Origin of the sequence: Sphingomonas sp., assembly GCF_042095875.1 — a bacterium.
Taxonomy (GTDB): Bacteria; Pseudomonadota; Alphaproteobacteria; order Sphingomonadales; family Sphingomonadaceae; genus Sphingomonas.
Genome location: NZ_JBELMJ010000001.1, coordinates 38,908 through 149,228, shown reverse-complemented (window position 1 = coordinate 149,228; position 110,321 = coordinate 38,908). Strand labels below are relative to the sequence as shown.

Annotated in this window: 110 protein-coding genes, 2 tRNA genes, 2 other RNA genes and 1 pseudogene (1 of these 115 running past the window's edge); 56 read left to right on the top strand and 59 right to left on the bottom strand. The window is 69.6% G+C overall.

Annotation, left to right across the window (positions count from 1 at the left end; all coding sequences use genetic code 11):
- From ACFDS6_RS00765 to ACFDS6_RS00725, 9 genes are all read left to right on the top strand, one after another.
- A protein-coding gene (locus ACFDS6_RS00765) for a protein adenylyltransferase SelO family protein (protein WP_375270194.1) crosses the window boundary here: on the top strand, window positions 1–781 show its 3' portion. 581 nt of this gene lie to the left of the window's left edge; 781 of the gene's 1,362 nt are visible here — the last part of the coding sequence; its start codon lies beyond the left edge, outside the window; the stop codon is at window positions 779–781.
- 40 nt (window positions 782–821) lie between these two features.
- The gene (gene astD, locus ACFDS6_RS00760; protein ID WP_375270193.1) at window positions 822–2,231 is read left to right on the top strand and encodes a succinylglutamate-semialdehyde dehydrogenase; all 1,410 of its coding nucleotides are present in this window, start codon (window positions 822–824) and stop codon (window positions 2,229–2,231) included.
- 36 nt (window positions 2,232–2,267) lie between these two features.
- The gene (locus ACFDS6_RS00755; protein ID WP_375270192.1) at window positions 2,268–3,206 is read left to right on the top strand and encodes a DUF808 domain-containing protein; all 939 of its coding nucleotides are present in this window, start codon (window positions 2,268–2,270) and stop codon (window positions 3,204–3,206) included.
- Window positions 3,207–3,288: 82 nt separating this feature from the next.
- A complete protein-coding gene (cobA, locus tag ACFDS6_RS00750) occupies window positions 3,289–4,077 on the top strand; it encodes a uroporphyrinogen-III C-methyltransferase (RefSeq protein ID WP_375270191.1) in 789 nt (262 codons plus the stop codon).
- A gap of 10 nt (window positions 4,078–4,087) precedes the next feature.
- Window positions 4,088–4,384, top strand: coding sequence for a DUF2849 domain-containing protein (locus ACFDS6_RS00745; RefSeq protein WP_375270190.1), 297 nt, complete (start codon window positions 4,088–4,090; stop codon window positions 4,382–4,384).
- The gene (locus tag ACFDS6_RS00740) at window positions 4,384–6,015 is read left to right on the top strand and encodes a nitrite/sulfite reductase (protein WP_375270189.1); all 1,632 of its coding nucleotides are present in this window, start codon (window positions 4,384–4,386) and stop codon (window positions 6,013–6,015) included. The genes ACFDS6_RS00745 and ACFDS6_RS00740 overlap by 1 nt, the downstream gene beginning before the upstream one ends.
- Complete coding sequence (locus ACFDS6_RS00735; RefSeq protein WP_375270188.1) at window positions 6,008–6,484, top strand: DUF934 domain-containing protein; 477 nt, start codon at window positions 6,008–6,010, stop codon at window positions 6,482–6,484. The genes ACFDS6_RS00740 and ACFDS6_RS00735 overlap by 8 nt, the downstream gene beginning before the upstream one ends.
- A complete protein-coding gene (locus ACFDS6_RS00730; protein WP_375270187.1) occupies window positions 6,477–7,235 on the top strand; it encodes a phosphoadenylyl-sulfate reductase in 759 nt (252 codons plus the stop codon). The genes ACFDS6_RS00735 and ACFDS6_RS00730 overlap by 8 nt, the downstream gene beginning before the upstream one ends.
- A gap of 53 nt (window positions 7,236–7,288) precedes the next feature.
- Window positions 7,289–8,758, top strand: coding sequence for a DUF4403 family protein (locus ACFDS6_RS00725; protein ID WP_375270186.1), 1,470 nt, complete (start codon window positions 7,289–7,291; stop codon window positions 8,756–8,758).
- Between the two features lie 21 nt (window positions 8,759–8,779).
- On the opposite strand, the gene ACFDS6_RS00720 is transcribed toward ACFDS6_RS00725, so the two are convergent.
- Entirely contained in the window at window positions 8,780–10,270 is a 1,491-nt protein-coding gene (locus ACFDS6_RS00720; RefSeq protein WP_375270185.1) for a replicative DNA helicase, read from the bottom strand.
- A 115-nt stretch (window positions 10,271–10,385) separates the two neighbouring features.
- On the opposite strand from ACFDS6_RS00720, the gene ACFDS6_RS00715 reads away from it, so the two are divergent.
- The 3 genes from ACFDS6_RS00715 to ACFDS6_RS00705 all read left to right on the top strand — a co-directional run bounded on the left by ACFDS6_RS00715 (window position 10,386) and on the right by ACFDS6_RS00705 (window position 12,217).
- Window positions 10,386–10,868 (top strand): UPF0262 family protein, encoded by a 483-nt coding sequence (locus tag ACFDS6_RS00715; protein WP_375270184.1) that lies wholly within the window; start codon window positions 10,386–10,388, stop codon window positions 10,866–10,868.
- A 5-nt stretch (window positions 10,869–10,873) separates the two neighbouring features.
- The gene (locus ACFDS6_RS00710; protein WP_375270183.1) at window positions 10,874–11,338 is read left to right on the top strand and encodes a cytidine deaminase; all 465 of its coding nucleotides are present in this window, start codon (window positions 10,874–10,876) and stop codon (window positions 11,336–11,338) included.
- A gap of 144 nt (window positions 11,339–11,482) precedes the next feature.
- Window positions 11,483–12,217, top strand: coding sequence for a Crp/Fnr family transcriptional regulator (locus ACFDS6_RS00705; RefSeq protein WP_375270182.1), 735 nt, complete (start codon window positions 11,483–11,485; stop codon window positions 12,215–12,217).
- A gap of 358 nt (window positions 12,218–12,575) precedes the next feature.
- Here ACFDS6_RS00705 and ACFDS6_RS00700 read toward each other — a convergent pair.
- From ACFDS6_RS00700 to dksA, 3 genes are all read right to left on the bottom strand, one after another.
- A tRNA-Leu gene (locus ACFDS6_RS00700) sits at window positions 12,576–12,662 on the bottom strand.
- A 74-nt stretch (window positions 12,663–12,736) separates the two neighbouring features.
- Complete coding sequence (locus ACFDS6_RS00695) at window positions 12,737–13,090, bottom strand: PilZ domain-containing protein (RefSeq protein WP_375270181.1); 354 nt, start codon at window positions 13,088–13,090, stop codon at window positions 12,737–12,739.
- A 127-nt stretch (window positions 13,091–13,217) separates the two neighbouring features.
- Window positions 13,218–13,670 (bottom strand): RNA polymerase-binding protein DksA, encoded by a 453-nt coding sequence (gene dksA, locus ACFDS6_RS00690; protein ID WP_375270180.1) that lies wholly within the window; start codon window positions 13,668–13,670, stop codon window positions 13,218–13,220.
- A gap of 357 nt (window positions 13,671–14,027) precedes the next feature.
- On the opposite strand from dksA, the gene ACFDS6_RS00685 reads away from it, so the two are divergent.
- A complete protein-coding gene (locus ACFDS6_RS00685; protein WP_375270179.1) occupies window positions 14,028–15,017 on the top strand; it encodes a hypothetical protein in 990 nt (329 codons plus the stop codon).
- A 74-nt stretch (window positions 15,018–15,091) separates the two neighbouring features.
- On the opposite strand, the gene ACFDS6_RS00680 is transcribed toward ACFDS6_RS00685, so the two are convergent.
- Window positions 15,092–15,601, bottom strand: a complete 510-nt coding sequence (locus ACFDS6_RS00680) for a host attachment family protein (protein ID WP_375270178.1) — start codon at window positions 15,599–15,601, stop codon at window positions 15,092–15,094.
- Between the two features lie 103 nt (window positions 15,602–15,704).
- Here ACFDS6_RS00680 and serS point away from each other — a divergent pair, with 103 nt between their 5' ends.
- From serS to tyrS, 4 genes and pseudogenes are all read left to right on the top strand, one after another.
- On the top strand, window positions 15,705–16,979 hold the full coding sequence (gene serS / locus ACFDS6_RS00675) for a serine--tRNA ligase (protein WP_375270177.1): 1,275 nt from the start codon (window positions 15,705–15,707) through the stop codon (window positions 16,977–16,979).
- Window positions 16,979–17,746 (top strand): annotated as a pseudogene (gene surE / locus ACFDS6_RS00670) (5'/3'-nucleotidase SurE). Before serS ends, surE begins: the two are co-directional and overlap by 1 nt.
- Window positions 17,747–17,750: 4 nt before the next feature.
- A complete protein-coding gene (locus ACFDS6_RS00665; protein WP_375270176.1) occupies window positions 17,751–18,944 on the top strand; it encodes a peptidoglycan DD-metalloendopeptidase family protein in 1,194 nt (397 codons plus the stop codon).
- A 40-nt stretch (window positions 18,945–18,984) separates the two neighbouring features.
- Window positions 18,985–20,211, top strand: a complete 1,227-nt coding sequence (tyrS, locus tag ACFDS6_RS00660; protein WP_375270243.1) for a tyrosine--tRNA ligase — start codon at window positions 18,985–18,987, stop codon at window positions 20,209–20,211.
- A gap of 12 nt (window positions 20,212–20,223) precedes the next feature.
- On the opposite strand, the gene ACFDS6_RS00655 is transcribed toward tyrS, so the two are convergent.
- Together ACFDS6_RS00655 and recG are read right to left on the bottom strand one after the other, a co-directional pair.
- Window positions 20,224–20,661, bottom strand: a complete 438-nt coding sequence (locus ACFDS6_RS00655; RefSeq protein WP_375270175.1) for a DMT family transporter — start codon at window positions 20,659–20,661, stop codon at window positions 20,224–20,226.
- A gap of 10 nt (window positions 20,662–20,671) precedes the next feature.
- Complete coding sequence (gene recG, locus ACFDS6_RS00650) at window positions 20,672–22,726, bottom strand: ATP-dependent DNA helicase RecG (protein WP_375270174.1); 2,055 nt, start codon at window positions 22,724–22,726, stop codon at window positions 20,672–20,674.
- A gap of 92 nt (window positions 22,727–22,818) precedes the next feature.
- Here recG and ACFDS6_RS00645 point away from each other — a divergent pair, with 92 nt between their 5' ends.
- Both ACFDS6_RS00645 and mfd read left to right on the top strand, forming a co-directional pair.
- Entirely contained in the window at window positions 22,819–23,097 is a 279-nt protein-coding gene (locus tag ACFDS6_RS00645; protein WP_375270173.1) for a succinate dehydrogenase assembly factor 2, read from the top strand.
- A gap of 34 nt (window positions 23,098–23,131) precedes the next feature.
- On the top strand, window positions 23,132–26,584 hold the full coding sequence (gene mfd, locus ACFDS6_RS00640) for a transcription-repair coupling factor (protein WP_375270172.1): 3,453 nt from the start codon (window positions 23,132–23,134) through the stop codon (window positions 26,582–26,584).
- An 86-nt stretch (window positions 26,585–26,670) separates the two neighbouring features.
- Here the strand turns inward: mfd and ACFDS6_RS00635 are convergent, their stop codons facing one another.
- Complete coding sequence (locus ACFDS6_RS00635) at window positions 26,671–27,921, bottom strand: GGDEF domain-containing phosphodiesterase (RefSeq protein WP_375270171.1); 1,251 nt, start codon at window positions 27,919–27,921, stop codon at window positions 26,671–26,673.
- Between the two features lie 108 nt (window positions 27,922–28,029).
- Here ACFDS6_RS00635 and moaA point away from each other — a divergent pair, with 108 nt between their 5' ends.
- The 3 genes from moaA to ACFDS6_RS00620 all read left to right on the top strand — a co-directional run bounded on the left by moaA (window position 28,030) and on the right by ACFDS6_RS00620 (window position 29,969).
- Entirely contained in the window at window positions 28,030–29,043 is a 1,014-nt protein-coding gene (moaA, locus tag ACFDS6_RS00630) for a GTP 3',8-cyclase MoaA (RefSeq protein WP_375270170.1), read from the top strand.
- On the top strand, window positions 29,040–29,819 hold the full coding sequence (locus tag ACFDS6_RS00625; RefSeq protein WP_375270169.1) for an NAD kinase: 780 nt from the start codon (window positions 29,040–29,042) through the stop codon (window positions 29,817–29,819). Before moaA ends, ACFDS6_RS00625 begins: the two co-directional genes overlap by 4 nt.
- Before the next feature lie 75 nt (window positions 29,820–29,894).
- A tRNA-Asn gene (locus tag ACFDS6_RS00620) sits at window positions 29,895–29,969 on the top strand.
- Window positions 29,970–30,352: 383 nt separating this feature from the next.
- Here ACFDS6_RS00620 and ACFDS6_RS00615 read toward each other — a convergent pair.
- A complete protein-coding gene (locus tag ACFDS6_RS00615; protein ID WP_375270168.1) occupies window positions 30,353–30,601 on the bottom strand; it encodes a hypothetical protein in 249 nt (82 codons plus the stop codon).
- Window positions 30,602–31,043: 442 nt separating this feature from the next.
- On the opposite strand from ACFDS6_RS00615, the gene ACFDS6_RS00610 reads away from it, so the two are divergent.
- Window positions 31,044–31,637 (top strand): hypothetical protein, encoded by a 594-nt coding sequence (locus tag ACFDS6_RS00610; RefSeq protein WP_375270167.1) that lies wholly within the window; start codon window positions 31,044–31,046, stop codon window positions 31,635–31,637.
- Window positions 31,638–31,798: 161 nt separating this feature from the next.
- Here ACFDS6_RS00610 and secA read toward each other — a convergent pair whose 3' ends face one another.
- From secA to ACFDS6_RS00595, 3 genes are all read right to left on the bottom strand, one after another.
- The gene (gene secA / locus ACFDS6_RS00605) at window positions 31,799–34,534 is read right to left on the bottom strand and encodes a preprotein translocase subunit SecA (RefSeq protein ID WP_375270166.1); all 2,736 of its coding nucleotides are present in this window, start codon (window positions 34,532–34,534) and stop codon (window positions 31,799–31,801) included.
- Between the two features lie 101 nt (window positions 34,535–34,635).
- Window positions 34,636–34,890 carry a hypothetical protein gene (locus tag ACFDS6_RS00600; RefSeq protein WP_375270165.1) on the bottom strand — a complete coding sequence of 85 codons (255 nt, stop codon included), beginning with the start codon at window positions 34,888–34,890 and terminating at the stop codon, window positions 34,636–34,638.
- A gap of 59 nt (window positions 34,891–34,949) precedes the next feature.
- A complete protein-coding gene (locus tag ACFDS6_RS00595; RefSeq protein WP_375270164.1) occupies window positions 34,950–35,540 on the bottom strand; it encodes an energy transducer TonB in 591 nt (196 codons plus the stop codon).
- A gap of 44 nt (window positions 35,541–35,584) precedes the next feature.
- Here ACFDS6_RS00595 and argJ point away from each other — a divergent pair, with 44 nt between their 5' ends.
- Together argJ and ACFDS6_RS00585 are read left to right on the top strand one after the other, a co-directional pair.
- Window positions 35,585–36,817, top strand: coding sequence for a bifunctional glutamate N-acetyltransferase/amino-acid acetyltransferase ArgJ (argJ, locus tag ACFDS6_RS00590; protein WP_375270163.1), 1,233 nt, complete (start codon window positions 35,585–35,587; stop codon window positions 36,815–36,817).
- A 10-nt stretch (window positions 36,818–36,827) separates the two neighbouring features.
- Entirely contained in the window at window positions 36,828–37,631 is an 804-nt protein-coding gene (locus tag ACFDS6_RS00585; RefSeq protein WP_375270162.1) for an inositol monophosphatase family protein, read from the top strand.
- Window positions 37,632–37,831: 200 nt separating this feature from the next.
- Here ACFDS6_RS00585 and trxA read toward each other — a convergent pair whose 3' ends face one another.
- From trxA to ACFDS6_RS00550, 7 genes are read right to left on the bottom strand one after another with little or no spacing between them, the layout of a single operon-like run.
- Window positions 37,832–38,155 (bottom strand): thioredoxin, encoded by a 324-nt coding sequence (gene trxA / locus ACFDS6_RS00580; protein WP_375270161.1) that lies wholly within the window; start codon window positions 38,153–38,155, stop codon window positions 37,832–37,834.
- A 48-nt stretch (window positions 38,156–38,203) separates the two neighbouring features.
- Window positions 38,204–41,659, bottom strand: a complete 3,456-nt coding sequence (addA, locus tag ACFDS6_RS00575) for a double-strand break repair helicase AddA (protein WP_375270160.1) — start codon at window positions 41,657–41,659, stop codon at window positions 38,204–38,206.
- Window positions 41,649–44,621, bottom strand: coding sequence for a double-strand break repair protein AddB (gene addB, locus ACFDS6_RS00570; RefSeq protein ID WP_375270159.1), 2,973 nt, complete (start codon window positions 44,619–44,621; stop codon window positions 41,649–41,651). The genes addA and addB overlap by 11 nt, the downstream gene beginning before the upstream one ends.
- Window positions 44,614–45,312 carry a nucleotidyltransferase family protein gene (locus tag ACFDS6_RS00565; protein WP_375270242.1) on the bottom strand — a complete coding sequence of 233 codons (699 nt, stop codon included), beginning with the start codon at window positions 45,310–45,312 and terminating at the stop codon, window positions 44,614–44,616. The genes addB and ACFDS6_RS00565 overlap by 8 nt, the downstream gene beginning before the upstream one ends.
- Before the next feature lie 53 nt (window positions 45,313–45,365).
- Complete coding sequence (locus tag ACFDS6_RS00560; protein WP_375270241.1) at window positions 45,366–46,343, bottom strand: aminoglycoside phosphotransferase family protein; 978 nt, start codon at window positions 46,341–46,343, stop codon at window positions 45,366–45,368.
- Window positions 46,344–46,354: 11 nt separating this feature from the next.
- A complete protein-coding gene (tsaE, locus tag ACFDS6_RS00555; protein WP_375270158.1) occupies window positions 46,355–46,822 on the bottom strand; it encodes a tRNA (adenosine(37)-N6)-threonylcarbamoyltransferase complex ATPase subunit type 1 TsaE in 468 nt (155 codons plus the stop codon).
- Window positions 46,819–49,149 (bottom strand): PAS-domain containing protein, encoded by a 2,331-nt coding sequence (locus tag ACFDS6_RS00550; RefSeq protein WP_375270157.1) that lies wholly within the window; start codon window positions 49,147–49,149, stop codon window positions 46,819–46,821. Before ACFDS6_RS00550 ends, tsaE begins: the two co-directional genes overlap by 4 nt.
- A gap of 24 nt (window positions 49,150–49,173) precedes the next feature.
- On the opposite strand from ACFDS6_RS00550, the gene ACFDS6_RS00545 reads away from it, so the two are divergent.
- Entirely contained in the window at window positions 49,174–49,377 is a 204-nt protein-coding gene (locus ACFDS6_RS00545; RefSeq protein ID WP_375270156.1) for a hypothetical protein, read from the top strand.
- The gene (locus tag ACFDS6_RS00540) at window positions 49,374–52,436 is read left to right on the top strand and encodes a TonB-dependent receptor plug domain-containing protein (RefSeq protein WP_375270155.1); all 3,063 of its coding nucleotides are present in this window, start codon (window positions 49,374–49,376) and stop codon (window positions 52,434–52,436) included. The genes ACFDS6_RS00545 and ACFDS6_RS00540 overlap by 4 nt, the downstream gene beginning before the upstream one ends.
- Before the next feature lie 139 nt (window positions 52,437–52,575).
- On the opposite strand, the gene ahcY is transcribed toward ACFDS6_RS00540, so the two are convergent.
- Together ahcY and ACFDS6_RS00530 are read right to left on the bottom strand one after the other, a co-directional pair.
- On the bottom strand, window positions 52,576–53,994 hold the full coding sequence (gene ahcY, locus ACFDS6_RS00535; protein WP_375270154.1) for an adenosylhomocysteinase: 1,419 nt from the start codon (window positions 53,992–53,994) through the stop codon (window positions 52,576–52,578).
- Between the two features lie 246 nt (window positions 53,995–54,240).
- Window positions 54,241–54,801, bottom strand: a complete 561-nt coding sequence (locus tag ACFDS6_RS00530) for a YqgE/AlgH family protein (RefSeq protein WP_375270153.1) — start codon at window positions 54,799–54,801, stop codon at window positions 54,241–54,243.
- A gap of 97 nt (window positions 54,802–54,898) precedes the next feature.
- Between ACFDS6_RS00530 and ACFDS6_RS00525 the strand changes: the two genes are divergently transcribed.
- From ACFDS6_RS00525 to ACFDS6_RS00515, 3 genes are all read left to right on the top strand, one after another.
- Window positions 54,899–55,378, top strand: a complete 480-nt coding sequence (locus tag ACFDS6_RS00525) for a peroxiredoxin (protein ID WP_375270152.1) — start codon at window positions 54,899–54,901, stop codon at window positions 55,376–55,378.
- Window positions 55,379–55,478: 100 nt separating this feature from the next.
- Entirely contained in the window at window positions 55,479–56,909 is a 1,431-nt protein-coding gene (locus ACFDS6_RS00520) for an AMP nucleosidase (RefSeq protein WP_375270151.1), read from the top strand.
- 108 nt (window positions 56,910–57,017) lie between these two features.
- On the top strand, window positions 57,018–57,677 hold the full coding sequence (locus ACFDS6_RS00515; RefSeq protein ID WP_375270150.1) for a hypothetical protein: 660 nt from the start codon (window positions 57,018–57,020) through the stop codon (window positions 57,675–57,677).
- A gap of 200 nt (window positions 57,678–57,877) precedes the next feature.
- On the opposite strand, the gene ACFDS6_RS00510 is transcribed toward ACFDS6_RS00515, so the two are convergent.
- Window positions 57,878–58,639 carry an alpha/beta fold hydrolase gene (locus tag ACFDS6_RS00510; protein ID WP_375270149.1) on the bottom strand — a complete coding sequence of 254 codons (762 nt, stop codon included), beginning with the start codon at window positions 58,637–58,639 and terminating at the stop codon, window positions 57,878–57,880.
- Entirely contained in the window at window positions 58,629–59,066 is a 438-nt protein-coding gene (locus ACFDS6_RS00505) for a GFA family protein (RefSeq protein WP_375270148.1), read from the bottom strand. The genes ACFDS6_RS00510 and ACFDS6_RS00505 overlap by 11 nt, the downstream gene beginning before the upstream one ends.
- A gap of 104 nt (window positions 59,067–59,170) precedes the next feature.
- On the opposite strand from ACFDS6_RS00505, the gene ACFDS6_RS00500 reads away from it, so the two are divergent.
- Window positions 59,171–59,935 (top strand): class I SAM-dependent methyltransferase, encoded by a 765-nt coding sequence (locus ACFDS6_RS00500; RefSeq protein ID WP_375270147.1) that lies wholly within the window; start codon window positions 59,171–59,173, stop codon window positions 59,933–59,935.
- Window positions 59,936–60,064: 129 nt separating this feature from the next.
- On the opposite strand, the gene ACFDS6_RS00495 is transcribed toward ACFDS6_RS00500, so the two are convergent.
- Genes ACFDS6_RS00495 through ACFDS6_RS00485 form a run of 3 tightly spaced genes read right to left on the bottom strand, consistent with a single transcriptional unit; the run spans window position 60,065 to window position 63,883 of the window.
- Complete coding sequence (locus tag ACFDS6_RS00495) at window positions 60,065–60,511, bottom strand: hypothetical protein (RefSeq protein WP_375270146.1); 447 nt, start codon at window positions 60,509–60,511, stop codon at window positions 60,065–60,067.
- Between the two features lie 5 nt (window positions 60,512–60,516).
- Window positions 60,517–61,545, bottom strand: coding sequence for an aspartate-semialdehyde dehydrogenase (locus ACFDS6_RS00490; protein ID WP_375270145.1), 1,029 nt, complete (start codon window positions 61,543–61,545; stop codon window positions 60,517–60,519).
- A gap of 31 nt (window positions 61,546–61,576) precedes the next feature.
- A complete protein-coding gene (locus tag ACFDS6_RS00485; RefSeq protein WP_375270144.1) occupies window positions 61,577–63,883 on the bottom strand; it encodes a DPP IV N-terminal domain-containing protein in 2,307 nt (768 codons plus the stop codon).
- Window positions 63,884–64,038: 155 nt separating this feature from the next.
- On the opposite strand from ACFDS6_RS00485, the gene ACFDS6_RS00480 reads away from it, so the two are divergent.
- Both ACFDS6_RS00480 and ACFDS6_RS00475 read left to right on the top strand, forming a co-directional pair.
- Window positions 64,039–64,953, top strand: a complete 915-nt coding sequence (locus tag ACFDS6_RS00480) for an NAD(P)/FAD-dependent oxidoreductase (protein WP_375270143.1) — start codon at window positions 64,039–64,041, stop codon at window positions 64,951–64,953.
- Window positions 64,954–64,990: 37 nt separating this feature from the next.
- Complete coding sequence (locus tag ACFDS6_RS00475) at window positions 64,991–66,028, top strand: potassium channel family protein (protein WP_375270142.1); 1,038 nt, start codon at window positions 64,991–64,993, stop codon at window positions 66,026–66,028.
- 43 nt (window positions 66,029–66,071) lie between these two features.
- Here the strand turns inward: ACFDS6_RS00475 and rimM are convergent, their stop codons facing one another.
- The 4 genes from rimM to ffh form a co-directional block, all read right to left on the bottom strand.
- The gene (gene rimM, locus ACFDS6_RS00470) at window positions 66,072–66,575 is read right to left on the bottom strand and encodes a ribosome maturation factor RimM (RefSeq protein WP_375270141.1); all 504 of its coding nucleotides are present in this window, start codon (window positions 66,573–66,575) and stop codon (window positions 66,072–66,074) included.
- A gap of 22 nt (window positions 66,576–66,597) precedes the next feature.
- The gene (locus ACFDS6_RS00465; RefSeq protein ID WP_375270140.1) at window positions 66,598–66,732 is read right to left on the bottom strand and encodes a hypothetical protein; all 135 of its coding nucleotides are present in this window, start codon (window positions 66,730–66,732) and stop codon (window positions 66,598–66,600) included.
- Window positions 66,733–66,819: 87 nt separating this feature from the next.
- Window positions 66,820–67,221: a 30S ribosomal protein S16 gene (rpsP, locus tag ACFDS6_RS00460; RefSeq protein ID WP_375270139.1), complete on the bottom strand. Its 402-nt coding sequence runs from the start codon at window positions 67,219–67,221 to the stop codon at window positions 66,820–66,822.
- Window positions 67,222–67,276: 55 nt separating this feature from the next.
- Window positions 67,277–68,821, bottom strand: coding sequence for a signal recognition particle protein (ffh, locus tag ACFDS6_RS00455; protein ID WP_375270138.1), 1,545 nt, complete (start codon window positions 68,819–68,821; stop codon window positions 67,277–67,279).
- Between the two features lie 507 nt (window positions 68,822–69,328).
- Here ffh and trmD point away from each other — a divergent pair.
- From trmD to ACFDS6_RS00430, 5 genes are all read left to right on the top strand, one after another.
- Window positions 69,329–70,057 carry a tRNA (guanosine(37)-N1)-methyltransferase TrmD gene (gene trmD / locus ACFDS6_RS00450; RefSeq protein ID WP_375270137.1) on the top strand — a complete coding sequence of 243 codons (729 nt, stop codon included), beginning with the start codon at window positions 69,329–69,331 and terminating at the stop codon, window positions 70,055–70,057.
- A gap of 5 nt (window positions 70,058–70,062) precedes the next feature.
- Window positions 70,063–70,449 (top strand): 50S ribosomal protein L19, encoded by a 387-nt coding sequence (gene rplS, locus ACFDS6_RS00445; RefSeq protein WP_375270240.1) that lies wholly within the window; start codon window positions 70,063–70,065, stop codon window positions 70,447–70,449.
- Between the two features lie 119 nt (window positions 70,450–70,568).
- Entirely contained in the window at window positions 70,569–71,762 is a 1,194-nt protein-coding gene (locus ACFDS6_RS00440) for a MiaB/RimO family radical SAM methylthiotransferase (RefSeq protein WP_375270136.1), read from the top strand.
- Window positions 71,759–72,691 carry a signal recognition particle-docking protein FtsY gene (gene ftsY, locus ACFDS6_RS00435; RefSeq protein ID WP_375270135.1) on the top strand — a complete coding sequence of 311 codons (933 nt, stop codon included), beginning with the start codon at window positions 71,759–71,761 and terminating at the stop codon, window positions 72,689–72,691. Before ACFDS6_RS00440 ends, ftsY begins: the two co-directional genes overlap by 4 nt.
- Window positions 72,688–73,386, top strand: coding sequence for an inner membrane-spanning protein YciB (locus tag ACFDS6_RS00430; RefSeq protein WP_375270134.1), 699 nt, complete (start codon window positions 72,688–72,690; stop codon window positions 73,384–73,386). Before ftsY ends, ACFDS6_RS00430 begins: the two co-directional genes overlap by 4 nt.
- 54 nt (window positions 73,387–73,440) lie before the next feature.
- Here ACFDS6_RS00430 and ACFDS6_RS00425 read toward each other — a convergent pair whose 3' ends face one another.
- Together ACFDS6_RS00425 and pspF are read right to left on the bottom strand one after the other, a co-directional pair.
- Complete coding sequence (locus tag ACFDS6_RS00425) at window positions 73,441–74,052, bottom strand: superoxide dismutase (RefSeq protein WP_375270133.1); 612 nt, start codon at window positions 74,050–74,052, stop codon at window positions 73,441–73,443.
- Window positions 74,053–74,118: 66 nt separating this feature from the next.
- A complete protein-coding gene (gene pspF / locus ACFDS6_RS00420; RefSeq protein WP_375270132.1) occupies window positions 74,119–75,162 on the bottom strand; it encodes a phage shock protein operon transcriptional activator in 1,044 nt (347 codons plus the stop codon).
- 154 nt (window positions 75,163–75,316) lie between these two features.
- Here pspF and ACFDS6_RS00415 point away from each other — a divergent pair, with 154 nt between their 5' ends.
- The 9 genes from ACFDS6_RS00415 (at window position 75,317) to ACFDS6_RS00375 (ending at window position 78,527) form a co-directional block, all read left to right on the top strand.
- Window positions 75,317–75,445: a hypothetical protein gene (locus tag ACFDS6_RS00415; RefSeq protein ID WP_375270131.1), complete on the top strand. Its 129-nt coding sequence runs from the start codon at window positions 75,317–75,319 to the stop codon at window positions 75,443–75,445.
- Between the two features lie 79 nt (window positions 75,446–75,524).
- Entirely contained in the window at window positions 75,525–76,187 is a 663-nt protein-coding gene (gene pspA / locus ACFDS6_RS00410) for a phage shock protein PspA (RefSeq protein WP_375270130.1), read from the top strand.
- Window position 76,188: 1 nt separating this feature from the next.
- Window positions 76,189–76,512 (top strand): envelope stress response membrane protein PspB, encoded by a 324-nt coding sequence (gene pspB / locus ACFDS6_RS00405; protein ID WP_375270129.1) that lies wholly within the window; start codon window positions 76,189–76,191, stop codon window positions 76,510–76,512.
- Window positions 76,512–76,892, top strand: a complete 381-nt coding sequence (gene pspC / locus ACFDS6_RS00400) for an envelope stress response membrane protein PspC (protein WP_375270128.1) — start codon at window positions 76,512–76,514, stop codon at window positions 76,890–76,892. The genes pspB and pspC overlap by 1 nt, the downstream gene beginning before the upstream one ends.
- A 29-nt stretch (window positions 76,893–76,921) precedes the next feature.
- Window positions 76,922–77,212 carry a hypothetical protein gene (locus tag ACFDS6_RS00395; RefSeq protein ID WP_375270127.1) on the top strand — a complete coding sequence of 97 codons (291 nt, stop codon included), beginning with the start codon at window positions 76,922–76,924 and terminating at the stop codon, window positions 77,210–77,212.
- A gap of 13 nt (window positions 77,213–77,225) precedes the next feature.
- Complete coding sequence (locus ACFDS6_RS00390; protein ID WP_375270126.1) at window positions 77,226–77,516, top strand: hypothetical protein; 291 nt, start codon at window positions 77,226–77,228, stop codon at window positions 77,514–77,516.
- A 49-nt stretch (window positions 77,517–77,565) separates the two neighbouring features.
- Window positions 77,566–77,784, top strand: coding sequence for a hypothetical protein (locus ACFDS6_RS00385; RefSeq protein ID WP_375270125.1), 219 nt, complete (start codon window positions 77,566–77,568; stop codon window positions 77,782–77,784).
- A 29-nt stretch (window positions 77,785–77,813) separates the two neighbouring features.
- Complete coding sequence (locus ACFDS6_RS00380; RefSeq protein ID WP_375270124.1) at window positions 77,814–78,053, top strand: hypothetical protein; 240 nt, start codon at window positions 77,814–77,816, stop codon at window positions 78,051–78,053.
- Window positions 78,054–78,119: 66 nt separating this feature from the next.
- Window positions 78,120–78,527 (top strand): SufE family protein, encoded by a 408-nt coding sequence (locus ACFDS6_RS00375; protein ID WP_375270123.1) that lies wholly within the window; start codon window positions 78,120–78,122, stop codon window positions 78,525–78,527.
- Between the two features lie 206 nt (window positions 78,528–78,733).
- Here ACFDS6_RS00375 and ACFDS6_RS00370 read toward each other — a convergent pair whose 3' ends face one another.
- The 12 genes from ACFDS6_RS00370 to ACFDS6_RS00315 all read right to left on the bottom strand — a co-directional run bounded on the left by ACFDS6_RS00370 (window position 78,734) and on the right by ACFDS6_RS00315 (window position 88,708).
- Window positions 78,734–80,182, bottom strand: coding sequence for a hypothetical protein (locus ACFDS6_RS00370; protein WP_375270122.1), 1,449 nt, complete (start codon window positions 80,180–80,182; stop codon window positions 78,734–78,736).
- A 75-nt stretch (window positions 80,183–80,257) separates the two neighbouring features.
- Window positions 80,258–80,563 carry a (2Fe-2S) ferredoxin domain-containing protein gene (locus tag ACFDS6_RS00365; RefSeq protein WP_375270121.1) on the bottom strand — a complete coding sequence of 102 codons (306 nt, stop codon included), beginning with the start codon at window positions 80,561–80,563 and terminating at the stop codon, window positions 80,258–80,260.
- Window positions 80,564–80,573: 10 nt separating this feature from the next.
- On the bottom strand, window positions 80,574–81,119 hold the full coding sequence (locus tag ACFDS6_RS00360; RefSeq protein ID WP_375270120.1) for a J domain-containing protein: 546 nt from the start codon (window positions 81,117–81,119) through the stop codon (window positions 80,574–80,576).
- A gap of 48 nt (window positions 81,120–81,167) precedes the next feature.
- Window positions 81,168–81,543, bottom strand: an RNA gene (gene rnpB, locus ACFDS6_RS00355) — RNase P RNA component class A.
- A gap of 12 nt (window positions 81,544–81,555) precedes the next feature.
- Window positions 81,556–82,188: an N-acetylmuramoyl-L-alanine amidase gene (locus ACFDS6_RS00350; RefSeq protein WP_375270239.1), complete on the bottom strand. Its 633-nt coding sequence runs from the start codon at window positions 82,186–82,188 to the stop codon at window positions 81,556–81,558.
- A gap of 155 nt (window positions 82,189–82,343) precedes the next feature.
- Window positions 82,344–83,183: a CheR family methyltransferase gene (locus ACFDS6_RS00345; RefSeq protein ID WP_375270119.1), complete on the bottom strand. Its 840-nt coding sequence runs from the start codon at window positions 83,181–83,183 to the stop codon at window positions 82,344–82,346.
- Window positions 83,180–84,265, bottom strand: coding sequence for a chemotaxis protein CheB (locus tag ACFDS6_RS00340; RefSeq protein ID WP_375270118.1), 1,086 nt, complete (start codon window positions 84,263–84,265; stop codon window positions 83,180–83,182). The genes ACFDS6_RS00345 and ACFDS6_RS00340 overlap by 4 nt, the downstream gene beginning before the upstream one ends.
- 27 nt (window positions 84,266–84,292) lie before the next feature.
- Complete coding sequence (locus ACFDS6_RS00335; protein ID WP_375270117.1) at window positions 84,293–84,658, bottom strand: response regulator; 366 nt, start codon at window positions 84,656–84,658, stop codon at window positions 84,293–84,295.
- Window positions 84,659–84,802: 144 nt separating this feature from the next.
- Window positions 84,803–85,231: a chemotaxis protein CheW gene (locus ACFDS6_RS00330; RefSeq protein ID WP_375270116.1), complete on the bottom strand. Its 429-nt coding sequence runs from the start codon at window positions 85,229–85,231 to the stop codon at window positions 84,803–84,805.
- Complete coding sequence (locus tag ACFDS6_RS00325; protein ID WP_375270115.1) at window positions 85,228–87,498, bottom strand: chemotaxis protein CheA; 2,271 nt, start codon at window positions 87,496–87,498, stop codon at window positions 85,228–85,230. Before ACFDS6_RS00325 ends, ACFDS6_RS00330 begins: the two co-directional genes overlap by 4 nt.
- A gap of 80 nt (window positions 87,499–87,578) precedes the next feature.
- The gene (locus ACFDS6_RS00320) at window positions 87,579–88,226 is read right to left on the bottom strand and encodes a histidine phosphotransferase family protein (RefSeq protein ID WP_375270114.1); all 648 of its coding nucleotides are present in this window, start codon (window positions 88,224–88,226) and stop codon (window positions 87,579–87,581) included.
- Between the two features lie 80 nt (window positions 88,227–88,306).
- On the bottom strand, window positions 88,307–88,708 hold the full coding sequence (locus ACFDS6_RS00315; protein ID WP_375270238.1) for a M67 family metallopeptidase: 402 nt from the start codon (window positions 88,706–88,708) through the stop codon (window positions 88,307–88,309).
- An 18-nt stretch (window positions 88,709–88,726) separates the two neighbouring features.
- Between ACFDS6_RS00315 and ACFDS6_RS00310 the strand changes: the two genes are divergently transcribed.
- The 5 genes from ACFDS6_RS00310 (at window position 88,727) to mtgA (ending at window position 93,625) form a co-directional block, all read left to right on the top strand.
- Window positions 88,727–89,686, top strand: a complete 960-nt coding sequence (locus tag ACFDS6_RS00310) for an RluA family pseudouridine synthase (RefSeq protein WP_375270113.1) — start codon at window positions 88,727–88,729, stop codon at window positions 89,684–89,686.
- A 75-nt stretch (window positions 89,687–89,761) separates the two neighbouring features.
- A complete protein-coding gene (rpoH, locus tag ACFDS6_RS00305; protein WP_019516548.1) occupies window positions 89,762–90,664 on the top strand; it encodes an RNA polymerase sigma factor RpoH in 903 nt (300 codons plus the stop codon).
- A gap of 52 nt (window positions 90,665–90,716) precedes the next feature.
- Window positions 90,717–91,496, top strand: coding sequence for a hypothetical protein (locus tag ACFDS6_RS00300; RefSeq protein ID WP_375270112.1), 780 nt, complete (start codon window positions 90,717–90,719; stop codon window positions 91,494–91,496).
- Window positions 91,493–92,728, top strand: a complete 1,236-nt coding sequence (locus tag ACFDS6_RS00295; protein ID WP_375270111.1) for a flavin monoamine oxidase family protein — start codon at window positions 91,493–91,495, stop codon at window positions 92,726–92,728. The genes ACFDS6_RS00300 and ACFDS6_RS00295 overlap by 4 nt, the downstream gene beginning before the upstream one ends.
- Before the next feature lie 222 nt (window positions 92,729–92,950).
- On the top strand, window positions 92,951–93,625 hold the full coding sequence (mtgA, locus tag ACFDS6_RS00290) for a monofunctional biosynthetic peptidoglycan transglycosylase (RefSeq protein ID WP_375270110.1): 675 nt from the start codon (window positions 92,951–92,953) through the stop codon (window positions 93,623–93,625).
- A gap of 152 nt (window positions 93,626–93,777) precedes the next feature.
- On the opposite strand, the gene ACFDS6_RS00285 is transcribed toward mtgA, so the two are convergent.
- From ACFDS6_RS00285 to ACFDS6_RS00245, 9 genes are all read right to left on the bottom strand, one after another.
- Window positions 93,778–94,011, bottom strand: coding sequence for a hypothetical protein (locus tag ACFDS6_RS00285; protein WP_375270109.1), 234 nt, complete (start codon window positions 94,009–94,011; stop codon window positions 93,778–93,780).
- A gap of 163 nt (window positions 94,012–94,174) precedes the next feature.
- A complete protein-coding gene (locus tag ACFDS6_RS00280) occupies window positions 94,175–94,498 on the bottom strand; it encodes a YbaB/EbfC family nucleoid-associated protein (RefSeq protein WP_019516553.1) in 324 nt (107 codons plus the stop codon).
- Window positions 94,495–96,147, bottom strand: a complete 1,653-nt coding sequence (locus tag ACFDS6_RS00275) for a DNA polymerase III subunit gamma/tau (protein ID WP_375270108.1) — start codon at window positions 96,145–96,147, stop codon at window positions 94,495–94,497. The genes ACFDS6_RS00280 and ACFDS6_RS00275 overlap by 4 nt, the downstream gene beginning before the upstream one ends.
- A 203-nt stretch (window positions 96,148–96,350) precedes the next feature.
- An RNA gene (gene ffs, locus ACFDS6_RS00270) (signal recognition particle sRNA small type) lies at window positions 96,351–96,448 on the bottom strand.
- A gap of 47 nt (window positions 96,449–96,495) precedes the next feature.
- Window positions 96,496–96,726 (bottom strand): hypothetical protein, encoded by a 231-nt coding sequence (locus ACFDS6_RS00265; protein WP_375270107.1) that lies wholly within the window; start codon window positions 96,724–96,726, stop codon window positions 96,496–96,498.
- Window positions 96,727–96,738: 12 nt separating this feature from the next.
- Entirely contained in the window at window positions 96,739–97,008 is a 270-nt protein-coding gene (locus tag ACFDS6_RS00260) for a hypothetical protein (RefSeq protein WP_375270106.1), read from the bottom strand.
- A gap of 87 nt (window positions 97,009–97,095) precedes the next feature.
- Window positions 97,096–97,401, bottom strand: a complete 306-nt coding sequence (locus tag ACFDS6_RS00255) for a 2Fe-2S iron-sulfur cluster-binding protein (protein WP_375270105.1) — start codon at window positions 97,399–97,401, stop codon at window positions 97,096–97,098.
- Entirely contained in the window at window positions 97,398–98,483 is a 1,086-nt protein-coding gene (locus ACFDS6_RS00250) for a cysteine desulfurase family protein (RefSeq protein ID WP_375270104.1), read from the bottom strand. The genes ACFDS6_RS00255 and ACFDS6_RS00250 overlap by 4 nt, the downstream gene beginning before the upstream one ends.
- On the bottom strand, window positions 98,480–99,556 hold the full coding sequence (locus tag ACFDS6_RS00245) for a cysteine desulfurase family protein (RefSeq protein ID WP_375270103.1): 1,077 nt from the start codon (window positions 99,554–99,556) through the stop codon (window positions 98,480–98,482). The genes ACFDS6_RS00250 and ACFDS6_RS00245 overlap by 4 nt, the downstream gene beginning before the upstream one ends.
- Before the next feature lie 71 nt (window positions 99,557–99,627).
- Here ACFDS6_RS00245 and ACFDS6_RS00240 point away from each other — a divergent pair, with 71 nt between their 5' ends.
- Window positions 99,628–100,284 carry an alpha/beta hydrolase gene (locus tag ACFDS6_RS00240; protein WP_375270102.1) on the top strand — a complete coding sequence of 219 codons (657 nt, stop codon included), beginning with the start codon at window positions 99,628–99,630 and terminating at the stop codon, window positions 100,282–100,284.
- A 298-nt stretch (window positions 100,285–100,582) separates the two neighbouring features.
- On the opposite strand, the gene ACFDS6_RS00235 is transcribed toward ACFDS6_RS00240, so the two are convergent.
- Window positions 100,583–100,762, bottom strand: a complete 180-nt coding sequence (locus ACFDS6_RS00235) for a hypothetical protein (RefSeq protein ID WP_375270101.1) — start codon at window positions 100,760–100,762, stop codon at window positions 100,583–100,585.
- Window positions 100,759–101,685 carry a threonine/serine dehydratase gene (locus ACFDS6_RS00230; protein WP_375270100.1) on the bottom strand — a complete coding sequence of 309 codons (927 nt, stop codon included), beginning with the start codon at window positions 101,683–101,685 and terminating at the stop codon, window positions 100,759–100,761. Before ACFDS6_RS00230 ends, ACFDS6_RS00235 begins: the two co-directional genes overlap by 4 nt.
- 194 nt (window positions 101,686–101,879) lie before the next feature.
- Here ACFDS6_RS00230 and ACFDS6_RS00225 point away from each other — a divergent pair, with 194 nt between their 5' ends.
- The 3 genes from ACFDS6_RS00225 (at window position 101,880) to ACFDS6_RS00215 (ending at window position 104,487) form a co-directional block, all read left to right on the top strand.
- On the top strand, window positions 101,880–103,118 hold the full coding sequence (locus ACFDS6_RS00225) for a type III PLP-dependent enzyme (protein WP_375270099.1): 1,239 nt from the start codon (window positions 101,880–101,882) through the stop codon (window positions 103,116–103,118).
- A 104-nt stretch (window positions 103,119–103,222) separates the two neighbouring features.
- Window positions 103,223–104,302 carry a deoxyhypusine synthase gene (locus ACFDS6_RS00220; protein ID WP_375270098.1) on the top strand — a complete coding sequence of 360 codons (1,080 nt, stop codon included), beginning with the start codon at window positions 103,223–103,225 and terminating at the stop codon, window positions 104,300–104,302.
- A complete protein-coding gene (locus ACFDS6_RS00215) occupies window positions 104,302–104,487 on the top strand; it encodes a hypothetical protein (protein ID WP_375270097.1) in 186 nt (61 codons plus the stop codon). Before ACFDS6_RS00220 ends, ACFDS6_RS00215 begins: the two co-directional genes overlap by 1 nt.
- Before the next feature lie 151 nt (window positions 104,488–104,638).
- Here ACFDS6_RS00215 and ACFDS6_RS00210 read toward each other — a convergent pair whose 3' ends face one another.
- The 4 genes from ACFDS6_RS00210 to ACFDS6_RS00195 are packed head-to-tail and all read right to left on the bottom strand — an operon-like array spanning window position 104,639 to window position 110,291.
- Window positions 104,639–106,531: an XrtA/PEP-CTERM system amidotransferase gene (locus ACFDS6_RS00210; protein ID WP_375270096.1), complete on the bottom strand. Its 1,893-nt coding sequence runs from the start codon at window positions 106,529–106,531 to the stop codon at window positions 104,639–104,641.
- On the bottom strand, window positions 106,531–108,075 hold the full coding sequence (xrtA, locus tag ACFDS6_RS00205) for an exosortase A (RefSeq protein WP_375270095.1): 1,545 nt from the start codon (window positions 108,073–108,075) through the stop codon (window positions 106,531–106,533). Before xrtA ends, ACFDS6_RS00210 begins: the two co-directional genes overlap by 1 nt.
- Complete coding sequence (locus tag ACFDS6_RS00200) at window positions 108,072–109,241, bottom strand: TIGR03087 family PEP-CTERM/XrtA system glycosyltransferase (RefSeq protein ID WP_375270094.1); 1,170 nt, start codon at window positions 109,239–109,241, stop codon at window positions 108,072–108,074. Before ACFDS6_RS00200 ends, xrtA begins: the two co-directional genes overlap by 4 nt.
- A 3-nt stretch (window positions 109,242–109,244) precedes the next feature.
- Complete coding sequence (locus ACFDS6_RS00195) at window positions 109,245–110,291, bottom strand: FemAB family XrtA/PEP-CTERM system-associated protein (RefSeq protein ID WP_375270237.1); 1,047 nt, start codon at window positions 110,289–110,291, stop codon at window positions 109,245–109,247.
- Between the last annotated feature and the right edge of the window lie 30 nt (window positions 110,292–110,321).

The window sequence follows — 110,321 nt, the reverse complement described above, 5'->3', positions numbered from 1 at the left end:
CGGCTACCTTCGCGACGAGGACGGGCTACGTGCGCTGACCCGCTACGTTCTGCATCACCTCTACGGCGAGGACGGCGACGACCCCGTCCGCCTGCTCGATCTCGTCGTCCGGCGCACCGCGACGCTCGCCGCGCGCTACATGGCGGCCGGCTTCGTCCACGGCGTGCTCAATTCCGACAACATCAACGTGACCGGCGAGAGCTTCGACTACGGTCCGTGGCGGTTCGCGCCGACGTGGGACCCGGGGATCGTCGCGGCCTATTTCGACCACGCCGGCCTCTACGCCTTCGGCCGCCAGCCCGAGGCGATCCACTGGGACGCGATGCAGCTCGCAGTCGCGCTGCGCCAGATCAGCGACGCCGAACCGCTGATCGCCGCGCTCGATCGCTTTCCCGACCATTACCAGCGCGCGGTCACCGCCGCGATCCTCTGGCGGCTCGGCCGCGCCCCGCGCGACCACGAGCACGACCGCGCGCTGGTGCAGGCGGTCGAGCGCGCGCTGCGCGGCACCGGGGTCCCGATCGAGCGCTTCTTCTTCGACGTGTTCGCGACCGATCTGCCCGCTGGCTACGGCCCCGAGTGGGACGACGTGCGCGCCGCCCTACCCGGCTACGCGCCGCGCAAGCCACGCGACCACGCCTTCTGGTCGGGCGATTCCTGCGCGATGCTGATCGACGAGGTCGAGGAGATCTGGTCCGCGATCGACCGCGACGACGACTGGTCGCCGTTCCACCAGAAGATCGCGCGCGTCCGGCAAATGGGACAGGCACTCGCCGACTGACCCCTTTCGCGCCGAGCCTATTGCGGTAATGAACCCTGCCATGGGTGAGTTGATTTCGTATGAGCCCGCGACGGGGGCCGAGCTGTGGCGCGGCGCGACGAGCGACGTCGACCTGGAGGTCGCCACCGCGCGCGACGGCTGGGTCGCCTGGGCGGCGCGCCCTGTCACCTTCCGCATCGAGACGATGCGCCGCTTCGCCAACGTCGTGCGCCAGCGCGCCGACGCCTTCGCCGACGTGATCGCGCGCGAGACGGGCAAGCCGTTGTGGGAAGCGCGCACCGAGGTCGACTCGGTCATCGCCAAGGTCGACATCTCGGTCAGCGCCTATGCCGAGCGCACCGCGCAGCGCCGGATGGACGCGCCGATGGGCAGCCGCATGGCGCTCCGGCACAAGCCGCACGGCGTGCTGGCGGTGCTCGGCCCCTATAACTTCCCCGCGCACCTGCCCAACGGCCACATCGTTCCCGCGCTGATCGCGGGCAACGCGGTGGTGTTCAAACCGTCGGAGAAGACGCCCGCGACGGGCGTGTTCCTGTGCGAGTGTCTCCACGCCGCCGGCGTGCCCGAGGAGTGCGTGCGCGTCGTGATCGGCGGCCCCGACGAGGGACGCCGGCTGGCCGCGCACGACGGGATCGACGGGCTGCTGTTCACCGGCTCGGCGCGCACCGGCCTAGCGCTCAACCGCGCCTACGCCGAGAAGCCGGAGAAAATCCTGGCGCTGGAGATGGGCGGCAACAACCCGATTGTGGTGTGGGACACGCCCGATCTCGCCACCGCCGCGGTACTGGTCGCGCAATCCGCCTTCACCACCGCGGGGCAGCGCTGCACCGCCGCGCGTCGGCTGATCGTGCAGGAAGCGCTCGCCGAGGACCTGCTCGCCGAACTCAACCGCCTCGCCGGTCGCCTGATCGTCGGGCGCCCGCACGACGATCCGCAGCCGTTCATGGGCCCGGTGATCGACAACGAGGCAGCGGACGGGCTGACCGAGAGCTTCCTCGCGCTGATGATGCGCGGCGGCCGCCCGATCCGCCACATGGCGCGTCCCGATCCCGAGCGGCCGCTGCTGACGCCAGGCATCATCGACGTGACCGACCTGCCCGACCGCCCCGACATCGAATTGTTTGGGCCGCTGCTCCAGGTGATCCGCGTCGACGATTTCGACGCCGCCATCGCGGAGGCGAACAACACCCGCTACGGCCTGTCCGCCTCGCTCGTCAGCCAGACGCCGATCCTCTACGACCGGTTCTGGGCGGGCGCGCGCGCCGGCATCGTCAACTGGAACAAGCCGACCAACGGCGCGTCCTCGTCGGCGCCGTTCGGCGGCATTGGCTGGTCGGGCAACCACCGGCCGAGCGCATATTACGCGGCGGATTACTGCGCCTATCCCGTCGTCTCGAACGAGGCGGAGGCGGCGCGCGCGTCAATCGGCATCGGGCTCGCCGACGACTGATCGGCGACTGACGACACGAACGGGGGAACTAAAATCATGGCAAGCGGGCTGGTCGCACTGCTCGACGACATCGCGGGTCTGACCCGCCTCGCCGCCGCCTCGCTCGACGACGTGGCGGGCGCCGCGGCGAAGGCGGGCACCAAGGCGGCGGGCGTCGTCGTCGACGACACCGCGGTCACCCCGCGCTACGTCGTCGGCCTCTCGCCCAAGCGCGAGCTGCCGATCATCGGCAAGATCGCGCTGGGTTCGATCCGCAACAAATTGCTGTTCCTGCTCCCCGCCGCGCTGATCCTCAGCGCCTTCGCGCCCTGGGCGATCACGCCGCTGCTGATGCTGGGCGGCATCTACCTCTGTTTCGAGGGCGCGGAGAAGGTGATCGAGGCCGTGTCGGGCGGGCACGCGGTCGAGGCCGAGGTGGTCGTCGCCGACGCGACCGAGCTGGAGAACAGGCAGGTGTCGGGCGCGATCCGCACCGACTTCATCCTGTCCGCCGAGATCATGGCGATCGCGCTCGGCGAGGTCAGCGACACGCCGATCCTCACGCAGGCGGTCACGCTGATCCTGGTCGCGATCGCGATCACCGCGGGCGTCTACGGCGTGGTCGCGCTGATCGTGAAGGCGGACGATGTCGGGCTCCACCTGGCAAAGCAGCGCTCGGGCGCGCTCCAGGCGATCGGGCGCGGGCTGGTGAAGGGCGTGCCCGTCATGATGCGCTGGCTGTCGGTGATCGGCACCGCGGCGATGATCTGGGTCGGCGGCGGCATCCTGTTGCACGGCGCGGAAGAGCTCGGCCTCGCCGCCCCCGCGCACGTCGTCCATCACGCGTCGGAGGTCGCGGGGCACGCGACCGGCGCGCTCGGCCCCGCGGTCGCGTGGATCGTCACCGCCGCCCTGTCGGGCGTCGTCGGGCTCGCCGTCGGCGCGCTCGTGGCGCTGGTCGTGCACCAGGTGCACAAGGCACGCGGCCACCACTGATCGGGCCCGCTGAAACCTCGACTACGCGCGCGGCAAGCCTTGCTGGTTTGCGCGACGGCGGTCGCGGTCCCATCTGATCGTCATGGCAAGTCTGCTCGATCCCGACGCGCGTGGTCGCGTCATCCTGGTGGGCGCGGGTCCGGGCGACCCCGGCCTGCTGACCGTCCGCGCGGTCGAGGCGCTGAAGGCCGCCGACGTCGTCGTTCACGACGGGCTGATCGACCTGCGCGTGCTCGACATCGCGCCGCCTGAGGCGCAGCGCATTTCCGTCGCCAAGCGCCGCGCGCGCCACACGCTGCCGCAGGACGCGATCAACGCGCTGATCGTCGCGCACGTCCGCGCCGGCTCGGTCGTCGTGCGGTTGAAGGGCGGCGATCCCTTCATCTTCGGTCGCGGCGGCGAGGAGGTGGAGGCGGTGCGCGCCGCCGGCCTGCCGGTCGAGGTCATTCCCGGCGTGTCGGCCGCGCTCGGCTGCGCGGCGGAGGCGATGCTGCCGCTCACCCACCGCGATCACTCCAGCGCCGTCAGCTTCGTCGCCGGCCAGTGCAAGGGGTTGAGCGAGCAGGACTGGTCCGGCCTCGCGGGACAGGGCCGCACGCTCGTCATCTACATGGGCGTCGCCACCGCCGAAGCGATCGCGGACAAGTTGATGGCCGATGGCGTCGCCCCCGACATGCCTGTCGCGGTGCTGGAGAAAGGCACCCAGCCCGGCCACCGCGCGCTGCGCACCCTGCTGGCGGACCTCGGCGCGATGGTGCGGCGCGAGGGTGTCGCCAGCCCCGCGATCATCGTGGTGGGCGAAGTGGTCGATTTGTCGGATGCCGAGAACAAGCTCGCGGGCTATGCGCGCGTGGCGGAGACATTGTCGTGAAGGTGGAAGCGTGAAACTGGTGACGGGTAACGACCTGCCGAGCGGCGACGTGATCTGGTGGACCGGCGCCGGCTGGTCGCGCCACATCGAGGAGGCGGTCGACGCGGGCGACCATGCCGAGGCGATCGCGCGCGCGGAAGAAGCCTCGCGCCGCGTCAACGTGCCCTACGTGATCGAGGGCGTGGCGACGCTCAAGGGTCCGCGCCCCGCGCACATCAAGGACCGCATCCGCGCGCTCGGCCCCACCGTGCGCCCCGACCTGACGTTGAAGCCGGCCGACCCTGCGGCCGGGAACTGGGTAATCTGATGTACAAGTACGACGAATATGATCAGGCGATCGTCGACGCGCGGGTCGACGAGTTCCGCGATCAGGTGCAGCGCCGCCTGTCGGGCGACATGACCGAGGATCAGTTCAAGCCGCTTCGGCTGATGAACGGCCTCTATCTCCAGCTTCACGCCTATATGCTGCGCATCGCGGTGCCCTACGGCACGCTCGACAGCCGGCAGATGCGGATGCTCGGCCACGTCGCGCGCAAGTACGACCGCGGCTACGGCCATTTCACGACGCGGCAGAACATCCAGTTCAACTGGATCAAGCTATCCGAAGCGCCCGACATCCTGGCCGAGATCGCCACCGTTAAGATGCACGCGATCCAGACGAGCGGCAACTGCATCCGCAACATCTCGTCCGACCAGTACGCCGGCGCCGCCGCGGACGAGGTCGCCGACCCGCGCCCCTGGGCCGAGCTGGTGCGCCAGTGGAGCACCTTCCACCCCGAGTTCAGCTACCTGCCGCGCAAGTTCAAGATCGCGGTGATCGCCGCGGACGAGGACCGTGCCGCGATGCGGCTGCACGACATCGGCATCCAGCTCGTCATGCGCGACGGTGAGCTCGGCGCGCGGATCTTCGCGGGCGGCGGCATGGGGCGCACCCCGATGATCTCGCACGAGATTCGCGACTTCGTCACCGCCGACGACCTGATGAGCTATCTCGAGGCCTGTTTGCGGGTCTACAATCGCTACGGCCGCCGCGACAACATCTACAAGGCGCGGATCAAGATACTGATTCACGAGATCGGCGCGGACGAGTATCGCCGCCAGGTCGAGGAGGAGTTCGCGGCGGTCAAGCAGCTCGGGCTCGACCCGCCGCGCGCCGAGCTGGAGCGGATCACCGCGATGTTCGCGGCGCCCGCGTTCGAGGCCGACGCGCCGACCGAGATCGACCGCAGCGACCCCGATTTCGCGGTCTGGCTCGACCAGAACGTCAAGCCGCACAAGCAGGCCGGCTACGCGATCGTCAACGTGTCGTTGAAGCCGATCGGCGGCATTCCCGGCGACGCCTCCGCCGACCAGATCGACGTCATGGCCGACCTCGCCGAGCGCTACGGCTTCGACGAGCTGCGCGTCACTCACGCGCAGAACATCGTCATACCCCACGTCCGCGTCGCCGATCTGAAGCTGGTGTGGCAGGCGCTGGTCGAGGCCGGACTCGCCGAGGCGAACCTCGACCTCATCAGCGACATCATCGCCTGCCCCGGGCTCGATTACTGCTCCCTCGCTAACGCGCGCTCGATCCCGCTGGCGCAGAAGATCGCCGAGCGCTTCGCCGATCCGGCACGCCAGCGTGATCTGGGCGAGCTGAAGCTCAAGATTTCGGGCTGCATCAACGCCTGCGGCCACCATCACGCCGGGCACATCGGCATCCTGGGCGTCGACAAGAAAGGCGTGGAGAACTTCCAGCTCCTTCTTGGCGGGTCGGGCGCGGAGGACGTGAGCCTCGGCAAGATTACCGGCCCCGGCTTCAGCGAAGACGGCGTGGTCGACGCAATCGAGCGCGTGACGGACACCTACATCCAAGTGCGCGAGGGCGAGGAGCGCTTCGTCGACACCTATCGGCGCGTCGGCATGGAGCCGTTCAAGGAGGCGATCTATGGCTGACGGTTTCAATCCCGACCAGACCACGATGACCGACAGCAGCGGCGGCGTGCAGCTCCGCTTCCGCGACGACGAGGTGCGCGAGGAACCGGCGGTCACGCTCGATTCGTTCCTGGTCGATCAGTCGAACGCCACCGCGGTCCGCATCGAGCCCGGCGACGACGCGCGCGCGCTGCTCCCCTCGCTCGACCGGATCGCGCTGATCGAGGTGTCGTACCCGAGCTTCCGCGACGGGCGCGGCTACTCGGTCGCGCGCATCTTGCGCGAGGCGGGCTACACCGGCGAACTGCGCGCGGCGGGCGACGTGCTGGTCGACCAGATCCCGCTGATGCGCCGCTGCGGCTTTGACAGCTTCGCGCCCGAGGCGCCGATCGACGGCGAGACGCTGCGCCGCGCGCTCGACCGCTACGACTATCACTACCAGAAAGCCGCCGACGCGTCGGTGCCGGTCTGGAAGCGCCGTCATGGGTGAGCCCGCGCGCCAGCTCGACACGATCGACACCGGCCGCGTCTACACCGCCGCCGACACCGCCGCCTATGCCGCGCGCTTCGCCGGCATGTCGGCGCAGGAGATGCTGCGCGAGTTGCTGACCGGCGAGCTCAAGGGCCGCATCGCCGCGGTGTCGTCGTTCGGCGCTGAATCGGCGGTGCTGCTTCACATGATCGCCGAGGTCGACCGCGACGTGCCGGTCGTGTTCACCAACACGCAGAAGATGTTCGGCGAAACGCTCGCCTACCGCGACGAGCTCGCCGAGCGCCTGGGCTTCACCGACCTGCGCGTGTTCCGCCCCGACCCCCGCCTGCTGCGGCTGAAGGACGACAAGGGCCTGCGCTGGTCCTACGATCCCGACGGCTGCTGCGACCTGCGCAAGGTAGAGCCGCTGCGCCGCGCGCTGCTCCCGTTCGACGCTTGGATCTCGGGTCGCAAGGGCTTCCAGGCCAAGACCCGCCGCGCGATGCCGCGCTTCGAGGAGGATGACGGGCGGTTGAAGATCAACCCGCTGTCCGCCTGGACCAAGGCCGATCTCGACGCGTACTTCGCCGAGCACGAACTGCCGCGCCACCCGCTCGAGGCGCAGGGCTATCCCTCGATCGGCTGCGCGCCGTGCACCTCGCGCGTGCAACCGGGCGAGGACCCGCGCGCCGGCCGCTGGCGCGGCTGGGACAAGGTCGAGTGCGGCATCCACGTGCCCGAGAAGCCCGGCGAGGAACCGGCGTTCTGACGTAAGCCCGTTTCGGTCTCGGATCGAAATGGACCGATCCGGGTTGAACGCAGGTGTCCCGACTGCGCACCTGCCTGCTGCTCCTCGCCTCGTTCGCATCGGCGGCGTGCAGCCGGCAGGTCGGCAATGCCGCGCCGCCGAAGGTGACGGGCGGCATCACCATGCCCGAACAGCCCTCAACCGTGGTCGTGCCGGTCGTCGCCGACCTGAACGAGCTCGAACGCGGGCTCGACCAGCGCACGCCGCGCAACCTGTGGTCGATTAACCGTCACCTCGACCGCTGCGTCGCGGCCAAGCGCCTCGACCTCGGCATCGCCAGGGTGAAGGTGACGCCCGACCTCGGCTGCCGCGTCGTCGGCACGGTGACGCGCGGGCCCGTCCAAATCGGGGGCAGCGGCGAACGCCTCGTCGTTACGCTGCCGATCCACGCGCGCCTGTCAGTCAGGAACCTGGCCGGCATCGCGGGAGAGACCGCGACCGGCAGCGCGATCGTCCGCGCGACCGGCCGCATCGCGGTCGTGGGCGACTGGCAGCCGACCGCCCGAATGCAGCTCTCCTACGACTGGACGCAGCCGCCCGGCGTCGACCTGCTCGGTCAGCGCATCACCTTCGCCGACCAGGCGGACGAGAAGCTCAAGCCCGTACTCGCCAGGCTGGAGCGCGACCTGCCGCGGGAGCTCTCGCGGCTACACCTGCGCCAGCAGCTCGAACGCGTCTGGCGCCAGTCGTTCACTACGCTCCAGCTCAGCCGTCGCAATCCACCGGTGTGGATGCGCGTAGCACCGCGCCGGCTCGGCTACGGCGGTTACCAGATTGAGGGCCGCGCGCTGCGGCTGACTCTGCGCGCCGATGCGCTGACGCAAACGTTCGTCGGGCACCGTCCGCTCGACCCCGCACCGACCGCGCTGCCGCCGCCGTCAACGCAGGTCGGCCGGCCCGGCCTGCGCTTCTTCATCCCCGTCGTCGCCGATTACGCGCAGCTCGAACCCGTGGTGCAGCGCACGCTGCGCAAGCTCGCCGCGCGCGGCATCGAGTTGAAGGGCATCGGTCCCGTCGACGCCGCGTTCGGGCGCGTCACCGTCTACGCCACCACCGACCACCGCATCGCGGTCGGCGTACACGCCAAGGTCAAGGCACGGTCGAGCCCGATCGCTTCCGCGGAGGGCGACGCCTGGCTCGCCGCCAAACCGTTCAACGAGCCGGGCTCGCAGCTGGTGCAGGCCCGCGACGTCGAATTCGCGACCAGGACCAACTCGCAACTCGTCGACCTGCTCGCCGCCCTGTTCGCCGACCCCGCGGTGCGCGCCAGCGTGGCGGACGGGCTCAGCCACGATTTCGCGCCCGATTACCGAGAGCTGCTCGGCAAGGTGGAGCGCGCAATCGGCGACCGGCGCGAGGGCGACTTCGTGCTGCGCACCCGCGTCACGGGCGTGCGCAACGGCCGCATCACGGCGACCGGCGCCGGCCTGTTCATGCCGGTCGCGGTCACCGGTCGGGCCAGCATCACCTACCGCCCGCGCTGATTCGCCGGACTCGCCGACCGCTCAGTAGCCCGCGTAATCCGAGAAGCGCGTGATCGTCGGATCGAACTTCAGGATCACCTTGCCCGTGGCACCGTGGCGCTGCTTGGCAACGATCAGCTCGGCCAGGCCGTAGACGCGTTCCATGTCGGCGGCCCAGGCGGCGTGGTCCTCGAACATCTTGGCGTTGTCGCCCTCGGTCGGGCGCTTGGGCTCCTTCGCCGCGACGTAATAATCCTCGCGGAACACGAACCACACCATGTCGGCGTCCTGCTCGATCGAGCCCGATTCGCGCAGATCGGACAGCTGCGGTCGCTTGTCCTCGCGCTGCTCGACCGCGCGGCTCAGCTGCGACAGTGCCAGCACCGGCACGTTCATGTCCTTGGCCAGCGTCTTCAGCCCGCGGCTGATCTCGGAGATCTCCTGCACGCGGTTGCCGTCCGACGACTTGCCCGACCCCGACAGCAGCTGGAGATAGTCGATCACCACCAGCCCGATCTCGTTGTTGTGGCGCCGCTGCAGCCGGCGCACGCGCGTGTGGAGCGAGCCGATCGACAGGCCGCCGGTGTCATCGATGAACAGCGGCAGATTCTCCAGCTCGGCCGCGGCGGCGGCGAGCTGCTCGAACTCCTGCTTGCTGATCTTGCCCATGCGCAGCGCCTCGGACGAGATGCGCGACTGTTCGGCGAGGATGCGCGTCGCGAGCTGGTCGGCCGACATTTCCAGGCTGAAGAACGCGACCTTCGCCCCGACCGACTTCGACGGCGGGATGCCGTCGCGCATGTCGTGCATCCAGCGCTGCGCCGCGTTGAACGCGATGTTGGTGGCGAGCGAGGTCTTGCCCATGCCCGGACGCCCGGCGAGGATCATCAGGTCGGAATGGTGCAGGCCACCGATCTTCTGGTTGACGCTGTCGAGCCCCGTGGTGACGCCCGACAGGTTGCCGCCCCAGTTGAGCGCCTTCTCGGCCATCTTGACCGCCATGGTGCTCGCCTGCGCGAACGACTTGATGCTGTTCTCGGTCGCGCCGTCGGCGGCGACCTTGAACAGCTCCTCCTCCGCGAGCTCGATCTGCGCACGCGGGTTGACCTCCTCCGACGTGTCCATCGCGCGGTCGACCAGCGTCCGCCCGACCGACACGAGCGAGCGCAGCATCGCTAGGTCGTAGATCTGCTGCGCGAACTGCCGCGCACCGATCAACCCCGCGCCCGATCCGGTCAGGCTGGCGAGATAGGCCGGCCCGCCCAGCTCCTTCATCCCCTCGTCCGCGTCGAACATCGGGCGCAGCGTGACCGGCGTCGCCAGCATGTCGGCGGAGCGCAGCGTCTTGATCGACGCGAAGATGCGACCGTGGACCGGCTCGTAGAAATGCGCCGGCTCCAGCCGGTCGACCAGATCGTCGGCCAGCCGGTTGTCGATCATCATCGCGCCCAGCATCGCGGCCTCCGCCTCGACGTTGCGTGGAAGCTGGATGGGCTCGACCGGAGTCGGCTGCGGGAATGCCAATGTCGCCATCAACGCGTCATACCCGGGCCGCCCGCGATCCGAAACCGCCGCTGCGGTGAATGGCGGTGATAACCGCCCCCTCGGACACGTTGTCGCCCGCGCACTTCGTGTCTATCGACACCAAATGGCCGATCCGCGGATCATCGACATTCAGCTCGACGAGGGCACGATCCTGTGGCGCTCGGCCGATATCGAGCAGGAGCGCCGGATCGCGATCTTCGACCTGATCGAGGAGAACCATTTCGCGCCGCAGCGCGCCACGCCGGACAATTACGCCGGCCCGTACCGCGTGCTGCTGTCGGTCGAGGAAGGCCGGCTGGTCATCCAGATCAAGCGCGAGGACGACACCCCGCTCGAGACGCTGATCCTCGGTCTCGCGCGCTTTCGCCGCCCGATCCGCGACTATTTCGCGATCTGCGACAGCTACTTCCAAGCGATCCGCCAGTCGACCCCGGCGCAGATCGAGACGGTCGACATGGCGCGCCGCGGCATCCACAACGACGCGGCCGAGCTGCTGAAGGAACGGCTCGACGGCAAGATCGCGATCGACTTCGACACCGCGCGCCGCCTGTTCACGCTCATCTGCGTCCTCCACATCAAGGCTTGAGTTCTATGTTCCCCGAAGAAGCGAGCGGCGACGCAACCCGGCTGATCGCCGCCGCGCGCGACGCCGCGCGCCACGCCCACGCGCCCTACTCGCGCTTCGCGGTCGGCGCGGCGGTGCTGCTGAGCGACGGCAGCGTCGTCACCGGGGCGAACGTCGAGAATGCGAGCTACGGCCTGTCGCTGTGCGCCGAGACCGTCGCGATCGCGAGCGTGTCGGCGCAGGGACGGCTGCGCGACGTGGTCGCGGTCGGGGTGATCGGCGGCGCGATGGACGCGGCGGGCCGCGCCACCGGGCACGATCCGGTGCGCCCCTGCGGCCGCTGTCGACAGGTCATCAACGAGGCAGCGCAACTCGGCCGCCGCGACGTGGTGGTGCATTGCGCCGGCGCCGAAGGACCGGCAATCGCGAGCTACCGTCTGTCCGAACTCCTGCCCGACGCGTTCGGACCGGCCGACCTCGGCATCGACTAGGTCGACATCGACGACGCGGGTATCGGAAAAAAGGTCAGCGACCCTGAGACATTGATCGGGATCAAGGCGCCGCCGCGCGAAGCCTCTATCTAACCACCGGCGCATGTTCTGCGCGCATACGGGTTCAGACCGGGGTGGGAATAGATGCAGCAGAGCGCCTTGCTCACCAAAATGGCAAGTCTGGTCACGTTGACGGACGAGGATCGCCGCGCGCTGGAGGCGCTGTCGATCGACGAGGTGCCGGTCGCGCGGCGGCGCGCGCTGCTGACGCAGGGCGCGCGACCTGACCACTTCCACGTGCTGCTGTCCGGCTGGGCGGCACGCTACGAGGTGCGCGCCGACGGCTCGCGCCGGATCACCGGCTTCATGCTGCCGGGCGACTTCTGCGGCATACACGCGATCTGTCACGCGTCGATGGATCACGCGATCATCGCGATCACCGACTGCGTCGTCGGTCGGCTCGACGCCGCGGCCGTGGACGCGGTCGCCGCGCGACAGCCGGCGATCAACCAGGCGATCTGGCGCGCCAAGCTGATCGACGAGGCGGTGTTGCGCAAATGGCTGCTGTTCTCGACCGACGCCTACCAGAGCGTCGCGCACCTCTTGTGCGAACTCTACGTCCGCGCCTCGACCGTCGGGCTCGCGGCGCGCGGCCGGTGCCGTTTGCCGCTGACGCAGGAGGAGATCGGCGACGCGCTGGGCATCACGGCCGTCCACACCAACCGCGTCATCCAGCGGCTCAGGAACGAGCGGGTCATCGACCTGTCGCAGCACGAGCTCACGGTCCTCGACGCCCCCGCCCTCACCCGCGCCGCCGCGTTCGACCGATCCTATCTCGCCCCGTGGATCGCCGGCGAGCCGAGCGCGTCGCTAGACTGAACGGGATCGGGGTGCGCCCCCCCTGTCGGCAGAGAGGCCGGCGGGGATCGTCCGAGTCTCAAGCTTCATCCTTGGCGCCGATGCGGCCATGACGAGCGAGCGATGATGCTCGCGGCATCATCTCGACCGTGAATGCCTCGAAAAGACTGTCCTAAAGCGGCGGATCGTCGCTACGCTGAACCTTTTTGCATGTGGCGCTGAGTCGGAGTGATCTCGCCAGCACTGCGGGCCGTCTTGGCCTCACTTTCGACTAACCTTCCGATCCGCGATCGTCAGGCACCAGTCAGCAGGCGCTCCGCCACCGTCGATTTCACAAGTTGTTGACCCGGCTCTCTGCCTGCGGTCGGCCACCGAGGGGTGGTACGGGCGGTCGGGCTCGAACCGACACTCTGTCTCCAGAACCAGATTTTGAGTCTAGCGCGTCTACCAATTCCACCACGCCCGCGTGGATGACGCTCCTCTGGCAGGCAAAATGGCCGGCGTCCAGACGGTTTGTGCCACCGCCCGCCCGGCCACGGCTCAGCGCTTGAACGCCGCCGCGCCGAACCGCTTGACCGTCGGCTGCGCGTCGCCGGGCGCCTTGCGCGCGCGCTGCGGATCGATCTCGCGATCGAAGGCGACGCCCGCCCGACCCTCGATCTGCCACGCGATCCGCCCCGCAATCCAGCCGAGCCCGCGAACATCGACCTCGACGTTGCCCTCCGGCGCGATCGGGAACGGCAGCTCGACCATCAGTCCGCCCGCCGACAGATTGCGCACGCGCACCTCGACCGGCGCCCCGCCGCCGACGCGCAGCTGCGCCATCAGGAAAAGGCTGTCGCGTCCGCGCGTCGCAGGGGTGCCGGCGTTGACGCCGGGGTCGTGCTCGAACACGCTTTTTCCCAAATGCTCCATTGATCCCACCGCCTGCCGGTCTCCCTGCCGCCTTACCGGCGCGGCGGTAAAGAAGCGCTTACCATCGCCGGTGTGCCGTCACCAGCGCGCCGTCACCGGTACGCCATCAATCGTCGCGCGACACCTTCTCGTTGCGCTCGTGACGCTCCTGCGCCTCGACCGTCATCGTCGCGATCGGCCGCGCTTCCAGCCGTTGCAGGCTGATTGGCTCGCCCGTCACCTCGCAGTAACCGTACTCGCCCTCCTCCAACCGGCGGAGCGCCGCGTCGATCTTCGACACCAGCTTGCGTTGCCGGTCGCGGGTCCGCAGCTCGATCGACCAATCGGTCTCGCTCGACGCGCGGTCGGTCAGGTCGGGCTCGCGCAGCGAGTCTATCTGCAGCTGCGACAGCGTGCCCAGGCTCTCGCGCAGGATCGCTTCTTTCCAATCGTACAGCTTCTGGCGGAAATACGCCTGCTGGCGCGGGTTCATGAACGCTTCGTTGGCGCTGGGCCGATAGTCGGCGTCGACGTCCGTTGCGCCCGTAAATTCATCAATACGATTCAACACCGTAGCCATCGACACTCTCCCGCCTGCGCGCCAGGAATGATCGTCAACACCGCCCGTGCGCCCCCTGGCGGGGCCTATAACCGCGGCCGTACATAACGACAAGCGAACAGCACGTTTTCCGTACGATCATGTCGATGACGCCGTCCTGAACGAAATGGGACGGAGATCGGCCGAACAGTCCCAGCCTGACACGTTAACCATGATCCGGGCGTGCGGCGGGCGATACAAAGCGCGCCGGGCGTGACAATGGTGGTTAACGGCGTTGCACTTAAAGCTTTGTTCGGCACTTTAGCGGCATGGGCGGAGCGCAAGCGCTGCTTTGGATTTCGCGACGGTTCGCTTCGTCGCCAACGAGAGAGTGATGGCATGTCTGTACGGATGGCCTTGGCAAAACTTTGCGCGTGCACGTGCGGTGGCGCGCTGATCGGTGGTGGCGCGGTGCACGTGGCGGAAACGTCCAAGCACCGCACCGCCTATGCCAAGAAGGCGACGCACCGCGTCGTTCGCCGCAGCTACAGCAGCAAGGGCCGCGTGCGTCGCATCGTGCGCAGCGCCGGCAACAATTGCGCCGCGACGACCGTGACGGTGGCTAGCACCGGCGCGCCGATCCCCGTGCCCCTGCCCGAGCCCGTGCCCGCCTTCGTGGGCGGCGGTGGCGGCGGCTTCGCCCCGGCGATCGGCGGCGGCGGCTTCTACGGCGGCGGCGGCGGTGGCTTCTTCGCCGGCGGCTTCTTCGGCGGATCGGGCGGCAGCAGCGGCAGCAGCGGCGCCATCGTTGTCTCGTCCACCTCCACCTCGTCGTCGACCGGCGGCGCGAAGGTCGAGATCGACAATTCGAACAAGAACGCCATCGACAACTCGAACAAGTCCGAGAACAATCTCGATAACTCGAGCAAGAACGAGAACAACGCCGATAATTCGAGCAAGAACAATAACGACAATTCCAGCAACAACCAGAACCTGAACAACAATCAGAATCAGAATAACAACCACAACAACAATGAGCAGAGCCAGAACCAGGGTCAGAAGCAGGATCAGGACCAGAAGCAGGGTCAGGGCCAAGCGCAGGGTCAGGGTCAGGGTCAGGGTCAGGGTCAGGGCCAGATCAGCTCGACCAGCAGCTCGTCGTCGTCCTACGGCTCGAGCTCGAAGGGCTGGGGGTCGAGCCACGGCTGGAACTCGAGCAACGGTTGGAACAATGGCGGCTGCAAGAACGGGAATTGCGGCGGGACGCCTGGGTCGAGCAACGGCTCGCCCGCGCCGGTGCCGGCCCCGCCGATGATGCTGCTGTTCGGCGCCGCGGCGGCCGCGCTGGTGGCGCGCAAGCGGATGGCGAAGCCCGCGACCAACGCCTGATCCTCACGTCCCGCACCTACGAGAAAGGGGTCGATGCATCGCTGCACCGACCCCTTTTCTCTGTTTACCGTCGATCAGGCCGCGACGAGTGCCTTCTCGATCTCGTCGATCGGGTGACCCGTCAGGTCCTTGTCCAGTTCGCCCGACAGCCGGTTCTCGACCTCCTTGTGATAGTGCTTGCGCAGCTCGCCCAACGTCTTCGGCGGCGCGACCACGATCAGCGAATCGTAATTGTTGGCGAGCGCGCGCTTCTTGAGCAGTTCGGCAGCGTCCGCGGCGAAGCGGTCCTCCTCCAGCTGGTGGAAGTCGGTCTCCGCCATGCTGCCGCGCGAGGGCGCGAACTGCGCGCCGCTGCCGCCACCGTGGCCCGAGCCGCCCTGCGCGACCGGTGGCGCCCCCGGCCCCGACTGCGTCGACGAGGAACCACCCGCAGCATCGGTCTTCTGATCCCGATTGGCCGGGTTCACCTGTTCGCGCGCGGTCTCGACCACCAGGTTCGGGTATTCCGCGTCGCCCTCGTTGCGAAGGAACAAGAGCTTGCGGCCGTCGGCTACCAGCACGACGGAATTGTGGGGGACCTGCATCGCGTTCTCCTTTGATAGCACCCCTGTTCAACGCAGGCCCGCCCGCGCAGGTTGCGCCGCACGGGTTGCACCGTCCGAAGCCGGTTGCCATAGCCCGCTCACCATGCACGACATCCGCCTGATCCGGGACGATCCCGCCGCCTTCGACGACGCCATGCACAAGCGAAGCGTCGCCGCGTCGGCCGAGCGGATCGTCGCGCTCGACCAGCAACGCCGCGCATTGATCACCGAGGCGCAGACCGCGCAGGCGCGCCGCAACGAGGCGTCGAAGGCGATCGGCGCGGCCAAGGCGCAGCGCGACGAGCCGCGCGCCGCCGACCTGATGGCCGAGGTTGCGACACTCAAGGCTCGCCTGCCCGAGATCGAGGCGGAGGAAGCGCGGCTCGGAGCCGATCTCGACGCGCTGCTAGCCGGCCTGCCCAACGTGCCCGCCGCCGACGTGCCGGTCGGCGCGGACGAGGACGACAATCTGCTGGTGCACGAGCGCGGCACGCGCCCGGCGTTCGACTTTCCGGCGCGCGAGCACGACGCGATCGGCCCCGCGCTGGGCCTTGACTTCGAGACGGGGGTGAAGCTCGCTGGTGCGCGCTTCACGCTGGTGCGCGGCGCCGCGGCGAAGCTGCAGCGCGCGCTCGGCCAGTTCATGCTCGACCACGTCACCGCGGCCGGCTTTGAGCAGGTGATCCCACCCGTCATGGTGCGCGACGAGGCGATGTTCGGCACCGGGCAGCTGCCCAAGTTCGCGGAGGACCTGTTCCAGACGACCGACGGTCGCTGGCTGATCCCGACCGCGGAGGTGAGCCTGACGAACATCGTACGCGAGCAGATTTTGAGCGAGGCGGAACTGCCGCTGCGTTTCACCGCGCTGACGCCCTGCTTTCGCTCGGAGGCGGGGTCGGCGGGTCGCGACACGCGCGGCTACATCCGCCAGCACCAGTTCGACAAGGTCGAGATGGTGTCAATCGTGAAACCCGACCGATCGGAGGCCGAGCACGAGCGGATGACCGCGACCGCAGAGGGCGTGCTCGACGCGCTCGGCCTCGCCTATCGCCGGATGAAGCTGTGCACCGGCGACATGGGCTTCACCGCCGCGCGCACCTATGACCTGGAGGTCTGGCTGCCGGGGCAGGACCGCTACCGCGAGATCTCGTCCTGTTCGACCTGCACCGACTTTCAGGCGCGTCGCATGAACGCGCGCTACCGGCCCGAGGGCGAGAAGGCAACGCGCTTCGTCCACACGCTCAACGGATCGGGGCTGGCGGTAGGGCGGACTCTGGTCGCGGTGCTGGAGAATTATCAGCAGGCGGACGGTTCGGTCGCGGTGCCCACGGTGCTGCAACCCTATCTGGGCGGCGTCGACCGATTGAGCCCGCGCTGATGCGCATCCTGCTCTCCAACGACGACGGCTATCATGCCCCCGGGCTCGCGGTGCTGGAGAAGATCGCCGCCGCGCTGTCCGACGACGTGTGGATCGTCGCGCCGTCCGAGGAACAGTCGGGGACCGGACGCTCGCTGACGCTCACCCGGCCGTTGCGGGTCCGCAAGTTCGCCGACCGGCGCTTCGCCGTCTCGGGCACGCCGACCGACGCGGTGATGATCGCGCTGGCCGAGTTGATGGACGGCGCGCCCGACCTGATCCTGTCGGGGGTCAACCGTGGCGGCAATCTGGCCGAGGACGTGATGTATTCGGGCACCGTCTCGGCGGCGATGGAGGGTGCGCTCGCGGGCATCCGCTCGATCGCACTCAGCCAACGCTACGGCGCGCTTGAACCCGGCGACGACGTGTCGTTCGCGGTCGCCGAGGCATGAGGCGTTCGCGCGATCCGACCCTTGGTCGACATGGATTGGGCGCCGCGCACCGTCGTCAACGTCAATTTCCCGGCCGGCGAACCCGGCGAGGTGCGCGGGATCAAGGCCGTTCGCCAGGGGCTGCGCGATTACGGCCGCGTGCGGTTCGAGACGCGCAAGGACTCGCGCGGCTTCGACTATCACTGGCTCGCGCTCGGCAGCATCGCGACCGCGTCCAGCGGCAACACCGATCTGGCGCAGGTCGCCGACGGGTGGATCACCGTCACGCCGTTGCACCTGGACCTGACTCACGAGGCGTCGCTCGCCTCGCTCACGCGCGCGTACGACGAGGAGTGACGAGATGAAGCGGGTCGCGCTGGCGGGGTGCATCCTCCTCATCGGCGGCACGCAAGCGGGCTGTATCCCCGGCGGCGTCGACAGCGGACCATACGACACCGCGCCACCGCCCGCGCGCGCGGACGACCGCTGGTCGCGCCAGCGCGACGGCGATTACCCGCCACGCGGTGACGAGCGGCCGGGCGGGCGCGACAATCGGGCGACAGCACCGCTCCCGCGCGACCTGCCCGCCGCCGATCGCAGCGTCGCCGCCCGCACCGTGATCGACAGGCAGACCGGCGTCGCGCAGCTGCCCGCCCCCGCCCCCGCCTGGGAGGCCCGGCCGGTCCAGGCCGACGCGACCGAGGTCGCGACGCAGGACTATGAGGTCGCCGCCGGCGACACGCTGAGCCGTATCGCCGACCGCACGGGCGCAGCGGACGAGGCGATCGCGCGCGCGAACGACCTGGTCGCGCCCTACACGATCCGCGTTGGGCAGCGTCTGACGATCCCCGGCGGGCGCTATCACCTCGTCCGCGCCGGCCAGACCGGCATCGCGATCGCGCGCGCCTACGGCGTGCCGTGGTCGCAGGTGATCGCCGCCAACCAGCTCGCCGAGCCTTACACGCTGCGCACCGGGCAGCGCATGCTGATCCCGGGCGAGCCGACCCGCACCGTGTCGGCGGCGCAGCGCGCCGCAGCCTTCACGCTCGACGTCGATTCGATCCTGACCGGTGGCGAGCCCGCGGTCGCGATCAATCAGGCGCCCGCCAGGCCCGTCGCCACGACGCGCCGCGTCCTCGCCGCCACCACGCCCGTCGCCGCCCCGATCGGCACGCCCGGCCAGTTCGCCTGGCCGGTCGCGGGGCAGCTCGTTCGCCGCTTCGGCCCCGGCGGCTCGGGCGAGCGCAACGACGGGATCAAGATCGCGGCGCCGCTGCAGACGCCGGTCAAGGCCACCGCCGACGGCACCGTCGCTTATGTCGGTGACGGGATCGCGGCGCTGGGGGGGCTCGTCATCGTTCGCCACGGTAACGGCTGGACCTCGGTCTACGGCCACGCCAGCAAGCTGCTGGTCCAGCGCGGACAGGCGGTGAAGAAGGGGCAGACGATCGCGCTGTCGGGCGACACCGGCTTCGCCGACCGCCCCGAGCTGCACTTCGAGCTGCGTCGCGGTCGCACGCCGGTCGACCCGACGACGCAGCTGCCACGTAGATAGTAGCAGTTCGGGCATGGGTGATGCTAAGCGCCCCGCCGACATGACCGATTACACGTCCGATCTGCTCCGCACGCTTTCCGCCCGTGGCTACATCCACCAGGCGACCGACGCCGCCGCGCTCGATGCGCTCGCGGCGCGGCAGGTGGTGCCGGGCTATATCGGCTTCGACCCGACCGCGCCCTCGCTCCACGTCGGCAATCTCGTCTCGGTGATGATGCTCAGGCGCATGCAGCAGACCGGGCACAAGCCGATCGTGCTGATGGGCGGCGGCACTGGCAAGATCGGCGATCCGAGCTTCAAGGACGAGGCACGCAAGCTGTCGTCGCAAGAGGTGATCGATACCAACATCGCGGGCATCCAGCGCATCTTCGACCGCTTCCTGACCTTCGGCGATGGCGAGACCGACGCGGTGATGGTCAACAATGCCGAGTGGCTCGACAAGCTCGAGTATATCCCGTTCCTGCGCGAGGTCGGGCAGCATTTCTCGGTCAACCGGATGCTCGGGTTCGACTCGGTCAAGCTCCGGCTCGACCGCGAGCAGTCGCTCAGCTTCCTCGAATTCAACTACATGATCCTGCAGGGCTACGACTTCGCCGAGCTGCACCGCCGCCGCGGCGTGCGGTTGCAGATGGGCGGGTCGGACCAGTGGGGCAACATCGTCAACGGCGTCGACCTCGCGCGGCGGATGGACGGCGCGGAGGTGTACGGGCTCACCACGCCGCTGCTGACCAAGGCTGATGGCTCGAAGATGGGCAAGTCGGTCGACGGCGCGGTGTGGCTCCACGAGGATCAGCTGCCGCATTTCAACTACTGGCAATTCTGGCGCAACACCGACGACCGCGACGTCGGGCGCTTCCTGCGGCTGTTCACCGACCTGCCGCTGGGCGAAATCGAACGATTGGAGGCGCTGGGCGGCGCCGAGATCAACGAAGCGAAGAAGGTACTCGCCAACGAGGCGACCGCGCTGTGCCGCGGGCGCGCCGCAGCCGACGAGGCGTCGGAGACGGCGCGGCGCACCTTCGAGGAGGGCGCGAGCGGCGCGGCGCTGCCGTCGATCACCGCGTCGGGCGCGATCGCGCTGGTCGACGCGCTGGTCGCGCTCGGCTTCGCGGGCTCGAAGGGCGAGGCACGCCGCCTTGTAAAGGGCGGCGGCGCGCGCGTGGGCGGCGAGAAGGTCGGTGACGAGGCAGCCGTGGTGACGATCGGCGCGGAGCCGGTCCGCGTCTCGGCGGGCAAGAAGCACCACGGGATGATCAATCCCGCCTGATCGCCGGTCCGATCAGCCGCGTCGCACCACCACCGCGCCCAGGATCACCAGCGCGACGCCGACCAGCCGCGCCGGGGTGATCGCTTGCTGCGGCAGCCCGAGCAGCCCGAAGCGGTCGACAATCATCGCGGTGACGAGCTGGCTCGCGATCGCCGCGGTCAGCGTTACCGCCAATCCGAGCCGCGGCGACGCGAAGGCGAGCGCGGCGACGAACGCCGCGCCGTAGAACCCGCCTAGCCACGCCCACCAGGGTGCGGCCCTGGTGGCGGACAAGGGCGTCCAGTCGAACAGCCACACCACCATCAGCGCCGCGGTGCCGACCGCGAACGAGATCAGCGCGGCGAGCCACACCGATCCCGACGCCTTGGCGAGCGCGGCGTTGGTCGGCGGTTGAAGCGCGACGCCGATGCCGGCCAGCAGCACGGCCAAGATCGGGAACAGGGTCTGCACCCGCCTCTCCTCAGCCCGACCGGAGCAGTTGCACACCCTGATCGCGATCGAACAGGTAGAGCGCGACGCGCGCCGCCTGCCCGCGCGCGCCCGCCAGCCCACCGTCGCGGTCGATCAGCAGCCGCGTGTCGTCGGTCGCCGAAGGGAGGAGTTCTCCCAGCAGTTCGGGCGTCGCGAGCCGGAACACCGCCTCGCCCGATTGGCGCGTGCCCAGCATCTCGCCGCCGCCGCGCAGCCGCAAATCCTCCTCGGCGATGCGAAATCCGTCGTTGGTCTCGCGCATCAGCGCGAGCCGCGCGCGCGCCGTCTCGCTCAGCGCCGAACCGCGCAGCAGCAGGCACACCGACTTGCCCCCGCCGCGCCCGACGCGGCCGCGCAGCTGGTGGAGCTGCGCCAGACCGAAGCGGTCGGCGTGCTCGATCACGATCAGCGTCGCGTTGGGTACGTCGACGCCGACCTCGATCACCGTGGTCGCGACCAGCACGCCCAGCTCGCCGCCCGCGAACCGCGCCATCACCGCGTCCTTCTCGGCCGGCTTCATGCGACCGTGGACCAGCCCGACGCGCGCGCCGAACCGCGCCACCAGCGTCTCGGCGCGCGCTTCGGCGGCCTGCAGGTCGCTCGTCTCGCTCTCCTCAATCAGCGGGCAGACCCAGTACGCCTGTTTGCCCTCCGACAGGTGACGGCCGAGCGCGTTGACAACCTCGTCGGTCCGTTCCTCCGACATGACGCGCGTCTCGATCGGCTCACGTCCCGGCGGCATCTCGTCCAGCTGGCTCTGGTCCATCTCACCGTAGCGCGCGAGCGTCAGCGTCCGCGGGATCGGCGTCGCGGTCATCGCCAGCACGTGCGGCGGCACGTGCCCCTTGTCCTGCAACAGCAGCCGCTGCGCGACGCCGAAGCGGTGCTGCTCGTCCACCACGACCAGCCCCAGGTCCTTGTACCCGACCGCCTCCTGGAAGATCGCGTGCGTGCCGACCAGCAGGTCGATCGACCCGTCGGCGAGCCCCATCAGCGTCGCCTCGCGCGCGCGTCCCTTGTCGCGCCCGGTCAGCACCGCGACCTCGACCGGCAACCCGGCGAGCAGCCGCCGCAGCGACGCGTAATGCTGCCGCGCCAGGATTTCGGTTGGTGCGAGCATCGCGCCCTGCGCCCCCGCCTCGACCGCGATCAGCAGCGCCATCAGCGCGACGAGCGTCTTGCCCGCGCCGACGTCGCCTTGCAGCAGCCGCAGCATCGGGGCCGATTGCGCCAGGTCGCCCTCGATCTCGCGCACCGTCCGCGACTGCGCGCCCGTCGGCGCGTACGGCAGCCGCAGCATGTCGCGCAGGCGCCCGTCCCCCGCCAGCGCGCGCCCGCGCCGCCGCCGCGTATCCGCGCGCACGATCGACAAGGCGAGCTGATTGGCAAACACCTCGTCGAAGGCGAGCCGCGCGCGCGCCGTCGTATCCGCCGGGTCGGCGTGGACGCGCGCGACCGCCTCGTGCCAGTCGGGCCAGTCGTGTCTCGCCTTCAGGCTCGGCTCGATCCATTCGGGAAGGCTCGGCACGCGCGTCAGCGCCTGCGCGACCAGCGCGGCGATCCGCTTCGACGTGATCCCTTCCGACAAGGGGTAGATCGCCTCGCGCTCGCGGATCGCGTCGCCGTCCTCGATCGGCTCGGGATGCACCATCTGCAGCTGATCGCCGTACTGCTCCAGCTTGCCCGACACGCGCCTGGCATCGCCGATCGGGAACAGCTTCTTCGCCCAACCCGACGACCCGCCGAAGAAGGTCAGACTGACGTAATTGCCGTGCGCGTCGGTCGCCTGCACGCGCGTCGGCGCGCGCGGCGAGCTGCTGGTGCGATAGTCGCGCGCCGTCAGCGTGATGACGATCGTGCGACCGACGTCGCCCTGCATCAACTCGTCACGCGGCAGCCGGTCGATCCACCCGCTCGGCAAATGGAATAGCAGGTCGATGACGCGCGCGATCCGCAATCGCTCGAGCGGGCGCGCCAGTGCCTGCCCGACACCTTTCAGCGACGTGACCTCGGCGAACAGCGGATTGAGGATATCGGGGCGCATGACTACATGCGCTGACCTAGTTACACGCTCCCCGACTTGCCAGAGAAAGCGTCGGGCCCGGGCAAACCTTCCTTCACGCGGAGCGCGCGCGCATGACCGACCCGACGACCGATCAGGACATCCGCATCAAGCGCCTGCGCTTCCGCGCGTGGCACCGCGGCACGCGCGAGGCCGATCTGATGATCGGCGGCTATTTCGACGCGCATCACGAGCGCTGGAGCGCGGACGAGCTCGCCTGGTTTGAGGCACTGCTGGAGGAGCAGGACGTCGACATCATGGGCTGGGCGATCGGCTCGATCGCCTGCCCGCCGCAGTGGAACGGACCGATGATGCAGGGCATGCGTTCGCTCGACTTCGTCCAACTCCCCTGACCCTCACGCCCCACCACAGACGGATAGCCGCCACTTGCCCGACTTGAAGACGATCCTCGACGCCACCGTACCGCTGACCTTGTCGGGCGTGCCGTCGGGGTTTCTGCCCTCGCTCCTCGCCGACATTGCGCGCGCGGCGCACCTGCGCGCCGTCTACGTCGCGGCGGACGAGGCGCAGATGCGCGCGGTGGCGGCGACCGCGACCTGGTTCGCGCCCGAGCTGGAGATCGTCCAGCTGCCCGCGTGGGACTGCCTACCCTACGACCGCGCCTCGCCGACGCTGCGCATCATGGCGGAGCGAATCGGCGCACTCCACCGGTTGCAGGCCAAGCCCAAAGGCCCGCAGCTCCTTCTCACCACCGTCAACGCCGCGACGCAGCGCACGCTGACCCCGTTCCGCATCCGGCAGCTCGTCGCCGAGTTGAAACCCGGCGCGCGGATCGACCGCGACAAGCTTGCCGCGCTGTTGCAGGCGAACGGCTACGTCCGCACCGACACCGTCCACGACCAGGGCGAATATGCGGTGCGCGGCGGCATCGTCGACCTGTTCCCGAGCGGCGAGGAACAGGCGCTCAGGCTCGACTTCTTCGGCGACGAGATCGAGACCGTCCGCACCTTCGACCCCGCCGATCAGCGCACGACCGGCCGCGTCGATGGCTTCGTCCTACTGCCCGCGTCCGAGGCGCTGCTAGACGAGGACAGCGTCAAGCGCTTTCGCACCCGCTACCGCGAGAAGTTCGGCGCCACCGCGACCGGCGATCCGCTGTATCAGGCGGTCAGCGACGGGCGACGGCTGGCGGGCATGGAGCATTGGCTGCCGCTGTTCGAGGACAAGCTCGCGACGCTCTGGGATCACCTCGGCGACGCGGTCGTCGTGCGCGACAGCGGTGCGCCTGCAGCGGCCGAGGCGCGGCTGGAGGCGATCGCAGACTATTACGAGAACCGGAAGCGTGCCGAGGCGGCCGAGCCCGGCAGCTACCGCGCGCTGCCCGCCAAGACGCTCTACCTCGACGCCGAGGAATGGCAGGCGGAGGTCACCGCCGCGCCCGCGCACCTGATCTCTCCCTTCCACGAGCCGCCATCGGCGCGCGTGCTCGACTTCGAGGTCGACGGCCCGCGCGACTTCGCGCCCGAGCGCGCCAACCAGGCCAACGTCTACGAGGCGGTGGTCGCGCACGTCGCCAGGCTGCGCAAGGAAGGCCGCAAGGCCATCCTCGCCAGCTACTCGATCGGCGCGCGCGAGCGGTTGAAGAGCCTGCTGGAGGACCACGACCTCACCGGCGCGCGCCTCGCCGACACGTGGCAGGAGGCGCTGGGCGCGGCCGAGCGCGGCGTCGCGCTGACCGTCGTCGCACTCGATCACGGCTTCACCGCGCCGGGCGTCGCGGTGCTGACCGAGCAGGACATGCTCGGCGACCGGCTGGTCCGCCGTGCCAAGCGACGCAAGTCGGCCGACGCGTTCCTCGCCGAACTGGCGACGCTCTCGCCCGGCGATCTGGTCGTGCACAGCGACCACGGGATCGGCCGTTACGAAGGGCTGATGCAGATACCCGTCGGCAAGGCACCGCACGACTGCGTGGCCTTGAGCTACGCCGGCGGCGACAAGCTCTACGTGCCGGTCGAGAACCTCGAGGTGCTGTCGCGCTATGGCAGCGGCGAGGAAGGTGCGACGCTCGACAAGCTGGGCGGTGAGGCGTGGCAGCGGCGCAAGAGCCGAATGAAGGAGCGCATCCGCGAGATCGCGGGTGAGCTGATCAAGACCGCGGCCGAGCGCGCGCTGCGTCCCGGCGAGGTCGCCGAGCCGGACAGCGCGGGCTACCCCGCCTTTGTCGATCGCTTTCCGTACGAGGAGACCGACGATCAGGATCGCGCGATCGGCGACGTGCTGGCCGATCTGGCGGCGGGCAAGCCGATGGACCGGCTGATCGTCGGCGATGTCGGCTTCGGCAAGACCGAGGTGGCGCTGCGCGCCGCGTTCGTTGCCGCTATGGCGGGGATGCAGGTGGCGGTGATCTGCCCGACCACCTTGCTCGCACGGCAGCATTTCACCAACTTCTCGCAGCGCTTCGAAGGCTTTCCGATCAACATCGGGCGGCTCTCGCGCCTCGTTCCCGCAGCGGAGGCGAAGAAGACCAAGGAGGGGCTGGCGGACGGCACGATCGACATGGTCATCGGCACGCACGCGCTGCTCGCCAAGGGACTCGACTTCAAGCGAATCGGTCTCGTCATCGTCGACGAGGAGCAACGCTTCGGGGTGACGCACAAGGAGCGGTTGAAGGCGCTGCGTGCCGACGTGCACATGCTGACGCTGACGGCTACGCCCATCCCGCGCACGCTCCAGATGGCGATGTCGGGCCTGCGCGAACTGTCGGTGATCCAGACCCCGCCGGTCGATCGCCTCGCGGTGCGCACCTACGTCATGCCGTGGGACCCGGTCGTGCTGCGCGAGGCGCTGCTGCGCGAGCATTACCGCGGCGGGCAGAGCTTCCTCGTCACCCCGCGGATCGCCGACCTGCCCGACATCGAGGAATACCTGCGCAAGGAGGTGCCTGAGATCCGCTTCGTCGTCGCGCACGGCCAGATGAGCCCGACCGAGGTCGAGGAGCGGATGAGCGCATTCTACGACAAGAAGTTCGAGGTGCTCGTCTCCACCTCGATAATCGAGAGCGGCATCGACATCGCCTCGGCGAATACGATGATCGTCAACCGCGCCGACCGCTTCGGCCTCGCGCAGCTCTACCAGCTGCGCGGTCGCGTCGGGCGATCGAAGACGCGCGCCTATGCCTATATGGTCAGCCCGCCCGAGCGCCAGATGACCGAGGCGGCGGACAAGCGCCTGAAGGTGCTCTCCGACCTCGACACGCTCGGCGCCGGGTTCCAGCTCGCTAGCCACGACCTCGACATCCGCGGTGCTGGCAATTTGCTCGGCGACGAGCAGTCCGGACACATCAAGGAGGTCGGCTACGAACTCTACCAGTCGATGCTGGAGGAAGCGATCATGGACGCGAAGGCGGGCGGCTTGCGCGACGCGCCGCGCGACTTCTCGCCGCAGATTACCGTCGACGCGCCGATCCTAATCCCGGAGGAGTACGTCCCCGACCTCGACCTGCGCATGGGGCTGTACCGCCGCCTCAACGACGTCGACGAGCGCGCCGGACTGGACGCCTTCGCCGCCGAGATGATCGACCGCTTCGGCCCGCTGCCCGACGCGACCGACAACCTCGTCAAGATCATGGAGATCAAGCTCAACGCGAAGAAGGCGTGCATCTCCAAGCTCGACGTCGGGCCCAAGGGCGCGTTGGTCGCGTTCCACGACGACAAGCCGCCCAACGTCTCCGGCCTGCTCGCCTATGTCGACAAGCTCGGCCCGATCGCCAAGCTGCGCCCCGACAGCAAGCTCGCGGTCAGCCGCGCTTGGGGCGACCCCAAGGCACGGCTGAACGGCGCGCTGCAATTGTCGAAGGGTCTGGCGAAGGCGGCCGGCTGACTCACCTGTCCTAATCGAGAGACTCGGCAGTGGGGCGACGCGAGTGGGACACCTACTTCTTCAATCCGCTCACGCTGCCGAACGGTTCACACCCGCTCGATTAGGCGCACCAGCCCGGCGACGTCGGTAGCCCCCGCGCACAGGAAGCCCTGGTAGTAGGTGCACCCCCGCGCCTCCAGCAGCGCGCGCTGCTCCTCCGTCTCGACACCCTCCGCGATCGTCTCCAGCCCCAGCGCGTTCGCGATCGCGATCACGCCCTCCACCACCACGCGGTGGCGGCGATCACCGACGATGCTCTGCGTCAGTCGCAGGTCAATCTTGAGGTAATCGACCGGCAATGCGGTCAGGTAGGCGAGGCTCGAATAGCCGGTGCCGAAATCGTCGATCGCGACGTGGCAGCCGCCGTCGCGCAACGCGGTCAGCAATTCGGTCGCGCTGTCCAGATCGTCGATCAGCCCGCCCTCGGTGATCTCCGCCGCGACGCGCGACCGCGCGACCCCGCTCGCGTCGACCCGCGTCAGGAACCGCGCCGCGAAGTCGGGCCGCGCGAGGTCCGCCGCGGTGACGTTCACCGCGACGCGCAGGTGCGCGAGCGTGTCGGGCCACTCGGCCACGCTCGCCAGCGCGCGCGACAGGATGTGATCGGACAAGGCGATGCCCAGGTCGGCGCGGTCCGACGCCGCCAGCAATATCTGCGCACCCAGTTCGCCCAGTTCGGGATGACGCCACCGCGCCAGCGCCTCCACGCCGACGATCCGGCCGTTCGCGAACGCGACCTGCGGCTGGAACATGACCGCGATCTCGTCGCGCGCGATCGCACGGTGCAGGTCGGCGGCCAGTTGCGCGATCGGTCGATCGGGCGCGGGCGGCGCGATCCGCGTCGTCGCCCCCTCCAGCACCCGCGCCTCGCCGAGCGCGGCACGCGCGCGCGCGACGAGCGCTTCGGCCTGCTCCCCCTTCCCGCTCGCGACCCCAATCCGCGTGCCGACGTGAACCGTCGTTCCACCAACCAGGAACGGCTGCGCCAGCGCGAACTCGATCGCGGTGATGAGCGGATGGGCGGCGTCGAGTGTCACCGGCAGCGCCAGCGTGAACACCGCGCCCTCGCGCAGCACCTCTCCCTCGCCGGTCGCAGAAAGCGCACGCTCGATGCGATCCTTCGCGGCGGCGACCAGCGTGTCACCGGTGTCCCGGCCGTAGGCCGCATTGATGATCTCGAAACTCGCGAGCGCGACGATCGCGACCGTCACCGCGCGATCGTGCGCCAGCCAGCGCGCAACCGGTTGGTTGCCGGTGTCTTCGTCATTGCGACGCCGCGCTCGACCTTCTTCTCCCAACAACCCGTCCCTTCGCCGCCCCGTCTTCCGTGTAGCGCGACGCAACCAAGCCGCCAATCATTCGTCATACTCTTGTGACCCGCCGTGACCCCGCTTAATTCTCTCGCCATGACCTCGACCGCGAACAGCACCGAGCCGTCGCTGGTAGACGGTTTCGGCCGCACCATCCGGTACCTTCGCGTGTCGGTGACCGACCGGTGCGATCTGCGCTGCCGCTATTGCATGGCGGAGCACATGACGTTCCTGCCCCGCGACAGGATCGCGACGCTCGATGAGCTCGCGATCATCACCGAACGCTTCATCGCGCGCGGTGTCGACAAGGTCCGCCTGTCGGGCGGCGAGCCGCTGGTGCGGCGCGACGTGATCGACCTCGTGCAGCGGCTCGGCCGGCACGTCGGTGCCGGGCTGAACGAGTTGACGATGACCACCAACGGCACGCGGCTGACGCAATATGCCGATCTGCTGGCGGGCGCAGGCATGCGACGCATCAACGTCAGCATGGACACGCGCGATCCGGACAAGTTCCGCTTCATAACCCGGCACGGCGACGTGCAGCAGGTGCTGGACGGGATCGACGCCGCGAAGGCGGCCGGCCTGCGCGTCAAGATCAACACCGTCGCGCTCAAGGACTTCAACGAGGACGAGATCGGCGACATGCTCGCGTGGTGCATCGACGAGGGCCACGACCTGACGCTGATCGAGACGATGCCGCTCGGCGAGGTCGAGGAGGACCGAACCGATCGCTTCATGCCGCTGACCGCGGTTAAGGAGCGGATCGAGTCGCGGTTCACGCTGGAGCGCGATCTGAGAGGCACCGGCGGCCCGGCGCGCTACTGGCGCGTCGACGGCTCGGCGACGCGGCTCGGGCTGATCTCGCCGCTCACCGCTAATTTCTGCGACGGCTGCAACCGCGTTCGCCTGACCACCGAGGGCAAGCTGTACACCTGCCTCGGCCACGACGACCAGCGCGACCTGCGCCAGGCGCTGCGCGACGGCGGCACTGCGGGGCTCGACGGCGCGATCGAGAGTGCGCTCGCCACCAAGCCGCGCCGCCACGACTTCCGCATCGAGCGCGACCGCGCGCCAGCAGTCGCCCGGCACATGAGCGTCACCGGCGGATGAACGACTTCCCGAGGCGGGCCCTGGTCGCCTCGCCGACGCCGCCCGCGCAGGCGGCGCGTGCCGAACTGGCGGATGCGTGGGACTGGGTGCCGGTCGAGGAGGCCGATCTGGTCGTCGCACTTGGGGGCGACGGTTACATGCTGCAGACGCTGCACATGCTGCTGGAACGCCGCAAGCCGCTCGTGCCCGTATTCGGCATGAACCTGGGCACTGTCGGCTTCTTGATGAACGAATGGCGTCGTCACGGGCTGGAGGAGCGTATCCGGCGTGCCAAGGCGTTCAAGGTCACGCCATTGTCGATGACCGCCACCGGCATCGACGGCCGAGTCCACTCGCTGCCCGCGATCAACGAAGTGTCGCTGCTGCGCGAGACGCGGCAGACCGCCAAGTTGCAGGTCACCGTCAACGACCGCGTCGTGCTGGAGGAACTGTCGTGCGACGGCATCCTCGTCGCCACGCCGGCAGGCTCCACCGCGTACAATCTCTCCGCCCAGGGCCCGATCCTGCCGCTCGGCTCCGCGATGGTCGCGCTGACGCCGATCAGCGCGTTCCGTCCCCGCCGCTGGCGCGGCGCGATCCTGCCGGACCGCGCGCGCATAACGCTGCGCGTGCTCGACGCGTCCAAGCGACCGGTATCCGCCGTCGCCGACCAGCGCGAGATACGCGACGTCGCCTGCGTCGAGGTATGTATGGACCGCGCGCGCGAACTTACCCTGTTGTTCGATCCCGAACACGCGCTCGACGACCGCATCTCCATGGAACAGTTCGTCGTCTGACCAACGCGCCGCGGCGTGGCAAAAAGGGGTTGCGCGTCGGAAATCAGCCTTTATAGACGCGGCTCCGCACAGCGTTCCCTGATAGCTCAGCGGTAGAGCTCTCGACTGTTAATCGAGCGGCCGTAGGTTCGAATCCTACTCAGGGAGCCATTTTATGCTGTGATGTGGGCCCTTGGGCGCAGACCTTCTGCCTCCAGCCAAGGTCATGAGCTTCAATCAGCGATAGCCTACGCCCAATCAGACTTGGCGTGACGCAGAGCGTCTTAGCACTTCACTATCTCTAGGGCGGTTTGGTCTGCGTGGTGACGATGGCGTCATTTGGCCACTCGACGGTACGGGTTCTCTGATTTCGAGCTGCCACGTTGCGAGGCGCTTCAGCAGGTATGATTTCAGAGGAGCGTGACGCCTTCAGACAAGGCGATCATCCAACGCAGGCACTGCCGAGCAGGCCCGACTTTGCCAGACCGCTCGGCGGGCGGCTGCAATCATTCAGAGAAACGCCCGGCGTCGCGGAGACGCCGGGCGAGATCGTCTTAGTTGCTGTCCGCGTCGTCGTCGTCACCGTTGACGATCGCGATCACGCCAATGGCAACGATGCCCGCCAGAATGGCGAGACCGACGAAGCCGAAGCTGCCGCCGTTGAGCTGGCTCTGCTTGCCGGCCGGCGCGTTCGCGCGGGCGACCTTGGCGATCGACGGGCTCGACGCCGAGTTGGTGGCGGCGAGCGCCGGCGAGATCGACAGCGATGCCACAGCAACGGTGGCGAGAATCTTCTTTAGCATGTTCTATACTCCTTCGATGTTCGACCCGGCCATGCCGCTTTGCGACTACCAGCCGGCACGATGCGTACCTGACGGTGATAACTCAACAGGGCAAGGCGTCTTTGGTGCCATCCGCGGCAATATTCATCTCAAGGCCGTGCTTTTTCTTGCGCCTTTGTTGTCATCGCGCCACACTCGATTGGCAGACAGTTCAGAAACTGCGCACTTGGGTGAGGATGACAGATGCTGGTATTCGAAATTGCAATGGGTCTGGTCGCCGCGTCGTTCGTGGCCGTTCCGGTGGCGCTGGCGCTGTTCCCGCGGCCGCGCGCCGATTGACCGCGAAAAGCGTGCGATCGCAGCGACTTCGCGCGTCGGGAGCATTTCCGTTCATCGCACGTTCCACTCGCATCGGCTACGCGACTCTGGTCGCGCCCAGCCGGGCGTGAGCGGAGAATATGAGATGTTGAGGAGATTGAATCGCACGGCGCTGGTCATCGCGCTCGCTGCGAGCACCAGCGTGGTCGCGGGTTGCGCGACCGAGACGGCCTATCGACCGGCGACCGGTTCCGGTTTCTATCGCACCGGCTACACCGAGACGCGGATAACGCCCGATCGCTACCGCGTGACCTTCGCGGGCAATTCTGTCACCGACCGCGACGTGGTGGAGCGCTACCTGCTGTTCCGCGCGGCGGAACTCACCACGCAGAACGGCTACGATTATTTCGTCATGGCCGATCGCGACACCGATCGCCAGGCACGGACCTACTCGACTCCAGGCGCGTGGGGTCCGGGCTTCGGGCCGTACGGTGGCCTGTGGGGTCCGCGCTGGGGCTTCTACGGGCGGTTCGGCTATCGCTCGTGGGATCCGTTCTGGGGCAATCCCTGGGGCGGCTGGGGCGGCGGCGCCGATGTCCGCACGGTCGACCGCTACGAGGCGAGCGCCGAGATCGTGATGTTCAGGGGCCGCCCGGAGCCCGGCAACGTGCGCGCCTTCGATGCGCGGCAGGTCATCAGCACGCTCGGGCCGACGATCAAGCTACCCGAAGCGCGCTGATATTCTCTACCGACAAGAAAAAGGCTTCCTGCCGCGAGGTGGGAAGCCTTTCTCGTACGTGACGCACCGCGCGCCGTTGTGTCGGACTCCGGCGCTCATCGCACATCTTCCGGGCGGCGGGCTGACGCGTCGCTGCCAACGCGCCAACCACCTCCGTTAACTCAGACCGCGCCGTGGCAGTGCTTGTACTTGCGCCCCGACCCGCACGGACACGGCGCGTTGCGGCTGACCTGCCCTTCCCACTGTGCGGGATCGTCACCCATCTCGACCGGCGTCGGCTGGACGATCTGCATCGGCGGCAGCTGCGTCTGGATCAGCCCCAAGGTTCCCGCATCGACATCGTTGGAATTGTCCTCGCCGGTGAACGGGTCGAAGTGCGTCGTGATGAAGTCGGGCAGCTCCGGCAGTTCGGGCAGCGGCTCCATCCGGAACTGCGCCTGCGCGATCGTCTTGGTCACGTCGACGCGGATCGCGTCGAGCATGCGCTGGAACAGCGAGAACGCTTCCTGCTTGTACTCGTTGATCGGCGTCTTCTGCGCGTAGGCGCGCAGGTGCACGACCTGACGCAGCGCGTCGAGCGTCGCCAGATGCTCCTTCCAGTGATGGTCGAGGTTCTGGAGCAGGATCGACTTCTCCACCTGCGTCCACGTTTCCGGCTCCAGGTCGGCCGACTTCGCCGCGACGCTCGCGTCGGCCTCCGCCTGAACACGCTCGGTGACGATCTCGGGGTCGATCGCCTCTTCCTTCAGCCACTCGTCGACCGGCGGCTGGATGTTGAGCACCTCGGCGAGCTGCGTCTTCATCCCTTCGACGTCCCATTGCTCGGGATAGGAGTTGGGCGGGCAGGCATCGCCGACGATCGCGTTGACCGTCTCCGCGCGCATGTCCTCCACCACGTCGCCGACCGTGTCCGCGTCCATGATGTCGGCGCGCTGCTCGTAGATCACCTTGCGCTGGTCATTCATCACGTCGTCATACTCGACGACCTGCTTGCGCACGTCGTAGTTGCGCGCTTCGACTTTCTTCTGCGCGGTCTCGATCGCCTTGGTCAGCCACTTCGACCCGATCGCCTCGCCGTCCTCCAGGTTCGATCGCATCATGCGCGCGAATAACGTGTCCGGCCCGAAAATACGCAGCAGGTCGTCCTCGAGGCTGAGGTAGAAGCGGCTGAGCCCCGGATCACCCTGGCGGCCCGAGCGCCCGCGCAGCTGATTGTCGATGCGCCGGCTCTCGTGCCGCTCGGTGCCGAGCACGAACAGCCCGCCCGCTTCCAGCACGCGCGCCTTCTCCACCGCGATCTCCTGCCTGATCTGCTCCAGCGCAGCCTCACGCTCCGGCCCCTCGGGCATGCCGGACAGCTCGTCCTCGGCGCGGAACTCCAGGTTGCCGCCCAGCTGGATGTCCGTGCCGCGGCCCGCCATGTTGGTCGCGATCGTCACCGCACTCAACCGTCCCGCCTGCGCGACGATATGCGCCTCCGATTCGTGGTAGCGTGCGTTCAGCACCGAGTGGTCGACGCCTTCCTGACGCAGGAACTCGCTCAGCAGCTCCGACTTCTCGATCGACACGGTGCCGACCAGCACCGGCTGGCCCTTGCTGGCATGCTCGCGAATCTTCTTCGCGATCGCGCGGAACTTGTCGTGCGTGTCCTTGTAGAACTCGTCCTCCTCGTCGACGCGGTTGATCGGCCGATTGGTGGGGATAGTGACGACGTTCATCTTGTAGATGTCGAAGAACTCGGCCGCTTCGGTGGAGGCAGTGCCGGTCATCCCCGACAGCTTGGGGTACATGCGGAAGTAATTCTGGAACGTGATCGAGGCCATGGTCTGGTTCTCGGGCTCGATCTGCACCCCTTCCTTCGCCTCGACCGCTTGGTGCAGGCCGTCCGACCAGCGGCGTCCGTCCATCATGCGCCCGGTAAACTCGTCGATGATGATGACCTTGTCGTCCTTGACCAGGTAATCGACGTCGCGCTTGAACATGACGTTCGCGCGCAGCGCCTGGTTCAGGTGGTGGACGACTTGCGTGTTCTCGAAATCGTAGAGGTTCGCGCCCTCCAGCAGCCCGGCGCTCTCCAGGATGCGCTCGACCTTCTCGGTGCCGTCCTCGGTCAGGACGATCGTCTTCTGCTTCTCGTCCTTCTCGTAATCGCCCTCGTCCAGCTGCTTCACCACCGCGTCGACGCTAATGTACAGCTCGCTCTTGTCGTCGGTCGGGCCGGAGATGATCAGCGGGGTGCGCGCCTCGTCGATCAGCACCGAATCGACCTCGTCGACGATCGCCATCGCGAACGGGCGCTGCACCATGCTGCTGCGCTCGTACTTCATGTTGTCGCGCAGGTAATCGAAGCCGAACTCGTTGTTGGTGCCGTAGGTGATGTCCGACGCGTACGCCTGCCGCCGCTCCTCGTCCGACAGGTTCGGCACGATCACGCCGGTGGTGAGCCCCAGGAAGCCGTACACCCGGCTCATCCAGTCTGCGTCACGCGCGGCGAGATAATCGTTGACCGTGATGACGTGGACGCCCTCGCCCGGCAACGCGTTCAGGTAGGTCGCGAGCGTCGCGACCAGCGTCTTGCCCTCGCCCGTGCGCATCTCGGCGATCTCGCCGCGGTGGAGCACGATGCCACCGACCATCTGCACGTCATAGTGGCGCTGGCCGAGCACGCGCCGCGCCGCCTCGCGCACGGTCGCGAACGCCTCGGGCAGGAGCTGGTCGAGCGTCTCGCCGTTCGCCAGCCGCTCGCGGAACAGCACCGTCTGATTGGCGAGCGTCGCGTCGTCCATCTCCTGCAGCGCGGGTTCGAACGAGGCGATCTTGGCTAGGATGGGGTTGAGAGACTTGACGTAACGGTCGTTGGACGACCCGAAGAGCGACTTGGCGATGCCACCGAACATGGTGCAAATCCTGTATCTGGATGCGGCGCAGGCGCCGCTTCTCGGCTGCCCACGCTGGAGGGAAAACGGCAGGGAAGCGGCGGTGATCGCCGCCAGGCGCTCTACTCGCGCCGCCGCCCGGCGAACGCGGGTTCGACCGGCAGCAACGCCCAGCCACGCGCGATTGGCGCGCCTGCCAGCGCGGCCACGCGCGTCAGCACCTGCACCGGCCGCGACAACGGCACCGCGCGCACCGCGGCGGGGGCCCGCGCGACCTTCTCCTGCGCCACCGCCTGCGCGAGCTGCGGCTGGCGCGCGCTCCCGCCGATGCCGGTCAGCGCCGACAGCAAAGCGGATAGAAGGAGGAGCAGGTTCACGGGTCCGGACATAAGGCGCGCGGGCGCACGCGTCCACCGGTGGCGTGCGTGTGACGCGATCAGTCGCGCGGCAACACCCAGCGCACCGGCACCTCCCAAGTGGAACGGATCGCCGCGCCGGCAGCGTCGCGCGCCGGCTCGAACGAACCGCGCCGGGTGAGGATGCTGCACGTCGCCGCGTCGAGCGAGGCGCTGCCACTAGAGGTCACGATCCCGCACGATTGTACCCGGCCATCGATGCCGATCAGCACGCGCGCGACCGTGCGACCTTCCTCGTCCGCCCTGATCGCGTCGGGCGGGTAGGAGTCGGCATCGAACCAAGCACCCGGATTGCCCTTCGGCTTGCTCGCACGCGGCGGCAGCACGATCGTCGGCGGTGCCGGACCGACCCGCGCGGACGGCGGAACATGAACGACCGGCGGTCCCGCGACGCGCGCCGGCGGGCGATGCGTCCACCACTCCCACGCGTCCTGCGCCAACCATACAGTGGTGATGCCGCGCAGCGCGATCAGCACCGCGACCAGCGTCACGATCAGCAGCATCAGCCCCCGTCCCGACCCGACGAACCACGGCTGCGGCCCCGCGTGGCTCGGATCGAGCCCGTTCTGCGCGCGCGCCTGCCGTCGTGACAGATCCTCCAGGTCGTCCATCAATCGCCCTACCCACCGCTGCCGTCGCAGCCTATGGCGCGCGCATGTCCCAAGCAACGCCTCCATCCCCGCTCGCGCAACCATTCCCCGAGATGCCGCCGATCGCCGGCGTGACGCTGCGCACCGCGCGCGCGCGCTACAAGGCATGGGACCGCTGCGACCTGACCTTCGTCGAGCTCGCCCCCGACACCGCGGTCGCGGGCGTGCTCACGCAGTCGAAATGCCCCTCGCCCGAGGTCGAATGGTGCCGCCGCGCATTGGTGATGGGCGAGGCACGCGCGCTGGTGGTCAACGCCGGCAACTCCAACGCCTTCACCGGCGATCGCGGCCGCGCCGCGGTCGAGGCGATCGCCGCGCGCACCGCGGGCCAGCTCGGTTGCAAGCCGTCCGACGTGTTCGTCGCCTCGACCGGCGTGATCGGCGTGCCGCTGCCGATCGACAAGGCGGAGGCCGGGCTCGACGCCGCCTTCGCCGCGCAACCGGCCGGCTGGCGCGACGCCGCCGACGCGATCGCCACCACCGACACCTTCGCCAAGGGCGCGAGCGCGACCGCTGTGGTGGACGGCCGCACCGTCACGATCGCCGCGATCATCAAGGGCTCTGGCATGATCGCGCCCGACATGGCGACGATGCTCGGCTTCATCTTCACCGACGCGGCGGTCGCGCCGGGCTACCTGCAGGCCGCGCTGGCGGCCGCGAACGAGCGCAGCTTCTCGTGCATCACGGTCGATGGCGACACCTCGACCAGCGACACCGTGCTCGCCTTCGCGACCGGTGCGGCAGGCAACGCGCCGCTCGCGAGCGACGACGACGCGGGCGCCGACGCCTTCCGCGCCGCGCTCGCCGACGTGTGCCGCCGCCTCGCCCTGCTGGTCGTGCGCGACGGCGAGGGCGCGTCCAAGCTGATCGAGATCACCGTGGAGGGTGCTGAGAGCGACCGCTCCGCGCACCGCGTCGCGATGAGCATCGCCAACTCGCCTTTGGTCAAGACCGCGATCGCGGGCGAGGACGCCAATTGGGGTCGCGTCGTCATGGCGGTCGGCAAGGCCGGCGAACCCGCCGAGCGCGACCGGCTGTCGATCCGCTTCGGCGCGACGCAGGTCGCGCGCGAGGGGCTCGCGATCGAGGGCTACGACGAGGCACCGGTGGCGGCGCACCTGAAGGGTCAGGAGATCGAGATCGGCGTCGACCTGGAGCTCGGCGACGGCAGCGCGCGCGTGTGGACCTGCGACCTGACGCACGGCTACATTTCGATCAACGCCGATTATCGTAGCTGAGGTGGCGCCGATGGACGCGCTCGACCACGCCATCCCCGCGCTGCTCGCGCGCGTCGCCGCCGCGGTGATCCTTCCGCGCTTCGGACAGCTGAGCGCCGCCGACACCGCGGAGAAGACGCCCGGCGACTGGGTGACGATCGCCGACCGCGAGAGCGAGGCGATCATCACCGACGAGCTGCTGCGGCTCGATCCCGACGCCCGCGTCGTGGGTGAGGAAGCCGCCTCCGCCGACCCGTCGCTGCTCGACGCGGTCGGACACGGACGCGTCTGGCTGCTCGACCCGCTCGACGGCACCAACAATTTCGCCGACGGCCGCGAGCCATTCGGAATGATGGTCGCGCTGGTCGAGGACGGCGTCACGCAGCGCGGCTGGATCTACGATCCCGTCGGCGAGCGGCTCTGCTACGCGCGGCGCGGCGCGGGCTCCTTCATCGACGGCAAGCGCGTAACCTGCGGCGAGCGCGCCGGGCGCGCGCCGATCGCGACCTATTCCAACTATTGGTTCAGCGCCGATCAGTGCGCCGCGATCGAGCGCACGGCCGCGGGCGTGCTCGACCTCCGCCACGGGCTGCGCTGCGCGGCGGCGCAATATGCCGCGCTGGTCGACGGCACCCACGACATCGCGCGATTCGAGCGCATCTACCCGTGGGACCACGCCGCGGGATCGCTGTTCCTCACCGAAGCGGGCGGCTACCTCGCGCGCCCCGACGGCCGCCCCTACGCGCTGACCGACACCGGCAAGGGGCTGCTGGCGGCAGCGTCTCGCAACATGTGGGAACGCGGCGCCCGCGTGCTCGGCATGCCGGTCACCTGATAACTCGGCCATCGATGGAGACGCTCAAGTTCATCGCTACTCGACCATATACAACCATCGTCGTCCCGGCTTTCATCCGGGACCCCGCTGTCTTCTCCTACTGACTCCGAGAAGCGGGACCCCGGATCAAGTCCGGGATGACGAGAAAATAATTGTCCAATCGGCCGGCGCTGCCGCCTACAGCAGCAGCGCCGCGGGGATTACGCCAGCTCGCCCTCGAGCCACGCCTTGATCCGCCCCTTGGGCTCGGCGCCGACCTTGGTCGCGGCGGGCACGCCGCCCTTGAACAGGATCATCGTGGGAATACCGCGCACGCCGTACTGGCCGGGCGCGTCGGGGTTCTCGTCGATGTTGATCTTGGCGATCGTCACCTGCTCGCCCAGCTCATCGGACAGCTCCTCCAGGCTCGGCCCGATCATCTTGCACGGCCCGCACCACTCGGCCCAGAAATCGACCAGCACGGGCTTGTCGGCCGACAGCACGTCATCCTGGAAGCTGGCGTCGGTGATCTTCTTGGTAGCCATATCAAACTCCTTTGTTGCCCCGACATCTAGGATGCGGCGTCACGACCCTCAACCATCCGCGACCAAGCTTTGCTCCGCCGCCGCCAAGCCGCGCTTGCCGCGCGCCAGCGCCGCCTCGTCGAGCGGGATCAGCACCGGCCCGCCGGTATAGAGCAGCGCGACCTCGATCGCGTGCTCGGGAAAGATGACCGCCAGCGCCGCCTGATACGCCGCCATCTGCTTCAGGTGATAGTCCGGCACCTCGGACGCGCCCCGCGGCACCTGCCGCCCGGTCTTGTAGTCGACCACGCGCACGCGGGCGTCGCCGATCAGCAGCCGGTCGACCGTCCCCGCGACGACGCGCCCGTTCGGCAGCACCGCGCTGATCGGCGCCTCGACCAGCGCCTCGGGCCCGAACAGATCGGCGAAGGCGGGATCGTCCAGCACGCGCAGCACCGGCGCGACGATCGCCGGCCGCTCCGCCACCGGCACCTCGCGCGAGGCGAGCCACTCATTCGCCGCTGCCTCGCGCGCACTCGGCGCAACCGCGGGCAGCCGCTCGAACAAAGCGTGCATCAGCGTGCCGCGCTCGGCCGCCGCCTGCATTTCGGGCGTCGGCGGCGCGTCGCCCGCGTCGTCCTCGCCAAGCGACGAGGGTGCGAGCGGACGCGGCGGGCGCTGCTCCTCCGGCGCCGGCACGCGCGCCCAGCCGGGCAGCGGCAATGCGTCGCGCGCCTCCGCGGCCTTCGCGCGGCGCACCGGCACCGGCGCGCGCGGCTCGCTGCCAGCGAACACCCGCGGCTCGCCCTCCGGCTTCGCCACGCCAAGCAAGTCGAGTGTCCGCTCGGTCACCGCGTACCAGCTCGCCGGCGGCGCCTCGCCCTTCCACTTGGCGCTGAGCGAGCCGGTCACCACCAACCGCTCCTCCGCGCGCGTCGCCGCGACGTAGAACAGCCGCCAATGCTCCTCGCGCTCGCGCCGCTCGGTCTCGGCCAGCGCCGCATCGATCTCGCCCGCGCGCTCGGCCTTGCGGGGGCGGAACACCGGGATCGGCTCGTCGAGCCCGTCCGGCTGCCACATCACCGTCGAGCGCGGCGCCGAGTCGGGATCGGCGGTCGCGTCCGCCAGGATGACGAGCGGCGCCTGCAATCCCTTCGCTCCGTGCGCGGTCATCACCCGCACCGCGTCGAGCGGCGCGGCGGCGTCACGCACGATCTCGACCTCGTCGCGCTCGAACCAATTGAGGAAGCGTTGCAGCGATGGCGTCGTCGTCGTCTCGAAATCGAGCGCGGCGTTGAGCAGTTCCTCGATCGGGTCGCGCGCCTCCTCGCCCAACCGCGACAACAATTTGCGCCGCCCCTCCAGCGGCCCCGACAGGATCATCTCCAGGAACTGGTACGGCGTGCGGAAGTCGGCGCGCGCCAGCATCAGCTCCAGGTCGCCGAGCAGCGTCGGCACCGTCTCGCGCAGGTGCCGCCACAGCGTGCCCTCGCGCGGCACCGCGCGCGCCAGCAGCTCGTCCTGCGTCCAGCCGATCAGCGGCGAGACGAGCAGGCTGGCGAGGCTCAGGTCATCGTCGGGTTGCAGCACGAAGCGGATCGCGGCGAGCAGGTCCTGCACCGCCAGCGGCGCGCTCAACCGCAGTCGGTCGACGCCCGCGACCGGCACGCCCTCGGCGTAGAGCCTGGCGACCAGCAATTGTGCCAGCTCGCCGCGCCGCTTGACCAGGATCATCACGTCCTCGGGCCGAAGCGCGCGCCCCTTGCTCTCCAGCATCATGCCGCCGGAACCGTCGTGGTCGAGCCAGCCGCGCACCAGCTTGGCGATCCGCGTCGCGTTGGCGCGCACCGCGTCGTCGATCCAGCCCTCCTCGCCGGCCTCCTCCGCCTCACTCGCGCCCGCGGCGATCGCGGGGATCAGCACCACCTGGCCTGGTCCGGCGATCCGGCTGCCGTGCGGCGGCACCATGTCCTCGCCCGCGAACTGCGTCGGCCCGACGTGCTCGATCGCCGCGTCGACGAACTCCAGCACCGGCGCGGTGGAGCGGAATGAGTCGACCAGCGACAGGCGGTCGAACGGCAGCCCGCGCTCGCCCGCCTCCATGTCGTCGTCGCCCGCGACCATCGCCGCGCGCGCCTCGAAATAGCGCTCCGCCGCCATGAAGTTGACCGGATCGGTGCCCTGGAATCCGAAGATCGCCTGCTTGGTATCGCCCACCGTGAACAAGGTGCGCACCGAGGGCGCGTAAACGCCGCGCCCGACGAAATATTCGTCCACCAGCGCGCGGATGATCGTCCACTGCGCGACGTTGGTGTCCTGCGCCTCGTCGACCAGCACGTGCTCGGTGATCTGGTCGAGCTTGTAGCGGATCCACTCGCCGATCCCCTCCTGCCTGAGCAGGTTGACCGTCGCACGGATCAGGTCGTCGAAATCGACCGCCCCCGCCCGACGCTTCGCCGCCGCGTAGCCGCGCGCGTACTCGCGCCCGACCTCCAGCGCGGACCCGAGCAGGTCGGCGTAGGCGGCGCGTACCTGCAAGCCCAGCAGGTCGGCGCACGCGCTGCCCAGTTCCTCCGCCAGCGCGACGTAGTCCGCCTCGGCCGCGATCAGCTTCGCCGACGCCTTGCGCGGCTCGCCCGTGCCCGTGCGCACCACCGCCGTCAGCGCGGCCAGCTGCTCGACCCGACCCGCCGCGTCGGCGGCGAGCCAGGCGGCGACCGCGTCGGCGTGCTTCAACCCGGTCGCCGTGCCCCAGGCTGCGTTGGCCGCCGCGATGCGCCGTATCGCCGCCTCGTCCATCGCCGCGCAACGCTCGCGCACGTGCGCGTCCACGTCGCCCAGCGGCACGCCCAGCGCGCCGCGGATGAACGCGCCGACGCCGCTCGGCAACGCCTCCAGCGCGCTTCCGGCGCGCGCGCACTCGTGCAGGAACTGCTCGGCCCCCTGCTCGCCCAGCCGCACGCTCAGCGCGCCAATTGTCGCAACCGGCCCGTCGCGCCCGTCGCGTTCCGCCGCGACCAGCATGTCGGACAGCGCTTGCCGCCGGAGCAGCGCCTCCTCGCGCGGCTCGATCGGGCGGAAGCCGGGGACGAACCCCGCCTCGACCGGGAATGACGCGAGCAGGCTCTGACAGAAGCCGTGGATCGTCAGGATGCGCAGGCCACCGCCGGCTGCGTCGAGCACCTTGGCGAAGAGCGTCCGCGCGCGCGCGATCTGCCGCGGGTCGCCCGGCTCGCCCAGAGCACGCAGGTCGGCGAACAGCGCGGTGTCGTCCATCCGCACCCAGGCCGCCAACCGCCGGCTGATCCGCGCGGTCATCTCCGCCGCGCCCGCCTTGGTGAAGGTCAGGCACAGGATCGCCGACGGGTCGGTCCCACCTAGCAGCAGGCGGAACACGCGCGCGGCGAGCACCTGCGTCTTGCCCGTGCCGGCGGAGGCGGAGAGCCAGACGTGCGCGTCGGGGTTGCTCGCGCGCTGCTGGTCACCCTGTAGCGCGGGAAGCGGGGCGAGCGCGTCAGCGTTCACGGCCGTACCATTCGTCGCGGCGCATCAGCTGGTCATACTCGGCAAACGGCGCGAACTCGGGGTGCAGCTTGGCGACGAACGCCTCCTCGCCGGTCAGCCAGCGCGCGGCGGCCTCTGCGAAGCTGTCGCGCGCCGCACGGGTGAAATCGTCGGTCATGATCCGCCCGTTCTTGCCCGCCGGATCGGCCGGGCTGGTCACCGCGCCGAAGCCGTCACGCCCCTTGGCGAGCGACCAATATTCGAACCCGCCCGCACGGCCCTCGACGCCCTTGAACGCGCCCTCCTCCGCCATCGCGCCGAGCAAGCCCAGCTGCAGGTTGAACCCGCCGCGCACCGCCGCGACCGAGGGTGCCTTGCCGGTCTTGTAGTCCACGACGACGATCGACCCGTCGGCGGCGCGGTCGACACGGTCGAACCGCCCCGTCAGCCTGATCCCCGACAGCATGGCATTGCCCTGCCCCTCGGCGGCCAGGATGTCGCGCCCTTCCGCGCGGTTCGCCTGCATCGTCGCCGCGATCCACTCGATGCCCGCGATCAACCGCGGCTGCCAAAGCGCGCGCAGCAGCGGGTGCGCCGCCGGATCGTCGAGCATCGCCAGCGCGCGCGGCACCAGCCGGTCGGGCGCGCAGGCGTCGTGCTCGGCCCATTCCTCCAGCACGCCGTGCACCGCGGTACCGCGCCAAGCCGCACTCGGATCGGCGTCGACCGCGTCGAGCGGCATCAGCTTCAGAATGCGCCGCGCGTAGAAGGCGAACGGATCGGCCTTCAACCGGTCCACTTCGGTCACCGAGATGCTCTTGGGCCTGAGCTCCGCGCGTGGGCTCGGCGCGGGCCGCGCGGCGGGCTCCGGTGTCGCGCCGTCGTCCAGCATCCGCGTCCACCGCTCCAGCCGGTGCGCGCGCACGAACCGCTCGCCCGCCATCGCCTCCAGCCGCAACCAGAAACGCGACGCGAGCGCCGGGCTGCGCGCGTCGCGCCGGCTGCGCGTGATCAGCACGCGCGGCGCGCCCAGCCCCTGCCCGAAATCGTGCGCCGCGGTGCCGATCGCGCGCTGCAACCCCGACAGCCCCAGCTCGGCGCGGATGCGCGGGGCCAGCCACGGGTCGGGCGGCGGGTTGCCCGGCCACACGCCCTCGTTCAACCCGCCCAGGATCATCAGATCGGCGCTCTGCAACCGCGCCTCGATCAGCCCGTAGATCGCCAGCCGCGGGTGCTCGCCCTGAATCTGCCTGACCGCGACCTCGTCCATCAGCAGCCGAAGCAGCGGCGCGAACCCCGCCGCCGACGCGTTCTCTGGCCCGAGCGGCGCCTGCCGCTCCAGATTGGTCAGCAACTCGCCCGCGCACCGCCCCGCCGGCCCGCGCCACACCTCGTCGCCCGCCAGCGCCTGCGTCGACTCGCGCAGCCCCGCGACCAGCTCGGGCAGGCTCGCCGCACCGCGCCCGAACACCGCCGCCACCGGCTCCAGCAACGCGCGCGCCTCCGCCCACCACGGCAGCACCGCGCGGCGCAGCTCCTGCTCGCGCTCCGGCCCGCCCTCCAGGTGCGCGGTGATCCCGACGAGCCCCGGCGCCGGCCGAGGTCCGCGTAACGCGCGGTCGAGCCGCCGCACCCCCTCCAGCCACCGCCCGCGCCCCTCGCCGCTCCTGACCAGCGGATGCTTCAGCAGCGTCAGCAGCGCCATCGGCGCGAAATCCTGCGCCGCCGCCTCGACGATCGCGAGCAGCAACGTACCCGGCGGCAGGATCGACAGCGCGCGTCCCGCACTGTCGTCGATCGGAATGTTCCAGCGCGCGCAATGCGCCGCCACCCGCCGCGCCAGCGCGCGATCGGGGGTGACCAGCGCCGCCGTCCGCCCCGGCTGCTCGATCCACTCGCGCATGGCTAGCGCGATCGCCTGCGCTTCCTCCGCCGGCGTAGCCAACTCCGCCGCCTCGACCCCGGTCAGCCGCCGCTCGGCCGCGTCCAAGTCGGTCCACTTGCCCGTGAAGTCGGCGGGCGCCAGCGCGTTGGCGATCGCGCGCCCGCGCACCGCGCTCGCGTCATGGTCGCTGCCGCCGACCCAGGTGCGCACCTCGCCGCGCCCCACCCCCATGCGGTCGAGGATCAGCTTGAGGTGGAATTGCGGATGCACCTCGATCGAGCGCCGCCGCAACCCGGTGACCGGGTCGGGCAGGTGCGGGCCGAGCGCCTCCCACTCCTCCTCGGGCATCCGCGTGTCGAGGTTGGCGAACGCGACCATCCCGTGCGGCAATCCCGCCACCACGCGCAGCAGCCGCGCGATCGCGGGCGCGGGATCGGTAATGCCGACCGCGCAGACGAACCCGGCGGGCGGCGCCTCGCGCCAGCGCGCCGCCTGCGCGTCGAGCAGCTTGATGCGCCGCACCCCCGCCTCGATCCGCCCCAGCCGCTCGCGCTCCGCCGGCCAGCGGTCGAGCACTATGCGGAACAGCTCCAGCGCGCGCTGCCAATGCTCGGTCAACCCCTCGCCCGGGTCGATCTCGGCCAGCCGCTCAGGCGCGACCTCCTCGACGATCAGCTGGTCGAGCGTCCGCGCCAGATCGCCCGCCAGCCGCACCGCTTCCGCCGCATCGACCGGGCGGCCGACGCGCGCGCGCTCCTCCTCGACCATGCGCGCGAGCACCATGCGGCGCTGGAGCGGGTCGATCGCGGGCGGCGGCAGCGGCGCGACGCCTGCCGGATCGAACGCCGCGCCCAGCGCCTCGCCCAGATCGTCGCCCGCCAGGCTGACGATCCGCGGCAGCAGCAGCGCGCCGCCGCTCGCGCGCACGAACGCGCGCGTCATCGCGATTGCAGCGCGATTGTTCGGCACCAACACCAACCCGCGCGCGAGCGTCAGGCGATCGTCGCCGAACCGCCGCAGCAACCCCGCCACCGCCGCGTCCGCGATCGCCCGGTGCGCAGGAATAGTGAACAGGTGGAGCCCGCGCTCCTCAGCCATCCGCCAGGATCGCCTCGGTCCGCGCGATCGCGCCGGGTGTACCGACGTCGAACCACAATCCCTGGTGCACCACGCCGTACGCGCGCCCCGCCGCGATCGCGCGATCCCAGAACAGGTTGATCGAGAACGGCCCCTCGGGCCAGTCGGCGATCACGCGCGGCGACATGATCTGCACGCCCGTGTAGACGAACGGCGCGACCCGGCTCGCGCGACGCCGTCCGGTGATCCGCCCCGCCGCGTCGATGTGGAAGTCACCCTGACCGCGGTGATTGTGCGCGCGGGCGTACGGCACCAGAAGCAGCAGCGCGTCCATCGCCGCGTCGTCCCATCGCGACGCCAGCAACCGGATCGCGTCGGTCGGTCCGTCGAGCCACAGATTGTCGCTGTTGACGACCAGCACCGGCTCATCGCCCAGGAGCGCGCGCGCCTTGACCAGCCCGCCGCCCGTCTCCAGCAACTGCGCGCGCTCGTCCGACACGATGACCTCGAGCCCGGATACGCGGTGCGTGACGTGCGCTTCCAATGCGTCGGCTAGGTAGTGGACGTTGACCACCGCACGCTCGACGCCCGCGTCGCGCAGCCGATCGAACACGTGGTCGATCAACGGCTTGCCCGCCACCGGGATCAATGGCTTGGGGCGTAGCGCGGTCAGCGGACGCATCCGCTTGCCCAGCCCCGCCGCCATCACCATCGCGGTTCGCGGCACGCCGCCCGCAGGGACCGGACGGATGTAGCGCGGCCGCGTCACGCCGCCTCGCCGCGCACGAGCATCGGGTCGCCGCGCAGCTCGGGCGGGATGTTCGCGTCGAACCAGCGCGCGACTGGGGCGAGCACCGGATGGCTCAGGTCGCGCTCCAGATACGCCCAGACGCGCGGGCACAGCGCGGGGTAGCGCGGCTTGCCGTCGCGCTGCCACAACCGCGTGAAGATGCCGACGATCTTCGCATTTCGCTGCGCGCCCAGCACGTGATAGGCGTCGAGGAACGCCGATCCCGCACCCGTCGCCGCGGTGTAGCGGGCGAGCATCGCTTCCTCGATCGACGGCTCCACGTCGCGCCGCGCGTCCTGCAACAAGGACACGAGGTCGTACGCCGGATGCCCCGCGAGCGCGTCCTGGAAGTCGAGCAGCCCGAGCGAGCGCTCCGCACCCACCAGCATCAGATTCTCGGCGTGATAGTCGCGCAGCACCGTCACCGGCTGCTCGGTCAGCGCGTGGTGCAGCACCTCGTCCCACGCCGCGCGGTAACCCTCGGCATCGACCGCCAGGTCGATCGCCGGGCAGTACCAGTCGACCAGCAGCCCGGCCTCGCGCTGCAACTCGGCCCGATCGTACGCGCGCCACGCGCCGGCGGGATGGCGGTGCAGCGCGACGAGCACGTCGACTGCGGCGGAATACAGCGGCACCAGCGCGTCGGCGTCGGCGTCGACCGTCTCGCGCATCCGCACGTCGCCGAAATCCTCCAGCAGCACCAGCCCGTGATCGAGGTCGATCGCGTGGATCGCGGGTGCCGCGAACCCCCGCTCGCCCAACCATCTCGCCACGCTGATGAACGGGCGCGGGTCTTCGTGCGGCGGCGGCGCGTCCATCAGCACCGCGCGGCGCCCGCCCGCCGTGACGCGGAAGTAGCGACGGAACGAGGCGTCGCCCGCCAGCGGTTCAATCCGGGCGCCATTCCAACCGGCATCGTCGAGGAACGCGGCGGAGTGCGCCGGAGGAGTCATGTCGCCAGGAGTCATATCGGTCGCCATCGCCGCTCCCATGCCGCCGACGCGTGCCAAGTCAAGGCGCGCCCGCCCGCCTGCCCGCCCGTCTGCCCGAGCGCGAAGGTCAGCAGCAGCGGATCGCGCCAGATGCTCGCCGGCACGCGCTCGGGCCACTCGACCAGCAGCGCCGAATCGTACAGCGCGTCGTCCAGCCCCAGCTCGTCGAGCTCGCCCGCATCCTCGATCCGGTACAGATCGGCGTGGAGCACCGGCACCCGCACCTCGGGCGGCGCGTAGGGCTGTACAATCGCGAACGTCGGGCTCGGCGCCTCGCCTGCTAGGCCCAGCCCGGACAGCACCCCGCGCGCGAAGCTCGTCTTGCCCAGCCCCAGCCCGCCCGACAGCAGCACCACGTCGCCCGCGCGCAGGACGGGCGCGAGGCTGCGCCCCAGCGCCTCGGTCGCCGCCGCGTCGGCCAGGAACAGCGCGCCGCTCATCGCCGCGGCAGCTCCACCGTGACGAGCGACCCCTGCCCCGGTTCGCTCACCAGCGACACGCGGCCGCCGTGCGCCTCGACGAACTGCTTGGCGAGCGGCAGGCCGAGCCCCAGCGCGCGCTCCTGCCCCGGCGTGATGCCCGGCTGCGCGAAGCGGTCGAACGCGCGCGCCGCTTCCTCGACGGTCATCCCCGCCCCGTCGTCGGACACGACGATGCGCGCGCGCCGCGAATCGCCGTCGACGTGCAGCAGCACGCGTCCCCCGCTGCGCGTCGCGCCGATCGCGTGGCGCAGCAGGTGTTCGACCGCCTCGCGCACGCGGCGGCTGTCGACGTGGACGCGCCCGGCACTGCGCAGCACCTCGACCACGAAGTCGATGCGGTGCCGCTTCGCCGACGCCGCCAGCGCGTCCGCCGCGGCGCGCACCACGGTGCCCAGCTCGACGTCCTCGCGCTCCAGCGTGGCGCTGTCCGCCTGCGTCAGGTCGAGCACGTCGTCGATCAGCACGCCCAGCCGCTCGACCGAGTCGAGAATCGCGTCGACATAGGCGATCGCCTCACCCGACAGCGTCCCCGCGTAGCCGCCGTGCAGCATCTCGGCGAACCCGCTGATCGAGGTCAGCGGCGTGCGCAATTCGTAGCTCATGTTGGCGACAAACGCGGTCTTCACGCGGTCCGCCGCCTCCAGCGCCTCGTTGCGGTCGCGCAGCGCCTGCTCGATCCGGCGGCTGTCCGAAATGTCAAGCATCGTCACCAGCGCATTGCCGTCGGGCAGCGGCACCGCCGCGAACTCGAAATGTCGCCCATCCGCCAGCGCGACGCGCCCGCCGCGCTGCTTGCGCTCGGCGGTGGCGTAGCGGACCAGCTCGGGCACCAGGGCTGAGCGCGCCTGATTGGCGAGCTGCGGCGCCAGCCGCTCGGCGATCGCGTCGACGCGCGGGTGCCCGGCCAGGAACTCCTCTTCAAAGTTCCACAATGCGCGAAAGCGGTTGTTCCACAATTGCAGCCGCCCGTCGGCGGCGAACACGCCCAGCGCCTCGAACAGATTGTCGAACGTCGCGGTGCGCACCCGCAGCAGTGTGTCGCGCGCGCTGGCGAGCTGCACCTGCTCGGTGCGATCCTCGAAGATCAGCAGCAGCCCGCCGTCGGGCAATGGCTGCGCCACGACGCGCAGGTGCGTGCCGCCGGGCAGGTGCCAATTCTCCTCCGCCGCGCCGTCCGCGTTCAGGAACCAGCCGCGCCGCTCCGCCTTCCAGCTAGGAAAGTCGCGCACCTCGGGCACGCGCCCGGCCTCGCGCATCCGCTCCAGCACGCGGTCGAACTCAGGCCGGTCGGACAGCCACTCGCGCCGCATCGCGAACATGCGCCGGAACGGCTGGTTGCAGAAGATGAGGCTCCGGTCGCGCCCGAACTGCACCACGCCTGCCGATAGCCGGTCGAGCATCGCGCGCTGCGCCTCGGCGAAGCGCTTCTCGCGCGCGTGCGCCTGTTCCAGCTCCTCGATGTCGATCGCGAACCCCGCAATCCCGCCAACCGGCAGCGGCACGTCGTACAATTGCAGCGCGCGCCGTGCCCCGCCGATCGTTGCGGGCAGCACGCGCTGCTGGACGCGCCCGCTCTCTTTCGCCGCGACCGCGCCGCCGCGCGGGCCGCCCTGCCCCGATCCCTCGACCAGCTCGATCCCGCGCGCGATCACCGCGGCGGCGTCGCTCGCCTCGACCGCGCCGACGTAGGCGGAATTGACCATCGCGAGCCGCAGGTCGGCGTCGCGGTACCACATCGGCAGCGGCGCCGCCTCGATCAGCCCGCTCAGCGCGGCGAAGGCCTCGTTCAGCTCCGCGGCCTCCGTGCGCATCCGCGCGACCTGCTCCTCGTTCGCGGTCGCGTCGGCGAACCACAGCACCACCGCGTCGCCCTGCCGCTCGCCGGTGACGCGCAGCGCGCGCGCGCCGTCGCTGGTGCGCACGACCCGCGCGAACGGGCGCGCCGCGCGCAGCGCGGCGTCGACGTCGCGCTTCAACCCCGCGCCGTCGTCCGCGGGCAGTCCCCAATTGGCGGCATGCGCCTCGGCGATGCTGCGCGGCGCACTCGCCCAGCCGAGCCACGCCGCCACGCGCGACGCCACCTCGAACCGGCCATCCGAGTGCACGACAATCCGCTGCATCGGCGCCCAGTCCAGCAACGCCTGCATCGCCTCGTTCGCCCGCACCGCGTCGGTCGCGGCGCGGCGCATCCGCAATCCCGCCGCCAGCAGGTACGCGCCGCCACCGACCAGCAGCGCGAGCACGATCCCCACGCCCACGGCGGCGAGCGGTTCGACGACGATCATCGAACGGGGCTGAAGACGAGTGTCATGCCGGCCGATCTATCCACGTTGCCCGACACCAGCAAGGAAGCCGCGCGCTGCGCCGATGTTGCACGATTGTCACGATTGGAAGAATTTACCGGCAGCCTTGTTGCCGTAGCTTTCGCAACGATCCTGTTCGCGCATACACGGGGCGCATCAGCATCGGACAGTGACGCTGTCCGGTTCGGGATGAACGAGAGGATTTCATGACATTGACTTCGCGCCAGCGCCTGCTGGCAACCACGCTTCTCGCGGGCACGGCGATGCTCGCTACGCCGGCGTTCGCGCAGGATGCGGCAAATCCCGCGCGCGCCGCGCAGACCGGCACTCCCGCCGACGCCGCCAGCACCGCGCCAGATGCCGCGCAGACTCAGGGCGGTGTGAATACCGATGATCCGACCGCAGTCAGCGCCACCGATCCCGCCGCGCAGGCGAACGGTGCCGCCGGCCAGGGTGACGAGCCCGCGGGTGACATCGTCGTCACCGGCTCGCGCATCGCTTCGCCCTCGGCGACCGCCGCCTCGCCGCTCCAAGTCATCGGCGCCGCGCAGATTCAGCAGTCGGGCGTCATCAACGTGCAGGACGTGCTGCTGCAGAACCCGACCTTCGGCACGCCGGGCGTCAGCCGCACCAACTCCAGCTTCGCCACGCAGGGTGCCGGCATCGCGACCGTCAACCTGCGCAACCTGGGCGAGGACCGCACGCTGGTGCTCGTCAACGGTCGTCGCTTCGTGTCGGGCCTGCCCGGCAGCCAGGCGGTCGATCTGAACGTCATCCCGACGCAGTTCCTCGAGCGTGTCGACGTGCTGACCGGCGGCGCCTCGGCCGTGTACGGCTCGGACGCGGTCGCGGGCGTCGTCAACCTCGTCTACAAGACCAAGTTCGACGGCGTGCAGCTCGACGCGCAGACCGGTATCTCCGAGTACGGAGACGGCTTCGACCGCCAGGTCAACCTGCTCGCGGGCAAGAACTTCGCCGACGGTCGCGGCAACATCATGGTGTTCGGCGGCTATTCGAAGCAGGGCACCGTGCTCAAGCGCGATCGCTCGACCGAGGCGGGATCGAGCGCCATCGACCGCACCAGCCTCGCTAACCTGACCGGCCGCGACGAGGATCTGTTTACCCCCGTCGAGCTGCTCTCAGGCTACACACCAGGTGGCCGCTTCTTCGCAGGCGATCGCACCTTTAGCTATGGCACCGACAATGTCCTGCGCGACTGCTCGGATGTCAGCTGCGGCGGCTTCAATCGTTCAGACTCGCGCTATTTGGCCGTGCCGGTCGAGCGTTACGTCGCAGCGCTGCGCGGCAACTTCGAAGTTTCCACGGCGCTAAACTTCTTTGTCGAGGGCAATTACGCGAAAACCAAGGCACGATCGATTATCGAAGCCTTTCCGCTCTCGTCTGACCTTGTGAACTTGTCCAATGGTGGTTACGTCAACGTCGAAAATCAGTTCGGCCGTAACCCTTACGTGCCGGACGCAATCTTCAATGCCGCGGTCGACAACGACGCCGATGGTTTCCGCGATATTCTGTTCGACCGTCGTCTCGCCGATTTCGGCCCACGTACGTTCCGTTCCGACCGCGACCTATTCCGCATCGCGGGCGGCGCCAACGGCAAGTTCGGTGCCGAGCAGCAGTTCAACTACGAAATTTACGGTATCTACGGCGAGACCAAGGACGATCAGATCGGTAGCGGTCAGTTCGACAGCCGCCGCTTCATCCAAGCGCTGAACTCCTATCGCAACCCGGCGACCGGCGCGATCGAGTGCGTCGATGCCGCGGCGCGCGCCGACGGCTGCGTTCCGGCCAATTTGTTCGGCATCAACAGCCTTGCACCCGCTGCCGGTTACATCCAAGCGCCGACGACGCTCAATTCCAAGGTTACGCAGACGGTCGCTGGCGCGAACGTGTCGGGCAAGCTGTTCTCGCTGTTCGGCGCCGACCCGATCGGCTTCAGCGTCGGCGGCGAATACCGCCGCGAGACGAGCCGCAACGAGTTCGATCTGCTGACGCAGCAGGGGCTGAACGGCAACAACGCACTTCCCTCAACGCGCGGCAGCTTCGACCTGTTCGAAGGCTTCGGTGAGACGATCGTGCCGTTGCTTCAGGATCGGCCGTTCTTCCACTCACTGTCGGTGCGCGGTGCGGTTCGCGTATCGGATTATTCGACCATCGGCACCACCGTTAGCTACAATTACGGCGGTGAGTGGGCTCCGATCCAGGATGTCCGCTTCCGCGTCATGCAGGCGCGCTCGGTGCGTGCACCCAACATCAACGAACTGTTCCAGCCCGCGCAGCAGGACTTCCCCTCGGGTCTGCAGGACCCTTGCCTCGGCGTTACCGCCGCGACCGGCGGCACGCTCGGCACGCAGTGCCGCGCGGCACCCGGCGTCCTCGCCAACATCGCGGCGAACGGCGGCGCGTTCGCGGTCAGCCAAGCCGATCTTCAGGGCATCACCAGCTTCGGTGGCGGCAACCCGCTGTTGCAGGAAGAAAAGGGCGACTCGTTCACCGCCGGCGTGGTCATCAACCCGCGCTCGATTGCGGGTCTGCGCAACCTCGTCGTGACGGTCGATTACTACAAAATCCGCATCAAGGATGCGATCGTCAGCACGCCGCTGCAGTTCACGCTCAACCAGTGCTACAACGGTGGTCTGCAGCAGTTCTGCGACCAGATCGTCCGTCGTGCAGGGGCGATCGGACCGAACAGCGCCGGTTCGCTGGATGAGGTGAACACGTCGCCGATCAACAGCGGCGGCGTGAAGACCTCGGGTCTCGACGTGGTGGTCGACTGGCGCAGCAACCTCGCCAACATCGGCTTGGCGGGTAACCTGAACCTGAAGGGCTCGTACACTCACCTGATCAGTGGCTACACCATTCCGCAGCCCGGCGCCGACCGCGATTATTTCGCGGGTGAGCTCGGCGCGTCGCGCGACCGCTTCACCATCCAGTCTGGCTACGACCTGGAGGGCGTTGGCCTGACCGTCACCGGCACCTGGCTCGGCCAGGCGAGCCTCGACGATCAGTTTACCGGTGCGCGTCCAGGCAGCAACGTCGCCTACCGCGTGCGGCCGCAATTCTACCTCGACTCGCAGCTGCGCTTCCGCGCGGCGGAGAACTTCGAGTTCTACGTCGGCGGCTTCAACCTGCTGAACAACAAGCCGCCGTTCGTCGCCGATATCGGTGCGGACGCGGGTCAGGACACGTACACCAGCGCCTACGATCCGCTGGGCCGCCGCTACTACGCGGGCGTGCGCCTCAACTTCTAAGGTCTACCGTCAACTGACCTACGGGCGTCGCGAGGATCATCCTCGCGGCGCCCTTTCTTTATGCCCCGACACGACGCGCAACAAAAAAAGGCGGAGCCGAAGCCCCGCCCTCCTCGGTCGGCAACCTACCGGTCGGCGATCAGTAGCGATAGTGATCCGGCTTGAACGGGCCTTCCACCGGCACGCCGATGTAGCCGGCCTGCTTCGGCGTCAGCTGCGACAGCTTCACGCCCAGCTTCTCCAGGTGCAGCGCCGCGACCTTCTCGTCGAGGTGCTTGGGCAAAACGTAGACCTGGTTCTGGTAGTTCTCACCCTTGGTCCACAGCTCGATCTGCGCGAGCGTCTGGTTGGTGAAGCTCGCCGACATCACGAACGACGGGTGGCCGGTCGCGCAGCCCAGGTTCACCAGCCGGCCCTTGGCCAGGATGATGATCTGCTTGCCATCCGGGAACTTGACCAAGTCGGTGCCCGATTTGACCTCGGTCCACTCGTAATTGTCGAGTGCCGCGATCTGGATCTCGCTGTCGAAGTGACCGATGTTGCACACGATCGACATGGGCTTCATTGCCTTCATGTGATCGGCGGTGATGACGTCGGCGTTGCCGGTCGCGGTGCAGAAGATGTCGGCGCGCTTGACCGCCTCGTCCATCGTCACGACCTCGAACCCTTCCATCGCCGCCTGGAGCGCGCAGATCGGATCGATCTCGGTCACCATCACGCGCGCGCCGCCGTTGCGCAGGCTCTGCGCCGAGCCCTTGCCGACGTCGCCGAAGCCCGCGACGCACGCCACCTTGCCCGCCAGCATCACGTCGGTCGCGCGACGGATCGCGTCGACCAGCGACTCCTTGCAGCCGTAAAGATTGTCGAACTTCGACTTGGTGACCGAGTCGTTGACGTTGATCGCGGGGAACGGCAGCTCGCCCTTCTTCGCGATCTCGTACAGGCGGTGGACGCCCGTCGTCGTCTCTTCCGACACACCCTTCAGGTTCTTGACCGTCTCGGTCAGGTAACCCGGCTTCTTGGCGATGAACGCCTTCAGCGCGCGCTGGAACTCGACTTCCTCGGCGTTCTCGGGCTCGCCGAAGCTCTCGCCGCGCTCCAGCTTCGCGCCCCACAGCGCGAACATCGTCGCGTCGCCGCCGTCGTCGAGGATGATGTTGGCGGTCTGACCCTGACCTTCATCCCAGTCGAAGATGTTGCCGACGTAATCCCAGTAATCGGCCAGGCTCTCGCCCTTGATCGCGAACACGGGGATGCCCGCCGCCGCGATCGCAGCCGCCGCGTGGTCCTGCGTCGAGAAGATGTTGCACGTCGCCCAGCGCACGTCGGCGCCGAGCGCGGTCAGCGTCTCGATCAGCACCGCGGTCTGGATCGTCATGTGGAGCGAACCGGTGATCCGCGCGCCCTTGAGCGGCTGCGACGCGCCAAACTCCTCGCGCAGCGCCATCAGGCCCGGCATCTCGGTTTCCGCGATCTCGATCTCCTTGCGACCGAAATCGGCGAGGCCGATGTCTGCGATGACGTAGTCGTTGTTGTCCAAAACGGGGGCGGTCGCCACGGCGTTTCTCCAATCGTGTGAGGCCGCCCAAGGTGAACACGCACCGGACGACATGCGCGGCCATGTAGCGGCGCGAGGCCCCTGGGGCAAATATAAAGATATCTTTATATCTGGAACGGGGTGAGCCAGCCTCCGGCCAGGCTCACCCCGTTCGACCGGCCGGCGGCGCCCAAGCGCCGACCGACGACGCGGGATTAACTCCCGTGTCGGCAGCCTCCACAGAGCCGCATCCTTCTTTATGTAGTGCTAAGCCCGCCCCGCCTCGAACCCCAGCAATCGCGGATCGACCCCCGCCACCCGGAACCCGCGCCGCCAGCGCTCGTCCGCCGCCGTCTCGAACAGCATCGCGTCGTCGTCCGCGACGTTCAACCAGCCGTGGCGCGTCAACTCCTCGTCGAGCTGCCCCGCGCTCCAGCCGGCGTAGCCGAGCGCCACGATCCAGCGCGACGGCCCCGTGCCGCCCGCAATCGCGCGCAGCACGTCGAGCGTGCTCGACAGCGACCATCGCCCCGCGACCGACAACGTGTCCTGCCCGCCCCAGTCGGTGGAATGGAGCACGAATCCGCGCCTGGCCTCGACCGGGCCGCCGAAATGCACCGGCGCGTCGGGCGCGACGCCGGGCGCGATCTCCAGCTGCTCCAGCACGTCGTGCAGCCCGAGCCCGTTGATCGTCGCCCCCACGCTGATGCCCAGCGCGCCGCCCTCGTCGTGGCTGCACATCGCGATCACCGAATGCTCGAACCGCGGGTCGCCGATCCCCGGCATGGCGAGCAGGAACTGCCCGGTAAGGTAGCGCGTCTCTTCCATGCCGCGCAGTCTAGGCGCGACTGTCCGCGCCCGCCAAGGCTTGTGTTACGCCCTCGCGCTTGCGACATCGCGGCGACCTTCAAGGAGTGACGAGAAGATGACGATCAGCGTCGGCGAGCAACTGCCGCAGGTGAAGCTCACCAAGATGACCGCCGATGGCCCCGAGCCGGTCGACACCGGCGATTACTTCAAGGGCCGCCGCGTCGCGCTGTTCGCGGTGCCGGGCGCCTTTACCCCGACCTGCTCGGCCAAGCACCTGCCCGGCTTCGTCGACAAGGATGCCGAACTGAAGGCGAAGGGCATCGACGAGATCGTCTGCACCTCCGTCAACGATCCCTTCGTGTTGGGCGCGTGGAGCAAGTCGGCCAACGCCGGGGGCGTGACGATGCTGGCCGACGGTAACGGCGACTTCGCCGAGGCGCTGGGCCTGACGATGGACGGCAGCAAGTTCGGCATGGGCACGCGCAGCCAGCGCTACTCGATGGTCGTCAACGACGGCACCGTCGAGCAGCTGAACGTCGAGGGGCCGGGCGAGTTCAGCGTCAGCTCCGCCGACCACATGCTCGGCCAGCTCTGATCGAGCTACCCTGACTGACCCACGGGCGGCGTCGCTGCGCCGCCCGCTTTCTCCCGCGCGCGGACTTGAAAGCGCAACACGCCGGGCATAATCGCCCGTGATGACTGCTGCCGACATCGTCCGCGAACTGGATCGCCTCTACACCGCCTCCGTCGACCGGCTGAAGACCGCGGTCGCCGCCTATATCGCGCACCGGACCGAGCCCGACCCGGCGTGGCGCAAGGACGGCTCGTTCGCCTATCCCGAGATCCGCATCCGTTTTAACGGCGCGCCCTCGCGCAGCGCGCCGCCGCGCTCGTTCGGCCGCCTCGTGACGCCGGGCGAGTACCGCATCAGCGTCACCAAGCCCGACCTGTTCCACGACTATCTCGTCGAACAGCTCACCTTCCTGATCGAGGATTACGAGGTCGAGGTCGACGCGGTCCCCGGTCGCCAGGAGATCCCCTTCCCCTACGTGCTCGACGCCGGCAGCGCCTTGAGCCTCGATCAGGTGTCGGCGGCCGAGCTCGCGCGCTGGTTCCCGACCACCGAGCTCGCCTACATCGGCGACGAGATCGCCGACGGTCTCTGGGCCTCGTTCGACGGCACGCGCCCGCTCGCGCTATTCGACGGGCTGCGCACCGATTTCAGCCTCGCGCGGCTGCGCCACTACACCGGCACCCCGCCCGAGCACGTGCAGCGCTACGTGCTGTTCACCAATTACCACCGCTACGTCGACGAGTTCGTCCGCTGGGCAGCGGCGCAGGTCGGCGGCGATTCGCGCTTCACCGCGCTGTCGGGTCCGGGCGGCGTGGTGTTCCGCGCGGGCGACGATCCCGCGATGCTCGACGACAGCGCGTGGCGGCGGTTGCAGATGCCGGCCTATCACCTGATGGCCGACAACCGCACCGGCATCACGCTCGTCAACATCGGTGTCGGCCCGTCGAACGCCAAGACGATCTGCGACCACCTAGCTGTCATGCGGCCGGAGGCGTGGCTGATGATCGGCCACTGCGGCGGGCTGCGTCCCAGCCAGCGGATTGGCGACTACGTCCTCGCGCACGCTTACCTGCGCGACGACCACGTCCTCGACGACATGCTCCCGCCCGAGATCCCCGTTCCCGCCATCGCCGAGGTGCAGCAGGCGCTCGCCCGCGCCGCCGAGACGATCTCGGGCCAGTCGGGCGAGGAACTGAAGCGGCGTCTGCGCACCGGCACGATCGTCACCACCGACGACCGCAACTGGGAACTGCGCTACGCCCGCTCGGCGCTGCGCTTCTCGCTCAGCCGCGCGGTCGCGATCGACATGGAATCGGCGACGATCGCGGCGCAGGGCTACCGCTTCCGCGTTCCCTACGGCACCTTGCTGTGCGTGTCGGACAAGCCGCTCCACGGCGAGCTCAAGCTGCCTGGCCAGGCCAACCGCTTCTACGAGCGCGCGATCAGCGAGCACATGCGGATCGGCATCGAGACGTGCGAGGAACTGCGCCGCGAAGGCGACCGCCTCCACAGCCGCAAGCTGCGCGCCTTCAACGAGCCGCCGTTCCGCTGACGCGACCGTTCCTGAGCGTGGTCCGCTGATGTGGGTTAGCGAGCCGCTCAGGAAACCATCTCGCCGCCGTGCGTTACGGGAGCGTATCATTTCCGCTGGGAGCTGACGATGGCCGACGAGAGCGACACCCCGACCCCGCCGCAGGGCGCTCCCGCCACGCCGCGCCGCCGCGCCGCCCGCAAGCCCGCGGCGCCGAAGCCCGCCGCGACCAAGGCGCCGTCCAAGAGCGCCGACGCGAAGGACGACGCAGGCACCAAACCTGCCAAGGCGCCGCCCAAGCCACGCTCGTCCAAGCGCACGACGCCCAAGGCCGCTGCCAAGCCGCGCCAGACCCCGGCCAAGCGCGCGGGCACCGCGGCCAGCCAGACTGCCGGCGACGTGAGCGAGGCCGTCTCGGTCGCCGAGGAGCGCGCCGCCAAGATCGCGAAGACCGCCGCGCGCCGCACGCGCACGAGCGCGAAGAAGGCCGGCGCGTCGGCGAGCAAGGCCGCGGGCAAGTTCGGCGGCAAGCTGAGCGGTGCCGCAATCGCGGGCGGTGTCGCCGCGATCGGCGCCGTCGCCACCGCGGCGCTGCTGTCGCTGCGCAGTTCCTCCCGCGCGAACGCCACCTATCAGCCCGCCCTGCTGCCGGGCGGCGCGAAGGAACCGCAACCCGCCACGCCCGCCGCCACCACGCCGAAGGTCAGCGCGCACCAGCCCGACGGCACCGACTCGTCCAAGTCGTTCGAGGCCGGCATCGCCGACGAGAACACCATCCCCGACGCCTGACGGGAGGACGGCGAGTCGCCGGTGCTCTGATGCTGAGGCAAAGAAGCGGGATCCCGGATCAAATCCGGGACGACGAGAAGCTAGGTCGATAACTGGATCAGCTGTTCATCGCGTCAGCAACTAGCCCCACACGTCGCCCCGGACTTGATCCGGGGCCCCGCTGCCTTCTTCACGACCGGCAGGGCCAACCACCCCCAAGCTCACCGCGCCAGGAACGCCGCGATCGCCTCCCCCAGTTCCGGCTTGGTCACCGCACTCATGTGGTTGCCCGGCACCTCCGCATGTTCCCCCGCCGGCAGCGCCACGGCGAGTTCCGCCGCCGACCCGTTGTCGTCATCCTCGTCGCCCGCCACCACCAGCACCGGCTGCTCGATCGTGGGCAATGCGGCGTGCGGCGTGTCGACGAACGTGTCGAGCACGCGCAGCAGCGCTTCCGGATCGCCCTTGGTCGTCTTGAGGAACGCCTCGGTCAGCCACTCGCGGCTGCCGCGCTCGAACGTGCCCAGGTTGGTCAGCACGTTGCGGAAATACCCGCCCCGTCCCGCGGTCGCGACGATCCCCGCCAGTCCCATCCCCGACAGCACCACGCGCCGCGGCATCGCCCCGTTCGCCAGCATCCTGACGGTCGTGCGCGCCCCCAGCGAGTAGCCGCCCAGGTCATAGTCGGTCAGCCCAAGTTGCGCGATCAGCGCCAGCCCGTCGCGCATCAGCGCGTCCGCCGGGTAGCTGGCCGCGTCGTGCGGCTTGGCGCTGTCGCCGTGCCCGCGCAGGTCGGGCATGATCACGCGAAACCCCTTGTCCGCCACCGCCGCCGCGTGCCCATAGCGCAGCCAATTGGTCTTCGCGTCGGAGAAGTAACCGTGGATCAGCACCACGGGTCGCCCCTCGCCCAGTTCGCGCCACGCGATCCGCTGGCCGTCGAAACTCTCGAAGAAGCGCGGCTCCACCTCGTTACGCGTCACGCACCTTCTCCCATTTGTCCACCAGCGGCTGATATTCGTCGCTGCGCAGATGTGGCAAGTCGGTGGTGTCGAGCCACGCCGCATGGTGGCTCTCCCAGCCGAAATGCGCGGTCGGGCGCAAGCGCGACGGATCGTCGAAACTGCCGACCGTCAGATCGAGCTTGGTTGATCCATCAAGATACCTGAAGGTCAACGGCGTACCGCACGCCGCGCAGAAACCCCGCTCCGCGATCGGCGAGGAGGCGTGATAGTCGGGCTCGCGCGTCCACGTCACCGCGTCACGCGCCACCTGCTTCAACGCCGCCGCCACGCCGCCGGTCGCGCGCTGGCACATGCGACAGTGGCACAGATACGCCGTGTCGTCGTCGACCTGCACCGAATAGCGCACGCGCCCGCACTGGCACCCACCGGTCATCCGCTCGCTCATCGCCCGCTCGTACCCCGCGCGGATCGCAGCGTCGAGCCGATGTAAGAAGTGCTTGCCTCCGCGCCATTGACGCGCCCGCCCGCTTGCCCGAACCAGATGCCCGCATGATCGAGAAGCTCAAGACCGTCGCCTGGTTCGCGCGCCGCCCGCGCTTCTGGCCGCACATGGCCGCACTCACCGCGCAGCGGCTCGGCGGCGCGACACGGCACGAGGCGCTCAAGGATGCCGCGGCCGCCTGGGCGGCCGAGCGCGCGGTCGATATCGGGCGCGCGCTCGCCGCGATCGGCGTCGCGGAGCGCGAGCAGCAATTGCTCGACCCCGCGCTGATCGACGCGGGCGAGCGCCGCGCGCTGCGCTCGGGCGTCCGCATGGGCGGTCCCGGCGACCTCGACCTGATCCATCGCTCCGTTCGCGCAACGGAAGCGCGCCGCGTGATCGAAACCGGCGTCGCCTACGGCTGGAGCAGCCTCGCCGCGCTCGCCGCGCTGCGCGACACCGACGGGCGGCTGGTCAGCGTCGACATGCCCTACCCGAAAATGGGGAACGAGGCGTTCGTCGGCATCGTCGTGCCGCCCGAGTGGCGCGACCGGTGGACGCTGATCCGCGAGCCCGACCGCCACGGCATCCGCCGCGCCGTCGCCGCGTTCGACGGCGCGGTCGACCTCGTCCACTACGACAGCGACAAGACCTACGCCGGCCGCATGTACGGCTACCCGCTGCTGTGGCGCGCGCTGGTGCCCGGCGGCGTGTTCATCTCCGACGACATCCAGGACAATTTCGGCTTCCGCGACTTCGCCGCCCGGCTCGGGCTGACGCCGGCGGTGGTGGAGAGCGGCGGCAAGTACGTCGGCCTGCTCCGCAAGCCGTGAACCGCGCCGCATCACCGCGCCTCCATCCTCCGTCACCCCGGACTTGATCCGGGGTCCCGCTTCTTCTCGCAACCGCCGGAGTCAACGAGACTGCGGATTGAGTCCGAAGTGACGCCAACCATCGCCCACTCACCGCGCGTACACGCTCGTCGTCACGGCGGCCACCCGCCACACCCCATCGGTCCGCCGCTGCCACACATTGAAGCCGATGTCGGCGTGATGCACCTCGATCATCGCGCGCTCATCCTTCACCAGCGGACCGCGCAGGTCGAAGCACGCGGCGCTCGTCCCCACGCGCACGCCGCCGATCGCGTCGCCCTTGATCCCGCCGCCACCGCGAAATGTCCCGGCGGCGTAGAGATCGCCATAGCCCGGCGGCGCGGGCGGATCGACGCGGCGCGACGCGCTCGCCTCCTGCCACGGCGCGATGACGCGGTCGACGCACAGCGGCCGCCCCTGCGCGGTGCGCGCGACCTCCTCCATCGCCACGCCCGCGATTTCCGCGATCTCGTTGCGCGGGTTCGGGCGGCAAGCGACCAGCGTCGCCAGCGCGATCGCCGCCGCCGCGCGCCGCACGCGCCTCAGTCCGCCTTCTTCAGGTGTCGCCGCCCCAGCAGCTCGGCGATCTGCACCGCGTTCAGCGCCGCGCCCTTGCGTAGGTTGTCGCTGACGCACCACAGCGACAGGCCGTTCTCGACCGTCGGGTCCTCGCGCACGCGGCTGACATAGGTCGCGTCGTCGCCCGCCGCCTCGATCGGCGTGACGTATCCCTCGTCCTCGCGCTTGTCGATCAGCATGATGCCCGGCGCCTCGCGCAGGATGCGCTGCGCCTCCTCGGCCGAAATCTCATTCTCGAACTCGACGTTCAGCGCTTCGGAATGGCCGACGAACACGGGCACGCGCACGCAGGTGGCGACGACCTTGATCTTGGTTCCCAGGATCTTCTTGGTCTCGACCACCATCTTCCACTCTTCCTTGGTTGACCCGTCGTCTAGGAAGCTGTCGATGTGCGGAATGACGTTGAACGCGATCTGCTTGGTGAACTTCTTCGGTTCGGCCGGATCGCCGACGAAGATGTTGCGGCTCTGCTCAAACAGCTCGTCCATCCCGACCTTGCCCGCGCCCGACACCGACTGATAGGTCGCGACCACCACGCGCTTGATTGTCGCCGCGTCGTGCAGCGGCTTCAGCGCCACCACCATCTGCGCGGTGGAGCAATTCGGGTTGGCGATGATGTTGCGCGCGCGGTACCCGTCAATCGCGTCGGCGTTCACCTCCGGCACGATCAGCGGCACGTCCGGGTCCATGCGGTAGAGCGACGAATTGTCGATCACGGTGCACCCCGCCGCGGCGAACTTGGGCGCGTACACCTTGGTCGCGTCGCTACCGATCGCGAACAGCGCCATGTCCCAGCCGGCGGGGTCGAAATGCTCGATGTTCTGCACCTTGAGCATGCGGCCCGTGTCGCCGTACTCGATCTGATCGCCCTGGCTGCGCGACGACGCCAGCACCGCGATCTCGTCGGCGGGAAACTGCCGCTCGGCCAGGATGTTGACCATCTCGCGCCCGACATTCCCGGTCGCGCCCGCGACCACCACCCGGTAACCCATCAACCCAGCCCCTTAGCAATATGCCGCCGCCTTAGCCGCCGCGTGCTTCCCGCGCCAACCAAGCTTTACTTGGTCGCACCCTTCTCCCCGCAGGCCTGTTCTTCACCTCGCGGTCGAGGAAGTTCAGGATCGTCGTCCACAGATGCTCGCTGACGCCCGGCCCACCGACGCGGTGCGTCTGGCCCGGGTACATCATCATCTCGAACGGCGTCGCAGTCTTCTGCAACTCGGCCGCCAGCTTGGTCGAATTGTCGAGGAACACGTTGTCGTCCGCCATGCCGTGGATCAGCAGCAACGGATCGCTGATCTTCGCCGCGTCCGTCACCGCGCCCGACGCGGCATAGGCCTCGGGCACCTGCCGCGGGTCACCCATGTAGCGCTCGGTGTAGTGCGTGTCGTACAGCCGCCAATCGGTCACCGGCGCCCCAGCCACCGCGGCGGCGTACACGCCCGGCGTCTTCTCCAGCATCTTGACCGACATGTACCCACCATACGACCAGCCGTAGGTCGCGATCCTGTCGGGCGCGACGAACGGCAGCGTCTTCAGGTAATCGGCGCCGGCCTTCTGGTCCGCGACCTCGACCGTGCCCATCGCGTGGTAGATCGTGTCCTCGAACGCCTTGCCGCGGTTGATCGACCCGCGGTTGTCGAGCTGGAAGAAGATCCAACCCTGGCTCACCAGATATTGCGCCAGCGCGCCGTTCCAGTTGCGCATCACCGTCTGGCTGTGCGGCCCGCCGTAATGCTGGAAGAACACCGGGTAGCGACGCCCCTTCTCCAGCTTGGGCGTGATCATCTGCCAGTGGAGCGGCGTGCCGTCCGCCGCCTTGATGATGCCGAACTCGGTCGGGCGATGCGCCGCCATGAACGGCGCGTAGGGGTGGTCGCCCGCGACGCGGTTCTCGTTGATCCACGCCACGCGCTTGCCGCTCGCGTCCGCCAGATAGGTCTGCGCCGGCTGCTGCGGGTTCGAGCGTGTCACGATGAAGCGCGTGCCCGACCCATCGGCGGTGGCGCTGTTCCACCACCCGCGTTCGGTCAGCCGCGTGATCGCGCGCGACTTCAGGTCGAGCGCGTAGAGCTGCTGCTCCAGCACGTCGTCCTTGTTGCCGAGAAAATAGGCCTTGCCCGCCGCCTCGTCGACCGCGACCAGCCCGGTCACCACCCACGTGCCGCTCGTCAACTGCTGCCAGTTACCGCGACGCCACAGCCACAGATGCCCGAACCCGTCGCGCTCCGACCGCCACAGCACGCTGCCGTCGCCCAGCACGCGGTACGCGTCGGTCAGGTTGATCCAGCTGTTCGCGCCCGACTGCTCGGTGAACATAACGCTCGACTTGCCCGTCGCCGGGTCGACGCGCAGCATGTCGAGGCGCGTCTGCGCGCGGTTCTCGCGCTGGACGAGCAGCGCCGAACCGTCGGGCGTCCAGTCGACCCGCGCCAGGTAGATGTCTGGGTCCGGCCCCATGTCGACCTTTACCTGCCCCGAACCGTCGGGCTTCATCACGTACAGCTCGACGACCGCGTTGGGCGTGCCCGCCGCGGGGTAGCGCTGCTGGTAGATGCTCGTGCCCGACGCCCCGATCGAGGCGCGGGTCGCGACCTGCACCGGCGCCTCGTCGAACCGCTCGACCGCGATGTAGCGCTCGTCGGGCGACCACCAGTAACCCGTGCGGCGGTCCATTTCCTCCTGCGCGACGAACTCCGCCTCGCCCCAGTGGACGGTACCCGCGCCGCTCTTGGTCACCGCGGTCGCCGCCCCGCTGGAGAGCGGCGCGACCTGCAGATTCTGGTCGCGCACAAATGCGATGTAGCGCCCGCGCGGGCTGATCGTCGGGTTGAGCGCGCCTTTCGTCCCCTCCAGCTTGCGCGCTTGCCCGTCGCGCCCGGCCAAGAACAATTCGCCGTCGATCGGCACCAGCAGGCTCTGCCCGTCGGACGACCAGTCATATTGAAGCACGCCCGTCTTGCCGGTCAGCGACCGGTCGCGCTCACGCTGCATCTTGGCGGCCTCCGACAATTCCGCACCGCTGCCGAGCTTGCGGCTGTCGACCAGCATCCGCTCCGCACCCGTCCTGGTGTCGAGCGCCCACAGATCGTAGCGCTGCCGCTCGTCCGCGCGGTTGCGCACAGAAGTCAGCAGCGTGCCATCGGGCGACAGCCGCAGCGACTGCGGCTGCGGACCGGCCAAGTCGGGGCTCGCGAACACGCGCTGGAGCGTCAGCGCGGGCGACGCCGCCGGGCGCGTCGCCGTCGAACCTGCCTGACGATCAGCAGCCACCGCATTTCCTCCTGCCACGCACGCGATCACCATCAGACCGTTCCACCATGCCCGCATGTCATCCTCCGCGCCGCCACCCGGCGGCCTGTGCTACCCGCCGCTTAGCGAGCCTCCCAGCGATAGGCCATGCCGCACGCGCTCCATGAGCACAGATGACCCGCTCCGCTCTCTTCGCATGGAACCACGCCCCGCAACATTGTGTTGCTCGCGTAATGACCACCGACGATTGCATCATCGTCGGCGGCGGCCCCGCCGGGCTCACCGCCGCCATCTATCTCGCGCGCTTCCGCCTCGGCGTGCGCGTGTTCGATTGCGGGTCGAGCCGCGCGTCGTGGGTTCCCTGCACCCGCAACCACGCCGGCTTCCCCGACGGGATCAGCGGCAATGACCTGCTCGCCCGCATGCGCGCGCAGGCCGACCGATATGACGTCGTCCGCCAGGACGCGCGCGTCGAGCGGCTCACCCCCGACGACGACGTCTTCACGGTCGAGACGGCGGACGGGCGCTACGCCGCGCGCACCGTCCTGCTCGCCACCGGCGTCGTCAACCACCGCCCGCGCCACCTGACGCCCGAGGTCCACGACCCCGCGGTCGCGCGCGGGCTGCTGCGCTACTGCCCCGTGTGCGACGGCTACGAGGTGACCGACCGCAAGGTTGGCGTGATCGGCACCGGCGACCACGGCATGCGCGAGGCGCTGTTCCTGCGCAGCTACACACGCGACGTGACGCTGATCGCGCCGGAGGCCGAGCACGCGCTCGATCCCGCCTGCGCCGCCGCGCTCGACGACGCCGGCATCGCGCGCGTAGACGGACCCTGCGGCGGTTACGCGATCGAGGGCGATCGCCTCGCCTTCGACACCGCGCGCGGGCGGATGGCGTTCGACAGCGTCTACCCCGCGCTCGGCTCGCGCATCCGCTCGCGCCTCGCGGTTGAGGCGGGCGCGAAGGCGACCAACGAGGGTTGCCTCGAGGTCGACGATCATCAGCGCACCAGCGTGCCCGGCCTGTTCGCCGCCGGCGACGTAGTGAAGGGGCTCGACCAGATCAGCCACGCGATGGGCGAGGCCGGGGTCGCCGCCACCACCATGCGCAACCTGCTGAGCGAGCAGCGGCCCCTGCGCCGATGACCCGCCCTCCATCGACTCACCCGGGCCCCACCCGCGCGTGCTGACCCCGCGCCCCGCCCGCCCGCGCGAGCCCGTCGCGCTGCGCCGCCGCAGTAACGCGCCCGCCTGGGTGCCGGTCGCGTGGCGGCTGCTGCTCGCGTTCGCGCTGATCGGCATCGCGCTCGCGGTCCACTGGTTCGACCGCGCGGGGCTGCGCGACAACATCGACGGCGCGATCAGCTTCGTCGACGTGCTCTATTTCACCATGATCACCGTCACCACGGTCGGCTACGGCGACATCACGCCGGTGACGCCGCAGGCGCGCTTGTTCGACACCTTCGTCGTCACGCCGATCCGCCTGTTCGTGTGGTTGATCTTCCTGGGGACCGCTTATGACTTCCTGCTCCGCCGCGTCTGGGACCGCATGCGCATGCGCCTGATCCAGCAGAATCTACTCGACCACGTCGTCGTCGCCGGCCACGGCGATGCCGGACAGGAGGCGGTGCGCGAACTGATCCGCCGCGGCACCCCGGTCGAACAGATCGTGGTCGTCGACCAGCAGGCCGCCGCGCTCGCGCCGGCGGAGGAGGTCGGCGCCGCGGTGATGGAGGCGGATGCCACCCACAACGCCACGCTCGAGGCGGCGCGGCTCGACCAGGCGCGCGCGATGGTCGTCGCCGCGGGGCGCGACGACACGTCGATCCTGATCGTGCTGACCGCGCGCCGCATCGCCCCCGAGGTGCCGATCAGCGTCGTGATCCGCGCCGGCGAGAACGAATCGCTCGCGCAGCAGGCGGGCGCCAACACCGTGATCAACCCCGCGAGCTTCGCCGGGCTGCTGCTCGCCAGCTCGACGCAGGGTCGCCACGTCGCCGATTGCCTCGCCGACCTCGCCAACATCCACGGACAGGTCGCCTTGTGCGAGCGCGCAGTCGCCGCGGACGAGATCGGCCGCGCGCTCGACACGATCACCACCGGCAAGGCGCTGCGCCTCTACCGCGACCACCAGGCCTATGGTTTTTGGGACAAGGAGGCGCAGCACCTGCGCGCCGGCGACCGCATCGTCGAGGTCGTCCACCCGACACGCGGCCGATAGTCTATTTGGATAGTTCAAGCGCGAAGGCCGAAGACCGCCCGCCTCACTCCACGTACGCGGCGTCGATCACCATGCGTGCGCGATCCCACTCCGGCACCGCGCTGATCGGCACCATGAAGCGCTTGCCCGGCCGACCGTCGTCGGACGGCCGCTCGACCTCGATCACGTCGCCCGCGCCGAAATTCTCGACCGCGACGACACGGCCGAGCGCCTGCCCGTCGCTCGACACCGCCGCCAGTCCGATCAGGTCGGCGTGGTAATATTCACCCTCGCCGAGCGGAGGCAGCGACGCGCGCTCGACTGTCAGCAAGGTACCGCGCATCGCCTCGGCGGCCGTGCGGTCCTTCACTTCGGCGAAGCGCGCGATGTTGCCGCGCAGCGACGACAGCGTCAGCGCACCGTCGTTGAACGAGCGGTGCGCGTCGAGTTGCTCGGCGAAGACCTTGAGCTTCACCTCGCCGCCGACGCCGTGCGCGCCGATCACCGCGGCGAGCACCACCCGGTCGGGTGGCACGGCCGCCGCGGCGGGTGCGCGCGCGGCGCTCACGCCCTCGCCGCTCGGACGCGCGTCACTCGGGCTCGGGGGAGCCTTGATTGCGGCCGGGTGTGGCGTCGCCGCCTTCGGCCGGCTCGGGCGACGAGGTGCCGTGGTTCGGGGCGTCTTCATGGTCGTCGGGCTGCATCTGGGTGTCGGGATCGGTCAAGTCAGGCTCCTCTTGCTGTAGGGCAAGCAAACGCACGACCGCCGATCCGGTGCCGGCCGGTGTATGTCACCGGCCGGCTTGCCCATTTCAGGCCTCGGCCGTCTCGGTCTCGGCTGCCGTCTCGGCCGGGGCATCGGCGGCTTCCTGCGCCGCCTTCAGCTTCTCCGCGCGCTCCTCGGCGCGCTCGGTCGCCTTCTCGCCCGGCTTGCCCTTGTTCGGGTTGTTGCGCGCCGCGCGCTCCTGCACGCCCGCCTTGTCGAGGAAGCGCGCGACGCGGTCGGTCGGCTGCGCGCCGACGCCGATCCAGTGCTTCGCGCGCTCGGCGTCGAGCACCACGCGCTTCTCGTCGTCCTTGCCGAGCAGCGGGTTGTAGTTGCCGATCTTCTCGATGAACTTGCCGTCGCGCGGGCTGCGCGCGTCGGCGACGACGATGCGGTAATAGGGACGCTTCTTGGAGCCGCCACGCGACAAACGAATGCTCAGTGCCATGTTACTCTTCTTCCTTCTTCGATCTGGAACGCCCGCCTGAACGGGCACGTGAACCTTACTTCTTGAACTTGAACCCGCCGCCGGGCAGCCCCGGCAGTCCGCCCGGGCCGCCTCCCGGAAGCCCCTTGGCGCCGGGCAACCCCGGCATGCCCGCCAGACTTCCGCCCGGTCCGCCCGCCTTGGACATCATGTCGCCCAGCTCCGCCCCGCCCAGCGCGTTGCCGAGCCCGCCGAGGCCACCCTTGCCGAGCATCCCGAGCAGACCCTTCATCCCGCCCATCTTCTTGATCTTCTTCATGGCGGTCTGCATTTCCAGGTGCATCTTCAACAGCTTGTTGACCTCCTGCACGTTGGTGCCGGACCCCTTGGCGATGCGGATCTTGCGCTTGGCATTGATCAGCTCGGGCTTGGCGCGCTCCTTGACCGTCATCGACGTGATCATCGCGTCCATCCGCAGCAGGATCTTCTCGTCCACCGCGCCCGATGCCATCGCCTTCTGCGCGCCCTTCATGCCCGGCAGCATGCCCGCCAGCGCACCCAGCCCGCCCATGCGCCGCATCTGCGCCAGCTGCGCGCGCAGGTCGTTCATGTCGAACTGACCCTTGGCGAGCCGCGCGGTCATCCGCTCGGCGTCCTCCTGCTGGATTGCCTCCGCGGCGCGCTCAACCAGGCTGACGACGTCGCCCATGCCCAGGATGCGGCCCGCGACGCGGCTCGGCTGGAACGCTTCCAGCGCGTCCATCTTCTCGCCGACGCCCGCGAACTTGATCGGCTTGCCCGTCACCGCGCGCATCGACAGCGCGGCGCCACCGCGCGCGTCGCCGTCCATCCGCGTCAGCACCACGCCCGTCAGCGGCACCTGCTCGGAGAAGTTCTGCGCGACGTTGACCGCGTCCTGTCCGGTCAGGCTGTCGACCACCAGCAGGATCTCGTCCGGCGTGGCGACCTCGGCCACCGCCTTCATCTCGTCCATCAACGCCTGATCGACGTGCAGCCGACCCGCGGTGTCGAGCATCAGCACGTCGAAGCCCTGCAGCTTCGCCGCCTGCACCGCGCGCCGGGCGATGTCGACCGGCTGCTGTCCCGCCACGATCGGCAGCGTCGCGACCTCGACCTGGGTGCCCAGCGTCGCCAGCTGCTCCTGCGCGTTCGGCCGGTTGACGTCCAGCGACGCCATCAGCACCTTCTTGGTCGCGCGCCCGGTGATCGAACCCTTCGACAGCCGCCGCGCGATCTTCGCGGTGGTGGTCGTCTTGCCCGAACCCTGCAGCCCGACCATCATCACCACCGCGGGCGGCGAGACGTTCAGGTTCAGCTCGGCGGCTTCGGCATCGTCGCCGCCCAGCATCTCGACCAGCGCGTCGTTGACGATCTTGACGACCTGCTGCCCCGGCGTGACCGAGCGGAGCACGTTCTGCCCGATCGCCGCCTCGGTCGCCTTGTCGACGAACTGGCGCGCAACGGGCAGCGCCACGTCGGCCTCGAGCAGCGCGATGCGAACCTCGCGCATCGCCTGACGCACGTCGGCCTCGGTCAGCGCGCCGCGGCCGCGTAGCCGGTCGAACACTCCACCAAGACGATCGCTGAGGCTCTCGAACATCCAAATCCCTTCCGCCGACGCCGTTGCCGAACCGTCGACTAAACCCGCCTACCGCCAAACGCAAAAGCGCCGGCGGGCGAAACCTCGCCGGCCAGCGTGCGCCACGAGGACGCGTTGCTCGAGCGTTCACCAGTGGAACGTGGGCGGTCGCCTACACCAACCCCGCCCGCCGGGCAAGGCCGCTGTCCTACAAGCCACGAAGGTGTCACCCTACCACCCTCGTCATCCCGGGCTCGACCCGGAATCCCGCTAACCTTGCCCTTAACCCTGAAAAGAAACGCAGCACTGCCCTGACAGGACAGACGACGCAACACGCCTTGGCCTCACCTTAGCCTCACCTTCCGATCGGACGACAGGTCGCGTTGGCCTCACCTTCGCCTCACCTTTCGATCCGACGGCAGGTCGTCTTGGCCTGACCTTAGCCTCACCTTCCGCCCCGCTCCGCCCGCTTGACCCCGCGCCCGCGATCCCCGACCAGCCTCGCACCCCAACCGGAACCCTGCTCACGTGCCCTTCCACGCCACCGTCCTGACGCTCTACCCGGACATGTTCCCCGGCCCGCTCGGCCAGTCGATCGCCGGACGCGCGCTGGCGAACGGCCTGTGGTCGCTCGACGCCGTCAACATCCGCGACTCCGCGACCGACCGCCACCGCACCGTCGACGACACCCCTGCGGGCGGTGGCGCCGGCATGGTGCTGCGCGCCGACGTGGTCGCGAGCGCCCTCGACGCGGTGGCAGATGACCGCCCGATCCTCGCCATGACCCCGCGCGGCGCGCCCCTCACCCAAGCCCGCGTTCGCTCCCTCGCCGCCGGCCCCGGCGCGGTGATCCTGTGCGGCCGGTTCGAGGGTTTCGACGAGCGGCTGTTCGACGCGCGCCCGGTCGAGCAGGTGTCGATCGGCGACTACGTCCTCTCGGGCGGCGAGATGGGTGCGCTCGTGCTGCTCGACGCTTGCGTCCGGCTCGTTCCGGGCGTAATGGGCGCGGCTTCCAGCGGGGACGAGGAAAGCTTCGAGAGCGGCCTCCTCGAATATCCGCATTATACCCGACCATATGAATGGGAAGGGCGCACGATCCCCGAAGTGCTGCGATCGGGGGATCATGCGAGGATCGCCGCCTGGCGCAAGCAACGGGCGGAGGTCGATACACGGCTACGGCGGCCGGACCTGTGGGAGCGTCACTCCGGCGCTCGGGTCCAGCCGCCCTCTGGCGCGCGGCACGAAGACGAAGGTTGAACGATATGAACCTGATCCAGACGCTCGAAGCCGAGCAGATCGCCAAGCTCGTCGCCAAGCGCGAGATCCCCGAATTCCGCGCCGGCGACTCGCTGCGCGTCGGCGTCCGCGTGGTCGAGGGTGAGCGTACCCGCGTCCAGAATTACGAGGGCGTGTGCATCGCGCGCTCGAACAAGGGCATGGGCTCCAGCTTCACCGTCCGCAAGATCTCGTTCGGCGAGGGTGTGGAGCGCGTGTTCCCGCTCTACTCGCCCAACATCGACTCGATCACGGTCGTCCGCCGCGGCGCGGTGCGTCGTGCGAAGCTCTACTACCTGCGCGGCCGCACGGGTAAGTCGGCGCGTATCGCCGAGCGTCGCGACCCGCGCCGCGACGCGGTCGCCGCCGAGTAACCGGCACCGCCCGGCTGAGGCATCGCGAAGGGCGCGGGTGGTTCGCCAGCCGCGCCCTTTTCACGTCCGGCATCTCGCCGCCGTGGACTTGACCCGCCCCCGACCCTAGATCGCCCCCCATGTCAGCTTCCCCCCAGGCGATCGTCACGCTGGGCTGCCGCCTCAACATCGCCGAGAGCGAGGCGCTTCGCCAGCTCGTCACCGCCAGCCACGGCGGCCGCGACGTGGCCGTGGTGAACAGCTGCGGCGTCACCAACCAGGCGGTAAAGGACACCCGCGCCGCGATCCGCCGCCTGCGACGCGACCGTCCCGGCGCCGAGCTGGTCGTCACCGGCTGCGCCTCCGACATGGACCGCGCCGCCTTCGCCGCGATGCCCGAGGTCGACCGCGTCGTCGCCAACGCCGCCAAGCTGCTGCCCGCCATCTGGGGACCGCGCGCCAACATCGCTCCCCCGCGCCGCCACACCCGCGGCTTTATCGGCGTCCAGAACGGCTGCGACCACGCCTGCACCTTCTGCGCGATCCCGCAGGGCCGCGGGTCAAGCCGGTCGGACCCGATCGGCGAGGTCGTCCACCACGTCGCGACGCTGGTCGAGGGCGGCCAGCGCGAGGTGATCCTGAGCGGCGTCGACCTGACCAGCTACGACGACCGCGGCGCGCGTCTGCCCGCCTTGATCGAACGCCTGCTCGCGCAGGTGCCCGCGCTCCAGCGCCTGCGCCTCTCCTCGCTCGACCCGGCCGAGGTCGACGACCACCTCTTCGCGCTGCTCACGCAGGAGCCGCGTATCATGCCGCACGTCCACCTCTCGCTCCAGGCCGGCGACGATCTGATCCTCAAGCGGATGCGCCGTCGCCACACCCGCGCGCAGGCGATCGCGCTCGCGCAGGCGCTCAAGGTCGCGCGCCCCGACATCACGATCGGCGCCGACCTGATCGCGGGCTTCCCGACCGAGAGCGACGCAGCGCACGCCAACACGCTGGCGATGGTAACGGAGTGCGACATCACTCACGCGCACGTCTTCCCCTACTCGCCCCGCGATCGCACCCCCGCCGCACGGATGCCGCAGGTCGCGCCCGACCTTGCCCGCGCCCGCGCCGCGGCCCTGCGCGACGCGAGCGCCCAACGCCGCACCGGCTGGCTCGCCGCTCAGGTTGGCACGGTGCAGCCGGTGCTGATCGAGAAGCCCGGCGACCGCGGCCACACGCCCGCCTTCGCCGACCTCCGCCTCGACGCCCCCGCGCGCGTCGGCACCATCGTCGACGCCCGCGTCACCGCGGCCACTCCTACCCACCTGATCGGGACACCTGAATGAGCACAAGCTGGCACGACAAGCTGCTAGGCGGTTTTCGCCGCACCTCCGACCGCCTCGTCGGCAACCTCGCCGGCCTGGGCGGCGCGCGGCTCGACGATGCGACGCTCGACGAGATCGAGGAAGCGCTGATCGCCTCCGACCTCGGTCCCGAGACCGCCACGCGCGTCCGCGCGCGACTGGCGGAGGGCACGTTCGAGCGCAACATGGAGGAGCTCGGCATCCGCGTCATCGTCGCGGAGGAGGTGGAGAAGGTGCTGGCACAGGTCGCGCGCCCAATCGAGATCGAGGCGTTCCCGCGCCCGCAGGTGATCCTCGTCATCGGCGTCAACGGCTCGGGCAAGACGACCACCATCGCCAAGCTCGCGCACCTGTTCATGGAGCAGGATTACGCGGTGATGCTGGCGGCGGGCGACACCTTCCGCGCCGCCGCGATCGGCCAGCTGCGCACCTGGGCCGAGCGCGTCGGCGTGCCGATCGTCACCGGACCCGAGGGCGGCGACGCCGCGGGCATCGTGTGGGACGCGGTCAAGAAGGCGACCGAGATCGGCACCGACGTGCTGATCGTCGACACCGCCGGGCGGCTGCAGAACAAGCGCGAGCTGATGGACGAACTCGCCAAGATCCGCCGCGTGCTCGGCCGACTCAATCCCGCCGCCCCGCACGACGTGCTGCTCGTGCTCGACGCCACCACGGGGCAGAACGCGCTCAACCAGATCGAGGTGTTCAAGGAGGTGGCGGGCGTCACCGGGCTCGTCATGACCAAGCTCGACGGCACCGCGCGAGGCGGCGTGCTGGTCGCCGCGGCGGAGAAATACGGTCTGCCGATCCACGCGATCGGGGTGGGCGAGCAGATGGACGACCTGCGCCCATTCAACGCCAACGAGGTCAGCCGCATCATCGCGGGCGTCGACACGGGCCCGCGCAAGTGAGCACGACGCCCGAGCCGAACGCCCGCATCAAGCATCTGGTCGACTACGGCCCGCTGGTCGTCTTCTTCCTCGTCAACTTCCTCGTCCCCGCGACCGAGGCGCGCGGCATCGTGTCGCATTTCACCCGCGCGCTCGACGGCATGGCGCAGGTCGAGATGCTGCTGATGGCGCGCGTCATCCTCGCCACCGCCGCCTTCGTGCTCGCGAGCGCGGCGGCTTTGGTGCTCGCCAAGGTGAAGCTCGGCCGTGTCCCGCCGCTGCTGCTGATCTCGGGCGGGCTGGTGCTCGTGTTCGGCGGGTTGACAATGTATTTTCGCGACGCGCGCTTCATTCAGATGAAGCCGACGATCGTCTACACCCTGCTCTCGGGCGTGCTCCTCGGCGGATTGCTGATCGGCAAGCCGCTGCTGCGCGACCTGCTCGGCAGTACCTATCCGGGCTTGAGCGAGGCGGGCTGGCGGCGCCTCACGATCAACTGGATCCTGTTCTTCGCCGCCATGGCGGTCGCCAACGAGGCGGTCTGGCGCGGCGCCTACGTGGCGTTCGGCAAGTCGCGCGGCTGGGACCTGTGGGCGATCTACAAGCTCTGGGTGGTGATCCCGCTCACGCTGATCTTCGCGGTCGCCAACGTGCCGATGCTGCTGCGCCACGGTGCGCAGCTCGGGCAGGAACCGCCGCTGCCGCCCGAGGGCTGACACGAGAAAGGGCGCGTCACCCGACGCGCCCTCCCCTTCACACCAGCGAAGCGCTCAGCCCGCGGCCTGCTCGTAGCGGCGCCCGGCCTCGTTCCAGTTCACCACGTCCCACCACGCCTTCAGGTAACCCGGCCGGTCGTTCATGTAGGTCAGGTAGTAGGCGTGCTCCCACACGTCGTTGCCCAGGATCGGCGTGCCCGGCTCCTTGACATCGTCCATCAGCGGATTGTCCTGGTTCGGCGTCGACGTCACCTTGAGCGCGCCGTCCTTGTCCACGATCACCCACGCCCAGCCCGAGCCGAACTGGCCCGCGCCCTTGGTGTTGAAGTCCTCCTTGAGCTTGTCGAGCCCGCCATAGGCGTCGATCGCCTCCTTCAGCTTGCCCGACGGCTGCGTCGAGCCCTTCGGCCCCATGATCTTCCAGAAGAAGTCGTGGTTCCAGTAACCGCCGCCGTTGTTGCGGACCAGCGCGGGCTGCTGCGAGATGGTGCCGAGGATTTCCTCGATCGACTTGCCTTCCAGCTTCGGATCGGCCGACACGCCCTCGTTCAGCTTGTTGGTGTACGCCGCGTGGTGCTTGTCGTGGTGAAACGTCATCGTCTCCTTGGAGATGACCGGCTCCAGCGCGTCATAGTCGTACGGCAGCGGGGGCAGTTCGAAAGCCATGGAAATCCTCCTTGTGGGGTTCGCTTAGGTGAACGCGAGCCTCCGCAAATGGCTCCGGCCAACTCGTTACGCAACCGCTCCGATCAGGTCGTGGCGGCGCAGCGCGTGGCGCAGTTGGTCGTAGCTCAGCCCCAGCGCCTCCGCGGTCGCGCGCTGGTTGAAGCGGTGCTCGGCGAGCGTGCGCGCCAGCAACTCGCGCTCGAACCGCGCCACGCGCGACTTGAAGTCGGACGGCCCTTCCTCGCACGCGACCACGGGCGCGTCCTCCTCCGGCATGTCGCGCGACTTCGCGTTGGCCGTCGGCTCACTGCGCGACGCCGGCTTGGCCATCGCCGGGCGATAAGGCGAGTGGAACGGGTCGATCTCGATCGCGTCGATCGGCCCCGCCTCCTCCCAGCGGTATACCGCGCGCTCGACCACGTTGCGCAGCTCGCGCACGTTGCCCGGCCAGCGATGATCCATCAGCGCCTCGGTCGCCTTGGGTCCGAAGCCGACGAACTCGTCGTGCCCCAGCTCCGACGCCATCCGCCGCCCGAAATGCTCGGCGAGCACCGGAATGTCGCTGCGCCGCGCGCGCAAGGGCGGCAGCGTCACCACCTCGAACGACAGCCGGTCGAGCAGATCGGCGCGGAACGTGCCCGCGTCGACGCGGTCGGGCAGGTGCTCGTTGGTCGCCGCGACAATCCTGACATCGACCGTCATCGCGCGCGACGATCCGATCCGCGTCACCTCGCCGTACTCGACCGCGCGGAGCAGCCGCTCCTGCGCGCCCATCGACAAGGTACCCAGCTCGTCGAGGAACAGCGTTCCCGCGTCCGCTTCCTCGAACCGTCCCGTGCGCGCCTTGGTCGCACCGGTGAACGCCCCCGCCTCGTGTCCGAACAGCTCCGCCTCGATCAGCGTCTCCGGCAGCGCCGCGCAGTTCATCGTGACGAGCGACTGGCTCCAGCGCGGCGACAGGTGGTGCAACCGCTCCGCGACCAGCTCCTTGCCCGTCCCCCGCTCGCCGATCACCAGCACCGGCCGGTCGAGCGCGGCGGCGCGGCTCGCGCGCTCCAGCGCGTCGAGAAAGGCACCCGATTGCCCGATGACCTGCGTGGTTCGCCGCATGACCCAATGCTTGGCAAAGTTCGCCAAGTCTTGGCAATCCTCAAATCCTCACAAAAGCGCGAATTTCGGCCAACCCCTTGTCAACATTGCGCTTTGTAACTTGGCACGCTCCCTGCAAAGCATGAGGCAACAACGCACACAGGGAGTAACACCAATGACCACCATCACCAGCAAGCTCGCCGCGATTGCCTGCACCATCGTCGTCAGCGCCACCATGATCTTCGGCGCGGTCGGCCCCGCCACCGCGGTCGGGCACGACACCCACATCTCACGCGTCGCCTGACGCTACGCTTCGCCGGTCGCCCGTTTTCGCGGCCGAACGAAGCGAGTAAGAAGCGCGTATCACCAGGAGTCCAAATTAGATGGGCATTTTCTCCCGAACCCGCGACATCGTCGCCGCCAACATGGCCGAGCTGCTCGAGAAAGCGGACGACCCGGCGAAGATGATCCGGATGATCATCTCGGAAATGGAGGACACGTTGGTCGAGGTCCGCGCCTCCGCCGCCCGGACCATCGCCGACAGCAAGGAGATGCGCCGCCACATCGAGCGCCTGTCCGAACTTGAAGAAAGCTGGACCGAGAAGGCCGAGCTGGCGCTGAGCAAGGAACGCGAGGACTTGGCGAAGGCCGCGCTGGTCGAGCGCCGCAAGGCGGGCGACATGGCGCAGCAACTGCGCGATGAGGTCAAGCTGCTCGACGACACGCTGCGCGCCAGCGAGGAAGACATCGCCAAGCTCCAGTCGAAGCTGCGCGAGGCGCGTACCAAGCAGAACGCGATCGCGACACGGCTGGAGAGCGCCAACACCAAGGCGCGCCTGCGCGAGCTGTGGAACGGTCCCAAGACGCACGAGGCGTTCAGCCGCTTCGAGCTGCTGGAGCGCCGTGCCGACGAGGCAGAGGGCCGCGCTGAAGCGATGGGGCTCACCCCCCGGACGCTCGAGGACGAATTCAACGACCTGCGCTCGAGCGACAAGATCGACGCCGAGCTCGCCGCGCTCAAGGCGCGCATGAACAAGGACCGCTGACATGGAAGATGTTTTCGTTCCGTTGATCGCGATTGTGTCGATCTTCATCGGTCTGCCGTGGCTGATCTTCCACTACGTGACGCGTTGGAAGACCGCGCCGCGCATGACCAACGAGGACGAGCGGTTGCTCGACGAGATGTACAATCTCGCGCGCCGGTTGGAGGAACGCGTCAACACCGTCGAGCGCATCATCGCCGCCGACAATCCCGACTTTCGCCCCGGCATGGCCGATTACCGCGGCCAGCCCGATTACCGGCTCGAAGGCGGCGACACCCGCTTCGACCCCAGCCGTCAACAGCGTCCCTCGTTCGAACGGAGGAACTGATGTCCGACAGCCGCACCAAATTCTACCTCGATAAGCAGGATGCCAAGTGGAAGGGCGTGTGCTCGGGCATCGCCGACTACACCGGGATCGAAGTGATTTGGGTTCGCATCGCGATGATCCTGCTGACCCTCGCCGGCGGCTTCCCGTGGACGCTGATCGCCTACGCGCTCGTCGCCTGGATGGCGGAGCCCAAGCCGGTCAACCTCTACCAGGACCGCGCCGACCAGAAGTTCTGGCAGGGCGTGCGCAGCAACCCGACGCGCTCCACCGCCGAGGTCCGCTCCAAGTTCCGCGAACTCGATCGCCGGCTTGCCGACATCGAGCTTCACTACACCAGCCGCAACAGCGCGCTCGCCAACGAGATCGACAGCCTGCGCTGAGGCGCCGCGAGAAGAAGGGGAGAAGAACGATGCACGGTCCCTGGTTCGTCCTGTCGATCATCGCCATCTCGATGATTGCCTGGATCGTCAACAACTGGATACGCGCCAAGCACGGCTACTCGATCAGCGACGACTGGGGTCGCAACATCGACAAGGGCGAAGCGAACGCCACCCGCCATCTGGCGCTGCTGGGGCAGGAGAACGAGAAGCTGACCGGCAAGGTCAGCCGCCTGGAAGAGCGGATCGCGGTGCTGGAACGCATCGCGACCGACCCCGCCAACCGCACCGCGCGCGAGATCGACGCGCTGCGCGATCGCTGAAGGAGCCGGCGCGATGAATCACGACATGATCGCACCCCTGTTCCTGTTGGGGATGGCCGTATTCGCGGTGGTGGTGCTCGGCATCGGCAGCGAGATGTTCAAGCGCTGGCTCGAGCACAAGGAAGTGATGGGCGCCGCGCTCAACGCGCAGACCGCGGAGAAGGCGGCGCAATATGCCGCGCAGACCGAGCGGCTGGAGGCGCGGGTCCGCGTCCTGGAACGGATCGCGACCGATAGCGGCAGCGACCTCTCCCGCGAGATCGAGCAACTGCGCACGCCCCCTGCCCCGCCCGCACTCAACTGACCCCCACCTTCTTTCGGAAAGAACGACGATGCCCTGGTCCATAGCCTTCATGGTGGTGATGATCGTGCTGATCACGGCGATCGCGAAGACCGCCCGCCACCGTAACCACCACACGCTCGGCGCTCAGCCCGCCCCGCTCGAGGTCACCCACGCGCAGGAGGAAATTCGCCAGCTCAAGGAGCGCGTGCAGGTGCTCGAACGCGTGATCACCGAGAACCACAACAGCCTCGACCTCGACCGTGAGATCGCGCGCCTGCGCGACCGCTGACCCGCACGAACGACAAGGAACCGGCAACCATGTCCGACCCCACCTTCTACCTCACCATCGCCGCCGCGACGCTCGCCGGCGTCGCCATGCTCACCTTCGCCGCGCTGAACGGCTGGCGCGACTGGCTCCGGCTCAAGCACCAGCAGATGGCGCAGGACCAATTCGTCGCCGCTCCGACGGGGCCGAGTGCGGGATCGCGGATCGAGATCGCCGACCTGCGCGAGCGCATCCGCAAGCTCGAGGCGATCGCGGCGGGCGTCGACCTGTGACCCGCGTCGCGGCGCCGCTGCCGGCGACGGTTGCCGCCGCGCCGCGCAGGCGATAGCGCGACCGGCATGACCGCAGCACTCTCAGACATTCGCGACGAATACGAGTTCCTCGAGGGCGACGATCGCTACCGCCTGCTGGTCGACCTGGGCCGCGAACTCGAGGAGATGCCCGCCGCGCTCAAGACCGAGGCGACGCTGGTACGCGGCTGCTCCGCCTCGGTCTGGGTCTACCCGACCGTGCAGGACGACGGCACGCTGCACTTCCTCGCCGACAGCAACGCCGCGATCACCAAGGGGATCATCGCGCTGGTCCTCCTGACCGTGCAGGACCGCGCACCCGCCGACATCCTCGCGACCGACGTCGACGCCGAACTGGCTCCCTTCAACCTCAAGGCGCAGCTCAGCTCCAACCGGACGCAGGGCATCCCCAACATGATCGCGCTGATCCGCGAGACCGCCGCGCGCTACGCGTAGCAGTAATGTTGGACGTGCAAATAACCTTCACGCGCGCAGTAAACTGACTTCGCCCGCGATCCAGTTCCGTCATTCCGGACTTGATCCGGGATCCCGCTACCTTCTCCCACGCCATTCAAGGATCGCGACACCCAATCAGCTTGCCGGCGACGGGAGAGGTAACCGAACCTAACCGCTGGATCACCCGCTCCCCCGACGCCGCCACCTCACAGCGTCGCCACCCACCGCGCTAGCGCCGCGTCGTCGCGCATGTCGCCGGTGTAGCGGTAGCGCGGCACCGCCGGCTCGTTCGCGCCGCGCTTGCGCCCGCGATAGACCTTCATCGGGATCACCGCCTGCGCGATGCCGCTCGGCAGCATCTTCTCGCGCACGTCCATGTAGAGCGTGTCGGCCGAGGTATCCTGTCCGACCTGCACCGCGCCCAGCGCCGTCCACAAGTCGACCGCGTCGAGACACGCCGATCCGCATCCCCAGTCGGTCAGCACGAACACGCCCGCCGGGGGCGGCGTGACGGCTGGTTCGTTGACCCTCGAAGGCTCGACCGCGTCGCTCGCGTCACGCCACAGCGGCTCGCCGCGCGCACGCGCACCGGCGATCCCGTCCGCGATCTTCCCCGCCCAGGCGATCGCCTCCGGCGAGCCGTCCGGCGACGCCTCCCAGGCGGTCTTATAGCCCTGAAGCGTCGCGAGATTGCCCGCCGACGCCCGCCACTCGACCGCTTCCGAACTGACCTGCGCGCGGTCGACCGCGGCGCGGCCCCAGATCACGCGCGCGATCTGCTGCGACCACTCGGACGACCCGCCGCCGTTGCCGCGCAGGTCGAGCACGATCCGCGGCGCCGCCACCACTTCGGCGCGATCGCGCGTCATGGCGGCGATCATCGGGCGCAGCGCCTTGGCAGCGGCGCCCTCGGGATCGCCGTTGAAGCTGCTCATCGCGTACCAGCGCGTTCCGTCCGCCAGCACGCGCGGGCCGATCGCGGGCCGCGCGCGCGGCGCGGTCGCGGCGAAGCGCGTGTCGAACTCGGCGTCCGACAGCGGACGCCACGCGAGCGTCACGTCCTGCCGCTTGCTCTCGATGCGAAAGTTGCAGCGCGTCGGCCGCGCGATGAACGGATTGCGCGCGTCGACGAACAGGCGCCCACCCTGCGTCGCGCGCTGGCTGGAAAGCTGCCACCGCCCGCGGAACGCTCCGACGTTGCGCGCGCTCAGCCGATCCGCGCTCACGCCGTCGCACGCCTCTAGCACCGCGCCGATCGGCAGCGCGACGCCGTCCGCGACCGTTCGTACGACCTGCCGCCCCGCCCCATCGTAGCCGGTCAGGAACCCGGGCCACTCCAGCGCCACCGGCGCGGGCTTCTGCACGTCCAGCGCGACGTGCCCGTCGTCGAAACCCGCGACGTAGCCGCGCATCGCCCACAGGTAACCCGGATAGTCGCGCACCCGCTCGGCGCGCCGCATTGCCAGCGCCAGTCCCGCGTCGTTGCGCCGCGCGAACGCCGGGTCGAGCCGATTATAGGGTCCGGGGTGATCCTCGGCGACCTGATCGTGGAACGCCTGCGCGTCGCGGCGGAGCGTCGCCGACCAGTCGCGCGGCGCATCGGCCGCCGCCACCGCCGTCATCATCGCCGCTGCCAACAGCCATCGCTCACGCATGTCGCTCTCCACCCCGCGCCACCATGTCGCCGCCGCGCGGCCGCGGCAACAATCGGGAGCGACAGGCGAGAGGAATCAGTCCGGGTCGGCGCGCAGATCGTCGGCCAGCCGCGACACGTCCGCGCCCTCCGCGACGATCCGCCAGCGATCGGGCACGCGCGTGTCGACCACCATCACCGCGCGCTTGGGGCAGATACCCAGGCACTTGGTCTCGATCACGCCGACGCTCGCCTTGCGCTCCTTGCCGAACCCCGACTCGTGCTTCAGCGCCTTGGCCAGCGACGTGCGCCCCTTCTCGCCGAACCCGCCGTCCAGCTTCCTGGAGCATTTGCCGCACACCAGCACCGCGCCCGACCAGCGCGCCCGTATGTGATCCTTCATGCCACCGTGCTCATGCCCCGGTCGGCTTCCACGTCCGCGCGTCCTCGGCGCTGCGCAGCACGTCGTACGCCGCCTGGATCGCCTGGAACCGCTTGGCCGCCTCGGGATCGTTCGGGCGCACATCCGGGTGGTTCGACTTCGCCAGCCGCCGCCACGCGAGCTTCACCTCGTCGAACGACGCGTCGACCTCCAGCTCCAGCACGTCGAGCGCGCGCATCTCGTCGCGCGAGCGCGTGCCGTCGCCCGGGCCCGCCCATGCCTGGTGCTTCGACTGCGCGAAACCGCCTGCGTCGCGCCGCTCGTCCGCCTCGCGCGCCGCGGCTTCCTCCGCCGACAACCCCTCGAAATAATTCCAGCCCCGGTTATACTCGCCCGCGTGCGTCTGGCAAAAATACCAGCGTTCGGGACTGTTCGGGCTCTTGGGCGCGGGGCAATTGCCCGGCTCCTCGCAGCCGTGGCGGTCGCACAGCCGAACGGTCTGCGCCTCGCGCCCGCTGCCGTAGCCGCGCCAGCGTGGAAAGCCCCAGTCGTTCGATCGTGTGGTGTGACGCGCCATGAAGGGTCCGAGATAGGCTCCGCGCGGCGCAGAGCAACCGCGAAGGTGAATGTCAGAGGGTCTGTAAGCCGGGTTCTGTCCACCTCGCCGTGGCAAGGATAGGCGACCATTCCTCTCGGCCCGCGCTCGCGCGCGGGCTCCAGCAATCAACCCGGGCAGCGGGTGGGAACACACCCTGCAGGCACGCCTGCGCGCCGCCCCTATTCGATCTTGCTCCCGGTGGGGTTTGCCGTGCCGCCCCTGTTGCCAGGCGCGCGGTGCGCTCTTGCCGCACCCTTTCACCGTGACCGAGCCTAGGCTCGGCCGTCTGCTCTCTGTGGCACTTTCCCTGGGGTCGCCCCCGGCGGGCGTTACCCGCCACCGTTGTTCCGCGGAGCCCGGACTTTCCTCGACGCTCGCGCGACGCGGCCGCCCGACCCTCTGACGCGACGAGCCTCTAGTCGTCGCCCTGCGGTTTGGGAAGCAGCAACGCGAGGAGGATCATCCGGCACTCGGCATCGATCTCGCCGTCGATCAGCTCGGGGCGGAAACGCCGCTGGAACGCCATGATCGCCGCCATCCGGTCCGACACGTCGTAGCCGAACCGCTCCAGCGCCAGGCAGAAGCCCGCCTCGCTCCAGAACGGATCGGCCAGCCGCTTGGTCGGCCGTGGCAGGGCGAGCCGCAGACGCGCCAGCCGGTGCCACGGGAACAGCTCGCCCGGATCGCGCTTGCGCGCCGGCGCGATATCGGAATGGCCGACGACGTTGCCGCGCGTGATCTCGTACTTGTCCTTCAGGTGCGCGACCAGCCGCACCACCGCGTCGACCTGCGCCTCGGGAAAGGCGCGATAGCCCCATTCGTGCCCCGGATTGACGATCTCGATCCCGATCGAGGCGGAGTTCACGTCCTCGATGTCGCGCCAGTGCGACTTGCCCGCGTGCCACGCGCGATGCTCGTCCGCCACCATCCGCAGCACCCGGCCGTCCTCGTGCACCAGATAATGGCACGACACCTCGGCCGCCGGGTCCTGCAACCGAGCGATCGCCGCCTCCGCGCTCTCCATCCCGGTGTAATGGAGCACCAGCATCGTGATCGGCAGCGCGCGCTCGTTGAAGTTGGGCGATGGCGCCTCGATTACCCTCACCCGCGCACCTGCATCATCGCGCCCTTGACCACATTACCACCCCGTCGTCGCTGCGACGCGGGGCTATAATGAGCCGCCGGTGCCGTGGGAAGCGCGGCTCACCCGCGCTGCACGCGGGGCGCAACGTCGATCTCGACCCGCTCGTAGAAGCCGCGGTGGGTCACGCTCGGGCGCAGCAGCTCGCTCTGCCCGATCACCGTCTCGCCCGCCCCCAGCAGCAGCAGCCCGCCCGGCTTCAGCGCCTGCGCCAATCGTTCCAGCACCGTCTGGCGCGCCGGTGCGGACAGGTAGAACAGCACGTTGCGGCACAGGATCAGGTCGAACCGACCCGGCACCGGGTCGGTCGCGAGATTGTGCCGGCGATAGCTGATGCTCGACAGCAGCGCCTTGCTCGCGAACCAGTGGGAACCGTCGCTCTCGAACCACTGCATCAACCGCCGGATCGGCAGGCCGCGCTGGATCTCGAACTGCGAGTAGCTGCCCGTCCGTGCGCGCGCCATCGCGCTCGCGGACACGTCGGTGGCGAGGATGTCGGGCGCGGGGCCGCCATCCTCGGCGAACAGCATCGCCAGCGACAAGGGCTCCTGCCCGGTCGCGCACGCCGCGGACCAGATGCGCGGGCGCGCCGCCGCGGGAACCGCGCCGCGCACCGCCTGCACCGCGCCCTCGATCACCCCGGCGTCGCGGAAGAAGGAGGTTTCCTGGTTGAGCAGCACGTCGACGATCCGGTCGCCGATCCGCGGATCGTGCCCGTCGAGCAACTTCGCCACCAGCGCGTCCGCGCACGGCAGGTCGAGCTCGAGCAGCAGCGGCTGCAACGCGGTGTCCAGCCGCCACGTGCGGTTGGCGGCGAGCTGCTGCCCGGTGCGCGCTTCCAGCAACGCGGAGAATACCATGGTCGCGCCCGCGCTCGGCGGCTGCGTTCGCGTCGCGCTCATCGCCCGCCTCCGTTCGCGGCGATGAAGCCCGCGATCTGCGCCGGCGTCATGATCGCGTGCGCCAATCCGGCCTCCACCACCGCGCCGGGCATGCCCCACACGACCGAGGAAGCGCGGTCCTGCGCCAGTACGATTCCGCCCGCCGCGCGCACGTCCCGCGCGCCTTCCAGTCCGTCGCGCCCCATGCCGCTCAGCACGACCGCCAGCAACCGCTCGCGATAGACCTTTGCCAGCGTCGACAGCATCGGGTCCACCGCCGGCAGATTGCCCGTCGCCGCCGCCTCGCGCGATAGTCGCAGCGCGGCGCTGCCGTCACCCAGCGACACCGCCACGACGTGCGCGTCGCCCGGCGCGACCGCGATCTGCCCCGGCAGCAGCCGCATCCGGTCGTCCGCCACCACGCACGGTCGTCCCGACACGCTCGACAGCTGCGCGGCGAAGAAGCTGGAGAAGCTGGCGGGCAGATGCTGCGTCACCACGATCGGACGCTGCATCGACGCCGGCACCGCACGCAGCACCGCGGTCAGCGCGTGGATGCCGCCGGTGGACGCGCCGATCGCGACCACGTCGAACGGAAAGGCGGGCACCGCCGCCTCGCGCACGCCCTCGTTCACGTCGGCGTAGCTCGCCGACAACGCGTCGAGCTTGGCGAGCAGGACGTCGCCGAACCGCGCACCGACCGTCGTGGCCGATGGTTTGACCAACGTATCGGCAGCGCCCAGCGCCATCGCCTCGACCGCGTGCGCGCCGCCCTCTTCCGCGGAGCCCGACACGATCAGTATCTTGGCATCGCCGCCGTCGCGCAGCAGGTCGCCCATCGCCGCGAGCCCGCTCGTGCCCGGCATGTCGATGTCGAGCAGGATCAGGTCGGCGCCCGTTTGCCGCAACAGCGCCTGCGCCTGCGCCGCGGTGGCGCAGGTCGCGACCAGGCTGTAGCGCCCGCTGTCGACGACCACCCGCGCCAGCACCGCGCGCGCCACCGCCGAATCGTCGACGATCAGGACGCGTGGCAAAGCCCGGGGCAGCACGCGCGGCACCGCGCGATCGGCCGCCGGCCGTGCGAGTGAGCGCACCAGCGCCATGGCTCGTTCCGGCCCGTCCGCGTGCCGTTACGCGACGCCGACGATCTGCAGCTTGCTTTCCAGCGTCTCGCGATCGAACGGCTTCATGACATATTCGTCCGCCCCCGCCTCGATCGCGGCACGGATGTGCGCCATGCCGTTCTCCGTGGTGCAGAACACCACCTTGGGCCGTTTGGGCAGCGTCTCGTCGCCCAGCGCCCGCAGAAACTCCATGCCGCTCATCACCGGCATGTTCCAGTCGAGCAACACCACGTCGGGGTTGTTCGCGTGGCACTGCGACAATGCCTCGCGCCCGTCCGCCGCCTCGACGACCGCGAAGTTCAGCGTTTCCAGGATATGGCGCGCAACCTTGCGGATGACCTTGGAATCATCGACGATCAGGCAGGTTTTCATGCTGGTACTCGACTCGCATCTTGGGTGAACATTCATGGCAGCGCAGCAGTAAGTGTCGCGTTAATGGCCGCGTCGGACCGCGCCTGCGCTCGTACAACCGCGGGTGAGCCAACGCCGCCGACCCCCGCGTCGCATGTCAAACCGCTACGCACCGGCGAGTGCGACCAGCCGGTCGAGGTCGAGCATCATCAGCGTCTCCTCCTCGCCGTCGGCGATGCCGCACACCGCCGACCACCCGCCCTCCAGCGACATGCCCGCGGGTGGCGGTTCGATCGGCAGTTCGGCGACGTCCTCGAGTGTGTCGACCGCGATCGCGTACAGGTGCCCATCGATCATCGTGACCACCGCGCGCGTGCCGCCCCCGCCGCTGCCGTCGCGCGTCAGCCCCAGGACGCGGTGCGTGTCGATGACCGTGGCCACGCGACTGCGCAGCGCCGCCAGCCCACGGATCGCGCGCGACGCACCCGGCGTCGGTACCACCGGAGGCAGGTCGACGACCGAATCGACGCGCGTCGCGTCGAACAACAGCCCGCGCCCGGCGACATGCGCGACCAGCTGCAACCCCGCGCTCATGCCCGAACCTCCTGCAACGCGGCGACCAGCGCGGCGCGGTCACCGCGGTACAATCCCGCGTCCGCCCGCCGGCTGAGCGCGATGACGCGCCCGGGTGCACCGCCCGCTTCCTCCTCCATCGCCAGCGCGACGGCGACCGGCGTGCCGGGCGTCGCGTGGCGCACTACCTCGTAACCCGCCGCCTCGATTGTCGGGCGCAGGAACGCGTCCATCCACCCGCTCTCGCTGCCGTGCAGCAGGCACAACGGACGCCTGCTCGGCAGCTGGACCGCGTCGAACAGGGACAGCGGATCGACCAGCTCGATTGGCTCGTCGTTCAACATCGCGACCAGCGCACCGTCCGGCCCGTCCATCATCTCGGCCGGCAGGTCGACGATCTCGATCGCCTCGCCGACCGGATAGCCGATCTCGCGCTCGTCGAGTTGCAGCCGCAGCATCGTCGCGACGCGTGCCGGGTCGCTCGCCCGACCGGTCCACAACGGCACCGCCGCACCCTCGCGCGTCACCCACCAGCGACCGGCCGCGAGCGACACCGCACCCTCCGGCACCTGCTCGATGCGGCTCACCGCTTCCGCCGCGATCATCCGACGCTGCCCGTCGGCGTCGCGGAACAGCAGCGCGCGCGGCGCCTCGACCGCGGCCTCCGCCTCCACCGCCGTCTCGCGCCGCTCGAACCGCAGCCCCGCGCGCGCCGCGATGCCCGCGACGTCGAGCAGCAGGATCGGCACGCCGTCGTCCGGCAGCATCTGCCCGGCGTAGATGCCGGCCGACATCACCGCGGGCGCGGCGGGCTTCACCACCAGCTCCTGCGTTTCCACCACACCGCTGATCCCCAACGCGAACGACCCCTCGCGCACGTTCAGGATCGCGACCATCGCGACCGTCTCCGGCGTGTCGAGCGACAGCAGCGCGGGAAGGTCGATCATCGGCATGCGCCGCCCGCGCACCGCCGCCATCGCGCTGCCGCCCAGCCGATCGATCCTCAGCGCGCCGCCGACCGTGTTGGTGTCGACCGCGACGATCTCCTCCACCGCCTGCCGTGCGATCGCGAAGCGCGTGCCCGCCGCTTCCACGATCACCGCGTTCAGGATCGCGAGCGTCAGCGGCACCTCAACCGTCACGGTCAGCCCGCGGCCGCGCTCGTTGCGCAGACCGATGCGGCCGCCGATCTGCTCGACGTTGGCCTTGACCACGTCCATGCCGACCCCGCGCCCAGAGATGTCGGTCGCTTCCTCGCGGATCGACAAGCCGGGCTCGAAGATCAGGTCGAGCTTGCGCGCCTCGCTCCACGCGGCGATCTCCGCGGCCCGGTTGGGCCGCGCGCGCACCGCCTTGGCGACCAGCCGCTCGGCGTCGATCCCCTGCCCGTCGTCGGCGATCTCGATCACGATCAGATTGCCCGCCTGCCGCGCCGCGATCCGCAAACTGCCGGTCGCCGGCTTGCCCGCGAACACGCGATCCGCGCGTGCCTCGATCCCGTGGTCGATCGCGTTGCGCACCATGTGCGCCAGCGGATCGCGCAGCATCTCGATCATCTCACGGTCGAGTTCGACGTCGCCGCCTTCGACCACCAGCGACACCGACTTGCCGACCGCCGCCGCGGTGTCGCGCACCATCCGCGGCAGCGCCTGGAACAGCCCATCGATCCGCTGCATCCGCGTCCGCGTCACCGTGTCGCGCAGTTCCGCGACGGTCAGCGACAGCCGCTCCAGCGTCGCCTCCAGCCGCGGGTCGCCGGTGTCGCGCAACTGCCGCGCTACTTGGTTGCGCGCCAGCACCATGTCCGACACGCCGCTCATCATGCGGTCGAGCAGGTCGACCGACAATCGCACGCTGCGCGTGGGTGCGCGCGGCATGGTCGTGGCAACGGGCATCGCCGCGGGATTCGGCGCCGTGCCACCGCTGCCGTCGATCAGCGCGAGCAGCGCCGCCTCGTCGCCGTCGTCGATCGGTTCACCCGAGTCGATCGCCTCGACGATCTCTCCTATTCGGTCGATGATGGCGAGGATTCCCGACACGGTCGCCGGGTCCGCCGCCCGCTCGCCCTCGCGCACTGCCGACAGCACGTCCTCCGCCGCGTGGCTCAACCGCGCCAGCCGCGGCAGGTCGAGGAAGCCGCAGCTTCCCTTGATCGTGTGGATGAACCGGAAGATCGCGTCCAGGCGCGCGCGATCGGTCGGGTTGCGCTCCCACCCGACGATCTCGCCCGAAATCGCGTCCAGCGTTTCGCGCGTCTCGGCGATGAATTCCTGCAGCAGATCGTCCATGGAGCCCCGGTTTCCTCGGCACCGGGATGGCACGATTAGGTTAAGGCTCGCTTAGGAGCGCCCGTCCTCGATCCGCCGCTTCAGCGGGACGACGGCAACGTCGCGCCGAACAGGATCGACCCGTCCACGCCCTCGCTCACCACCACCGATCCGCCCGCGTCCGTCGCGATCGCGTGGATCAGATAGGCCGCCGCCGCGCGCGGCGTGATCGCGTCCTCCGGCGCCCCATCGACCAACGTCGCGCGCAGTTCCGGATCGAGCACGACGCGCGGCCCCTCGGCGTGCAGCACGATCTCGGTCAGCCCATCATTGTCCTCCGCCCCGATCGTCAACCGCCCGCCGCGCACCAGCGCGTCGCCCGCGATCATCGACAGGTTGAGCAGCACCTTGATCGCCGACTTGGTCAGCTCGGTTCGCTCCATCGCCCAGTCGAGCGTCAGCCGCTTGTTGTCGCCCAGCAGTCCCTGGATCGCGCCTTGCGCCTCGCGCGCATCGACGCGCTCGCCGAAGCCGCCCGCCGCGCCGAACGCCAGGCGATAGAATTTCAGCTTGTTCGCCGACACCCGCGCGCTCTCGCTCAGCAATTCCATGCAGCGCGCGCGCATCTCGGGATCGGTCTCGTCCGCCAGCAACTCGAGCCCGTTGTTTAGCGCGCCTACGGGCGAGAGCAGGTCGTGGCACAGTCGCGAACACAGCAGGCTGGCGAAATCGACCGGACTGATGGCCATGAACGATCCTCGGACGCGGAAAACAGGTGGCGGCGTTGTGGCCGCTGCGCTGGCGCTGCGCAAGCAGGGTTAACGGGCGCTCAACCCACCACCAGCTCGACCGGCTCGAACCGACCGTGGACCCTGCCGTGCGCGACCGCGCGCCACGCCGCGATCTCGCCCCCGCCGACGATGATCCAGATCGCGCCGTCCGCCGCCGCCTCGCGCGCGTCAGTGACGGACGGCCGCGGGTCGCCGGTCGGGTGCGAATGGTAGTGCCCGATCACGCGCGGCCCACCGCTCCTTGCCGCGCGCCACGCCGCGATCAGCACGGCGGGGTCGAGCTCGAAGCGCCGCGCAGGCGTATCGCTGACGTTCGCGCACGCCCGCACCGCCGTGACGCGCCCGCCTTCACCCAGCAGCAAGCCACAGACCTCGTCGCGCGACGAGCCCGCGTGATCGAGCAATCGTTGCCGATCCGTAATTGATATTTCCACCCTCATCGCCATGTAGGATGCCGCATGGACCGGGGGGTTTCCATCATCGAAGCGACGATCGCATCCGCGGCTGACGGCTGGCGGCTCGACCGTGCGCTGGCGGACGCGGTGCCGACCCTGTCGCGCGAGCGGCTGAAGGTGCTGATCAACGCCGGCCAGGTGTCGCAAGGCGATGCGCTGGTGCGCGACCCCGCACGCAAGTCGCGCGGTGGCGAGCGGTTCAGCGTCGCGGTCCCCGCGCCCGCGCCCGCGCACAACGAGGCGCAGGATATTCCGCTCGTCGTCGCCTTCGAGGACGAGCATCTTATCGTGATCGACAAGCCCGCCGGCCTCGTCGTCCATCCCGCCGCGGGCAATCTCGACGGCACGCTCGTCAACGCGTTGCTCCATCACTGCGGCGGCAGCCTGTCGGGCATCGGCGGCGTCGCGCGGCCCGGCATCGTCCACCGCATCGACAAGGACACGTCGGGGCTGATGGTGGCCGCCAAGACCGACCGCGCGCACGAGGGGCTGGCGAAGCAGTTCGCCGCGCATTCGATCGACCGTCGCTACCACGCGATCGTCGCCGGGCGTCCGATCCCGCCGGCGGGCAGCGTCGACGCCCCGCTCGCGCGCAGCCCGCAGAACCGCAAGAAGGTCGCGATCGTCGCTCCCACCTATTCGGGCGCGAAGCGCGCGGTCACCCACTACCGCACGCTGCACGACCTGCGCGAGGCGGCAATGGTCGAGTGCCGGCTGGAAACCGGGCGCACCCACCAGGTGCGCGTCCACATGGCATCGCTCGGCCATTCCTTGCTCGGCGACCCGGTCTATGGTAGAACAAAACAAGCTCACAAGGGCGTCTTGGACACCCTGAAATTCCGCCGACAGGCACTGCACGCGACCCGGCTGGGGTTCGTTCACCCGATTTCAACCGCCACGGTGGCGTTTGACAGCCCGATGCCCGCCGACATGCAGGAACTGTTCAGGCGGCTTGACGTATAGCTTCGGACCACGCGTGCTGCACCGCAATGGGACAGCGCAGGCGCGTTCTCCGCCAGAAAGGGAGACGTAACGATCATGGCAAAAGGCAGCAACGTCCCGGCTACGATCCCGGCGCTCGGCGGCGAGCAGAGCCTCAACCGCTACCTGTCCGAGATCAAGAAATTCCCGATCCTCGCGCCCGAGCAGGAGTTCATGCTCGCGAAGCGATTTCAGGAACACGGCGACACCGACGCGGCGGCGCAGCTCGTCACCAGCCACCTGCGCCTGGTCGCCAAGATCGCGATGGGTTACCGCGGCTACGGCCTGCCGACCTCCGAGCTGATATCGGAGGGCAACATCGGCCTGATGCAGGGCGTGAAGAAGTTCGAGCCCGACCGCGGCTTCCGCCTCGCCACCTACGCGATGTGGTGGATTCGCGCCTCGATCCAGGAGTACATCCTGCGCTCGTGGAGCCTCGTGAAGATGGGCACTACGGCCGCGCAGAAGAAGCTTTTCTTTAACCTTCGCCGCATGAAGGCGCGGCTCGACGCGTTCGAGGACGGCGACCTCTCGCCTGAGAACGTGCAGAAGATCGCGACCGATCTGGGCGTGACCGAGGCCGACGTCGTCAGCATGAACCGCCGCATGGCGATGGGCGGCGACACGTCGCTCAACGTCTCGATGCGCGAGGACGGCGAGGGTCAGTGGCAGGACTGGCTGCAGGACGACGCGCCCTTGCAGGACAAGGTCGTCGCCGACCAGCAGGAGGCGGACGTCCGCCACGACATGCTGGTCAACGCGATGGAGGATTTGAACGATCGCGAGAAGCACATCCTGACCGAGCGTCGCCTGACCGACGATCCCAAGACGCTGGAGGAGCTGAGCCAGGTCTACGGCGTCAGCCGCGAGCGCGTCCGGCAGATCGAGGTCCGCGCGTTCGAGAAGCTGCAGCGCGCGATGATGCGGCTCGCTGGCGAGAAGCGCCTGCTGACCGCTTGACGGATCGCCGGCCACCCGGTCTTCTTCCTCGCTGACGAGGGGGGAACGTACCATGTGGCCATCGATCAAGCAGATGTACGGCGGCGCTGCCCGGTTCGCCCGGGTGGCGCCGCTCCTGTTTCTGGTACCCGCGCTGGTCGAGTTCGCGCAGCACGTCGCCGAGGTGCAGTCGGGCCTGTACCTCAGCCGTGACGCGGCGCGCGCGGTCGCGAACGATCCGACGCGCATGGCGTTCGGTTTCGCCAAAACGCTCGCACTGCTGCTGCCCTCCTACTGGTTCACGCGCTTCCTCGCGTTCGGCGGCGACCTGCGCCGCACGCTCGCGCTCGACCCGCGCGCCATTGCGCTGTTCGCGGTGCAGTTCGTCCTGGCGGGCAGCGTGCAATACGCGATGCTGTTCGGCCCGCCGCTCGGTTCGCTGCTCGGGCTTGCTGACGGCGCGGCGTCGTTCGTCACGATCGGGCTCGCAATCGCGCAATCGGTGCTCGGCATCTACCTGACCGCCTGGTTCGTCGCCTGGCCGCTCGGCAACGTCAGCCTCGGGCCGGTGCGCTCGTGCGCGGTGATGGCGGGCAGCTTCTGGCGCGCGGTCGGCTACCTGCTCGCGGGCGTGATTCCGTTGATGGCGCTCCACTACGCGCTCGGGCTCGGCGCGATCGGCCGCCCGCCCGCGCTGGTGTGGGTCATGCTCGCGCTCGACGCAGGTGTTGTCGGCTTCCTCGCGCTGACGATGACCGCGGCCAAGTACGTCGCGGCGCGCGACGCGGCGGCGCGCAAGCAGGTCTCGCTGCTGCCCGACGATCGGCCCCAACCGGTGCCGTCGTTCCGGTGAACCCCGACGTCCTCGTCATCGGCGCGGGCGCGGCCGGGACCGCCGCCGCGCGGGCGCTCCACGACGCGGGCGTCATCACGCTGCTGATCGACGCGCGCGACCGGATCGGCGGGCGCGCGCGCACGATCCATCACGGCGAGGCGGCGCTCGACCTCGGCTGCGGCTGGCTCCACTCGGCGCGGCGCAACGGCTGGACTGACGTGGCGCGCGCCGCCGGCTTCACGGTCGCTACCGACACCGCCAGATGGGGCGAGCAGTGGCGCGACCTCGGCTTTCCGCCCGACGACCAGCGCGCATTCGCGCGCGCGCGCGACGCGTGGGAGGCGCGTGCCCGCGCCGCCGCGTCCGGGCCGGACCAACCGCTCTCCGCCTTCGTCGCGCCCGACGATCGCTGGCGACCGATGCTAGACGCCATCTCCGGCTACGCCAACGGCGCCAACCTGTCCGACGTCTCGCTACACGATTGGCTCGCCTACGAGGACGCGGCGACCGAGGACAATTGGGCGCTGCGGCGGGGCTACGGCACGCTCGTCGCCCAGCACGTCGGCGACGTGCCGGTTCGTACCGGTGTCGCCGCCACGCACGTCGATCACAGCGGTGGCGACCTGCGCGTCGAAACCACCGCCGGGACGATCGCCGCGCGCGCTGTGATCGTTGCCGTGCCCACGCCCGTGCTCGCCGACGGGCGACTGCGCTTCACCCCGGCGCTGCCCGACAAGCACGCCGCCGCCGCCGCGCTCCCGCTCGGCATCGCCGACAAGGCGTTCCTCGCGGTCGACGCGCCCGATTGGCCGCACGACGCGCATCTGATCGGCAACACGTGCCGCACCTGCACCGCCAGCCACCGCCTGTCGCCGTTCGGCTGGCCGGTGATCGAGAGCTTTTTCGGCGGCGACTGCGCCGAGCAGCTCGAGCAGGGCGACGCCGCCGCCTTCGCCATCGACGAAATCGTCGCGCTCCTCGGCAGCGATTGGCGTCGCCGCCTGACGCCGATCACCGCGACGCGCTGGCGCCACGAACCGTGGATCGAGGGCAGCTACTCGCACGCGCGCGTGGGTCACGCCGACCAGCGCGAGGTGCTCGCGCGCCCAGTCGAGCAGCGCATCTTCTTCGCCGGAGAGGCGTGCTCGCCGCACGATTTCTCCACCGCCCACGGCGCGCGCGACACCGGCCTCGCCGCCGCCGAAGACGCCCGCCGCGCGCTCGCCCGCCTCACGGCGACGCGGGCCTGATCCGACCAACTACCCTGCCACGTCACCACGGACTTGATCCGGGGTCCCGCTTCTAGGACAGGGCAGGAGAAGGCAGCGGGATCCCGGATCAAGTCCGGGATGACGGCTAGGCGGTCGCTCAGAACCGCTTAAACACCTCGAAGCTTCCCCACCCGCGTCAACGCACCCGCGCTAAGATCGTCCTTCACCCCCGCGGCACGACCGCGTAGACCCGCGCGCACCATGATCCGTGCACTCCGCATCCTGCTCAAGGCCGCTCTCTGGTTCGTCGTCCTGTCGGTCCTGTGGGTCGGCGCCTACGCGCTGGTGCCGCCGCCGTTCACGCTGACCATGGCGGGCGACCTGATGCAGGGCCGCTCGATCACCAAGGATTGGACCCCGCTCGCCGACATCGACCCCGACATGGCGCGGGCCGCGATCGCGGGCGAGGACGCGCGCTTCTGCCTCCACAACGGCTTCGACTGGCGCGCGATCGCGGGCGCGGCGAGGCGCAACGCGCAGGGCGGTCGCATCCGCGGCGGCTCCACCATCAGCCAGCAGACCGCGAAGAACGCCTTCCTATGGCAGGGCGGCGGCTACGTCCGCAAGGCGTTCGAGGCGTGGTTCACCGCGCTGATCGAGCTGATCTGGGGCAAGCGCCGCATCATGGAGGTGTACCTCAACCTCGCCGAGACCGGCATCGGCACCTACGGCGCGCAGGCAGCCGCGATCCGCTACTTCAACCACGGCGCCAACCGGCTGAGCGCCAGCGAAGCGGGACGCATCGCCGCCGTCCTTCCGCTGCCCAAGAAGCGCGAGGCCGTCGCGCCGCGCGGGTTCGTCCGCCGCCACGGCAACGCGATCGCCGCCCGCATCGGCGTCGTGCGCCGCCAGGGCCTGGACGCCTGCCTCCGCTAAGCGACCGACCGACCCCCCATGCCGTCATTCCGGACTTGATCCGGGATCCCGCTTCTTTCTTCGAGCGAGCGTGCCGAGCGCCCGATCAGGTCGGGGTAACAGCAAGGCCTAGAGCGGGGCACTGCGCTCAGGAGCAGCCCCGCACACCGACCTCAGCTATTCTTGTCGATCGCCGCGCCCGCCTTGTCCGCGGTCGACTCGACGCTCTTCGCGGCCGAGCTGATCGCGTTGTTCTTCGACACTTCGCTGCTGCTGCCAACGAACAGGAAATAAGCGGCGACGCATACCACGACCAGCACCACCAGCCCGATCACCAATCCGGCGCTTGACCCGCGACGCTCGATCACCGTCGTGTGCGGGGTCTGCGTGATACGATCCTCGGCCATGTCATCCTCCTCTATTGATGGAGACCACAACCGTAACGATCGCGGGTTGTTCCGCCAGCGTGACGACCCTGACACGTTCGGCACCACTCGCGCGGGCGCCGGACGCGCGAACGGCGGAGGCACGCTGCCGCGCCCCCGCCGTCCCGCAGCTACCGCGCGTCGATCAGAACGGCAGCTTGAACCCCGGCGGCAGCTGCAACCCGCTGGTCATCTTCGACATCTCGGTCGAGGATGCCGCGTCCGCCTTCGCGCGCGCGTCGTTCAGCGCCGCGGCAACGAGGTCCTCGACCATCTGCTTCTCGCTCGGCTGCAGCAGCGACTCGTCGATTGAGACCGCGATGATCCGCCCCTTGGCCGATGCCTTGACCTTGACGAGCCCGCCGCCCGCGGTGCCGTCGACCTCGATCGTGTCGAGCCCGTCCTGCGCCTTCTGCAACTCGGCCTGGACGTTCTGCGCCATGGCCAGGATGTCGTTCAAATCCTTCACGAGAGACTCCGTTTTGCTGCGGGCGGATCGATGAGTTCCGCCCCGGGAAAAGCTTGCATCGCGGCCAGCACCGCCGGGCTCTGCGCAACCTGGTCGTGACGCGCCTGCACCGCGTCCAGTTCCGCCTCACGCACCGAACGCTCGCCCGGCGCGTCGACCATCGCGACCTTCCAAACCCGCCCGGTCGCGTCCTTCAACGCGGCGGCGAGTTCGACCAGCAGGTCCGCAGGCAGCGGGCGAGTATTGCTGAACTCGATCTCGGGCGGCGCGTAGCGGACCAGCCGCGCCGCGTGCCGCAACCGCGCCACCAGCGCGATCTGCCCCCCCGCCTCAACGGTGTCGAGCGCGTCGGCGAACTCGCGCGGCATCCGATCGGCGGGCGCCGGTGCAGGAGCCGGCGGCGACGCAGGCGCCTGAGCAGCCGGCGCCGAAGCCGCCGCCGCGGATGCCGAGCCGCGCCGCGCCAGCTCGCCCGGATCGGGCAGGCTCGCCGCGTGGATCACGCGCAGCAGCGCCATCTCCGCCGTCTCGATCGGCAAGGACGCGCCGCTCACTTCCTCGTAACCCTTGAGCAGCAGCTGCCACAGCCGGTGCAGCACCGGGAACGACATGGCGCCCGCCCACTCGCGATACGCCGCGCGCTCCTCGACCGGCTGCGCCGGGTCCTCCGCCGCGCCGACCTTGATCAGCGTGACGCCGTGCACCGCCTCCAGCAGCCCGCGCATCACCGTCTGCGGGTCGACGCCCAGCGCATATTGCCGCCTGAGCGCCACCAGCGCGTCCGGCGCATTCCCCTCCAGCAGCAGCGCGAGCAGGTCGCGCACCGCGCCGCGATCGGACAGCCCCAGCATCTCGCGCACCGCGTCGGCGCGCACGCCACCGCCCTCCAAGTCGACGTGCGCGATCGCCTGGTCGAGGATCGACAAACCGTCGCGCGCCGATCCTTCCGCCGCGCGCGCGATCAGCGCCAGCGCCTCGGGTTCCGCCTCGACGCCCTCGGCCTCCGACACCCGCGCGAAATGATCCGCCAGCTTCTCCGCCGGTATCCGCCTCAGGTCGAACCGCTGGCAGCGCGACAGCACGGTGATCGGCACCTTGTTCACCTCGGTGGTGGCGAACAGGAACTTCACGTGCGCGGGCGGCTCCTCCAGCGTCTTGAGCAGCCCGTTGAACGCCGCCTTCGACAGCATGTGGACCTCGTCCACGATGTAGATCTTGAACCGGGCCGACACCGCGGCGTAGCGCGACGCCTCGATGATCTCGCGCACGTCGTCGATGCCGGTGTGGCTCGCCGCGTCCATCTCGATCACGTCGATGTGGCGCCCTTCCGCGATCGCGCGGCACGGCTCGCACACCCCGCACGGGTCGATCGTTGGCCCGCCCTGCCCGTCCGGGCCGATACAGTTGAGCGCCTTGGCGATCAGCCGCGCGGTGGACGTCTTCCCCACCCCGCGCACGCCCGTCAGCAGGAACGCGTGCGCCAGCCGCCCGCGCCGGATCGCGTTGGCGAGCGTCGTCACCATCGCGTCCTGCCCGATCAGCGCGGAGAAGGTCTGCGGCCGGTACTTGCGCGCCAGCACGCGGTACGTCTCCGGCTTGGCCGGAGCCGCGGGCTGGGGTGGAGAGCCGAGGTCGAAGGAGTCGGACATGTGAGGCACGATGTAGGGCGCGAGGCGGCGTTTGTCGAAGACTCCGTCGGCTCGGACACGATGCCGAGCCCTTAACCAGTCATCCCGGACTTGATCCGGGATCCCGCTTCTTCTTAACCGTCGCTGGAGAAGGGGCGCCGCGGCGAAGCCGCGTCGTCGAACGGTGCTCCGCACCGCCGGCCGCGCTCGTCGCTCTGCGACTGCGCGGTGGGAGCCGGGACGACCCGCGGCGGAATCGTTGTGGCTGCTTCCTTCCGGACCTGACCAGGTTGGCGACGACCACGTCCGCCCGACTCCCGCGCGCCCTATGGCGGAGCCGGGCGGTGTGATCAAGCCATTAGCGCCGGCTCAGCGGCGGTAGCGCACCGTGCGGCACACGGTCACGCGGCGTCCGTGGCGCCAGCGCTTATCGCACACGCGCCGGCTGTGCCAGCGCCCGCGATAGCGCGGACCGGTATGCCGCACGACCGTGCGCTCGCGCACCACCACCCGCTCCTGCGCCGCGGCGGGCACGGCCGTCGCCGCCACCCCCGTCACCGACATCAAACCGAGCGCCAGCATCGACAGCAAGCTCTTCATCACTTTCTCTCCTCAGTAACGCACGCGGTAGCAGCGGCGGACCGAGCCGTAGCGGGTCGGGCGATAGCGACAAACGGTGCGGAACCGCGGCCCGCGGAAACGTCGGCCGTAGCCGTAGCCGCGCCCGCGGAACCGGCGCGGCGGCGCGTGCCAGCGACCGCCGTGATAATAGCGCCCCGAATGCCAGCCGCGATCATCGCGCCAGCGCTGGGCGTCCGCCGCCACCGGGGTCATCGCGCTCGCCGCCAACACGCCGGCCAAGCTCAACATCATCAGCTTCATGCCTGTTACTCCTGCATGGTCCCACCCGCACCCAGCAGAATAGGGCAGCAGTCCTGCTGGTTCCTGAACCGATGCGTCAGCCGACAGTCAGGTGGCGGGAAGGCTGAGCCCCAGCTCGTCCAGCGCCGGGTCGAGCACGATCTGGCACGCCAGCCGGCTGGTGCGCCGCGCGTTCGGCACCAGGTCGAGCATGTCCTCCTCCTCCTCGCTCGCCGGCGGCAGGCGGTCGGCATCGGCCGCGGCGATCACGACGTGGCAGGTCGCGCACGCCATCGCGCCGCCGCACGTCCCCTCCAGCGGCAGGCCCGCGCGCTGGCACGCGTCGAGCAACCGCTCGCCCACCTCGCCCGTGAACGCGGCCACTGCGTCGCCGTCGATCAGGCGCAGCCTCACGCCGCGATCCCCTGCGCACCCGCCGCCGCGACGATCCGCACCAGGCCATCGCGCAGCGCCGCTTCGGTCGTGTAGCGGCCCCAGCCGATCCGCACCGACGACCGCGCCTGCGCGTCGGACAGCCCGATCGCGCGCAGCACGTGGCTCGACCGCCCCGATCCGCTCGCGCACGCGCTGCCCGCGGAGAAGGCGACGTCGCGCAGGTCGCTCATCATCCGGTTCACGTCCAACCCGTCCCGCCTAATATTTATGTTGCCGCGGTAGCGCTCCTCCACCGCCCCGTTGATCGTCCAGCCCGCCAAAATTGACTCGGCCACGTCCCACAATGCGGCGACGTGCGCCGCGTCCTCGCCCGCGCGCTCGCGCATCAGCCGCGCCGCCGTACCGAACCCCGCGCACAGCGCCGGGCTGAGCGTCCCCGACCGCCCGTCCTCCTGGTCGCCGCCGCGGAGCAGCGGCGCGGGCGCGACGCCGTCCCGCATCCACAGCGCGCCGATGCCCTTGGGTCCGTGCACCTTGTGCGCCGACACCGCGACCAGATCGACCGTGTCCGGGATCGCCACGCGCCCGTACCCCTGCACCGCGTCGCACAGCATCACCGCGCCCGCCGCATGCGCCATCGCCGCCAGCTCGGCGACCGGCTGCACCACCCCGATCTCGTTGTTGACCAGCATCGCCGCGACCAGCCCCGTGCCCGGTACGATCGCCGCGCGCGCCGCGTCGAGGTCGACCAGCCCGTCGCTCCCAACCGGCAGCACCGTCACCGCCCGCCCGCGCGCGCGCTCCGCCGCGACCGTGTCGAGCACCGCGGCGTGCTCGGTCGCGAGCGTCACGAGTCCGCCGGCCGTCCCCTTGATCGCCCAGTTGAGCGCCTCGGTCGCACCGCTGGTGAACGCCACGCGGCCGCCCGCGGGCACCAGGTGCGCCACCTCGCCGCGCGCTACCTCCACCGCCGCCTTCGCCGCGCGCGCTGGCCGATGCGCCGAGTGCGGGTTGGCGAATCCGTCGCGCAACCACGGCAGCATCGCGTCCAGCGCCTCGGGCGCGAGCGGCGTCGTCGCTTGGTAGTCGAGATAGATCACGCCGCGAACGTCCGCGTCTCGCGCGCCACGCCGCGCCACGCCGCGATGAAGCGCTCGACCTCCGCCTCGCTCGTCGTCCGCCCGAAGCTGACGCGCACCACCTCGCGCGTGCGCGCCTCGCTCCACCCCATCGCGCGCAGCACGTGGCTCGGCTTCAGGCTGCCGCTCGCGCAGGCACTGCCCGCCGACACCGCGATCCCGCCCAGGTCGAACCGGATCAGCTGCGCGTTGGCCGCGACGCCCGGCATGTGATAGCTGCCGATCGCGGGGTGACGCTCCGCGCCCTCGCCCACCACCTCGCCGCCCGACCGCCGCACCGCGTCGTCCAGCCGCGCGCGCAGCCGCGCCCACTGCGCGACCGGCTCCGCTTCCTCCAGCGCCGCGGCATAGCCGAGCACGCCGGGCAGATTCTCCGTCCCCGCCCGGTACCCGCGCTCCTGCCCGCCCGACGGCGCCAGCACCGACAGGTCGCGGACCAGCAGCGCGCCGACGCCCGGCGGCCCGCCCCGCTTGTGCGCCGACACCGCGACCAGATCGGCGTGCGCCATGATCTCGGGGTCCGCACCCGCCGGCATCTGCGACGCGTCGACCAGCAGCAGCGCACCCGCCGCGTGCAGCGCCTCCGCGATGCTCGCGATCGGCTGCCGCACGCCCGTCTCGCTGTTGCACCATTGCACGCACGCCAGCCCGCCCGCGACCTGCGCCAGCGCCTCGGCCGTCACCACGCCGCGCGCGTCGACCGCCAGCAAGCGCGGGTCGCTGCCCGACCGCCACACCGCGTCATGCTCCACCGCGCTCGCCCAGCGCTCGCCGACCTGCGCGCGACCCAGCGCGATCGCCAACGCCTCGCTCGCTCCGCCGGTGAACAGCACCTCGCCCGCCCATCCGTACGCCGCCGCGACCCGCGCGCGCGCTTCCTCCAGCGCCCGGCGCGCCGCGCGCCCTTCACCGTGCGGCGACGACGGATTGGCCCAGATCGCCATCCCCGCCAGCACGCCCGCGCGCGCGCCTGCGGTCATCGGCGTCGTCGCGGCGTGATCCAGATAGAGACGATCCGACACAAAAAGTTCCATTCTCAGGTCTCGCGCCTATATAGCGCGGCATACGGGCGCCCGCGCGCCTCGCCCTAACATAACGAGTGACCATGCCCGAAGTCATCTTTCCCGGCCCCGAAGGTCGCATCGAAGGACGTTTCTCCCCCGCGCCGCGCCCGCGCGCACCCGTGGCGATGATCCTGCACCCGCATCCCAATGCCGGGGGCACGATGAACAACCGCATCGTGCAGGAACTCTACAAGACGTTCCAGCGCCGCGGCTTCGCCACGCTGCGCTTCAACTTCCGCGGCGTGGGCAAGAGCCAGGGCACGTTCGACAACGGCGTCGGCGAACTGTCGGACGCCGCTTCCGCGCTCGACTGGATACAGAGCTTCCACCCGGAAGCGCAGACGACCTGGATCGCCGGGTTCAGCTTCGGTGCGTGGATCGGCATGCAGTTGCTGATGCGCCGCCCGGAAATCCGCGGCTTCATCTCGGTCGCACCCCCGGCCAACCTCTACGACTTCACCTTCCTCGCCCCCTGCCCTTCGTCGGGCATCATCATCCAGGGCGCCGAGGACGAGGTCGCGACCCCGCCCGCGACGCAGAAGCTGGTCGACAAGCTGCGCACGCAAAAGCACATCACGATCCACCACGACACGATCCCGCGCGCCAACCACTTCTTCGAGCACGAGATGCCCGACCTGATGAAGAGCGTGGACAATTATCTCGACATGCGGCTCGACCCGAACTCGCCCATAAGGTGAGTTCGCCGGAGCGGAATAGCGTCGCTATTCCGCGTCTCGCCGGCGAGCCCGGCCGGCGGCGCCCCGCGCCGACCGACGACACGGGCTTCGCCCGTGTCGGCTCCCCAACCCTGTCCTACACCACCAACCGGCGCTAACGATCGAGCCCGCTCACCCAGCCGCTCTTTCTCACCGTCACGCCCGCCCAACCACCACGCCGCGCCCACCGCGCCGCCCCGGCCCCGACATCGCGCCTTAGCCTCACCTTTCCATCCGCAACGCCGCGTCTTGGCCTCACCTTAGCCTCACCTTCCGCCGCTCACAGCGTCCAGATGGCGACGTTCGCGACCAGCACCAACGCCATCACGATCATCAGCACGCCCTTGCGCCGGTCGCGCCGCTTGGCGATCAGCACGCCGCCCCCGATCGCGCAGGCGAACGCCGCCAGCATCGCGATCCCCGGCGCCGCCGCCGCGATCGAGCCGTAGAAGCCGCTCACGCGATCGCCCGTGCGTAGGCGTCCACGTCGACGTTCCCGCCCGACAGGATCACCAGCAGCCCCGGCTCGAGCGCGACCTTGCCCGCCAGCACCGCCGCCAGCGCCACCGCCCCGCCCGGCTCGACTACCAGCCGCAACCGCTCGGCGGCCCAGCGCTGCGCGGCGCGTATCTCCTCTTCGCTCACCGCCACCCCGGCCGCGTCGCGCCGGCTGAGCACGTCGAACGTCAGCGGCGATACCTCCTTGGTCTGCAGCGCGTCGCACGCGGTCGGCGGCGGGTTTGGACCTACGGGCTCGATCCAGCTCGCCTCCAGGCTGCGGCGCATGTCATCCCAGCCTTCCGGCTCGACAACCGTGATCGACGCGTCCCGCAGCGCCAGCGCGATGCCCGCCGCCAGCCCGCCGCCCCCGCACGGGACCACCGCGCGTGCGCAGGCCGGCAGCCCCGCCGCCGTCATCTGCTCGGCCGCCTCGATCCCGGCGCTGCCCTGCCCCTCAATGATCCACGGATCGTCGAAACTCGGCACCAAGGTGGCGCCGCGCGCCTCCGCCAGCCGCGCCGCGATCAGCTCGCGGCTCTCGGTTGCACGGTCGTAGTCGACCACCTCGGCGCCCAGCGCCAGCGTCGCCTCGCGCTTGGCGGCAGGCGCGTCCGCCGGCATCACGATCGTCGCCGCCATGCCTAGTCGCCTCGCTGCCCAGGCGATACCCTGCGCGTGGTTGCCGCTGGAGAAGGCGACCACGCCGCGCCCGCGCGCTTCCTCGTCCATCGCGGTCAGCCGGTGCCACGCGCCGCGGATCTTGAACGCGCCGATCGGCTGGAGCGATTCGGCCTTCATCGCCACCGCCACGCCGTCGATCGTCACCACGTACAACGGCGTCTGCGGCAGGATCGCCGCGACCTTCGCGGCGGCGTCGCGCACCCCCGCACGCGTCGGTTGTCGTAAAATCGTCACGTCTCGTGGAATGCCACGAAACAAGGGTCCGCGAAACGCTTTACAGGGGGGTAGGTCGCTCTTATGTGACCCCTCCGCTGCCCCAAGGGACTTCCACCGCAAGGCAGTGATCTGTTGAACAACAAGTCCGCGGCGTCGCCGTGGCGCGGAGGTCCCTTGAATTGCACCAGCATCATAGCGCGCTGGGGCTAGCGCCCCAATCGACTGCCGTCCGTGGCGGCATCGACATCGCCAAGGGTGGACCGGTACAGCCGGTCACGCTCGTTCGTCCCCACGCTGCGGCGCGGGCCGCCCGCTTCTTCTCGGAGAAGTTCCCGGGCCGCTCGATGTACGCGGTGAAGGCGAACCCGAGCCCCGAGCTTCTGCAGATCCTGTGGGACAATGGCATCACGCACTACGACGTCGCCAGCCTCGCCGAGGTGCGGCTCGTCGCGCGCACGCTGCCGCAGGCGACGCTCTGCTTCATGCACCCGGTCAAGGCCGAGGAAGCGGTGCGCGAGGCCTATGCCACGCACGGCGTCCGCACGTTCAGCCTCGATTCGATCGAGGAGCTGGACAAGATCATGCGCGCGACCGGCAACGCGAGCGACCTTACGCTCTGCGTTCGGCTGCGCGTCTCGTCCGAGCATTCGAAGCTCAGCCTCGCGTCCAAGTTCGGCGTCGCCCCGCACGAGGCGAAGGCGCTGCTGTTCGCCGCGCGCCAGGCTGCCGACGCGCTCGGCATCTGCTTCCACGTCGGCAGCCAGGCGATGACGCCCGACGCTTATGCCGACGCGATGGAGCGCGTGCGCGCTGCGATTGTCGAAGCATCGGTAACCGTCGACGTAATCGACGTCGGCGGCGGCTTTCCGTCCAGCTACCCCGGCATGGAGCCGCCTCCGCTCGAGCGCTATTTCGAGACGATCCACCGCGCGTTCGAGAGCCTTCCGATCTCCTACTCGGCCGAACTCTGGGCCGAGCCGGGCCGAGCTTTGTGCGCCGAGTACAGCAGCGTCGTGGTGCGCGTGGAGCGTCGCCGCGGCAACGAGCTGTACATCAACGACGGTGCGTACGGCGCGCTGTTCGACGCCGCGCACATCGGCTGGCGCTTCCCGGTCACGCTGCTGCGCGAGCCCGAGTCGACCGTGCGCGATCATCCCTTCTCCTTCTACGGCCCGACCTGCGACGACCTCGACCACATGGCAGGGCCGTTCCTGCTGCCCGCGGACGTGCAGGCCGGCGACTATATCGAGATCGGCATGCTCGGCGCCTATGGCTCGGCGATGCGCACCGCGTTCAACGGCTTCGGCTCGGACGAGACCGTGGTGGTGACCGACGAGCCGATGGTGACACTCTACGTCGAGCAGGACAACGGCGAGCAGGGCCGGGGCGAGCGCGCCTCCAACGTCGTCAAGCTGTAACGCCAGGCTGCAACGAACCGGTGGCGGCGCGCATTGATGCGCCGCCACTTACGGGTTTGCGCGTCCCCATGAACGACGTCGCGCCGATCATGCGGGAGCATCCCATGACTGACACCCTCAACAAGACTGCCGGCGCCAACGCGCCGATCAACGACAACCGTAAGGCCGAACTGTTGTCGAAGCAGGTCAAGCACATCGACATCAAGAGCTTCGACGCGCGCCCGATCGTCGACGCGATGAGCGACATGAGCTTCACCAGCCGCGATCTCGGCCGCGCGACCAAGATCTACAACGACATGCTCGCCGACAAGGATTGCACGGTGGTGCTCGTCATCGCCGGTTCGACTTCGGCGGGCGGCTGCATGGACCTGTACGCCGAACTGGTGCGCAACAAGATGGTCGACGTCATCGTCGCCACCGGCGCGACGATCGTCGACATGGATTTCTTCGAGGGGCTGGGCCACAAGCACTACCAGGCGCTCGAGGTGCCCGACGACGATACGCTGCGCTCGCTCTACATCGATCGCATCTACGACACCTACATCGACGAGGAGCAGCTGCAGGACTGCGACTTCACGATCAACAAGATCGCGGAGAGCCTGGAGCCCAAGCCCTATTCGAGCCGCGCGTTCATCCGCGAGATGGGCAAGTATCTCGTCGAGCACGGCAAGAAGGAGAACAGCCTCGTCAAGCTCGCCTACGAGCATGACGTGCCGATCTTCTGCCCGGCGTTCGTCGATTCGTCGGCCGGCTTCGGTCTCGTCAAGCATCAGGTCGACGCGGCGAAGGAAGGCCGCCCGTACATGGTGCTCGACGCGATCGCCGACTTCCGCGAACTCACGCAGATCAAGATCGAGGCGGGTACCACCGGGCTCCTGATGATCGGTGGCGGCGTGCCGAAGAACTTCATCCAGGACACCGTCGTCTGCGCCGAGATTCTCGGCCACGAGGACGTCGAGGTCCACAAGTACGCGGTGCAGATTACCGTCGCCGACGTGCGCGACGGCGCCTGCTCGTCCTCGACGCTGCAGGAGGCGGCGAGCTGGGGCAAGGTCAACACCGGCATCGAGCAGATGGTATTCGCCGAAGCCGGCTCGGTGATGCCGCTCCTGGCGTCCGACGCCTATCACCGCGGTCACTGGCACGACCGGCCCGAGCGCCGCTGGGCCAAGCTGTTCGCCTGATGGCGAAGGGTGAGACCTTCGAGCGCCACCGTCAGCCGTGGACGCCGGACGAAATCCAGAAGCTCCACACGCTCGCGAAGAAGGGCATGGCGCTGAAGGCGATCGCCAAGGCGCTCAAGCGCTCGGAGGAATCGATCAAGGACCGCGCCAAGGCCGACGGCCTGTCGATCGCCAAGCTGCGCTGACGCGGTCAGGTCCGACGTGGAGCGGAAAGGGGAGGCACCGAATCAGGCGCCTCCCCTTCTCCGTCCAAGCTGCGTGCTTTCGGCGGTACTGCGTTCGGTCGTCTACGGCGCAGGCACCTTGGACGCACCGGCATGCGGAGCATCCTGCTCGTCAGCCGAACAGCCGCTCCAGGCTGCGCTCCAGCATGACGAATTGCCACAACGTCCGCCCGTGCTCCTCGCGCCCGGTGCGGTGCGCCTCCGCGACGCGTGCGATCTCGCCCATGTCGAACCAGCTGCTGTCTCCCAGCACACGCGAGCGCGCCAGCCCCGCAGCCTCACCCGCCAGCGCGCCGCGGAACCACGCGCTGACCGGGGTCACGAAGCCCATCTTGGGCCGGTACAGAATGTCGCGCGGCAGGTAGCGTTCGAGCGACCGCTTCATCAGCCACTTGCCCTCGCCCCCGCGCAGCCGCATCGCCTGTGGCAACGTCGCGGCGAACTCGACCAGCCGGTGGTCGAGCAGCGGCTCGCGCGCTTCCAACCCGACTGCCATGCTGGTGCGGTCGCCCTTGGTCAGGATATCGCCGGGTAGCCAAATCTTCATGTCGGCATATTGCGCGCGGTCGATCGCGTCACGCGCGGGCGCGTCGCGCATCGCTGCGACATAGCGATCCTCCGCGCGGTGCCCGGCGAGCGCGTGCTTCGCGGCATCGCTGAACAGCGCCTGGCGCAGCGCAGGGGTCGTCACCCCGACCGAGCGCACGTACGCCTCCGCGCTATCGTCGGCGAGCGCGAGCAGCGTCGTCTTGGCGCGCAACGGCCGCGGCGCCCAGTCGGCCTTGGGGTAGACGCGCCCGAGTGTTCCGAACACGCGTCGACGCAGCTCAGGGGGAAGCAATCCGCGCACGCGCTCCTCCGCCGCCTGGAAGCGGTAGCGCCGGTAACCCGCCATCGCCTCGTCCGCGCCGTCCCCCGACAGCGCCACGGTCACGTGCTCGCGCGCCAGCGCCGCGACCTGGTAGGTGGCGAGCGCGGACGCGTCCGCGAACGGCTCGTCGAACGCCGCCACCAGTGTGTCGATCAGTCCGAAATCGTCCGATCGCACGACGCGGACGTGGTGGTCGGTCGCGAAGCGCTGCGCGACCGCGGCGGCATGGCTGCGCTCGTCGTGCCCCGCCTCGTCGAATCCGATGGTGCAGGTCTTGACCGCGGCGCGGCTCGCTTCCGCCATCAGCGCGACCACCGCCGAGCTGTCGACCCCGCCCGACAGGAACGCACCGAGCGGGACGTCCGCGACCATGCGCGAGCGCACGCCGTCGCGCATCCGCTCGATCAGTTCCTCGCCCAGCGCCGCCGCCGACCCGCGCGCGCGATTGGCGAACGATATGTCCCACCATTGCCGCGGCTTGGGCGCGCCCTTGCCTCGCTCGATCAGCATGTAGTGGCCGGCGGCGAGCTTGTTGACGCCCGCGACCAGGCACGCGTCATCGGGCACGTAGCCGTAGGCGAGATAATCCTCGACCGCGCGCACGTCGGGTTTGCGCCTGAGCAGCGGGTGCGCGAGCAGCGCCTTCAACTCCGACCCGAACGCGATCGCGCCATCGGACAGCTCGGCCCAGTGAAGCGGCTTCACCCCCAACCGGTCGCGCGCCAGGAACAATGTCTGCGTCGCGGCATCGTGGATCGCGAAGGCGAACATGCCGTTCAGTCGCTGGAGCATCGCCGCACCCCAGGCGACGTAGCCGTGGAGCAGCACCTCGGTATCGCCGTCGGTCGCGAACACCGCGCCGCGCCGCTGCAATTCGCTGCGCAGCTCGCGGTAGTTGTAGATCTCGCCGTTGAACACGATCGTCAGCCGCGCGTCGGCGGTCGCCATCGGCTGCGGCGAGCCTGCCAGGTCGATGATCGACAGCCGCCGATGCGCGAAGCCGACGCCGGGAGCGGTCCAGACCCCTGCCCCGTCAGCTCCCCGATGCGCGATCGCGTCCGCTATCGCGCGCAGCCGCGCCGGGTCGACCGGCTTGGGCGTGGCGGGATAGAACAGCCCCGCGATGCCGCACATCAGCGCGGCGTCTCGGCGATCCGCAGCATCGCCGCGCCCGGATCGCCCAGGCTCGCCAGGAAGTGCTCAATCGCGGCGCGTGGATCGTGGCCCGGCGCGGCAACCGCCGACAGGTGCAGCGCAATCGCGGGCTCAGGCGCGCCGAACAGCCGCATCTTGACGGTCGCCACCTTCACCTGCCTGTCGTCCCCCGTCACCGTGTCGCCGACGCGGTACCATGTCGCGACGACGCGCTCCACCTCCCCGCCGCCCATGCCCGGCGACGCGTCCGCGACGATCCGCATCGCGCGGCCGCCCGCGATCGGCGCCAAGTCGGCGACGCGCACCCAGCGATCGTCCTCGCGCAGCACGCCGGTGCCGTAGGAGACGAGCTCGCGCCCTTCCGCCTGCTGCGCGAACACCGCGACGCCGACGTCGACCGCGTCGCCCGAGCGATCGGCGTAGCGGCCGAGCAGGAAGTGATCCGCCCCCGGATGATAAGGCGACCACGCCGCGCGGGCGTCTAGATCGACGCGGCGCCAGCCGGCCACCTCGGGCAGTGCGATCCGCGCGGGCAGCGGGGCAGCGCGCGCCATGATCGCCGCCGCGCTCGCCGGGAACACGCCCGCGCTCGCCACGACCAGCACACCCGCGACCACGACCTCCAGCGTCAGCCGCGGCCGCGTCTGCAACGCAGCGGGATTGAAGGCGGGATCGTCGGGCGAACGGTCGAACCACCGCCACGCGATCGCCAGCACCCCCGCCATGACGATCGCGAAGAACACCCAGCCGTAGACGATATGGTCGAACCCCGTCGCCGCCTCGACGCTGGTCAGGTGCGCGGCGTAGATCGTGCCGAACGCGCGCACGCCGTTGGCGATCACCGGTACGACTACGCAGACCGCCATGAACAGCGCGCGCCTGCGCCACGAGGTGAAGCACTGGTTCGCCACCAGCACGCCGAACGCGACCATCGAGATGACGAACTTCGCGCCCGAACACGCCTCCGCGACCTCGAAATAATAGCGCCCGGCGTGGATCAGCACGCCGTCGACCTCGGCCGGCACACCGAACAGGTGGAGCAGCGGCATCGTGATCGCCACCGTCACGTCCTGGAGCGGCGGTTCGAGCTCCTGTCCGAACGGCACCGCGAAGAAGGCGTAGCCGAGCGGAAACAGCAATCCGCGCGCGACATTCGGCCCCAGCGTCGCAACGACCGCGCCTTCCAGCATCAGCACCAGCCCGAGCTGCCGCGCCAGCGCCACGCCCGCCACCTCGCCCAGCAGCCACCCCGCCCCGCCAGCCGCGACGACGAGCAGCCCCGGTGCCCAGGCAACCGGCTTCAACTGCGCGAGCTCGCCGCGCCGCGCCCACACCAGCCACGCGACGACCGGCGCGATGAACAGGCAGTGGCCGAACGTCGTGCTGGTCCACCACAGATGCACCACGTCGCGCACGTCACCGTGGAAAATCAGCAGCAACGCCGCCGCAGCGAGCGCCAGCACGACGAGGGCCTTCGTCCACGCGCCGAGCGCGAACGCGCCTCTGGACAGCGCAATCGTCACGCCGCGACCCGCGCAGGCCCGGTCAATCCCATCATCGCATCGAGCGGCGCGAGGCACGCGTCCCAGGCGTAGCGGGCCTGCACCCGCGCCCGCGCCGCTTGCCCGGACGTGCGTGCGCGGTCGGGTTCGTCGAGCAGCGTGGTGACGGCATCCACCATGCCGCTTCCCTCTGCGACCCAGATCGTGCCGGCATGATCGATGCCTTCCGCTGCTGCGGGTGAGGCAACGACGGCGCGCGCCATCGCCATCGCCTCCAGCACCTTGTTCTGGATCCCGCGCGCAAGCCCGAGCGGCGCGACCACCACCTCGGCGGCGGCGAGCCAGCCGCGTACGTCGGGCACCTCCCCGGTCACGATCACCGCTTCGTCCGCGAGCGCGCGCACCTCGCGTGTCGGCGCACGCCCGACGATCGCGAAGCGCACCTCGGGGTGCGTCGCGCGCACGCGTGGCAGCACGTCGCGCGCGAAACTGACCACCGCGTCGACGTTGGGCTTATAGTCCATCTGCCCGGTGAACACGATCATCCGTCCCTGCCCGACCACCGACACGAAGCGTGCTGCGGGGTCGAAGAAGGTCGTGTGGATCCCATTCGACACCGCGCGCGCGCCCGGCACCAGCGCGGCTTCCTCCGCGCTGACGAAGAGGCTCGCCTCCACCCGCGCTGTCACCGCGCGCTCGTACGCGCCGAGCAGCCGCGCCTCGCGCCGGTACATCCAGCGCGATAGCCCGCGCGCATCCTCGGCGAAGGCGGCGAACTTGGCAGAATCGGCGTCGACGAAGTCCATCACCGCGGGCACGTCGTCCGGCAGGTACTGCGCCATCTGCCCGGAGAAGGCGTAAACGCGATCGATCGCCCGCTCGCGCACGATACGCGCGACCGCCCCTCGCACCCGGGCATCGTCGAACGCCGCCAGTGACAGCGGCCGCCCGCTCGCCAGCGCCTCGACGCCTGCCCGCCAGCGCGGCTTGGTCCTCGCCACCACCACGCACTCGCCCAGCATGTCGCGGAACTCGGATGGCGGTACGAGGTCGCGCGGGTCGTCCGCGAACGCGACCAGATGCACCCGCGCGCGCGCCGCCAGGTGGCGCAGGACGTGGAAGCTCCTGATCTTGTCGCCGCGATCGGGCGGGAACGGCACGCGGTGCGCGAGGAACAGGATGTCCATCGCTCAACCCAGTCCGCGACTGATCCAGGGACCCACCGCATTGGCGAGCGGCAGCGGCAGCTTGGCCCACGTCCGCACCATCAGCGCGTATTTGGGATTGAGCGGATTGACCTCGCGCCGCCCGCCCTCGCTCCACGAGGCGTAGGACAGCGGTCGTCCCTCGAAGCCCCAATTCTTCTTGAACGCCGCAGGACCGGTGCCGACCTTCGAGCGCCCGAAATCGAACCGCGTGCACCCGCGCCCGCGCGCGTGCGCCATCAGCGCGAAGTACATCCGGTCATTGGCACGCAGCGCGCGCGCAGCCTCGGTTCCGCCGCCCCAATAGGGATAGACCGTGCCGCGCCAGTAGAGGCTCAGCACGCTCGCGACCGGCTCGTCCCTGTGCCTCACCGTCAGCACGTCGGCGTCCATACGCGCGATCACCTCGCGGAACAGCGCGCGCGGGAACACCGGCGTGCCCAGATTGCGCACCGATTGGGCGTAGACGCGGTAGTGAGCGGCGAGCGCCGCCGCATCGCGCCCGATCTCGACCGTGAGGTCGTTCGCCAGCGCCTTGCGCACCTCGGCACGCTGCTTGCGCGGGATCGCGAGCAGTTCCGCCTCGTCACTCGCTGCCAGACCGCGCGCGAAGCCGAGGTAGCTGCCCTCGTCCACTGCCCAGCCCGTCGGGTGCGCGCCCCCGCGCAGCTCGACCGATGGGCAGCCGAGCCGCCCCGCCAACGCGCGCGCCGCCGACGCCAGCGGCTCGACCGTTTCCGCATCACCCAAGATACCGCCATCCACCGCGAATCCGCACGACACCAGCGCGCGCCCGAACAGGGGCGAGCGCATCTCGGTCAGCGGCAGCACGCCCGCGAGCGTATTGTCGCCGTACTCGGCCAGCAGCAGATGCGCGCGCTGACCGCACGCCGCCGCAATCGCCTCGCTCCATTCGAGCTGGTGAAACGGCGTCGCGTTCGCGTGCGCGCGCACGAATTCGGCGACGCGCGCGCGATCCGACGCAACCGCCGGACGCACCCCGATCGGCCTGGCGAGCAGCGGCATCGTCACGACGCCAGCCGTTCCACCACCGCGTCGACC

Excerpts from the sequence above, each read along its gene's own strand:
- astD (WP_375270193.1), top strand. The coding sequence starts at position 822 with ATGGGTGAGTTGATTTCGTATGAGCCCGCGACGGGGGCCGAGCTGTGG.
- ACFDS6_RS00755 (WP_375270192.1), top strand. The coding sequence starts at position 2,268 with ATGGCAAGCGGGCTGGTCGCACTGCTCGACGACATCGCGGGTCTGACC.
- cobA (WP_375270191.1), top strand. The coding sequence starts at position 3,289 with ATGGCAAGTCTGCTCGATCCCGACGCGCGTGGTCGCGTCATCCTGGTG.
- ACFDS6_RS00740 (WP_375270189.1), top strand. The coding sequence starts at position 4,384 with ATGTACAAGTACGACGAATATGATCAGGCGATCGTCGACGCGCGGGTC.
- ACFDS6_RS00735 (WP_375270188.1), top strand. The coding sequence starts at position 6,008 with ATGGCTGACGGTTTCAATCCCGACCAGACCACGATGACCGACAGCAGC.
- ACFDS6_RS00730 (WP_375270187.1), top strand. The coding sequence starts at position 6,477 with ATGGGTGAGCCCGCGCGCCAGCTCGACACGATCGACACCGGCCGCGTC.
- ACFDS6_RS00720 (WP_375270185.1), bottom strand. The coding sequence starts at position 10,270 with ATGGCGACATTGGCATTCCCGCAGCCGACTCCGGTCGAGCCCATCCAG.
- ACFDS6_RS00715 (WP_375270184.1), top strand. The coding sequence starts at position 10,386 with ATGGCCGATCCGCGGATCATCGACATTCAGCTCGACGAGGGCACGATC.
- ACFDS6_RS00710 (WP_375270183.1), top strand. The coding sequence starts at position 10,874 with ATGTTCCCCGAAGAAGCGAGCGGCGACGCAACCCGGCTGATCGCCGCC.
- ACFDS6_RS00705 (WP_375270182.1), top strand. The coding sequence starts at position 11,483 with ATGCAGCAGAGCGCCTTGCTCACCAAAATGGCAAGTCTGGTCACGTTG.
- dksA (WP_375270180.1), bottom strand. The coding sequence starts at position 13,670 with ATGGCTACGGTGTTGAATCGTATTGATGAATTTACGGGCGCAACGGAC.
- ACFDS6_RS00685 (WP_375270179.1), top strand. The coding sequence starts at position 14,028 with ATGTCTGTACGGATGGCCTTGGCAAAACTTTGCGCGTGCACGTGCGGT.
- ACFDS6_RS00680 (WP_375270178.1), bottom strand. The coding sequence starts at position 15,601 with ATGCAGGTCCCCCACAATTCCGTCGTGCTGGTAGCCGACGGCCGCAAG.
- serS (WP_375270177.1), top strand. The coding sequence starts at position 15,705 with ATGCACGACATCCGCCTGATCCGGGACGATCCCGCCGCCTTCGACGAC.
- ACFDS6_RS00665 (WP_375270176.1), top strand. The coding sequence starts at position 17,751 with ATGAAGCGGGTCGCGCTGGCGGGGTGCATCCTCCTCATCGGCGGCACG.
- tyrS (WP_375270243.1), top strand. The coding sequence starts at position 18,985 with ATGACCGATTACACGTCCGATCTGCTCCGCACGCTTTCCGCCCGTGGC.
- recG (WP_375270174.1), bottom strand. The coding sequence starts at position 22,726 with ATGCGCCCCGATATCCTCAATCCGCTGTTCGCCGAGGTCACGTCGCTG.
- ACFDS6_RS00645 (WP_375270173.1), top strand. The coding sequence starts at position 22,819 with ATGACCGACCCGACGACCGATCAGGACATCCGCATCAAGCGCCTGCGC.
- moaA (WP_375270170.1), top strand. The coding sequence starts at position 28,030 with ATGACCTCGACCGCGAACAGCACCGAGCCGTCGCTGGTAGACGGTTTC.
- ACFDS6_RS00625 (WP_375270169.1), top strand. The coding sequence starts at position 29,040 with ATGAACGACTTCCCGAGGCGGGCCCTGGTCGCCTCGCCGACGCCGCCC.
- ACFDS6_RS00615 (WP_375270168.1), bottom strand. The coding sequence starts at position 30,601 with ATGCTAAAGAAGATTCTCGCCACCGTTGCTGTGGCATCGCTGTCGATC.
- ACFDS6_RS00610 (WP_375270167.1), top strand. The coding sequence starts at position 31,044 with ATGTTGAGGAGATTGAATCGCACGGCGCTGGTCATCGCGCTCGCTGCG.
- secA (WP_375270166.1), bottom strand. The coding sequence starts at position 34,534 with ATGTTCGGTGGCATCGCCAAGTCGCTCTTCGGGTCGTCCAACGACCGT.
- ACFDS6_RS00595 (WP_375270164.1), bottom strand. The coding sequence starts at position 35,540 with ATGGACGACCTGGAGGATCTGTCACGACGGCAGGCGCGCGCGCAGAAC.
- argJ (WP_375270163.1), top strand. The coding sequence starts at position 35,585 with ATGTCCCAAGCAACGCCTCCATCCCCGCTCGCGCAACCATTCCCCGAG.
- ACFDS6_RS00585 (WP_375270162.1), top strand. The coding sequence starts at position 36,828 with ATGGACGCGCTCGACCACGCCATCCCCGCGCTGCTCGCGCGCGTCGCC.
- trxA (WP_375270161.1), bottom strand. The coding sequence starts at position 38,155 with ATGGCTACCAAGAAGATCACCGACGCCAGCTTCCAGGATGACGTGCTG.
- addB (WP_375270159.1), bottom strand. The coding sequence starts at position 44,621 with ATGGCTGAGGAGCGCGGGCTCCACCTGTTCACTATTCCTGCGCACCGG.
- ACFDS6_RS00565 (WP_375270242.1), bottom strand. The coding sequence starts at position 45,312 with ATGGTGATGGCGGCGGGGCTGGGCAAGCGGATGCGTCCGCTGACCGCG.
- ACFDS6_RS00560 (WP_375270241.1), bottom strand. The coding sequence starts at position 46,343 with ATGACTCCTCCGGCGCACTCCGCCGCGTTCCTCGACGATGCCGGTTGG.
- tsaE (WP_375270158.1), bottom strand. The coding sequence starts at position 46,822 with ATGAGCGGCGCGCTGTTCCTGGCCGACGCGGCGGCGACCGAGGCGCTG.
- ACFDS6_RS00550 (WP_375270157.1), bottom strand. The coding sequence starts at position 49,149 with ATGATCGTCGTCGAACCGCTCGCCGCCGTGGGCGTGGGGATCGTGCTC.
- ACFDS6_RS00545 (WP_375270156.1), top strand. The coding sequence starts at position 49,174 with ATGCCGGCCGATCTATCCACGTTGCCCGACACCAGCAAGGAAGCCGCG.
- ACFDS6_RS00540 (WP_375270155.1), top strand. The coding sequence starts at position 49,374 with ATGACATTGACTTCGCGCCAGCGCCTGCTGGCAACCACGCTTCTCGCG.
- ACFDS6_RS00530 (WP_375270153.1), bottom strand. The coding sequence starts at position 54,801 with ATGGAAGAGACGCGCTACCTTACCGGGCAGTTCCTGCTCGCCATGCCG.
- ACFDS6_RS00525 (WP_375270152.1), top strand. The coding sequence starts at position 54,899 with ATGACGATCAGCGTCGGCGAGCAACTGCCGCAGGTGAAGCTCACCAAG.
- ACFDS6_RS00520 (WP_375270151.1), top strand. The coding sequence starts at position 55,479 with ATGACTGCTGCCGACATCGTCCGCGAACTGGATCGCCTCTACACCGCC.
- ACFDS6_RS00515 (WP_375270150.1), top strand. The coding sequence starts at position 57,018 with ATGGCCGACGAGAGCGACACCCCGACCCCGCCGCAGGGCGCTCCCGCC.
- ACFDS6_RS00505 (WP_375270148.1), bottom strand. The coding sequence starts at position 59,066 with ATGAGCGAGCGGATGACCGGTGGGTGCCAGTGCGGGCGCGTGCGCTAT.
- ACFDS6_RS00500 (WP_375270147.1), top strand. The coding sequence starts at position 59,171 with ATGATCGAGAAGCTCAAGACCGTCGCCTGGTTCGCGCGCCGCCCGCGC.
- ACFDS6_RS00490 (WP_375270145.1), bottom strand. The coding sequence starts at position 61,545 with ATGGGTTACCGGGTGGTGGTCGCGGGCGCGACCGGGAATGTCGGGCGC.
- ACFDS6_RS00485 (WP_375270144.1), bottom strand. The coding sequence starts at position 63,883 with ATGCGGGCATGGTGGAACGGTCTGATGGTGATCGCGTGCGTGGCAGGA.
- ACFDS6_RS00480 (WP_375270143.1), top strand. The coding sequence starts at position 64,039 with ATGACCACCGACGATTGCATCATCGTCGGCGGCGGCCCCGCCGGGCTC.
- rpsP (WP_375270139.1), bottom strand. The coding sequence starts at position 67,221 with ATGGCACTGAGCATTCGTTTGTCGCGTGGCGGCTCCAAGAAGCGTCCC.
- ffh (WP_375270138.1), bottom strand. The coding sequence starts at position 68,821 with ATGTTCGAGAGCCTCAGCGATCGTCTTGGTGGAGTGTTCGACCGGCTA.
- rplS (WP_375270240.1), top strand. The coding sequence starts at position 70,063 with ATGAACCTGATCCAGACGCTCGAAGCCGAGCAGATCGCCAAGCTCGTC.
- ACFDS6_RS00440 (WP_375270136.1), top strand. The coding sequence starts at position 70,569 with ATGTCAGCTTCCCCCCAGGCGATCGTCACGCTGGGCTGCCGCCTCAAC.
- ftsY (WP_375270135.1), top strand. The coding sequence starts at position 71,759 with ATGAGCACAAGCTGGCACGACAAGCTGCTAGGCGGTTTTCGCCGCACC.
- ACFDS6_RS00425 (WP_375270133.1), bottom strand. The coding sequence starts at position 74,052 with ATGGCTTTCGAACTGCCCCCGCTGCCGTACGACTATGACGCGCTGGAG.
- pspF (WP_375270132.1), bottom strand. The coding sequence starts at position 75,162 with ATGCGGCGAACCACGCAGGTCATCGGGCAATCGGGTGCCTTTCTCGAC.
- ACFDS6_RS00415 (WP_375270131.1), top strand. The coding sequence starts at position 75,317 with ATGACCACCATCACCAGCAAGCTCGCCGCGATTGCCTGCACCATCGTC.
- pspA (WP_375270130.1), top strand. The coding sequence starts at position 75,525 with ATGGGCATTTTCTCCCGAACCCGCGACATCGTCGCCGCCAACATGGCC.
- pspB (WP_375270129.1), top strand. The coding sequence starts at position 76,189 with ATGGAAGATGTTTTCGTTCCGTTGATCGCGATTGTGTCGATCTTCATC.
- pspC (WP_375270128.1), top strand. The coding sequence starts at position 76,512 with ATGTCCGACAGCCGCACCAAATTCTACCTCGATAAGCAGGATGCCAAG.
- ACFDS6_RS00395 (WP_375270127.1), top strand. The coding sequence starts at position 76,922 with ATGCACGGTCCCTGGTTCGTCCTGTCGATCATCGCCATCTCGATGATT.
- ACFDS6_RS00390 (WP_375270126.1), top strand. The coding sequence starts at position 77,226 with ATGAATCACGACATGATCGCACCCCTGTTCCTGTTGGGGATGGCCGTA.
- ACFDS6_RS00385 (WP_375270125.1), top strand. The coding sequence starts at position 77,566 with ATGGTGGTGATGATCGTGCTGATCACGGCGATCGCGAAGACCGCCCGC.
- ACFDS6_RS00380 (WP_375270124.1), top strand. The coding sequence starts at position 77,814 with ATGTCCGACCCCACCTTCTACCTCACCATCGCCGCCGCGACGCTCGCC.
- ACFDS6_RS00375 (WP_375270123.1), top strand. The coding sequence starts at position 78,120 with ATGACCGCAGCACTCTCAGACATTCGCGACGAATACGAGTTCCTCGAG.
- ACFDS6_RS00370 (WP_375270122.1), bottom strand. The coding sequence starts at position 80,182 with ATGCGTGAGCGATGGCTGTTGGCAGCGGCGATGATGACGGCGGTGGCG.
- ACFDS6_RS00365 (WP_375270121.1), bottom strand. The coding sequence starts at position 80,563 with ATGAAGGATCACATACGGGCGCGCTGGTCGGGCGCGGTGCTGGTGTGC.
- ACFDS6_RS00360 (WP_375270120.1), bottom strand. The coding sequence starts at position 81,119 with ATGGCGCGTCACACCACACGATCGAACGACTGGGGCTTTCCACGCTGG.
- ACFDS6_RS00350 (WP_375270239.1), bottom strand. The coding sequence starts at position 82,188 with ATGCTGGTGCTCCATTACACCGGGATGGAGAGCGCGGAGGCGGCGATC.
- ACFDS6_RS00345 (WP_375270119.1), bottom strand. The coding sequence starts at position 83,183 with ATGAGCGCGACGCGAACGCAGCCGCCGAGCGCGGGCGCGACCATGGTA.
- ACFDS6_RS00340 (WP_375270118.1), bottom strand. The coding sequence starts at position 84,265 with ATGGCGCTGGTGCGCTCACTCGCACGGCCGGCGGCCGATCGCGCGGTG.
- ACFDS6_RS00335 (WP_375270117.1), bottom strand. The coding sequence starts at position 84,658 with ATGAAAACCTGCCTGATCGTCGATGATTCCAAGGTCATCCGCAAGGTT.
- ACFDS6_RS00330 (WP_375270116.1), bottom strand. The coding sequence starts at position 85,231 with ATGAGCGCGGGGTTGCAGCTGGTCGCGCATGTCGCCGGGCGCGGGCTG.
- ACFDS6_RS00325 (WP_375270115.1), bottom strand. The coding sequence starts at position 87,498 with ATGGACGATCTGCTGCAGGAATTCATCGCCGAGACGCGCGAAACGCTG.
- ACFDS6_RS00320 (WP_375270114.1), bottom strand. The coding sequence starts at position 88,226 with ATGGCCATCAGTCCGGTCGATTTCGCCAGCCTGCTGTGTTCGCGACTG.
- ACFDS6_RS00315 (WP_375270238.1), bottom strand. The coding sequence starts at position 88,708 with ATGAGGGTGGAAATATCAATTACGGATCGGCAACGATTGCTCGATCAC.
- ACFDS6_RS00310 (WP_375270113.1), top strand. The coding sequence starts at position 88,727 with ATGGACCGGGGGGTTTCCATCATCGAAGCGACGATCGCATCCGCGGCT.
- rpoH (WP_019516548.1), top strand. The coding sequence starts at position 89,762 with ATGGCAAAAGGCAGCAACGTCCCGGCTACGATCCCGGCGCTCGGCGGC.
- ACFDS6_RS00300 (WP_375270112.1), top strand. The coding sequence starts at position 90,717 with ATGTGGCCATCGATCAAGCAGATGTACGGCGGCGCTGCCCGGTTCGCC.
- mtgA (WP_375270110.1), top strand. The coding sequence starts at position 92,951 with ATGATCCGTGCACTCCGCATCCTGCTCAAGGCCGCTCTCTGGTTCGTC.
- ACFDS6_RS00285 (WP_375270109.1), bottom strand. The coding sequence starts at position 94,011 with ATGGCCGAGGATCGTATCACGCAGACCCCGCACACGACGGTGATCGAG.
- ACFDS6_RS00275 (WP_375270108.1), bottom strand. The coding sequence starts at position 96,147 with ATGTCCGACTCCTTCGACCTCGGCTCTCCACCCCAGCCCGCGGCTCCG.
- ACFDS6_RS00265 (WP_375270107.1), bottom strand. The coding sequence starts at position 96,726 with ATGAAGAGCTTGCTGTCGATGCTGGCGCTCGGTTTGATGTCGGTGACG.
- ACFDS6_RS00260 (WP_375270106.1), bottom strand. The coding sequence starts at position 97,008 with ATGAAGCTGATGATGTTGAGCTTGGCCGGCGTGTTGGCGGCGAGCGCG.
- ACFDS6_RS00245 (WP_375270103.1), bottom strand. The coding sequence starts at position 99,556 with ATGGAACTTTTTGTGTCGGATCGTCTCTATCTGGATCACGCCGCGACG.
- ACFDS6_RS00240 (WP_375270102.1), top strand. The coding sequence starts at position 99,628 with ATGCCCGAAGTCATCTTTCCCGGCCCCGAAGGTCGCATCGAAGGACGT.
- ACFDS6_RS00220 (WP_375270098.1), top strand. The coding sequence starts at position 103,223 with ATGACTGACACCCTCAACAAGACTGCCGGCGCCAACGCGCCGATCAAC.
- ACFDS6_RS00215 (WP_375270097.1), top strand. The coding sequence starts at position 104,302 with ATGGCGAAGGGTGAGACCTTCGAGCGCCACCGTCAGCCGTGGACGCCG.
- ACFDS6_RS00210 (WP_375270096.1), bottom strand. The coding sequence starts at position 106,531 with ATGTGCGGCATCGCGGGGCTGTTCTATCCCGCCACGCCCAAGCCGGTC.
- ACFDS6_RS00200 (WP_375270094.1), bottom strand. The coding sequence starts at position 109,241 with ATGGACATCCTGTTCCTCGCGCACCGCGTGCCGTTCCCGCCCGATCGC.